We start from the raw sequence: 115,343 nt of genomic DNA, 5'->3' as shown, positions 1-115,343 counted from the left end.
CACTCCTCAAAGCCCCGGTGCAAACGATATTGTATTCCAGAAACTATATAGGCGGTTTGCCGTTACGGGAAGACTTCCCGCATGACTTCCCGCATGAGTTCCAGCACCGGTAGTTCCAGCACCATTTCCCGCCCATCGCGGGGCCCGCCCCTCCGGACAGACCCATCGGGGCTATTTCCCGGATTACCTGCGGAAGCGTCGGATGGCGATCAGGGGTGCCACGATCGCGACGATGACGATCACGGCACCCACGGCGATGGCGATCATGAGGTTGATGCGGTCGATGAGCTGGCGAGGTTCCTGGGTCTCCACCTGGAATTCCATGGGGGCACGGTCACCCGCCTGCACCAGAACGTCGCCCTGCAATCCCGCCCAACGAGCCGCATCCTCACCGAGCCAGTCAAGCAGCCGATCGAGCTGGACGGGGTTCTGGTTGGAGGAGGCCGCGAGGATCATGCGGGCGTTGCCTGCGTCCCACACCGCCTGGAGACTTCCGGCAGAGAGGTCCTCCGACATGGTCAGCTGGCGGGCGGAATCGACATCCTCCGATCCGGGTTCGCCGATGGCTCCACCGCCGCCACCGCTCCGGGTCATCGGGGTCAGGGTGGTGTCCGTCATGGCCAGGTGGCGGGGGATCTCCCCCATCCGGTTGCCGTCGGCATCGATGAACACGGTGGGATTGCTGCTTCCCACCGCCTCATCCCACGACACGATCCGTGGCTGCAGTGGCGCGTTGCTGAGTGACTGCACCCCGGTGAGGATGCTGGCGGCACGGGAGAGATCAGAGGCAGTGCCCCCGGACATGGCCACATCCACGGTGGGGAGGAGACCCTCCGGGAAAACCTGGAAACCGGCCTGGCTGGGGGCGTTGGTCTCGGTGACGGTGATCGAGGATTCCCCATCAATGGTCAATGCGACCGGCTGGGTGGTGCCACAACTGACGTCACCGGTGGTGCGGTACGCCACCGCGATGTCGGTGTAGCGGCCGAGCTGGTTGCCCGGGATGGTGATGTCCCGGTCGATCTCCCCGGAGTCATCCGCGGGGAACCGGTCAACAACATTGCCACCCACCGTCACGGTGATCTCCCCACCGCGCTCCTCCCCCAGTGGTGTGTAGGCGCCGGTGAGTGTCAGGTCGGCGGATTCCACGAAGAGTTGAAACCGGGCGCGCTCGAGGGTCAGGTAGACCGCGGGCTGGCCGACGCCCTCTGCTGTGAGCGCGGAGTATCCCAGCTCATTGAGGGTGGCTGTCTCCCGGAAGGTGTGCGTCTGGGTGGGGAAACCGCTGGCTGTCACCTGGTTGTCAGAGGTGAGGTTGAGAATGGGATCTGCCAGCAGACGGGCCTGGTCACCCACCTGGCCGTCCTCACCGTTGATCCGGAGGAAAGCGGATTCCTCGCCACCGTTGACCAGTTCGATCCCCGGCTCACCCGTGCCACTGAACACGATCTGACGTTCAAGCGAGCCTCCCGGCAGGCCGGGTTCCATGCGGTTACCGGGCAGGTCGAGGATCTGGATATCAACATCGGAGGCCCGGTAGACGGATTCGAGGGAGGTAGCCAGTTCCAGGGCGGCCTGCTGCACCGGCTGGGAGGGATCGCTCGGGACGTAGATGCTCAGGGTGCTGAGGATCGGGGGGAGGAAATCCGCCACGGTCTCCGGGGTGGCTGCCTCCCCTGAATACAGCACCGAACCGTTGAGCAGGCTCAGTTCCGGGATCTCACGGCACCACTGCTCGCCCTCCACATCCATGACGGCCCGGAGGGTGAAGCTCGCACTGTCCCCTGCCACCTCCACCTGATCAAGAGGGATCTCCACCCCCGCGGTGGCGTTCTCCGCCTCCAGCGGGAACGAGGCCACGAGGTTGCCGCCACTGTAGAGCTCCACGAACCCACCGGTGAAATCAATGGGGAGCTGGAAGGTACCGGTCAGCACCTCAGGTGTGGTGCCCGGTGGGACGGGAATGGTGAAGGGTACCTCCGCGGTACGACCGAAGAAGGTGGTGGTTTCCCCTACGCCGAGACTGTCCAGCGGAATGACCATCTCCTGGGCCTGCGCCGGCGCACCGGATGCGCTGCCCAGAACCACGCCACCTGCCAGTAGGAGAGCGGTGGCGGGACGGATGAGTCGGCGCATGGGCGACATGGATTCTCCTCGAAGGCGACGATAGGGAAACTGCGACTGATTATAACTGTGTTATTTGCCACTCGTCGTGGTTATGCCTGCCCGGAAAAGACCGTTCACCTCCGCTTTACGACGAACCCCATGTCGGCACCACCCCGGCGATGCGTCAGATGACAGATAGGCGGGTGGCAGGAAGAAACCCTGGACCATCAGCAAAGCTTAGGCTAACCTTGCCAAAAATGGATCAACGGTGAGGAGATGCCATGACCACTGCCCATTACGCCCATATCCACGCCATGGTGCAGACAGAGACCGACCCCATGCACAGAAACCGGTTGGAACAGTTCATCTATGCACTGGTGTGCGCCTGGCCGAATTACCCCATCCACCACGCCGCCCAGGCGGCGGTTCAACTGGCACGCCCGGTTCAGATCCACCGGGCGCACAGCCTGGAGGCGGTGGAACGCGTCGTCAAGCATATTGACCTGCGCCCGGGCCAGGAATGGGAGATGCTGGGTTACCCACCACGCGCGGGCGCCCTCCCGATCCTGCTCAGCGATCCGCAGGATGAGTCGGCGCCACCAATAGCCCACTACCTGCGCGAGGATGTTGTCGATCCAGACACCGGAATACACCCCTCCCGTGAGGAGGTACCCGGACAGACCGCACATATCGCAGGGTGGAGACAGCGACGCGGCAACCCGGATGCCTCCCGACCCGAGACCTACCGTGGATTCCACCCGGCCCTGACCGAGGACCACACCCGGATGCTGGGCAATCTGTGGAAGATCGGTGCGGTGGCGGTATGGGAGAGAGACAGTTCGGATGCCGCCAGCTGGGCGGAACTCATCCACCCACCGGTGGAGGGTGAGGCCGCGATTCCCGATATGACCGAGCATGATTCCTGGTACCGCTTCCGCATCAGTTCCCATATGGGACGGGATTCCTTTGCGGAGATCGGGCTATGCCTGGGCAATATCTTCTGCCACCACCTGCCCCAGGTGTGGGAGGAGAACTCCGCAGACGGATCCGGCGTGGACCGGAGAGTGGTACTGCTGGAATCCGAGGCCGCCGGTTCCATTGCAGTGAGCAGGGTCGGCGGGCCGGTGCGCCGAGGCACCTCCTTCTTCCGGAACGCCCTGACCGATGATGAACCCCTCCCCCGGGATTTTCACCTACCCACCGTGCTGCATGCTGCGGAACAGATCCAGGACCTGCTGCAGGGGGACACCACGGCAGTGACCGCCGCAGCCTGGTTCGCCGACGACCCACGTTCCTGATCCGCGTTCCCGAACCGACCCACGGGCCACACCGCCCCTCCGATAAGGTGTGGCGCGTGAGCTTCAGAGATATCTTCGCGGACACCCGCCCGTTCCGGATGCCCGCCTTCAAACGGTTATGGCTGGGCAATGTCGCCACGGTGCTGGGTGCGCAGTTGACGGTGGTGGCCGTGCCGGTGCAGATCTACCAGCTGACGGGGGCCTCCGCCTACGTGGGTCTGACCGGTGTCTTCGGCCTGGTGCCACTGGTGATCTTTGGGCTCTATGGAGGGTCGATCGCGGATGCGTTTGATAAACGTATAGTGCTCATTGCCACCACCATTGGCCTGATCGCCACCACCGCCGGATTCTGGGTGCTGACCATGATGGGCAACACCAATATCTGGTTGCTCCTGGGGAATTTCGCGCTGCAACAGGCGTTTTTCGCGGTCAACCAACCAACACGGACGGCGATCCTGCGCAGACTCCTGCCCGTCGATCAGCTGGCAGCGGGCACCTCCCTGAACATGCTGCTCATGCAGACCGGCGCGATCGTCGGCCCCCTGCTGGCGGGTGTGCTGATCCCCCTCATCGGGTTCGGGTGGCTGTATTTCCTGGATGTGGTCTCCATCGTGCCAACCCTGTGGGCGGTGTGGGCCCTGCCCGCGATGAAACCGGTGGGCGAGGTGATGAAGGCTGGTTTCGCCAGTGTGGTGGATGGACTGAAGTACCTGACGGGCCAGCCGGTGCTGATGATGGTGATGCTGTTGGATCTCATCGCCATGGTCTTCGGCATGCCCCGTGCCCTCTACCCGGAGATCGCCGAGGTGGATTTCGGTGGTGGGGCCGAGGGCACGATGATGCTGTCGCTGCTGTATTCCTCCATCGCGATCGGTGCGGTGCTGGGTGGGGTGTTCTCCGGGTGGGTGTCACGGATCAGCCGGCAGGGCGTGGCAGTCTACTGGTGCATCATCGCGTGGGGTGTCGCCGTGGCCCTGGCGGGCGTCGCTATCCTCATGAGCCCCGGCCGGGTCACCTATTGGGCATGGCTGGTGGTGATCATGATGGTCTTCGGGGGCATGGCGGACATGTTCAGCTCGGCGGTGCGCAATGCCATCCTGCAGCAGTCGGCGGCGGAACACGTCCAGGGGCGCATTCAGGGGGTGTGGATCGTTGTGGTGGTGGGCGGGCCACGCCTGGCCGATGTGCTGCACGGCTGGCTGGCCGGCCCCTGGGGTGCCGGGTGGACCACCCTCTGGGGTGGAGTGGCTGTGGTGGCGCTCACTTTTCTGTGTATGATCTGCGTACCGTCTTTCTGGCGGTACCGCAGACCCCACCCGACGGTGGAGGAAACCGACCCCTCACGGTGACCCCACGTTCGTCGCGCCATCCCCGGATGGGGTGGCCCAGGGGTGGTCGGGACGTCGAAAAGCATGCCCCCGAAGCGCGTGGCCTGACCAAAGGCCCAGGCCATCACCCCCAAAGTAGACTATGCAGTCTAGGAAACCAGCGTGTCATTAGACAGTGTTGTCTACGATTGGCTATTGTTTTATTCATGCCAAATCAGGCCCCACCCTCAGCGCCCTTCGCCCGCCCCGCAACCCCGGCCGCGAAGTGCATGCATCATATCCGTCTCGGCCAGCAGCTGATCCGCAATGAGCTCGTCGAGGCCACAGGTCTGTCCCAACCAACCGTCACCCGTGCGGTCACCGCACTGATGCAGGCCAGTCTGGTCCGGGAACGCCCCGACCTCACGCAGTCCACCGGCCCCGGCCGCCCCAACATCCCCCTGGAGTTGGCACCGAGCCCCTGGATCCATGCGGGCGTGGCCATCGGCACCCGGTCCTCCTATGTCGCACTGTTCGACACCAAGGGCCGCACCCTGCGTGACAACATCCTGGAGAAATCCGCGATCGATCTTGATCCCGACACCTTCATCGAGCACCTCATCGCCGGCGTCAACCGCCTCACCACCGGCATCGACCTGCCCCTGGTCGGCATCGGCGTGGCCACCTCCGGCAAGGTCACCAACGCCGGCGTGGTCACCGCCCACAACCTCGGGTGGGATGCCGTGGACATCGCCGGACGCATGAACTACCAGTTCAGCGTGCCCGCCACCGTCGCCTCCGCCATCCCCGCGATCGCTGCCTCCGAACTGCAGGCTGCACCTCTGCCCCGCCCCGACGAAGTCACCCCGGTCACCCTCACCTTCTACGCCGACGATTCCGTGGGCGCCGCCTACAGCAACGACACCGGCGTCCACGTCGTCGGCCCGCTGCAGGCCACCAGCGATTCCGCCCTGGACACCGGCGGCATGACCCCCGAGGACGCACTGAGCACCCAGGGCTTCCTCAACCGGGTCTCCGACCAGGGCACCTACGCGGACACCCTCGCCGAACTGGTCACCCTCGCCGACCGCGACCCGAAGGTCCGGACGCTTCTCGACGAGCGCGCCACCCTCCTCGCCCACGCCGCAGCCGCGGCAGCCCGTGACCTCGAGCCCTCCACCCTCGTCCTGTCCGGATCGGCCTTCTCCGAGGACCAGAAGGGACGTTCCATCTTCGCCGCCGAACTGAAGAAGGAATACGACCGCGACATCGAACTGCGCCTGATCCCCACCCACCGCGAAAACGTCCGCGCCGCCGCCCGGGCCGTCGCCCTGGACCGCCTGCTCAACACCCCGCTGGCACTGACCCCACTTCAGCAGGGGGCCGGCAACTAGGGCACGGAGCGGCCCCCCTCCATAAGCGACGGAACAACTCCGGGGTGATACGACCTTGGATCGTGTCACCCCGGAGTTGTTGGTGTTTTCAGGCTTGCTGCAGCGCAGAACCTACTGAAGCGGCACCCCACTGGCATCGACGCGGAAACGCCCGCTGCGCATCAGGATGAGGACGAAATCAATGAGCGCCCACACACCCACCACAAAGAGGAACACGAAACCGATGAGCACCACGGCCAGCACCCATCCCGCGATGGACAATCCCAGCTGGGCGAGCCCCGCGCGGGTATACCCCAGGTAGAAGTTGTGGATACCCAGATGCCCCAGGAACAGCGCGAGAATAGCCGCGAGAACCATGCTCTTCTGCACGGGCTGTGGCTGGTAGCCGTACTGGGGCATGGGGTAATTCTGCGAGGCTTGGTTGTAGTGGGCCGGAGGCTGATTCCACTGGGGCTGGGTGTATTCCCCCTGCCACGGATTCGGGTTGGCACCCTGGTTATCTGAGTTGTTGTTCGGATTGTTGTCCGGATGATAAAAAGGTGAGCCCATCGGAATCTCCCATGTTGTGAGGGTGGTGGCAGTGGGACCACTACCTTCCTCAAAGTATCACGCCGGCCAGTCCCCCACTATGGTCCGGGAATCAGCTGAAACGTACCTCATCCAGCGACAACGCCTCGCTTATGGAGGCCTGCGATTTGGAGGTCTGCACATAACGCCCCGCGTGGGGGATGAAGGCGGAGGATTGTTCGTCGGAAAGCTCCCGTCGCACCTTCGCGGGCACGCCGGCGGCCAGGGACTTCGCGGGGATCTCCTGCCCCTCCAGCACGATCGCGCCGGCGGCGATGAGGGAACCCTCCCCGATCACGCTGCGGGAGAGCAACCCGGCCTTCATGCCCACCAGGGTGCCGTTGCCCACGGTGGAACCGTGTACCAGCGCCATGTGCCCGACGGTGACATCATCACCGAGGGTGCACGGAGCATCTGCATCGACGTGGAGGACGCAGTTGTCCTGGATGTTGGTGCGCGCACCGATGCGGATGGCGTTGACATCCCCGCGCAGGACCACCCCATAGAAAACGGAGGCATCCGCGCCGATCTCGACGTCACCGATGATGGTGGCGTTCGGGGCGATCCAGGCGGATTCGTGAATGCGGGGGGTTTTGCCGTTGAACGGCAGGATCAGGGGTCCGGTGGTCGCTTCAGTCATGACAGTCGTTCCTTCAGTGCATCGAGGGTGGTGAAGTGGATGGCGTTCATGCCGGCCTCGCGGGCGGCCTCGACGTTGACGCTACGGTCATCGACGAAGGTGATCTCCCCCGCCGGCACGCCGAGCGCCTCGATGGCCACCTCATAGGCCCTGGGGTCGGGTTTGGCGGTGTCGATCTCGCAGGAGAACAGCACCGCATCCAGGGAGTTCAGCCACTGACCGTGCACATCCCGCAACCGCTCGGCTACCCCGCGCGGAATGTTGGCCAGCACGCCCACCCTGTGGCCCTGGTCCTTGAGCCCGTCGATGAACCCGCGGACCTCCTCATCCATCTCGGTGATGCCCACATAATCAGCGACCATCGCCTCACCGAAATCGAAATCCAGCAATCCGACGCGGGCCTGCACCTGGTTCCAATAACTGATCTCCGAGATGCGCCCGGCGTTGAGATCCTGACGCAGTTCCGTGTACACCTCCCGGAACAACTCGGTTTTCTCCGGCTCGCCGATCACGCGGTTGACGCGTTCGAACTGCGCCGGTCCCTCGACTTTCAACGTCACACCGTACAAATCGAAAAGGTATGTCTTGGGTGAAGCAGCCATCGAGGCCTCCTTGCCACACTGTCACACTGTCCATAAGCGGTTTTCCTCAGTCTATTTACTTCTGCCACCGCCGGGGTCGAAATCCTCCTCCGGTGGTTGCGCACCTACAATCGCTGCCATGCCCATCGACTTCCTCCAACCCGCAGATATTGTCGCCCCACAGCTGCTCGGCTGCATCTTCACCCATGACGGGGTGTCGATCCGCCTGACGGAGGTGGAGGCCTATCTCGGCGCGGAGGATGCCGCCGCCCACACACACCGCGGCAAGACCACGCGCAATGCCGCGATGTTCGGCCCCGGCGGCCACATGTACATCTACATCTCCTATGGCATCCACCGCGCGGGCAATATCGCCTGCGCACCGGAGGGGGTGGGCCAGGGTGTCCTGTTGCGTGCGGGTGAGGTGGTGGCCGGGGAGGCAATTGCTTATCGACGCCGCGGTGACGTCCCCTTCGCCCGCCTGGCCCGGGGGCCCGGCAACCTGGGGCAGGCACTCAACTTCGAGCTGAGCGATAACCACGCTCCCATCAACGGTCCGGATTTCCAGCTGGTGGAACCGTCAGAACGCCCGGAGTGGGTCAGTGGACCACGGGTCGGTATCACGAAGAACGCCGATGCCCCGCTGCGGTTCTGGATCCCAGGTGATCCCACGGTGAGCGTGCGACGTGGTCGGCCGAAGACCCGGAAATGATGTTATTAGTCATTTAGGCACCAATAGCATCTGTTCTATAGAGAAGATTATGTGTTTTCTTCCGTTTAGAACCTTAATTTTCACCCGATATCGGCGTTTTCACCTCATTTCACCCATTCCCCGGGAACCAGGCCAGCAAGCTGCGCGATCCGCAGCCCGGTGTGGAGTTCACGGCGGAGGAGGCCGTCGCTGAGGTCGCCGTCGATAAGCACCCGTAGCTTGTCCAGCCGGTAGTACAAAGTTGAACGGTGGATGCTGAGGGTGCGTGCGGTCTGCTGCGCATCGCCGCCGGCGGTGAGATAGGCCTCCAGCGTGTGGAGCAGCACCGGGGACTCCACCGCCGCGAGCAGTTCCCTTATGGAGGGTGGTAGATCCTGCGGTTGGAAATCCTCCAGGGGCAGCCGCGCCAAGGTCCCATCCAACCCCACCGTCTCCCAGGTGGTGACGGTGTCGTGGGCATCCGGTGCCAGCCAGGACGCGCGCCACGCTAGACGGGCACGGTCGAGGGAACGGTACACCTCCCCCAGCGGCACCAGTGGTCCGATCCCCGCCCGGACCGGTATCAGCTGGGGATCGTCCAGGATCCGGCGCAGCCTGGGAACCACCACCGGTCGTGGGAACACGAGCACACCAACCCTGTCATCCAGGACACCCCCGATGACGGTCGCGGTGGAGGTCTCCCGCACAAAATCCAGGGTCTGTGTCACGGCCTGTGGGGTCTTCTCATGATCCAGGGGTGTCGCACCGCGCGGATCCACGCCGAGGGCCACAGCGCAGCAGGTCTCCGCTGAACTGAGGAAACGTTCTGTGATGAGGGCATCGGCCGCCTTCGCCCGTGCCCCGGCATCATTGCTGACCAGCTGAACAGCCAGATGATGGGAACGGGCCTCCCGGTCCATGTCATTGTGCTGGCGGGCGGCCAGCAGCGTCGACAGGTGTGGGGCGGCAGCTGTCACCCCGGCGAGCAGCGACTCCTCCGGCGCAGCATCATCCACGGGCAGGACCAGGTGACCGATGATCTGCCTGCGGGGGTCAAGCAACCGGAGGAAGAGCACGGGGCCGACATCCGGGATCTCCACCACCTGGTGTGGCGTGGTCGCGGTGGCCGGTCGGGGCCAGGAATCACTGTGGGCAAGCATGTGGAAGAGACGCTGGCGGTCGGCTGGAGACTCGTGGATGGAATAGGACACCACCCGCATGGTCTTATCGATCACCACCAGGCGACGGTCGAGGTCCTCGGAGAGGTTCTGGAGGGCGTCGTCAAGCTCAGGCAAACGCTTCATCCGTCCGACAGTACCCAGCGCTTCCGACAGAGTGTCGGAAAACTCGCCGGACAATTGCCACAGAACGCCGATGAAAACACCCCGGCCCGGCGCTTACGATCTTCCATAAGCGACACCCAAGTGAAGGAGAAGCACATGACATCATCACATCAAGGCACCCGGATCGCCATCGTGGGAGCGGGTATCGGTGGACTCACCCTGGCCGCTGAACTGCGCCGCCGCGGACTGGAACCACAGATCTATGAGCAGGCCTCCGAGCTGCGTGAGGTCGGTGCCGCTGTGGCCCTGTCCGCCAACGCCACCCGTTTCCTGCGGGACCGTCTCGGTGTCGGGGAGGAACTGGCGGAGAAGAGTGCCGATGTGGATGGGCTGATCCTGCGCGACGGGCGTGATGGCCGGGTGATCAACCGGATCTCCTCCCGCCGGGAGTACCACGAGCGCGCCGGCGCACCTTATTACGGCGTGCACCGCGCTGACCTGCAGCACATCCTAAAGCATGCGGTGGGCGAGGATGCGATCCACCTGAACAAGCGGTGCATCCGGGTGGAGGAGCGCACCGATGCCGCGGTCCTGCACTTCGCCGACGGTGACACGGTGGAGGCTGATCTGGTCATCGGTGCCGATGGGGTGCGTTCCCGGTTGCGCCGGGAGATCCTGGGCTATGACGACGCCCAGTTCTCCGGCTGCCATGCCTGGCGCGGACTGGTCGCCCCCGAGAAGATGCCGTCCCTACCCGATCCGGAGGCCATCCAATTCTGGATGGGCCCAGGTGGGCACCTGCTGCACTACCCCATCGGTGGCGGGGTGCAGAACTTCTTCCTGGTGCAGCGCCACAACGGCCCGTGGGAGGAACAATCATGGGTGGTGCCGGTGGCGGAGGAGGATGAACACCTCAAGGCCTTCGAGGGGTGGGCCCCGGCCATCACCGAGATGATCAGCGCCAACCCCGTGACCGAACGGTGGGCTCTCTTCCACCGCCCACCACTCCAGCAGTGGAGCAAGGGGCGCATCACGCTCATCGGCGACGCCGCCCACGCCATGGTCCCCCACCACGGCCAGGGCGCCAACCAGTCCATAGAGGACGCCATCGTGCTCGCCGATTGCCTTATGGAGGGGCTGGAGCAGGGCACCGGCTGGGATGCCGCCCGCCAGCGGTACCAGGAGCTGCGGGCGGACCGCGCCCGACGGGTTCAAATCACCTCGCTGGCCGCCGCTGACGTTTATCATCTTCCCGATGGCCCGGCGGCCGATGCACGGAATGCCCGGCTGGGTGCAGACGATGCGTGGGATCGCTACCTGGGGTGGATCCATGAGCATGTGGCGGACCGGTACCCATCCGCCGTTGTCTCCTGAGGGGATTTAGCTACCGGAACCGATCAAGTAACACTCCCGTCACCAGGGTGTCATGAGACACATCTATACTCATCGTCATGTCTGGCATTGATGCAAAGAAGATCCGCACCCGTCACATCCACGAGGCGAAGGCGAATGGGACGAAGATTTCCGTCCTCACCAGTTATGACGCGATGACCGCCGCCATCTTTGATGAGGCGGGGATCGATATGCTGCTGGTCGGCGATTCCGCCGCCAATGTGGTTCTGGGGCGGGAGACCACCCTGTCGATCACCCTGGATGAGATGATCGTGCTGGCCAAGGCGGTCACCATCGCGGCCAGGCGTGCGCTGGTCATCGTGGATCTGCCCTTCGGCACCTATGAGGTCAGCGAGCAGCAGGCGGTCGAATCCGCCGTGCGCGTCATGCGGGAGACCGGCGCGGCAGCCGTCAAGATCGAGGGTGGCGTGGAGATGGCCTCTACCATCCGTCGCATTGTCGACGCCGGCATCCCCGTCTGCGGCCACATCGGTTTCACCCCGCAGTCCGAGCATGCCCTCGGCGGGCCCGTGATCCAGGGTCGCGGCAGCGGTGCGGACAAGCTGCTTGCCGACGCCCATGCCGTCCAGGCCTCCGGCGCCTTCGCCGTGGTCCTGGAGATGGTGCCCGCGGAGATCGCCACGGAGGTAACCAACCAGCTCGACATCGCCACCATCGGCATTGGCGCAGGTAACGGCACCGACGGCCAGGTGCTGGTGTGGCAGGATGCCTTCGGGTTCAACCGTGGCCGCAAGCCGCGTTTCGTGCGTGAGTACGCCACCCTGGGTGATCAGCTGCTCAACGTCGCCCGCACCTACGCCGATGAGGTGGGCTCCGGTGCGTTCCCCGGCGAGACGGAGAGCTACTGACATGCTGGTTGCACGCACGAAGAAAGAGCTTCTCGACGCCCTGACACCCCTTCGCACCCAGGGCCGTTCCATAGGCCTGGTGCCCACCATGGGAGCCCTCCACTCCGGTCACGCCTCGCTGGTGGCGAAGGCCCGGGAGGAGAATGAGGTGGTGGTGACCAGCATCTTTGTTAATCCCCTCCAGTTCGAGGCGCTGGGTGACTGCGATGACTACCGCAACTATCCCCGCCAGCTCGACGCCGATGTGGCACTCCTTGAGGCGGAGGGCGTGGATGTCGTCTTCGCCCCCGATGTCGAGGAGATGTACGGCCCCACCGGCCTGCCGATGCTGTGGGTGCGCACCGGTGAGATGGGCGAGCGGCTCGAGGGCGCCAGCAGGCCGGGGCATTTCGACGGGGTGGCAACGGTCGTCGCAAAGCTCTTCAACCTGGTGCGCCCCGACCGCGCCTACTTCGGGCAGAAGGACGCCCAGCAGGTCGCCGTGATCCGACGTCTGGTCGGGGACCTGGATTTTCCGCTGGAGATCTGCGCCGTGCCGATCATCCGTGCCGCCGACGGCCTGGCGGAATCCAGCCGCAACCAGCGGCTTTCCGACGCCGACCGCGACGCCGCGCTCGTGTTGTCGCGCGTGCTCTTCGACCTGGAGGAACGCGCCTCCACCGGCCAGCCACTCGACATTGAGGGCGCGTGGGCGCAGCTGCGTTCGGCCGAGGGGGTGCGTCTGGACCATCTCGAGCTTGTCGACGCCGCCACCCTCGAACCCCTCACCGTCACCGGGGCCCTCGACCGCCCCGCGCTGGTCGTCGCCGCGATCCACGTCGGCCAGGTCCGGTTGATCGACAACATTGAACTCCTCCCGCGGTGAGAGTGCGCTAGCCTGAGAACCACCATGTCACTTCATCCCCTGCTCCCGGAGATCCTCGGCCACCGCGATTTCACCCAGCTGGCCCGGGTCACCAATGAGGATCTGAGCAGCGGGTCACGGGCGATCGTCGTACCGGACAGGGCCGCGTTGAGGGCGCACCTTCCCAGTGATCAACCCACCAGGGCAGTTCAGAGTGCGAAACGCTCGCGTGCTGGATTGATGGGTGCGGGTCTACTCATCCCGGTCCTGGCATTAACAAGCGCTGCGATTGACTCCACCGCTCTTCTCATCCTGGCCGGGATTTTGATGCTTCTGGTTGTGGTGGGAACCCCGCTCGCACTGGGACGCATCTGGTACCTGGCGCGGAAGGAGCGGGAGGGTAGGGACGTCGACCTGAACCTACCGGTGTTGATCACTGACACCCGTGACCCATCTGAGCTGGCACTTCTCCACCAGTTATGCGCCTTTCACGATTACACCCATCAATCCGGGTACCCCATTCCAGCGGCCAAATGGCACTTACTGGTCAGCGATGCCCAGTTCGCCTTGCACTCCGGAAACCTCGCGGCAGCCAAACGGGTGGCCACCCAGATTGATGATTGGATCATAGGCGCCGAAGCCGCCAATGAGGCTAGGCGGAACTTCCGGTAGCGTCAGGGGTTACACCAGTCCCGCGTCGCTTCCCGGAGGCGGGCGTAGCGCACGGCAATATCATCATTTCTCTGTCTGGATATGGTTGTAGACCCGGCGATATCCCACGTTGGTGGCTTATCCGAACCTGACAGCACCCATGCAGCCTGCCGTGCGGCACCGAGTGCGACGTATTCTGCAGGTTCAGGGATCACTACATCCGTACCGAATACCTCCGGGGCGATCTGGCGCACCGCCTCCGAACGGGCACCGCCACCGATGAGCAGAATGCGCTTCGCAGGGACACCAGTAGCATCAACCAATGCGGTGACGGCATCATCCATGGAACTAAGCAGGCCTTCCACGGTGGCACGTGCGAAGTCTTCCCGTGTGGTGGCACTGGTGAGTCCCGCCAGCACCCCGGTTGCCCCAGGCCGGTTCGGGGTGCGTTCACCATCGAGGTAAGGCTGGAGCACCAACCCCGCGGAGCCCGGGTCGGAGGCGAGCGCCAGTTTATCAAATTCCTCCCACTCGACCCCCAGGATACGGCGACCGAGTTCCAGGACACGGGCACCATTGAGGGTGCAGGACAGCGGTAGATAGGCACCGGTGGCATCGGCAAACCCGGTGACCAGTCCGGATGGATCGTGGACGCTGTTATCCACCGTGGCCGAAGCCACCCCGGACGTACCTATGGAGACACTGACATCCCCTGGTTTCAGGCTCAATCCCAAGGCTGCAGCCGCATTATCACCAGTCCCCGGGGCAACCAGCGCACCACTGCTGGTGCGCCCTGCCACCTCATTCGGACCCAAAAGGTCCGGCAGGGTCACCCCGTGCCCGAATGCGAGTTCCACGAGGTCATGTCTCCAGGCACGGTCGCGAGTGCTGTAATAACCGGTGCCGGAGGCATCACCGTGATCAGTGACCATGCGCTTTCTGCCCAGCAGATGCCAGGTGAGATAATCATGCGGGAGCAGCACCGCAGCGGTACGACGCGCATTATCGGGTTCATGGTCCCTCATCCACCGTAACTTGGTGGCCGTGATGGAAGCCAGATACACACTGCCGGTGGCATCCACAGCAACATCAGCACCACCGATCTCCTCATTGAGATCACGCGCCGCCTGCGCAGAACGGGTGTCGTTCCACAGGAGGGCAGGCCTCACCAGGTCACCATGGGCATCCAGGGCCACCATTCCGTGCTGTTGGCCAGCGATGGACACAGCATCGGCACGCCCCAGGAGCCCCTCGGTGGCAATGTCAAGAGCCTCGATCCAGGCGGCGGGGTCCACCTCCGTGCCGGAAGGGTGACTCGCACGGCCTTCATCGACCACGTGGCCGGTGGCGGCGTCGACAAGCACCGCCTTGCACGATTGGGTGGAACTATCGATACCCAGCACCAGTGCCATCAGTTTTTCCCTTCCTGGAGAGTGGTCTCATTCCCATCCACATCGACGACATGAATCTGGGCGCGGCAGAGCGAAAGAAGTTCACGCTGATCACGGCTACATTTCTGGTCAATGATGATGTGATCGAAATGATCGATCGGGGCCACACGAAAGACACCGGGTGAGCCAAATTTACTCGAATCCAGCACCAACACTTTGATGGCACCGATACCGATCACCGCACGTTTGGTGTCCGCGGCCTCCATATCCGGGTGAAATAATGCAGCAGAATCACCAGTCTCGCGCAGGGCGGTGGTGGACACGAAGGAAATATCTGCAGATAACTGATTGAGCTGCGCGGTGGTGGCGGTGCCGAGGAAGGAATCCGTTTCCGCAAAATAAAGTCCGCCACAGGCGATGAGGCGGATATCAATCATCCCTGCGCGCCGGCGGTGATCGCTCATTGCCTTGAGGGAATGGGTGATCAATGCCGACGGCGCCCGTTCAGGAAGCTGTTCCACTAGGGCTTCGAGGGTAGTGGAATCATCAATCGCCACTACCGCCCCTTCGGGAATGAGACGCGCGGCAGCGGCACAGAGCGCCTCCTTGGTGGTCCGGTGCAGGTGTCTGCGCTGCCCCACTGCCAGCTCACTCATGGACGGCGACACCGAGCGCGCGCCACCCCGGATGCGTTCGAGGAGATTATCCGCAGCCAGTGCCTCCAGATCACGATGGATGGTCATCGCGCTGACATCAAAATGCTCTGCCAGCTGTTCCACGCGCGCGGATCCATGTCGCGTGATGTAGGAGATGATGCGCTCTCGACGCCGCTCCTGGGCGGTGGCGGGGGTTATGTGGGCCATGTGAAAAAGCTACCACGCTCATGTTGTTAGAACCAGCAGTTTTTAACATTTTTGTGTTGGGTATTGCTTTTAGCCAACATAATGACGTTAGATTAGTGATAGATTCACGTGATCTGCACCACCAAAATGTGAATAATCTCTACTCGGCACAGTTTTTCCCCACCGCATCTAACAAACCTAACAAAGGTGACAACATGTCCACTCCACAGGTACCGGCGACACAACCGGGCATTCTGGATCGTCTCGGCGTCCCCCGGGCACTGATCTTCGGCTTCATCGGCCTCACGATCTTCATGATCGGCGACGGCGTAGAGACCAACATCCTCGAACCCTTCCTCAGCTCCGAACATGGCTTCAGTGTCTCGCTGGCCGGCAGCCTGATCACCGTTTACGGTGTGGCCGTTGCTATTGCAGCTTTCTTCGCAGCAGCGCTCTCTGATCTATGGGGGCCACGGAAAGTAATGATCCTCGGTGCTGCAATCTGGATCATCTTCGAGCTCGCCTTCCTCGCAGTGGCACTAACCACTGACCAGACCTGGCTCATCTTCCTCACCTACGGGCTCCGTGGTTTCGGATACCCCTTCTTTGCCTACGGATTCCTGGTCTGGATCACCGCCACCGCATCCCCGAAACAGCTGGGAACCAGCGTGGGCTGGTTCTATGTGGCCTTTTCGGCAGGCCTGCCCACACTGGGCGCACTGGTAGCCACCATCTCCATGCAGTGGGTAGACCTCAGTTTCTATCAAACCCTGTGGGTCTCGCTGGTACTGGTGGTCATCGGTTCCCTCATTGCCCTGCTGGGCGTGAAGGAACGCCGTGGCCGCCATCCACTGGTATCAAACCCTGAGGATGTCACCCAGACTCTCGGACAGGGTTTCACGCTGCTGCGCCATGATCGCCGGGCCCGTTTTGTCACTTGCATCCGCACCATCAACTCCATCCCCACCTATGCCATGGCAGTGTTCTTCCCCTCCTTCTTTACCGAAGATCTCCGGTGGCAGCTGGGGTGGTTCCTCATCCTCACCACCGTCATCTATGCCGTGAACCTGCCGTTTAATCCCTTCTTCGGCAACTTCGGCGACCGCTATGGGTGGGCCCGCACGGTCTTCTGGGCTGGTTCCATAGGCGGCGCAGCCACCCTGGCGTTGGTGTACTTCACTCCGCTCATCGGTGTCCGGGCAGGCCTGAGCGATGGCCTGGTCTTCGGTATCACCATCGTGGCGGGTGCTCTTTTCGGCATCTCACTGGCAGGCTTCGTTCCCCTGTCAGCCATCGCGGTATCCCTTGATCCGAAACACCCCGGTGCTGCCATGGCCACCTACAACCTGGGAGTGGGTGGAGCAGTGGCTGTCGGTCCGCTCCTGGTGGCGGTCTTCCACCCGCTCATCGGCGCCACCGGTCTCATTTTCATCATGATCGGCCTCTACCTGATCTCCGGTTGGATGACACTTCAGCTGCGTGGCACCCAGCCAGGTTTCGACGGTGTCCCAGCTCTGGAGGAAGGCGCAGAGATCACTGACCTCGCCAGAAACAACCCCACGGAGGAAACAGCAACCGTGGATAAGCACATCACCACCAGCAACATCGCACCCTAAACACACCCATCAGCCGCACACCTTCGGTACTTCAAGGAGAAACCCATGCCCCTGCAGCTCACTACCGCTCATCTTCCCGCCATCACAGCCGCCACCGGTGTGGCCATTCCAACCTATGACCGCACCCAGGTCACACCGGGCATCGTCCACTTCGGCGTCGGCGGTTTCCACCGCGCACACCAGGCCATGTATCTGGATTCCCTGATGAATGAGGGCACAGCACTGGACTGGGGCATCATCGGCATGGGTGTCATGCCATCGGATGCCCGGATGCGCGATGCACTAGAAAAACAGGATCACCTGTACACGCTGACCACCAAAGCCCCGGATAACTCCAGGAAACAGCGCATCATCGGCTCCATTGTTGACTATGTGTTTGCACCGGACGATCCAACTGCCGCCGTAGAAACCCTCGCCGATCCGCGAATCCGCATTGTCTCCCTCACCGTCACCGAGGGTGGATATAACATTGATCCCGCCACAGGCAACTTCGACCATTCCAATCCCCGCATCACGCAGGACCGGGACATGATCCGCGCCGGTGATTATTCGGGACTGCAGACCTTCTTCGGACTCATCACTGCAGCATTGATCACCCGACGCGCTGCTGATACTGCACCTTTCACCATCATGAGCTGCGATAATATCCAGGGTAACGGTGAGTTGGCGGCCACGTTCTTCATGGCTTTCGCTGACTCTGTCTCCCCCCAGCTAGGCGCCTGGGTAGCGGATAATGTCCGGTTCCCCAATTCCATGGTGGACCGCATCACCCCGGAGACCACCGATGCGGATCGTGCCGATGTGCTGGCCACCGGTTATGAAGATGCCTGGCCCGTGGTCGCGGAGGACTTCACGCAATGGGTACTGGAAAACACTTTCACAGCCGATCCCGATGGCACCATCGGCCGTCCCGCCTTCGAGCAGGCCGGTGTCCAGGTGGTCGCTGATGTCGAACCCTATGAGCTGCTGAAGCTTCGTCTCCTCAACGCCTCCCACCAGGGCCTGTGCTATTTTGGCTACCTCGCTGGCCACCGGATGGTGGACGAGGTCATGTCAGACCGACGTTTCCGTGAGTTCCTGCTCGCCTATATGGAACGCGAGGCCACCCCGACCCTGCAGGCGTTGCCTGACGTGGACCTGGATTCCTACCGTCACCAGCTCATTGCCAGGTTCGGCAATGCCTCAGTTAAGGACACAGTGGCACGTCTGTGCGCCGAATCCTCCGACCGCATCCCCAAGTGGCTGCTGCCCGTGATTCAAGAGAATCTAGCCAATGGGGGTGAAATCAGACTGTCCGCCGCGATCATCGCCTCCTGGGCCCGCTATGCGGAGGGTATCGACGAGGACGGCCAGCCGATCACTGTGGTGGACCGACTCGTGGATCGTGTGAGGGAGAACGCCTCCCGCAATCACGAGGATGTGCTCGCCTTCCTTCGTGACCGTGGCCTGTTCGGGGATCTCATCGATTCACCCGACTTCACCGCCGCTTACACCGAGGCACTCACCTCATTACATGAACACGGCGCCGAGGCCACCCTGGACATGCTTCTTGCAAAGGTCACCGTCTAAAAACACGCTTGTCGACGAAAAGCCCTGAGGGGGTCGTCGTCAAGCGGGTGAACCGTCGTGGGGCGGCGGTCGTGCGCTGCCCTCTATGGAGCTGGACTGGTTGCCAGGTGGGGTGAGGTTTTCCGGGCTATCATGAGGCCCATGTCTCATCGCCTGGTTATTCTGCGCCATTCCAAATCCTCCTGGGCCGAACCGGAGCCGGATCATGCGCGCCCGCTGAACAAGCGTGGACACCGCGACGGCAAGGCCGCCGGCCAGTGGCTGGCCGAGAACATCGGCCCGGTTGACCACGTGCTGTGTTCCACAGCCACGCGTACCCGCCTGACCTGGGAACGCGCCCAGGCCGGCGGGGCCGTGGCGAAGGATGTGCACTACCACGACGAGATCTACGAAACCGAGGTCTCCTACTTCGAGCACCTGATCCTGCGACTACCGGAATCGGTGGGTACCGCACTGTTTGTGGGGCACTGGCCCGGCGTGGTGGAACTCGCGCACCACCTCGGTGCCGAGGATGAACATCCCGGGTGGGCGCAGATGGACAAGAAATTCCCCACCAGCGCCATCGCCGTCCTGGAGTTCGACACACCGTGGAAGACCCTGGCTGATGACCTGGCTCAGCTCACGGACTTTGTCATTCCCCGGGGTTAGTCACCCCGGCTGGTCAGTCGCGCCACAGGTGGTGGTTTCATCCACCGGACAGCCCGGGAGGGGAACCCCGCTCCCCTGCCGGAGAACCTCATAGGTCTCCTGAACATCCGTGCGGTCCCATTCCTGGTGGTACTGGGCCACGATGATGTTTTTCATGTCCAGATAGTCGACGATGTCATAGGTCTGGGCCGGTCGGAAGTCGGCGGTGCCGGATTCTGATCGCAAACCGAGCACGGCCTGACGCGGGTTGGACATCCGCATCACCGCCTGGGACACCGCCTGCCGCACCGGATCGGAATCATGCGGGGAATGCGTGATGATGACATCGGGTTGATGCCGCCGGATCTGATCCCCGATGAGCTCCAGGATCGTGTCATAATCCTGCTCCGCCTGCTCCACCGGGATGTTACCCAAGGTCATCGAATTACAACCCAGGAAGCGCGCCCAGTCACGGGTGCGTTGCGGAAGCAGATCCACATCCTCCCCGCTGCGCCCATTGGTGACAGTGAGACCATGAATATTATGACCACAGTCCCACAACGAGGCGATGGTGCCACCGGCTCCATAGACCAGGTCACCCGGGTGCGCCGCAACCATCATGTAGACGCGCCGGTTGACGGCTGTCTGCGTGAGCAACCGCAACCGGTCGAGTGCGCCCAGACCAACGGCCAGGAACAACACCGCCATCCCGACTGCCACTGCTTCCATAAGCGAATCACCGGGGAACCAGATGACGGTCACCAGCGCGAACACCGCAACCAGGAGGGATAACCCCTGCATCCACCACAGGAGTGGTGTGCTGGAACGGAACCGTCTCATCACCTTCCGCCGTACAGGAACCATCCAGAGCAGGAGGAACAGGAAGAGCCCGAGGACGCCGCACGCCACCACCACACCAGTCATGAGCACCCCTTCCCTGTACCGTCATTTACCACTTATATGATTTTTCAAGCGTCTCACATAATTCCCCTGAGTGTAAGTCAGACCTATGCTTCATGTCTGCAGGTGGGGAGGTCATTCCTCCCCCACATCAGACCATGCTAACCCCGAAAACCAGCTGGTCACACAAAAAACTTCCGCGGTGGATGCCCTATGGGGATCCACCGCGGAAGATTTCTCTGGCCGGGGGCTCCGGATAATGGGCCCTCGATGAACATCGATCCGCTAGCAAGATTACGACACCGATCAGAGAATTTCTTCACCCCCGGAACCGATTCCCACATCGATGCGGGGTGATACGGGTTATGTTTGCAGCTCTATCGCTAGGATGAAACCCCCCGCAACAAATGTTATCAACTCGTTACACACTCGTGGGGTTAATGTGACCATTGGGGGTGGCTTATGGAGGGCCGATCGCCCCTCCGGATACCCGGTGAGTGGGCGGTCAGTGGGCCGTGACGAAGAAGATCCCCGTAGCACCGAAGGCCAGCATCGTCAGCGTCAGTGCACCCACCCCCACGAGGTTGGGTGGCACCCGTTCACTCACAATGCCCAGGGACTGCCTGGTGTACCGGATCCGCTGGGTGACCAGGATGAACATCGCCAGGGCCACCAGGATCACCACCGGAATGAGAATGGCCGCCCCATAGAAATTCGTCCACCGCAGCAGCACCGCGGTGCACACCGCCAGGGAGATGGTGGTCCGGGTCCAGGACAGGGTCGTGCGCTCGGGCTGGAGGCCAGGATCCTTATGGAGGGGTTCCAGGTACATCAGGGTCCCCTACCCGGTGAAGAAGAGGACGAGGACAGCTGCGGCGGCGATGAGTGCGGACAGGGACAGCAGGGGCACGATGGCCGGTACCGGCAGGGGACGGCCGTTGCGCATCGCCCGCTCCACATTCATCCACCGACCTGCGGCACCGGCGGCGATGAGCATGCCCACCGCGATGATGAACACCGCGATGCCGGTGCGCAGCGACGGGTCCAGGTTCTCTATGGGGAATGCCTCGAAGGCGATGCCACCGGCGAGAAAGGCCAGGGAGGTGCGGGTCCAGGCGAGGAAGGTGCGTTCATTGGCCAGGGTGAACCGGGGATCCGGTTCCTGCCCGTCGGGGAAGACCGCCCGGGCGAAACGGCCACGGTCGTCGTTCTCGCTGTCACTGGTCATGAGCACTGTCCTCCCGGTCAGCCGATATCAGCCATGAGGTCTGGATCATCGGCAACCAGCATTCTACGACCCAACCGCACCTGAGGGAGATCATTCCATATAGTCGGCCACCTTGAGCACCCCACCGGTGGCCTCGAACTCGGCGCGGGCCGCGGCGAGTAGCTGGGGGTCGGCCAGGGCATCGACCGCCACCTGCGCCAGGCCTATGGAGGAGTCCACCGCGGCATCCACGGCCTCCTCGGTGCGGGCGTAGACGGCGAATTCCTTCGTGTGCAGGGCAACATTCTCCGGGGAGATCTTCACCATGGGGTGGATGCCGGGGATGATGTGGGAGACGTTGCCGAAGTCGGTGGAGGCCGCCAGGGTGTCGGGCAGGATCCCGGCGGGTAGGGCGGTGCGGCCCCGCAGCTGTTGGGTGCGGGCCCAGCGGGTGGCCAGGACGTGGTTGTTGCGTACCGGGAGGCTGGCCGGGTGGATGTCCCAGTTCAGTTCCAGGCCGACCCCGGCCATCTTCGCGGCGCCTTCCATGACATCGTTGACGCGGGTGGATAACTCCACCAGCGCCTCAGGCAGCAGGGACCGCACATACACCGCCATCTTCGCCGCATCCGGGATGACGCTGGGGCGGTTGCCGCCCTCGGTGACGATCGCGTGGAGGCGGTCGCTCGGTGGCATCTGTTGACGCAGCATACCAAGTCCCTGGTAGGCCAGGCTCGCCGCATCGAGGGCATTGCGGCCCATAAACGGCTGGGCGGAGGCGTGCGCGGAGACCCCGTGGAAGGTGGCGGTCATGGTGCGTCGTCCCACCCAGACGTGTTCGGCGATGTCGTAGGCGAAGGGGTGGATCATGATGGCGGCGTCGATGCCCTCGAAGGCACCGCCGGCGATCATGTATTCCTTGCCGGAGTGGCCCTCCTCGGCGGGGGTGCCCAGCAGCACGAGACGTCCCTCGAAGCCGAGGCCGTCGGGGGCGGTGCGTTCGGCGTCGGCAAGCACGGCCGTCGCGGTGAGGAACGCGCCGACACCCGCGGCGGCGATGATGTTGTGCCCGCACGCGTGCCCGATCTCGGGCAGCGCATCGTATTCGGCGAGGATGGCGATGGTGGGATGACGCGTCGCGTCATACCCCTGGGTGGTCCAGCTCGCCTCCAGGGCGGTCTCCACGCCGTAGACGCCCGTCTCAGCGGTGAACCCGCGCGCCGTGAGCTTGTCGACGATCACCTGCCTGGCATGGAACTCCTCGAAGGCCTCCTCGGGGTGGTCGTGGAGGTCGAAGGCGATGTCGCGGAGATCATCCCGCAGGGTTTCCCCACGTTCCTGGAGATCACGCCACAACACGGTCTGCCCGGGGTAGTCCGCGAGGACCCCCTCGGCGGCCGCCATGAGCGCCTCCGCCTCGGCCTTACGCCGGGCGATCCCCTCCTCCATGTAATCCAGGTACGTGGTCGGTGGTGGAAGTGGTTGGCTGCTCATAGTGTCCTTCGGTGGGTCGCGCGTGTGTTACAGGAAGATGCCCGATCCGGGCCCCAGGGGCAGGTCTGCGTAGAACCAGATCGCCAGAAGTGATGCCCATGCTAGCCAGAACGGGATGACAAATGGGATCAGACGGGACATGAGGGTACCCAGACCCGCATCGGGTTCGTAGCGGCGCAGCAGACCCAGGATCACAATCATGTACGGATTCAGCGGGGTGATCACCTGGGTGGCGGAGTCACCGACGCGGAAGGCTGCCTGCACGAACGAGGGTTCATACCCCAGCAGCGCGAACATGGGTACGAACACCGCAGCCATGAGCGTCCACATCGCCGAACCGGAAATGATCAGCAGGTTCAGCAGGGACGCCAGGATGATGAACGCCAGGATCGCGGAGAACCCGGTCAGACCGATGGCCTCCAGCCCGGCGGCACCCTGCACCGCGGTGAAGGTGCCGATGCCGGTCCAGTTGAACAGCGCCACGAACTGACCCAGGATGAACGCCAGCACCAGGAAGTCCAGCATGTCCTTGATGGATTCGCCCATCATGCGGACGACATCCTCCATGCTCTTGATCGTGCCCAGCACCACTCCATAGGCGATGCCCATGACCATGAAGAGCAGGAACACGATGAATACCACGGAACTCAACAACGGTGACTGCGGCAGGAAGCCACCACCTTCGTTACGCCACGGGGAGTTCGGGATGAGGACCACGACCACCACCAGGATGGACACCAACAGGGTCGTCCAGAGGGACACCGCCAGGGCACGGTTCTCGTGCGCGGTCAACGTCGGGGAGATCTCGTCCTCGCGGGCCGGATCATCCGCGCCGGAGTCGGTGACCGCGTAGTCGGTGGTGACCTTCTGACGCCACATGCGCGGCTCCAGCACCTTGTCGATGAGGAAACCACACAGCATGCCCAGCACAATCGATGCGGCGATGTTGAAGTAGTAGTTGGACACCGGGTTGACCTCGGTGGTCTCCAGGCCGGGGAGGGTTTCCATCACGGCGTTGGTAATACCCGCGAACAGGGCATCCAGGCTGGTGGGCACCAGGGCGGTGGAATAACCCGCACCCACCGCCGCGAAACCACCCAGCAAACCCGCCACCGGGTGCCTGCCGGCGGCCTTGAACACCATGGCCGCCAGCGGGGGCACCACCACGAAGGCGGCATCCGCCATGACTGAGGCGGTCACCCCGATGACACCCACCGCATAGGGCAGGACCAGTTTCTTCGCCGACCCGAACAACTTGCGGATCAGCGCGGAGAGCATGCCGGAGCGTTCCGCCACACCCACGGCGAGCAGGATCGGCAGCACCGTGACCAGCGGTGGGAAACCGATGTAGTTGGCTCCCAGGTTCACGGTCAGCCAGGTCATGCCCTCGCCGGTGAACAGACCCCTGATGAACAGCTCCTCATCGGAACCCGGCACGATCACCGAGACATCCATCCACGCCATGATCGACGACGCGATCGCGGTGAACAGGAACAGGATCAAAAAGAGCGTGAAGGGCGTGGGCAGTTTGTTGCCGAGTCGCTCCACACCGCTGAGGAATTTATCGCTCCACTTACCCAGTGCGCTGGTGGGGGCGTCCGGGTTGGCCTCCCCGGAACTTTCGGTAGCTGTGGCGGCCGTGGATCCGGCTCTCCCCTCCGGGGCGGGTGGGCCGTGTATATTGTCCTTCTCAGCACTCATAGTCCTGACCTTCTGCACTTGAGGTGGGATACCCCGGATGAGGCAATCCCCGGATGAGTTGAAGACTATGAGCGGTCCGGGAATCTGGCCATATATGCCTTAAAGCGTTACATAAATGTTACCGGCAGACCATTTCCGGAATGCGTTGCCAATCACCGTCTTTCACCGATCGACAGACGAATGCACCCCGTGGCCTGCGTCACTATCATGGCGGGGCATGGAGCATCCCTTCCGTACCCTGACCCTCACCCTCGCCGCCGGTATGACCAGTGCAGCACTTGCCGTGGCGCCGGCAGCACCCGCAGTCGCCCAGGCACATCCCCAGGCACCCGCCACCCAGTCCGCTCCCACCACTGAAGTGGTGAGCACCAACCTCCTTCACGCGTCCTTCACCCAGGACGGTATGCACCGCGAGTACCTGGTCAAACTGCCCGAGAACCGTGATCCGGCGCGGACCTACCCGGTCGTTCTGGCCTTCGGCGGCAAGGGCGATTCCGCCACCAACTTCCGGTCGTATGCCGGGTTGGAGCAGGCCACCGCCGGTGGGGCCATCATCATCTACGCCCAGGGGGTGGACAATTCGTGGGCCGGTGCCCCCTATGCCTCCACGACCATGGCGCAGGACATCGCCTATGTGCGCACCGCGGTGGATGATGTGACCGCCCACCACGGTGGCGATCGGGGTCGCGTCTACGCCGTCGGCATGTCCAACGGGGGCGGCATGGCGACCGCGCTGGGGTGCCACGCCCCTGAGCTTGTCGACGCCACCGCCTCCGTCGCCGGTGCCTACTACGATCCGACAGTCACCGGTTGCAACCCCCGCGGCGGGGTTCCCGCACTGATCATCCACGGCACCAACGACACCCTCATGAACTACTGGGGTGGCACCCGCCACGGTGCCCACTACCAGGGCGCCTACGCGGCATTCGAATCCATCGCCGCACGCAACCACTGCACCGTGTCGGCGGTGAACCAGGTTCACGAGCACCCCAACAGCACCACCTTCCGACCGGCGTTCTGCGCGACACCCACCGAGTTTGTGCGGATTGGCGACGGGGGCCACGAGTGGTCCTATACCCCCTCAGTGGCGGATATCAGCTGGGGTTTCCTGCAGCGGCAGTAGGTTTACGCGAACGCAGCGGAGGCGTTGTCGAGGCGGGTGAGGTGGTGCTCGTCAAGCACGAGCGTCGGGGCGGCCATGAGGTCGGGCAGCTGGTCGACGCGGGTGGCTGAGGCGATCGGCGCGGTGACCCCGCGGGCCAGCAGCCAGGCCAACGCGACGGTGGCAGGTGCCGCGCCGAGCTCCCCGGCGACGGCGCGCAGCTCGTTGACCACCACAAAGGCATCGTCGGTGGCCAGGCCCTCGGCGAACCCCTGACGAGCCCGGCCGGCAAGATCCTCGCGGGAGGAGTACTTGCCGGTCAGCAGGCCGGAGGCCAGCGCGAAATACGGGAACACCGCGGGACCGAACTCATCCACGACCGGACGGATGCCGGTCTCATAATCCCGGCGGGTCAGCAGGTTGTACTGCGGCTGGATGGCGACGGGACGGGCCGGGGAATCGGCGGATTGCTCGAAGAAGTCCCGCAGGCGTTCCGGACTGTAGTTGGACAGCGCGAGGTGGCGGATCTTACCGGCGGCGATGAGGTCCTCGGCGATGGCGATCTGCTCGCTTATGGAGACCGAGTCTTCGTCGTGGTGATGGTAGAAGATATCGATGGTGTCCACACCCAGGCGCGTCAGGGAGGCATCCACGGCAGCAGTGGTGGCGGTACGGGTCCGGCCGGTGTGGGGTTCCAGGGCGCCGGATTTCGTGGCGATGATCAGATCATCCGCTCCCCCACGCGCCCGGAGGTAGGCGCCCAACACCCGCTCCGATTCGCCACCCGCGTTGCCCTCGGCCCACACCGAGTACATGTCGGCGGTGTCGACAAAGTTGCCGCCAGCCTCACGGAAGGCATCCAACACGGCGAAGGACTGCTGCTCATCAGTGGTCCACCCGAAGGTGTTGCCGCCGAGGTTGAGCGGGAAGATATCGAAATCGGTGCCCGGGATTACGGCCATGGGGTTTCTCCTTCTATATGCCAGACGTAACGGAGCCCCACCCTAACAGCATCACTTGAACCATCAAGCAGCTGCCGGGGTGGGGTGGGCGTTCTCGCGGGCCGATATGTTGAGGACTTAAACATATCCCGTAAACATGTTGATTTTCCGGCCAAAAATCGACATATGACCATTACCTCGCGCCATCGTCCCAGCTCACAGCAGACGTTTCAAATCGGCCGCCAGCTTATGGAAGGCCTCGGAACGGTTGCCGAAGCGGTGCAGGGTCATCGACACGGCCTGCTCCTTGAGCCAGTACCGCAGCTCGACGCGCCCGGATGAGGTGACGGGATCGTCGAGAATCGCCACCTCGGGCCGCACCGCCAGGCGCTCGCGCTGGAATGGAGTCACGGTGCCGATCACGCGCACACGCGCGCCGGTGCCGTCGTCGTAGTCGCCGCGCAGGAGGCGGGTGATGAAGACGGCATCGTCGATGGTCTCCACGCTTGTCGACGCATCGGCAAGCACCTCGCGTACCCCACCGCCGACCCCGGGTCCGACCATGACCGTCAGCTCCGCGCCCGCCCGGTGCGCCGCGAGAACCGCGCGCGCCACCTCGCGGGGCTCGGCGTCATCGGCGATGCGCAGCACCACCTTCGCCGGACGGTAGCGGAAGATATTGGCCTCCGCCTCCAACCCGGAAGGGTCACGCGGGGTACCGAACTCAGAGGTCCACGCCCGTGCATCGCTGGCGTTGGCCTGCTCCAGCCAGGTGATGTCATCGGGTGAGAGGGTATCCATCCACTTGTTGATCAGCGGCGACGACTTCACCGGCGCATCCTTGGCCGGCTGATCCGACCACTGCCCCATAAGCATGACGTAGTTGGGGCCACCGGCCTTGGAGCCCAGACCCACCGAGGATTTCTTCCACCCGCCGAAGGACTGGCGTTCCACGATCGCACCGGTGATCCCACGGTTGACGTAGACATTGCCCACCTCCACGGCATCCACCCAGGTGCGCACCTCATCGATGTCCAGGCTCTGGATGCCACCGGTCAGGCCGAATTCCACGGCGTTCTGATACTCGATGGCCTGCTCGAGGTCATCGGCCTTCATCAGACCCAGGACGGGTCCGAACACCTCGGTGAGGTGGAAGAAGGAGCCCGGCTGCACACCCTCCTTGATGCCGGGCCTCCATAGGCGACCGGAGTCATCGAGGGGTTTGGGTTCCAGCAGCCACCGCTCCCCCGGCTCCAGCTGGGTCAGGGCGTGCCGGAGTTTGTCGCTGGGCTGTTCGGTCAGTGGTCCGACGGTGGCGGACATATTGGTCGGCCAGTCCACGACGAGGGAGGAGGCGGCGTCGACAAGCTGGCTGCGGAAGCGCTCCGAGGTGTACATGGTGCCCACCAGGATGCCGAGGGAGGCCGCCGAACACTTCTGGCCGGCATGTCCGAAGGCGCTGTGCACGAGGTCCGCGACCGCCAGGTCACGGTCCGCAGCGGGGGTGATCACCATGGCGTTCTTACCGGAGGTCTCCGCATTGATCTGCAGGTCAGGGCGCCAGGACGCGAACATCGCGGCGGTTTCCGACGACCCGGTGAGGATCACCCGGTCCACCTTCGGGTGGCTCACCAATCTGCGGCCCGCATCGCGGCTCGCGGGGTACACGCAGTGCAACACCCGCCTGGGCACACCCGCCTCCCACAGTGCCTCCACCACGGCCGCGGAACAGTGCTGGCTGGGCTTCGACGGCTTATGGATGACACCCGCACCCGCAGCGAGTGCCGCGAAGGTGGATCCGGCCGGGATGGCGATGGGGAAATTCCACGGCGGGGTGATCACTGCAACCCGGTCAGGGGCGAAGTCGGCGTTGTCCACCTGCTCCAGTTCCAGGGCACGGTGGGCGTAGTAGCGGGCGAAGTCGATGGCCTCGGAGATTTCCGGGTCGGTCTGTTCGACCACCTTGCCCACCTCGGCGGCCGCGATGGACACCAGGTGCCCGCGGCGGGCGGCCAGGATGTCGGCGGTGCGGTACAGGATCCGGGCGCGCTCCATAGGCGGGAGTGCGGCCCACTCGGCGGCCGCCGCGCGGGTGCCCTCGATGAGGGCGTCGATATCCTCTTCCTCCACGGACAGCGGTGCGGTCTGCTGCTCCAGCCAGCCCTCGTCGGCGCTGCGCTCGATGGCGGCGCGTGCCCACTGCTGATTGGCGGTGAGTGCGGGGTTGGTGTCGGGCTCGTTGGCAAAAGGCGGGAGCTGGTCAGGTGCCCGGGTGGTGTCGAGTTCACGGGCCCGGTCGCCGGCTGCCTCCAGGGTTTCGGCCTCCTGTGCGCCACGGTCCTGGGTGTCGTTGGGGCCGGGCACGGGGGCGTCGAGAAGCTCGGCGAGATCCTCTACGGAGGCGCGGAACCGATCCTCCTCGCGGCGGAAGGCGGGGTTGTCGGCCTCGAGGTCGAAGATGACGGACATGAAGTTCTCACTGGCGGCGTTCTCCTCCAGGCGGCGCACCAGGTAGGAGATGGCGGCGTCGAATTCCTGCGGGCGCACCGCGGGGACATAGAGCAGCAACTGGCCGACATCCCGGCTGGCGGCGCGCGCCTGGTCGGAAGCCATGCCCTGGAGCATCTCGAATTCCACCTTGTCGGCCACACCGCGCTCTATGGACAGCAGGTGCGCGAAGGCGATGTCGAAGAGGTTGTGTCCGGCCACCCCGAGGCGCAGGCCGGTCATGTTCTCCTGACGCAGCGCCCACCACAGCACGCGTTTGTAGTTGGCGTCGGTAGCCTGTTTGCTGGGCATGGTGGCCGCCGGCCATCCGGCGATCTCGGCGTGGACATGCTCCATAGGCAGGTTCGCGCCTTTGACCAGGCGGATCTTGATGGGCTCGCCACCGTCGCCCACGCGTTGTGCGCCGAACTCCGCCAGTTCCTGCAGCGACGCGAGCGCATCCGGGAGGTAGGCCTGCAGGACGATACCCGCCTCGAGGGTCTCCACCCCGGGCAGGGACATCAGGCGTTTGAACACCTCGATGGTCAGACGCAGATCACCGTATTCCTCCATGTCCAGGTTGATGAACTTCGTGCCACCGGGTGTGCCGGCGGCCGCGGCGGCCTCCTTATATAAAGGTGTCAGACGCTTGACGACGGCCTCCACCGTCTCATCGAATCCCCACAGCGAGATCTGCGAGGCCACCGACGAGACCTTGATGGAGACATAATCAACGTCCATCCGGCCCAGGAGCCGACGGGCGTCCTCCAGGTGTTTGAGCGCCTCCTTCTCACCGAGCACGGCCTCACCGAGGAGGTTGATGTTGAGGCGGTTGCCATCACCCTGGAGTTCCGCGACGGCACGGCCGAAGGGTTTGTCGCGGGCGTCGACAATCATGTGACCGACCATCTGCCTGATGCGCGCACGGGCAGCCGGAACCACCACATGCGGCAGGGCACGCCCCACCAGGGAACCAGCCTGAATCTGGGCGCGGTCAATGAAGGACATGGTCGCCGGGGCGATACTGCCCAGGTCATTGAGTGCGCGGGCTGCCGCGTGGATGTCCTCGGTGCGCACCACCCGGTCGACGAACCCCACGGTGAACTCCAGGCCATTCGGGTCCTGGAGGATCGCCGCCAGACGTTCCGCGGTGGGATTGGGCACGCTTTCCTGCTGCGCATAGTCCAACCAGTCCCGGACCTTCACCACCGCCTGGTCAGTCAGCGTGGCCAGTTCGATGGGCAGTTTCATGGAATTCTCTGTGGTTGCGGTCATGGTGCTCGCTCCCTGCTCTCCCGGGTTGGTTACATCCCGGGCCGTGTTTCTGGGTCCGGACCCCACGACAGAACGTACTGACACACGCCCATCATGTGATCCGCACCAGTTGTCTCGGTCGTTATGACCCCCAACATACTGACAAGTGCTGATGTGGTCACCCGCCGTCCCCGGGGCGGGGGCACTAGCCTCAACCGGGATAGTCGCCGCCTTAACCCCGAGTTCCTGTTCCCAGAGACCGCGGAAGTTAACCCAGAGATCAGTACTGCTTTCTGGGGACAGGATCTCGGGGTTCATGGGGGAGGCAATGCGGCACACCGCAGAAACGCTATCTGCGCAGGGACGCAACCCCACCTCTCAGCACCCCATGGTGTACCGGCGTGGGGGTGCGTCTGCGAACCATGTGATCATTTAAGTACCCTCGGGTGGTGTGACCCCCGACATAGAGGCTGTGCTCCATTCCGGGCACCCGCCGTTCAATATCCCCTCCCCCGGGCCCTGATCATCGGCGAACCGTGGGGGTGACAGTGAGATCGAACAACTTCATATGGTTTCCCGAACCCGCCCTGGGGAGGGATCGACAAGAAGGAGTACCCATGTTCACACGCAAACTGTTCACCCTCACCGCCGTCGCCGGCCTGTCCCTCAGCCTCGCGGCCTGCGGTGATGATTCCGGCAACTCGGATGCCACCGCCACCGAAACCACCGTGGTCACCTCTGACGACGCCACCACGGAGGAGACCACCACCGCAGAGGAGACCACCGACAGCGGGGTGGCCACCGAAACCCAGACCGCCGTGTCTGATGCGGATGCCACCGCTGACCGCGACATCGTGTTCGATGCCATCGACCTGGTGATGGCAGAACATGCTGACGGCATCATCATCGACATCGACCGCGAGGATGACACCGAGGCCTACGAGATCGACGTGGTGGTCGGTGAGGAGGTCCTCGAACTCGATGTGGATACCGCCGCTGGTGAGGTCCGTGAATCCGACCGCGATAATGACGATGCCGAGGATGTCCGTCGCGCCCAGGAGGCCACCGTCACCATCTCCGATGCCATCACCCAGGCACTGGAGGCCCACCCCGACGGAGTCGTGGATGAAGCCTCCCTCGAGGATGAGGACGGCCGACTGGAGTGGCAGATCGACCTCGACGATGTCGAGCGCAATGATCTGACCGAGTTCACCGTTCTGGCGAATTAAGCGTAACTAAGCGTGACGACGCTCCCTCCCGCTCCCCTATGGGTGGCGGGGGGGGCGTCGACAAGCACCCGGTTAACGGAACGGCACCTCACCTAAGGTGCGGCGCAGCTTGCGGGTGCGCAGGCGCTCCGGGTCCATCGCCAGGTATTCCATCGCGCGCACCGCACACATGACATGTGCCTCCTTGGAGTTGGAGTAGAAGGCCTGCGCCTGGGCGGGCAGCTTCGGCACCGAGTGCAGCGGCAGGTCAGAGACCGACAGCAGCGTTCCATAGGGGATGCGGTAGCGGTACCCGTTGGTGGCCAGGGTGGAGGATTCCATGTCGATGGCCACCGCCGTGGACCCGTTGAACCACTCCCACAGTTTGCGCGGGGTGTGCCACTCCCAGTTTCGGTCATCGGTGGACAGGACGGTGCCGGTGCGCATGAGGTCATTGTCATCGCCGTAGATCTCATCCACGCTGGCCTCGAGGGCCTTCTGGATCTCGGGGATGGCGGGGATCGGGTTGCCCAGCGGGATGCGACGGTCCAGGATGTGGTCCTCGCGCTGGTAGGCGTTGCCGAGGATGAGGTCACCGATACGCATGCGGGCATCCAGTCCGGCGCAGTGACCGATCATCACCCACGCCTCCGGGCGCAGCACCGCCAGGCAGTCGGTGATCGTCTTGGCGTTGGACGGACCCACACCGATATTGATGATGGTCAGGCCATCCCCCTCGTCGGTGGTCAGATCAAACCGCGGCATCTGGAACCGGCTGGCCAGATCAATCGCCGTGACCCCACCCAGACCATGGATCTCCTCCACCGTGTCCCGGGTGATCACCTCACCATTCGGCAGGGTCAACGCCGTGTACTTCGACCCCTCCCTGCTCAGCTCCCCCAACCCGAAACTGACGAACTCGGTGGTGTGCATCGCATAGTTGGTGAACAGGATGTACTTCTGCACATGATCCACCTCGATGCCGGTGTAATGCTCGATGCGGGCACAGGCGATATCGAAACGCTGCGGCCCGAAATGGAACAGCGGGTGCTCCTCCCCGTTGAAGGCCTCCCACTCACCATCAATGATCGCATCATGGACCTCATCCAGGGTCGGACGCGGAATGATCTCCGCAACATCACCCGCCCGACGCGCCTCCGTCGCCGACGGCGCATCACGGATGTACTCCGGCGGAATCCGGATATCGGACGGCCCCACCTCAATCCGGCACGGATAATTCCCCGTCAACCGCTCCAACTGCTCCCGCAGATACCGCTCCATGATGTGCGGTTTGGACAACACCGCCGAAAAGCGCCCCGCCTGATCCACATACCCGAACGGTTCCGTACGATCGATCGGCTTCCACTGCAACACCTCCACCACCAGCTTCGGATACACCACATCCGCATAGGCGGCGTAGTCACCATTCTCCAACGTCCTCTTCGCTAGGTCCGTGGAGTTGGTGTAGATCTCCTTCAACCGGTCGATGGCCTCGTCGATGCTGTCCATAGCCTCCATAGAGGAAACGGGTGTGGTTTCTGGGGTGTCAGGGAAAGTAGTCATGGGGCCCAGATTATCCGCAGGCGCGGGATCCTGCCCTCACCAACCGAACGCCCCACGCTGCAGGTCCTCGCGGAAGAGCTCATAATCGCCGGTGAGCCGGTCGAGGTAGTCCACGGCGAATTCCTCGGTGTCGGCACGGAACACCTCGCCCGAGGCGGCCCGGGTGATGCGCTGGGCGAGCGGTTCGGCCGGCTGCTCACCGGAGCTTGTCGACGCCTTCTGCCGCGCCTCCTGCCAGGCCCCGTCGGCACGCACATGCTGGATGCCCAGCACCCGGCCGCACACCTCTGCGTAGTCGCGCAGGTCATCCTTGTCCATGACACCGGTGCTGATGTTGACCTTCTGCGGCCCGCGTTCGCGCACGAGGAAGCTGATGCCCGCGATGTCGGTGAAGCCGTAGTAGGGGTCGCCGTCTTTCACGAAGGCGTTGAAGGCCATGGCGATGCGTTCGGCCGGGGAGTCGGGGATCCAGTCGCCCTCCGGGTCCGGGACCAGGCCCTCCAGGGAGGAGGCGCGGGACATCTTCATCTCGAGAATGAGGTGGTGGGGTTGGTCGTCGACAAGCTCCTCGACCAAAAACCAGAACCTGGTGAGGCCGCGGGACGCGGTGCCCGATCCCTGGCGGATGGCCAGGTCGTGCACGGTGAGGGTGCGGTCCTGGGAGTCAGCATAGGCCGTGAGCGCGGGTTCCAGTGCGTCGAGGAATTCCGGGTGGCGGTGGGTTCGGTCGTCCTCGCGGAAGGTCATGGACTCGAAATCGATGCGTTTGGCCAGGAACCCGTCCCGGTCGCGCTGGGCCTTGCGGAAGAACGGGCGGATCACCTTGGGTACATCGGCGGCGATGAAACGCTGTTCGGCGCGGGAGGGGTCCTCGAGGCATTCGCCTATGGAGGTGAAATACCCCTCGATGAAGGCGCGGATCACCTTGGCCACCTTCTTTTTCTTCGCGCCCGCCAGTTGCGCGGCCAGGCCGAATCCCACGGCGCCGCGTTCCACATCCCAGGTAAACGGGGCCATCCAGGCCTCGTCGAGGTCATTGACGCTGAAGATCGGCTGGCCGTCGCCGCCGGGGAGGATGCCGAAGTTCTCCGGGTGCACATCACCGACCACGGGCACCACGGGCAGGTGGAGGTCGCTGCCCACCAGGTCGCGGTAGAACAGCAGCGCGGTGCCGCGGAAGAAGAGGAAGGGATCGGAGGCGAGGTCGTCGAGTTTGCTGCGCACCGCATCGGGGACGAGCTGCATGCGCACCACGTGGTCCTCGATGATGGTGTTGCGGATGTGGCGTCGGCGGTCGCGTCCGTGGAGCAGGCGCGGCGGGATGGGGACGGCACCGTTGGCCAGGGACTGCGCCAGCTGGGTGAACCCATCCCGGTGCTGGACGTAGCGGGGGATGTCGGGGTGGTCGGGGGCCGGCAAACCGAACTTGGCCACATGGGCGAGCAGGTTTTTGGTATCCATGGTTTGAGCCTATTCACTTTCCGGATTCCGGTGCGGGGACGGGCACTCTGTGGAAGGTTGGTTCTATGTCTGATCGTCGGGTCAACCGAGTTTTCCTGGGTGTGATCCTGCTGCTTCTCAGCGCAGGATGGGCTGCCAATCATTTCGCGTCCATGATCATGGTGCTGCGGGAGCAGCTCGGTATTTCGAGCATGCTGCTCAATAGTGCCTTCGGCATCTATGCCCTCGGCCTGCTGCCGGGCCTGCTCGGCGGCGGTGTGCTGGCCGACCGCTTCGGGGCGCGGCCGGTGGTGCTCACCGGTGCGGTGGGTGCCGCCGCGGGCAACCTGAGTCTGATGTTCTCGCACGACGGAGCCGGCCTGCTGGTCGGGCGGTTCATCGTCGGCCTGGGCGTGGGCCTGGCGGTCAGTGCGGGCACAGCGTGGGCGGGGCGTCTGCGCGGGGCACACGGCGTGACCTCCGCCGGTATCGCGTTGACCAGCGGTTTTGCGCTCGGTCCGATCGCGTCCGGCCTGCTGGCTTTCACCCTGCCGGGCGACCTGGTGGTGACCGTCCCCTTCGCGGTGACCTGCCTGTTCTCCGTGGCGGCGGTCATCTTCGCCACGATCGTAGGCGACGTGCGCGCCCCCGTGCCGGCGCCCACCCCACGCTTGTCGACGAACCCCCAGGCCCCGCACACCCAGTCCCGGGACACATCGCGCACCGAGTCGCGCAGCATGTCCAAGGCGCTGGCGGTCTCCCTGCCCATGGCCATCTGGGTGTTCAGCACCGTGACCACCTCCCTGGTGATCCTCACCGCGCGGACCTCCTCGAATTTCGACAACGGCGTCCTGCTGCCGGGCATGGCCTCGGTGTTGTCCTTCAGTGTGGGCCTGGGTGTACAGGCCCTCGGGCGGCGGTTCGGCTGGGGCCGGATCTCCGGCATCGTCGGTGCCCTGCTGGCCGCCCTCGGGTTTGCCCTGGTCGCCTATGGCGGGGAGGTGGCCCCGGTGTGGGTCTTCGTGCTGGCGGCCCCGATCCTCGGTGCGGCCTATGGGTTGAGCCTGCGCGAGGGACTGCTCGGCATCGAGGCCTACACCCCACCGGCCCGGCGCGGCACGGCGATCGGCATCTACTATGTGTTCACCTACCTGGGTTTCGGTTTGCCGGTGCTGCTGGATGCGCTCATGCCGGTGTGGGGTGCCGTGCTGCCACTGCTGGTTCTCTCCGCCCTGGCGGTGGGGTCCGCGGTGGTGCGCGCCCTCCAGATCAGGCGGGGTTACCTGCCGGCCCGGTGAACTGGTGGCTGCACACGGGGGCGACTCCACGTAGAATATGGTGACCTACACCACTTTGATAGTGGCCGTCTGCCTGTCGTCCCGCTTATGGAGGCCACCGTGTCCGAATCAATGGTTGAATCCTTCGCCACCACCCTCTCCGGCAAGGAGGCCCGCCCCTCACACGCGGTGGTCAGGGGCCAGGGCCCGCACCACGTGATCATGCTCAACGGGTGGTTCGGTCGGGCCGGGAACTGGGGGCCGTTCGCCGACTGCCTGGACGCCGACCGGTTCACCTGGCACTTCTTCGAATACCGCGGTTATGGAACCCGCCGGGACGAGACCGGGGTGTTCAGCCTCGCGGAGATCGCCGGGGAGGTGGTGGATTATGTGCAGCGACTGGAGGCGCCACAGGTGTCGGTGGTGGGGCATTCCATGGGGGCGGTGATCATGCAGCGGGTCCTGCTCGACATGCCCACCCCACCGGTGGCGCTGGTGGGCATCTCACCGGTGCCGGCCTCGGGAACACCCCTCAACGAGCAACAGCGCACCCTGTTTGAATCCGCGGCGACCAAGGTGGAGTCTCGTGGCCGGATCATCAACCTGACCACCGGCAACTGCCTTCCCGCCACGTGGGTGAACCACCTGGCGCAGGACTCCTGGCAGCACACCCGACCCCATGCCGTGGGCAACTATCTGTCCGTGTGGGCCGACTGCGATTTCGCCTCCGAACTGGGTGTCCGTGACCTGCCGATCCTGCTGCTCACCGGTGACCGCGATCCGGTGGTGACCGTCGCGGCGATCGAATCCGCTTATGGAGGGACCTACCCGGGCATGCAGGTGGGCACCATCGCGGACACCGGCCACTACGCCATGTTTGAACACCCCGTCGATCTGGCGGCCCGGGTCATGGGGTTCCTCGATGCCGCCGCAGGCGGCACCGGGGCACGGTAACCGACGGTGACCCGCCACGCACCGACGGTGACCCCGCGCGGACCGGGTGGGGGACGAGGGTGGGGCGGGCGTCGATAAGCACAGGGCTACTTCAGCTGGAGTCGCCCATGAGCTTGGTCAACAGCATCTTCAGGATGTCCTGCTCGGTGTGGGTGAGGCGGTTGGACCAGTCCGTGAGCAGATCATTCTGCTCCACAAACACCTCCCGGACGACCTCCTGGCCCGTCTCCGTCAGGGCCAGCAGGTGCGTGCGCTTATCCACCTCCGACGGCACCTGCACTACATACCCACTTCTGACCAGTGTCTTCACCACCGCGGAGGCTGTTGCCCGACTCATCCCGCCCAACGCCGACACCCGGTGCTGTTCCCGATCCCCCACCATCCACAGGATGTAGAGCACCTTGAACGCATTCCAGCTGAGCCCCCGCGGGCGGTGAACCCTGCCCTCCGCCATCCGCATACCGATGCCGGCGGTGCGGTTGAGCATGATCACCAGATCCGTCGGTCGCAGATCGGTGCCCTCGAACTCCTCGCCAAGCTCAGCCATGCTGTATTCCCGGAAGGAGGGGAAATCCAGCTCCCCGTCGACGTCTCTCATCTCACGTCCCCTGCCCTGCCGTCTGTGTACATCTTGTGTGCTAACCAGGGTACTAGAGCCCACCGGCGGGCACCTCTCCATAAGCGGATTGACCGCCTGCCCGGGGTGCGTGCGCAGACCGTCGCCCGGAGTGCCTGCCCGGGGTGCCCGCGTGTTCTTCTTGCCCTGCACCATCCGCTTATGGGGGATATTGTGAGCGCATGTCAGAGCAAGATCCGGGCAGGGTACGCCGTGTCGTGAAGCGTGGGTTGGCGAAGATTCGCCGTAATCCGCAGGATGATTTCGCTGAGGAGATCACACGCGAGCTCTATGATCACGCCACCAATATCAGGTTGCCGTTGTCGGCGCGGTCGAAGCCGCGGGGGTTGTTCCAGGATGACTGGCGGGCGCGGCCCACGCAGGCGCGGCCGTGGCCGATTGTGCTGCTCCATGGTTCAGGCGCCAACAAGGGGTCCTGGGAGGAGATGGGCCGGGAGCTGCGCGGGCAGGGATGGGCGGTGTTCGCACCGGATTTCGGGACGCGGGCAACGGAGCCGATTGCGGAATCGGCGGCGCAGATCGGGGCGTATATCGACGCGGTGCTGCTGGTCACCGGTGCCGCCCAGGTGGTGCTGGTGGGGCATTCGCAGGGTGGTGTGGTGGCCCGGTACTGGATGCGGTCCTATGGCGGGTATATGAAGGTGCGCCACATGATCTCCCTGGCGGTGCCGAACCACGGCACGCTTATGGGTGGGATCCTGCATCCGCTGACCAAGATCCACCGCGGGGAGGGGCTGATGGAGCAGCTGATGACGAGCATGTTCGGGCCCACCGGGATGGAGCAGCTGCGGGATACGGAGATCATCAGGTTCTTGGCCTCGGGTGGGGATCTGGATCCGGGGGTGACCTACAGTTGCATCGCGACGCATTTCGATCCGTTCATTCAGCCGCCTGAGGTGGCGTTTTTGGAGGTCAACGGGGATGAGGATCCGAACCGGGTGCGTAATATCTGGGTGGAGGACACCTATCCGCGGGCGATGATCCGCCACCAGGACATGGTGCGTGATCCGCGGGTGCTGGATATTGTGCGCGCCGAGTTGGAGCGTGTGGCCCGTCTGGGGTGAGCTGGTTAGATTGGGGGACATGTCGTCCCAGCCTGTTCAGTCTGCCCCGTCTGTTCCGCAGTCCAAACCCACCAAGCTGCCCGACCTGCGCCGCGAACTCACCGCCGCGCTCAAGGCGGTGTGGCGCAACCTGCCCACCGGCGACCAGGCCCCACCCGCGACGGAACTGTCCGAGGACGTGGTCCAGGAGATCATCACCAACTACGCCGAGGACCCCCGCCGCAGCGCCACGCTTATCGACGACGCCACCGCCTCCCTGCCCCTTCTTGCCCGCGCGCGTCACCGTGGTCTATTTGAGGACGACTGGCGGGCCCGCACCACGCCCGAGCGCCCCTGGCCGGTGATCCTGGTGCACGGCACCGGCACCACCAAGGGCGACTGGCAGGAACTGGGTGCGGACCTGCGCCGTGACGGGTGGGCGGTGTTCGCCCCCGACTTCGGCACCCGTGCCACCGGTCCGGTGCGTGCATCCGCGGAGCAGGTCGGGGCCTATGTGGATGCGGTGCTCGGTGCCACGGGTGCGGAGCAGGCAATCCTGGTCGGTCATTCCCAGGGCGGTGTGGTGGCACGCTACTGGATGCGTGTTTTGGGTGGGTACCCGAAGGTGCGGCACCTGGTGTCGCTGGCGTGTCCGCACCACGGCACCACGGTGGGCGGGGTGGTCAGTCCCTTATTGAAAACCAACCGGGGTGAGGCGGTGGCACAGTCGGTGGTGCAATCCTGGTTCGGTGGCGCAGGCCTGGAGTTGATCACCGGGCACGAGACCATCGAGAAGATCAATGAGGGCGGTGATCTGGATCCGGGGGTGACGTACACGAATATCGCGACGCATTTCGACACCGTCATCCAGCCCCCGGAAACCTGCTTCCTCACCGCCGAGGACCCCGGGGATGCCCACCGTATCCGCAATCTCTGGGTGGAGAACCTGGACAGCGACGCCGTGGTGCTGCACCCCAACATGCCCTTCGACCACCGGGTCCGCGCGCTGGTGCGTGCCGATCTCGCCCGCCTGGTGGAGGAACGGTGACGGGTTAGAGGTCGAGCGCGTCGAGGATCTGATCGAAGGCCGGTCCCACCCGGGTCCGCCACAGGATGTCCACGCGGTGATCCGCCCGCCCCGGCCCACCGTTGATCACGGCCACGGGTTTGCCGGCGCGCTGCGCCTCGATGACAATCCGGTACCCGCTCATCACCGCCAGCGACGACCCCGCCACCACCACCGCATCCGCCCCATCAAGCAATTGCGCCACACGCGTTTTCCTTATGGAGGGGACCGGTTCGCCGAAGTAGACCACATCCGGTTTCAGCAGCACCGACCCGCACCGCGCGCAGCCGGCCATGGTGAAACGCTGCACGTGATGGTCGTCGAGGGTGACATCGCCATCGGGGTTGACGGCGGCCGGGTCGAGGGCGATGGAGTCGAAATAGCCGGGGTTAAGGTGATCGAGGCGGGCGTCGAGAAGCTCACGTGCCTCCCGGTGGCCGCACTGCAGGCACACGATCGTCGCCAGATCCCCGTGCAGCGCCACGAGATTCTCCGACCCGGCCCGCCTATGGAGGCCGTCGACGTTCTGCGTCACCATCCCGGTGAGCAGCCCGGCGCGCTCCAGCTCCACCAGGGCGTAGTGCGTGCGGTTGGGTTGGGCATCGGCCATCACCCGCCAGCCGACGAAGGACCGCGCCCAGTACCGGTGCGAGGCCACCGGATCGAAACGGAACTCCTGGTACGTCATCGGGCGGCCCTGGTTGAGGCTGCCGCGGGGGCTACGGTAATCGGGGATGCCGGAATCCGTCGACACGCCCGCGCCCGTCACCGCGAGCACGGACCCGGCCTCCAGGAGCTTGACGACGCCCTCCAGCGCCGCCCCCTCCTCCATAGGCGCGGTGGTCTCCTCCACAACCCGGCTTATGGAGCGGAGTGCGGAGTGGTGGGCCTGCGCGGCCAGCGGATCGAACATGCCCCTCATGATATTCCGGAAATCGTGATCCGGAATTCTCTTCCGTACCACTTGTTTACTCCTTCATCACCTGTATCCTCTATGGACATGAGCTTCCTCACCACACACACCCGCCGCCTCGCCGTGACCGTCGCCGCCGTCGGAGCCTTCTCCGTCGCCTCCCCCGCCATCGCCGCCGCCGACCCCATCGACGACGTCCTTAACGCCCTGCCCGCCGGCCAGATCTCCTGCGCCCAGGCCGAACGCTACTGGACCACCGAAGCCGACTACCGCAGCAAGGTCAACCAGGCCAACACCCTCGCGATGTTCGACAGCCGCGGCCCGCAGATCCGCGACGCCCTCGCGCGTGTCGACGAAGCCGCCAACCGCTGCGGCCTCAAGGGCGGCGGTGCGAATGCCGGTGGAAATGCTGGTGGCAACACCGGTGGAAATAACGCGCCGGCACCGGCAGCCCCGGCAGCCCCGGCAGCCCCTGCCGCGCCGGGCCCCGCACAGTCAGCACCCGCACCGGCAGCCCAGAACATCTCCCTCGCCGCACCTGGCACCCCCTCCTTCACCATCGACATCCCCGGCTTCGGCTCCCTGACCCTGCCGGACCTCTACCGCATCGTCGCCGAGTTCCTCGCGCAGTTCGGCATCCGCATCTAACCCCCATAGGCGCAACGCAGGTGACTGATGTGACTACCGCGGGGCGGTGATGATCCCCCGCGTCGGCGTCACAGATGGCATACTCTCCCCCATGCTGAAAAAATCCTCGCGCACGGTCATGGCGGTTGCTGTGGGCGTCGCAACGCTCCTTCTGGCGCCCACCCCCGCCCACGCCGCGGTCGCCGGCATGCTCAGCCAGCTACCCTCCGGGGACATCTCGTGTGACACGGCATCGGCGTACTGGACCAACGACGCCGACTACCAGGCCCGGGTCGGTCAGGCGCAGGCGATCGCCGCCCTCGACCCGCGCGGCAATGAGATCCTCGCTGCGCTCGGGCGTGTCGACGCCGCCGCCGAACGCTGCGGCCTCAAGGGCACCGCGGGCACCGGTGGCGGGGTTCCCGACGCTCCTGCCGGTGGGAGCGCTGCCCAGCCAGGTGGCGGTGTAGCCGAGCAGCCAGGTGGCGGGCCGGGTGGTGCGGCAGGTAACGGTGGCGCAGACAACGGTGCCGGGCAGCCCGCCAATGGTGGCGTCAGCCCGGGCGACCCGGGTGGAACTGCGGGATCTGCTGGTGGTGCTGGTGCTGCTGGCGCTGGTGCGGTGACCTCGCCGTCGGCTGGTTCCGGCGGAACCCCCGACGCACCGGTCACCGACGCCGAGGCCGTCCTCGGGCCGATCCGTGGCAACCCCGGCACCCCGATGAAAACCATCGAGGTCCTCGGTCAGGGGCAGGTCGAGGTCGCCGACGCCGACGCGATGATGTCGAATTTCCTGCGCCAGTTCACCATCGTCATCTAGTTCTGCTCAGCGTCTGTCCATAAGCGAGGAATCCACCTGGCCGTGACGGGAGCACTGCGCATCCCAGCCGTCGGGGCGGACCTGCACCTTCATTCTGCGGCCACACAGCTGGCAGAACCGCGGTGCCTCCAGACCGGCGCGTGCCGACGGTGACAGCACCTGCTGCTCCCCGATCGGCAGACCGGTGTTCGGGTGGAATACCGGGGTCTCGCCGGTGAGGATCGCGGCGAGCAGGGCATCGGGATCGGTGTGCTTATGGGTGTGCTTGTGGATACCGGGCATCAGATGACCTTGTTGAGTACCTTGAGCGGCAGCTGCAGACGGTCCATCATCTCCAGGTCGTCCTCCATGGGGCGGCCCAGGGTGGTCAGGTAGTTACCCACGATGATGGCGTTGATACCACCGAGAAGTCCCTGTTCAGAGCCTTCCGCACCCAGGGTGAGTTCGCGTCCACCCGCGAAGCGGATCATGGTGTGGGGCATGGCGAGGCGGAATGCGCCGATGGCGCGCAGGGCGTCCTCACTCTCCATAAGCGGGCGGTCCGCGAACGGGGTACCCGGGCGGGGGTCGAGGAAGTTGATCGGCACCTCGGTGGGGTTGAGTTCGGCGAGCTGGACCGCGAACTCGGCGCGCTGCTCGAGGGTCTCACCCATCCCGAGGATGCCCCCCGAGCAGACCTCCATGCCGGCCTCGGCGACCAGACGCAGCGTCTCACGACGCTCCTCCCAGGTGTGGGTGGTGACCACCTCGGGGAAGAAGGACCGCGCGGTCTCCAGGTTGTGGTTGTACCGGTGGACACCGGCGCGCGCCAGGCGGGTGACCTGCTCCGGGGTCAGGGACCCCACTGAGGCGGCCACCTCGATATCCACCTCGCGCTGGATGGCTGCGACAGCCTCCTCCAGCTGGTTCATGAGTTTGTCATCCGGGCCCTTGACCGCCGCGACGATGCAGAATTCCGTTGCACCGGATTTCGCGGTCTGTTTCGCCGCCTCCACCAGCTGCTCGATGTCCAGCCACACCGACCGCACCGGGGATTCGAACAGACCCGACTGGGAACAGAAATGACAATCCTCCGGGCACCCACCGGTCTTGAGGGAGATGATGCCCTCGACTTCGATCTCCTCACCGCACCATTTCAGCCGCACCTGGTGGGCGAGCTCCATAAGCGCGGGGATGTCCTCATCGGGGAGGTTGAGGATCTCGATGAGCTGTGACTGATCCAACCCGATGCCGTCCTCGAGGACCTGGTGGCGGGCGGTGTCAAGAATTGATGTTGTGTTGGGCATGGTGAATTACCATAACCGCTAATTGAACACCGTTCAATGGCTTATGGAGAAAACACCCCGGCCACCCGAAAACCACAGGTGACCGGGGTGCCTCAAACCCCCACGGGGTTACTTCTTCTTGTTCTTTTTCTTCACCGGACCGAACACCAGGGCACCGGCGATGGCGGCGAGGAAGACATCCTTCGACAGCGCCATGCCATCCTCAGACGGACGGATACCGTCCTCCTGCGTCATCGCGGGGTTACGGAAATAGATCGAGAGCAGACCAGCGGAAAAGGTTCCCAGCGCCAGACCCGCGAGACGATTCGGCACCATCGGGCTCACCAGCGCCACACCGATACCCAGCTCAGAGTAGGACACCACCTTGCCGAAGGTCTCCGGATCCAGCTTGTCCAACGCCGGAACACCCGTGGCCGCAAACCCCTTCATACCCGCAGCCGCCTCAGCCGGCAGACCCAACTTTCCATAACCCGACTGCAGCAGATACGCCCCGGAAACGCCACGCAGAATAGCACTAGAAATGCTCATATTTCCCTCCATAACAAACTTGTTGACTGGACACCGATCCTACCTAAAACCTCAGTTAGACTGCGCCGACCCCCTCCCCGGTTCCCGCCCCTCCACCCCGACCCCCACACACCTGTGGATGGCCGAAGTTATCCACAGCTTCACGACGCCCGCGTTTCCCTCCCTGCCCACCACCTGCTTCCATAAGCGCCATGTCCTCCATAGAAGAACTGACGGCCACGATCACCCGCTCCATAAGCGAACTGGCCGCACTCCTCACGGAAACCGCCGACAGCCCCGGCACCGGCGAACCGCTCACCCGGCAACACCTCGACGCCGCCATCGCGCTTGAGAAGGCCATCAACCGCAAATCGCTTTTCGACGGCGCCTTCGCCCACCTCGTGCACCTCAGCCGCGCGGGCGACCTGGTCGGTGCCACCCGACCCACCACCTTCATTGCCCAGCACCTCGACATCTCCACCGCCGAGGCCCTCAACCGCCTACGTCGCGGCACCCGTGAATTCGGTGAACTCGATGACCCGGACAACCCCCACGCCGAGGCCGACCGCGCCTATGGACGGACCTACCTCTTCGACAACTCCATAAGCGCCGAGAAGCAGACCCTCATCGAACGGGAACTGAAAAAGCTCCATAAGCAGTATTCGCTTATGGAGATGAGGGGGCGGGCGGTGAGGGAGGCGTCGACACGCTCCGTTGAAGACCTGCGCACCTGGTTGCGCACCGAGGTCGCCGCGCACAACGGTGCGGCTATGGACAGGGACCCGCACGCGGCGGCGCGGAAGCGGCATCTGGTGATCGGCAAGCCTGATGTCGACGGCGGTTGTTTCATCCGTGGTTACCTCCCCGCCGCGACCTCCGCGCTGCTCGAGGCCGCGCTCGCGCCCGCCCGCAATGCGGGTTACGCCAGCCCCGTCGAACCGGAGGACGACACCCGCGGCCTGCAACAACGGCGTGTCGACGCGTTCCACCAGATCCTCATGCGCCACGGCGAGGCGCAGACGGAACGTAACGGTGGTGTCGGCACGCTTGCGATCAGCATGTCCATAAAAGACATCGAGGACATGACCCCCGCCAGCCGCTTCCCCACCAACACCCACTGCGAACTCACGCCTATGGACATCCTCACCCTCGGCGCCGCGAAATACGACTTCCTCATCGTCCACGACCCCGACACCGGCCGCCCACTCCACCTCGGCCGCACCCAACGCACCGCCTCCATAGAACAACGCATCGCGCTTATGGCAGCCGAGGGCGTCTGCGTGCACCACCGATGCGAACAATCCGCCATCAACTGCGAAATCCATCACGTCACCCCCTGGGCCCGCGGCGGACGCACCGACGTGGAGAACATGCACCTCTACTGCTGCACCCACCACCGCCCCAACAACGACTCCCCCATAGACAGCCCCAAACGCGGCCGCTCCGAACTCGACCCCGACACCGGCCGCTACGGCTACCGACCACCCAAGAACTTCTACAACACCGACCCGAAAATCGAACTCAACGAAACCACCGCCCAGAACCGCTCCGCCGGCGCCAAAATCCGACGCCAGTGACCCCCGGTGCCCGGGGTCCTCATTCCCCTATGGTGGGTTCCACCCAGCCTCCATAAGGGAAGGATCCACCATGCGCATCTTCGTCGGTTTCGGCGACTACCCCCACACCGTCAACGCACTCCGCGATGCCGGTGCCACCATCGTGTCCTCCATAAGCGAGGCGGAGGGGTTCGTGTTCACCCAGACACCGGGCACCGACTTCCCCGAACTCCCACCCGGGATCCGGTGGGTGCAGCTGCCGAGCGCCGGCATCAACGCCTACTTCGCCGCCGGCCACATCACCCCGGACCGCCGTTGGTCAAACGCCTCCGGTGTTTATGGGCGGCAGGTCGCCGAGGCCGCCGTCGCACTGCTATTGGCCCTCCTCCATAAGCACCCCACCATGGTGCGCGCCGACAGCTGGTCACCCCGCCCGCATGTCGACGCCACCACCCGCTGGCTCGACGGCACCACGGTCGCCATCATCGGGGGCGGCGGCATCGCCCGCGAACTCGCCACGATGCTGCGTCCCTTCGGTGCGACCTCGCTGGCCGTGACGCGTACCGGGGCACCCACCGAGCTTTTCGACGCCACCCTCTCCATAAGCGAATTACACACTGCCCTGCGCACAGCCGACCACGTCGTGATCGCAGTCCCCCTCACCGCCGACACCCACCATCTCTTCGGTGATCCCGAATTCCAGGCGATGAAGAACAACGCGTATCTGATCAATGTGGCCCGTGGTGAGGTCGTTGATACCGACGCTCTCGTCCGCGCCCTCGACACCTCCTCCATAGGCGGCGCGGGCCTAGATGTCACCGATCCTGAACCACTTCCTGACGGCCATCCCCTATGGGGCCGGGAGAATGTCATCATCACCCCGCATACCGCCAACACCCTGGCCTCTATGGACGAGCTGCTGGCCCCGGTGGTTGTGGAAAACTATCGGCGCTTCATCAACGGTGAACGCATGCTCACCGAGGTGGATGTGGAGAAGGGTTACTGAAACTGGAATGCGGTGGCAGCCGCGAGTGCCCCGACCGCGTTGAGTGCCCAGTGCAGTGACACCGGCGCCAGAACGGAATCGGTGCGGTGCCGCAACCAGATGAAACCCGCCCCGGCCAGGGATGTCGCCACCACCGCCAGTGCCACACCCATCCATTTGCCGAACGACCCGGTTCCCAGCAACGCGGATAAACCGGCGTTGCCCGCCGTCAGATTCAGGGACGTGGCCACATGCCATAGGCCGAACAGCACGGAACCACCAATGAACGCTGTCTTCACCCCGAATCGTTCCAGGCTGCCATGCAACACACCCCGGAAGAGGAGTTCCTCCGGCAGAACAGTCGTGAGCGGAATGATGATCAGGGCGGCAAACAGGGCGGTACGCATGGATGCATAGGCATCGTTGAGGAAGAATTCCCTGGTGAAGGGTAAGGCAACGCCAGCTGCCACCACCGCAATCACCAGTGCCGCAGCCGTACCCCCATAGGCCAGACCTCTGCCTATGGAGGACCGGCGAACACCCAGATCACCCCAGGTCAGGCCCATGCCCCGTGCGAGTGCCACCAGGGCGACCGCACCGGCCGGTATGACCACCCAGGGATTCAGATTGCTGAAATGGGCAGCCACATTGACGCCCATAAGCATGGTGATGACCACAGCAGTGTCGCGGACTTTCCGCTTATGGAGGTGCATGGGGGAAGTCTACAACGAGGGGGTATCCAGAACCTGGGTGACGAGTTCGGCGATCTTGGACCGTTCGGAGCGTTGCAGGGTGATGTGGGCGAAGAGTTCGTGGCCTTTGAGGGCTTCGATGACGGAGACGATGCCGTCGTAACGCCCGACGCGCAGGTTGTCGCGCTGCGCGACGTCATGGGTGAGCACGACGCGGGAGTTCTGGCCGATGCGGGACAGCATGGTGAGCAGCACGTTGCGTTCCAGGGACTGGGCTTCGTCGACGATGACGAACGCGTCGTGAAGCGAACGGCCGCGGATGTGGGTCAGCGGGAGAACCTCGAGAAGGCCGCGGGAGAGGGCTTCGTCAACAATGTTCTGGCTGACCATCGAGCCGAGCGTGTCGAACACCGCCTGCGCCCACGGCCCCATCTTCTCGTCCTGATCACCCGGGAGGTAACCCAGCTCCTGGCCGCCGACCGCGTACATCGGGCGGAAGACCACGATTTTCCTATGGAGGCGACGCTCCATAACCGCCTCGAGGCCGGCACACAGGGCGAGCGCACTCTTTCCGGTGCCGGCCGCGCCGCCTATGGAGACGATGCCGACGGAATCATCCAGCAGCAGGTCAATCGCGACGCGCTGTTCCGCGCTGCGGCCGGACACCCCGAAGATCTGCTGGTCGCCGGGCACCAGTTCGATGGTCTTGTCGAAGGTCATCCGCCCCAGCGCCGATCCCCCCATAGGCGCCTTGAGGGTGAGGCCGTGGTTGACGGGCAGGTGCTCCAGTTCGCCTATGGAGAGTTCGTGGGTGTCGTACAGCTCCTGCATCTGCTCCTCGGTGATGTGCGCCGTGGTCATGCCGGTGTACCCCCGGTCGCGCGCGAGGGCGGCGCGGTACTCCTGGGCGGGCACGCCGCTTGCCGACGCCTTGATCCGCATCGGCAGGTCCTTCGATACGAGGATCACCTTCTGCCCCTCGAGCTGCAGATTCTTCGCAACGGCGAGGATGCGGGTGTCATTCCCGGCGATCCGGAAACCGGCAGGCAGGGTCTCGATGCTCTGGTGGTTGAGCTCCACATGGATATGGCCGCCCTCCTCGCCTATGGGCAGGGGTTGGGAGAGGTCGCCGTGAATCTCGCGGAGCTCGTCAAGCATCCGCAGCGCCTGGCGGGCGAAGAACCCCAGTTCCGGGTGCTGACGCTTGGCCTCCAGCTCGGTGATCACCACGATCGGCAGCACCACATTGTGCTCCGCGAACCTGGTCAGTGACAGCGGGTCTGACAGCAGCACCGAGGTGTCCAGCACATACGTGATCGTCTCCATAGAGGAATCAATCCCGGTTTCGGGCGCCGCCTGGATCGGAGGAAAGGCCTGTCTGTCACCCCCTTCCTTTTCCCTGTTGTTCCCACCGCCTATGGGCGGGAACTGCTTGTTTCCAAGGAAATCAGGATGGGTAGTGGTCACAAAGTCCTCCTTCAGTGGCTTATGGGCCACGGTAGTTCCATAAGGGAAAGGGGGCCGTGGGGTCAGGGAACTTTCATCAGGTGGTCATCGCGAGTTCATCATCCGAGGGTGGCGGATGCTCACGGGTTATGGTGACTCAATTTGGGGTGGGAGGTCACCAGGGCGGGTTATGCTGGGTGTGTTCTCAGGGCGGGGTGTAATTCCCCACCGGCGGTGAGAGTGTCCTCCAGATGGGGATGCCCAAGCCCGCGAGCGCCACCGTATTCCGCTTATGGAGGGTGGGTCAGCAGATCCGGTGTGATTCCGGAGCCGACGGTCATAGTCCGGATGGAAGAGAACCGTGGTGTCGGTGACCCCGTGTGCCTTATGGGCGCGGTTGTTGGCGTACCCGGATTGAAGGCCCCGAGGATTGCATGTTTTCTGTCCTGTGAAGGGGAATGATCATGAATCCTGTAACTGAGCTTCTCGACGCCACCCTGTGGATCGGTGGTGTCCCGATCCTGTGGCGTGAGATCGTCGGTAATCTTTTTGGCCTCGCGTGTGCGTGGGGTGGCATGAAACGTCTGGTGTGGGCGTGGCCGGTGGGCATCGTGGGGAATGTGCTGTTGTTCACCGTGTTTATGGGTGGGTTGTTCAATACGCCGCAGAACCTGGATCTCTATGGGCAGGCGGGGCGGCAGGTGATGTTCATCATTGTTAGTTGTTATGGGTGGTACCGGTGGTCGGTGGGACGTCAGCATGGTGGGCACGGTCAGGCTGGCGGGAATGGCGCCGGTGAGGCGGTGCTGCCGCGGTGGGCGTCGAATCGGGAGCGTGCGGGTCTGGTGGTTGCGGCTGTGGTGGGCACGGTGGTGTGTGCGTGGATCTTCCAGTCCCTGGGGTCGTGGGGGCCGTGGGCTGATGCGTGGATCTTCGTCGGTTCGGTGTTGGCCACCTATGGGATGGCGCGGGGTTGGAGGGAGTTCTGGTTGATCTGGATCGGTGTGGATATTGTCGGTGTGCCGCTGTTGTTGGTGGCGGGTTATTACCCGTCTGCGTTCCTCTATCTTGTCTATGGGGTGTTTGTATCCTGGGGGTTTGTGGTGTGGATGCGGGTGCAGAAGCAGACACAGCAGCAGGGACAACCCGGGGAACCAGCGTTGGTCGGATAGCCCCTACCTAGAAAACCAATCAGCTCCATAGGCGAATTTCGCTTATGGAGCTATTTCAGTTCGCCGGTCCAGTTGGCGTAGGTGATGGGCATGGCGCGGACTGTTTGGTCGGTGAGGACGGTGAAGAGTCGTACGGCGAGGATGGCGGAGGCGACGGTGAGGAAGATGGGGAGGTAGCCCTGGGGTTCCATGTCGGTGAATTCGACGGCGGCGATGAGGCCGAAGAGTGGGGCGGCCATGGCGGTGGAGAGGAAGGCTGCGGCGCCGAGGAGGGCGGCGGCGGGGATGGGGAGGTTGATGAGGGGGTGGAGGAGGGTGCCGACGAGGGCTCCGATGATGGTGCCGAGGGCGAAGGAGGGCATGAGGTTTCCGCCGATGGTGCCGACGCGGAAGGCGATGAGGAAGAGGAGGACGCGGAGGGCAAGGAGGGCGAGGAGGCCCAGGAGGGTGGGGATGAGGAGGTCGTCGTTAAGCAGGTGGTCGGAGATGGACCGCGGGTTGGCCAGGGCGGTGGGGTACGCGTAGACGATGGCGGCGATGATGGCGAAGCCGAGGGGCATCTGCCAGAGGATGGCGGGTCCGCGGGGGGCGCGGGCGGCGGCGTGGGTGGCGGCGCGGCTGAAGAAGTGGCCGCCGAGGCCTGCGATGGCGCCGACGATGACGGCGAGGAGCAGCATGTAGGGGTCTTCGTTGAGGGGGACGGTGGTGAAGACGGACGGTATGGGGACGAAGAGGCCGGTGGTGGCGACGGCGGCGGTGGTGGTGACCACGGAGATGACGACGGTGCGGGTGGAGGTTTCGACAAGCAGGACCTCGAGGGCGAACAGCACGCCGGCCAGGGGGAGGTGGAAGCTGGCGCCGAGGGCTGCGCCGGCGGCGGAGGCGACGAGGATGCGGGTGGCGTCCAGGTCGAGGCGCAGCCAGTGGGAGATGCGTTCGCCGACGAGACTGCCGGCCAGTCGTGGGGCGTTCTCGGCACCGACGGGCGCACCGGCGGCGACGGTGATGACCTGTAGGAAGGCGGATGCGGCGGTTTCGGGCAGCGGCATCTTGTCACCGCGCAGGGCACCGACCACGGACACCGGTTGGCGGCCCCAGCGGTGCACGATGAACCACGCCCACGACATGACGAACCCGAGCACCACGAGCGTCACCGCGAGGCGCGCCGGGGTGACATCCGCGGTCGGGTTGGCGTTGTTGAGGTGGTCGGCTCCATAGACAAGGCGTTCCATCCCGATGGCCGCCCAGTTCAGCGCCGCGACGAACAGGCCGGTGAGCACGCCGATGATCGTGGCGACCACCGCGAGCCGGTTGAGCGGGATCTGGGTCATGGGCAGACGGTGGGGCATGGGGGTTCCTCTCTTATGGAAGCTGCACCCAGCTTATCGACGCCCGACCCCCTCCCCCTCGTCCCCCACCTCCGCGCCGGGGGTCGCCGGGAGCTGCCGGGAGCTGCCGGGAGTGATCCCCCTAACTAACCCCCCTAGGTGTAACCCGGGACACGGTGGGGTGGGAAAGTCGTTACCCTGTGGGGAAGCCATAGAGACAACACGTGCGCCTATGGGCGAGGGAGGATTGACAGAGGCAATGAGCACTGAGAATTTTGTGAGCAACCAGATCTTCATCAACGGCTGGGTCGATGGGACCTCGGAGCGGTCGACCACCACCCTGAATCCGTTCAACGGTGAGGAGGTCGCCACGATCAGGAATGCCTCGCAGGAGGATGTGGATAAGGCGTACACCACTGCCGCTGAAGTTCAGAAGGAGTGGGCGGCGGTGCCACCGGTGAAGAAGGCGCGCATCCTCAACAAGGCAGCGCAGTTCATCGAGGACAACCGCGATGCGATTGTGGAGCTGATCCGCCGCGAGTCGGGGTCCACCGCCCTGAAGGCGAATATCGAGGCCGGTCTGGCGATAGCCTCGCTGCGGGAGGCTGCGACCTTCCCGGCGCGCATCACGGGTCAGATCCTGCCGTCGAACACCCCCGGCAAGTCCAACTATGTCTTCCGCGAGGCGCTCGGTGTGGTGGGTGTGATCAGTCCGTGGAACTTCCCGTTCGCGCTGTCGATGCGCTCGGTGGCCCCGGCCCTGGCCTGCGGTAACGGCGTGGTGCTCAAGCCGGCATCCGACACCCCGATCGTGGGTGGCACCCTGCTCGCGCACATCTTCGAGGCCGCGGGCCTGCCGACGGGCCTGTTCAACGTGGTGGTGGGTGCCGGTTCGGAGATCGGTGACTACTTCGTCGAGCACCGCATCCCACGCCTGATCTCGTTCACGGGTTCCACCCCGGTGGGCAAGCAGGTCGGTGCCACCGCCACGGGTGGCAGGTACATCAAGAAGGTCGCACTCGAGCTCGGTGGCAACGCGCCTATGGTGGTGCTCTCCGATGCGGATATCAACAAGGCTGTCGCCGCCGCCTCTATGGGCAGTTTCCTGCACCAGGGTCAGATCTGCATGGCGGTCAACCGCATCATCGTCGAGGCGCCGGTCTATGACCAGTTCCTCGAGGCTTTCGCCGCGCGTGCCGGCAATGTCGCTTATGGAGACCAGTTGGATGACTCGGTCATGGTCGGCCCGATCGTCAATGATTCCCAGGTGGAGTCCGTGTCCGGCAAGATCGATCTGGCGCGTGAGCAGGGTGCGCGCGAGGTGGTGGCCGGTCCGATCGAGGGTCGTGTCATCGCACCGCATGTGTTCGCGGATGTCACCCCGGATATGGAGCTGTTCCGCGAGGAGATCTTCGGACCGGTCGTGGGTGTGGTCAAGGCGGACAATGAGGAGCACGCCCTGGAGCTGGCGAATGACACCGAGTTCGGTCTGTCGTCGGCGGTGTTCACCGAGGATCTGCAGCGCGGCATCAACTTCGCCCGCCGCGTGGAGGCCGGAATGACCCACATCAATGACATCACCGTCAACGATGAGGCCCACGTCATGTTCGGTGGCGAGAAGAACTCCGGACTGGGACGTTTCAACGGCGAGTGGGCCATCGACGAGTTCACCACCGACCACTGGGTGAGTGTGACCACCGGTACCGACGCGTACCCGATCTAACACCTTTCCCTCCATAAGCGATACTGGTGTGGTGGGTGTCGTGTGGAGTGAGGGTGGAATGCAGAAGAAGACTGATGTGAACGGGTCGTCGCGGCGTAGGGATATCCTCCGCCGTCGATACGCACCGGTGACCACCGCACCGGATGCCCGCGCATCCGAGACCGCCCCCCTGACCCGGTGGGTGACCGACGGGGTGGCCGAGAAACCCCCCATCGGTGCCACCGTGGCGGATGGTCTCGTCTTCGCCGACGCCGCCTCCAACCGCATGGTCATGTCGGTCTACCCCGCGCCCGAGCGCACCCAGATCCAGGAGCTGGCCGAGGCGTGGGATCTGCACCCGGTGATCGTGGAGGACATGATCCTGGGGCAGCAGCGTCCCAAGCTGGACCGTTATGGGGATGTGGTGTTCATGGCGGTGCGGTCGGCGCGTTACCTCGATGAGGCGGAGGAGGTCGAGTTCGCGGAGTTCCACATCGTGATGCGCCCCAACGCCATTGTGATCCTGTGTCAGGACAACCAGTGGATCGACGGGTCCCCGGCCACCCATTTCGATGATTCCGGGGATCGTCGTTTCGATCGGCGGGTCGCCACCCTGCTTGCCGACGGCGACCTCCTCAAACTCGGTCCCCGTGCGGTGGCGTACCGCATGATTGACCTCATCGTCGACGGCTACGCACCGGTGCTGCGCGGCATCTCCATCGACCAGGAGCAGATCGAGCGACAGGTGTTCAGCGGTGATGTCGCCGTCGCGCAGCGTATCTACCGGCTGAGTCAGGAGATCATCGACATGCAGCACACCACCTCGTCGGTGGGTGAGGTGGTCCAGCGTCTGCAGAAGGATTTCATCCGGCATGGTGTACCGGAGGAGTTGCGCGCCTACCTGGAGGATGTGGCCGACCACCTCACCCGCGACAACAGTCGGGTGGCGGAGTACCGCGAGTCGCTGTCCCAGATCCTCAGCGTCAATGCCACGCTGGTCGCCGAGCGCCAGAACGAGGACATGAAGAAGATCTCCGGCTGGGCCGCGATCCTGTTCGCCCCGACCCTCATCGGCTCCATATACGGCATGAATTTCGATAACATGCCGGAGCTGCACTGGGCGTTCGGGTACCCGGTGGCGCTCGCTGGGATGGTGGCGCTCGCGGTGTTCCTCTACTGGGTGTTCAAGCATAGCAAGTGGATGTAGCTTGTCCGCGCTTGTCGACGCCCCGGCCCCCGCCTATGGAGAGGTGGGTGCCGGGGCGTGCGGTTTTTTTCGCTTATGGACGGATCAGTTCCCGGGTGGGTGCTGAGGTCGCGGTAGCGACTGGGACGGTGTCGGTGAGGGTGGGTCGCAGCAGAAGCATCGCGATGGCGATGACCAGCAGGACGGAGGCCTCGTGGACGAGCATGCCGATCGACATGGTCACTCCGCCGAACAGGACACCGGCCAGGAGGATGGCGACGGTCAGCAGGGCGATGCCGATGTTGATGCGCATGGTGTTGACGGTGCGCTTGGCCAGTCCCAGGGCGTAGGGCAGGCGGGGCAGCCTGTCTGCCATGAGGGCGATGTCGGCGGTTTCGATGGCGGCCGGGGAGCCGGCGGCTCCCATGGCGACACCGATGTCGGCCTGGGCCAGGGCGGGGGTGTCGTTGACGCCGTCGCCGACCATGGCCACGGTGTGTCCCTGTGCCTGCAGTTCCTTGACGATGACCAGCTTGTCCTCCGGCATGAGCTCGGCGCGGACCTCGTCGACACCCAGCTGGGCGGCGACGTTCTCGGCGACCAGGCGGGCATCACCGGTGGCCATGATGACCTTCACACCCTTGTCGTGCAGGGCCTTGATGGCGGCCGGTGCATCGGCGCGGATGGTGTCCGCGACGGCGACGATGCCGGCTGCGCGACCGTCGATACCGACGTACATGGCGGTTCGACCCAGGTTGTTCAGTTCCAGGATGCGGGTGGCGTCCGGGGTGTGGTCCAGCAGCTCGGCGGACCCGACGGTGACGGTGCGGCCGTCGACAAGCGCCCGGATACCGCGCCCGGTGACGGGTTCAGCCTTCTCCACCATCTCGACCACCAGGCCGCGGTTCTCCGCACCGCGGATGATCGCCTCGGCCAGCGGGTGTTCGGAGGCGGTCTCGGCGCGCGCCGCCAGCAGCAGGATCTCATTGGCGGTGTAGGCGGGGTCCAGCACCTCGACGTCGGTCAGCTCGGGGCGACCATTGGTGAGCGTGCCGGTCTTGTCCACGACCACGGCATCCACACGGGCGGCGTTCTCAAGGTACTCGCCACCCTTGATGAGCACACCATCCTTCGCGGCGCGGCCGATACCCGCGACGATCGAGACCGGGATGGAGATGACCAGCGCACCGGGGCACGCGATGACCAGCAGGGTCAGGGCCAGCTCGGTGTTGCGGGTGATCAGGCCGACGGCCAGGGCCGCGACCATGACACCGGGGGTGTACCACTTGGAGAACCTCTCCAGGAAGGTCTGGGTTTTCGCCTTGTCATCCTGGGCGTCCTCGACGCGGTGGATGATCTTGGCCAGGGTGGAATCAGCACCGATGCCGATGGCCTCCACGCGCAGCAGTCCGGCGCGCAGCCAGGTGCCGGCGAAGACCTCGGACCCCTCGGCCTTCTCCGCGGGCACGGATTCACCGGTGATGGTGGCCTCATCCACGCCACCGTGACCGGAGATCACGCGACCGTCGACGGGGATCTGTTCACCGTTTTTCACCAGGACGGTATCGCCTGGGACCAGCTCCCACAGCTCAACCACCTCAGTGGTGCCGTCCTCATTGAGTTTGGTGGCGGTCTCCGGTGCGGAATCCACCAGGTCCGACAGTGCCTTGCGGGTGCGGTTCATCGTGGCCCGCTCCAGCGCCTTACCCAGCGCGAAGAGGAAGGTCACGGCCGCCGACTCCCAGTAGTTGTTGATGAACAGCGCACCGACCGCCGCGACGATCACCAGCAGGTCAATGGAGATCATCCGGATCCTCAGGGCCTGCACCGCACTGACGGCGATGGGCCATCCCGCGACCGCGGCAGCGGCGATCATAAGCCAGTCCCAGCCGGTGATCCATGACAGGACAATCAATAATCCGGAGACTGCAACAACGCCCCAGGTTTTCCAGGTTTTCATTGTTTTTCCCTTTCTTCTCAACTTCTCAAGTGGTGTTATTTATCAATCTATGGCGCTTATGGAGGGAGTTCCTTGACCTGCATCAATGACCTCCACATCCATTCCCTCCATAAGCGAAAAACAACCCGCCGGCACCGTGGAGGTACAGGCGGGCTGTGGCTTGGGGGCGGTGAGCCGCCGGACGGTTAGATGGCTGAGGGTTTCGCCGTGTAGCCAACATCGGCAACTGCCTTGACCAGGTCGCGGACGGTGGCCTTCTGGGGGTCGTGGCTGACCAGGATGCGGCCGGAGGAGAATTTCACCTCGGCGGATTCAACGCCGTCGAGGGAGTTGAGTTTGTTCTCGATCTTGGCCACACAGCTCGGGCAGGTGAACTCGTCGGAGCGGAGGGTGGTGTTCTTCAGGGCGGTGGGGGCGGTTGGGGTGGTCATGGTAACCAGGTCCTTTCGTGTTGTTTCTTCCTGTTTCTTACAACCCTCACGTTATGGGGGTTGGGCTGGGAGTTCCTTGACGTGGATCAAGGATCGGCGAACCCGTTGTTCCCCATCCGCTTATGGAGGGTGTGCGGGTTAAGATCGTGGGCGGGTTGAAAGGAGTGAGGAATGACGGATCACGCACAGCGCACGGATGAGGACATCGCCAGGCTCGAGCAGATGCTGCGGGAGGACACCGAGTTAGCGCCCGGTGGTGCCCGGAGGATCTCGGAGTTGTTGGGCACCATTGCGTTGAAGGATCTCATCCATGTGTTGGAGAGGATGCCGTCGGTACGCGCTGCGTTGATCCTGCGTCTGTTGCCGCGGCAGCGCTCGATTGTTGCCTTCGAGGCCCTGGATGCCGCACATCAGGCGGATCTGGTGGATGCGCTTGGCGACGATTCCCTCACCTCCTTCTTCGACGCCCTCGACCCCGATGACCGCGTGTCCCTGCTCGATGAGCTGCCCGCCGAGATCGCCGAGCGTCTCATGCGCAGCCTGGATGAATCCGAGCATGGTCTGACCAGTGTGATCCTGGGGTATCCCAAGGGCTCCATAGGCCGACACATGTCGCCGGAGGTGCCGATGGTCCGGGTGGAGCTCACAGCCGCGCAGGCGCTGGAGGCGTTGAAGGAACAGAATGACCGGGTCGAGACGGTCTATACCGTTCCGGTGGTCACCGCTGATCGCAAACTGGTGGGTGTGACTAGTCTGCGGCGGTTGCTGATGGCGGGCGGTGAGGAGGGCGTCGATACGCTTATGGACACGCCCGTCTACGCGCACACCGGCGACCCGGATGAAGAGACCGCCCGCTGGTTCCGGGCATTGGATCTGCTGGCGCTGCCGGTGGTGGATGATTCCACGCGCCTGGTGGGCATGGTGTCCATTGATGATGCGGTGGACATCATCGAGGATGCGGACAATGAGGACAGTGCCCGGTCGGGTGGTTCCGAACCGCTGCAGCGCCCGTACCTGACCACCCCGGTGTGGAAGCTGGTGCGTTCGCGCATCGTGTGGCTGGGGGTGCTGGCGGTGTCCGCGCTGCTCACGGTCAGTGTGCTCGATGCCTTCGAGGATGCCCTCGCCGCCGCGGTGGTGCTCAGTCTGTTCATCCCGCTCATCACCGGCACGGGTGGCAACACCGGCAACCAGGCCGCCACCACGGTCACCCGCTCCCTGGCGCTGGGTGATGTGCGCAAGCGTGATGCGCTGGCGGTGATGTGGCGTGAGACGCGGGTGGGCCTGATCCTGGGCACGCTGCTCGGTGCGTTGTTCGGTGTGTTGCTGGGCATCTTCTATGGGGCCTCCATAGGTATCGTGCTGGGGCTGACGCTGTTTGTGGTGTGCACGCTGGCGGCGACGGTGGGTGGGATCATGCCGATCATCGCGAAGGTGGTGGGCGCGGATCCGGCGGTGTTCTCCAACCCGTTCATTACCACCTTCGTGGATGCGGCCGGTCTGGTGATCTATTTCCTCATCGCGAAGACCGTGCTGGGGATCTGAGCCTCACCAGTGGGCTTGTCGACGCCTCCCCACCCCGACCCATTTTCATCCCGTTAATGTAAACACGGATTTATGTACCATGGGTCACACTGTGCGCCAGGTGGCACCTGTTTCGGTGGGCACCTGCGCGTATGAGGAGAGTTCAGCAGAAACACACCAACGACGCTAACGACCTGCCACAGGAGGCTGAAAATGTCAGCGAACCCAGGAATCCCCTCCTCCGGAACCCCGGAGGTCAACGAGCCGACCACCCCGGTCCCGCCTCTGCCACGCAAACCGGATCAGACCACCGCGGAGCCCTATTCCCCCACCGGCTGCCCGATGCACATCAGCCCCGATGTCAACGCCCAGCAGGGTGAATACCTCACCACCGCCCAGGGTGGACGCCTGCGCGACACCGACCATTCGCTGAAAGCCGGTGAGCGCGGCCCCCTGCTCATGCAGGACCACCACTTCCGCGAGAAGATCACCCACTTCGACCATGAGCGCATCCCGGAGCGTGTGGTCCACGCCCGTGGTGCCGCGGCCCACGGTGTGTTCAAGGCCAATGGTGCGGCCTCCTCCATCTGTCGCGCGGGTGTGTTCGCCGAGGGGAAGGAAACCCCGGTGTTCACCCGGTTCTCCACGGTGCTGGGCAACCGCGGTTCCGCCGACACCGTGCGTGACACCCGTGGTTTCGCCGTGAAGTTCTACACCGATGAGGGCACCTGGGACCTGGTGGGTAACAACATCCCCGTGTTCTTCATCCAAGACGGCATCAAGTTCCCCGATGTCATCCATGCCGCCAAACCGCACCCGGACCGCGACATCCCACAGGCCCAGAGCGCGCATGACACCTTCTGGGATTTTGTCACCCTGCACACCGAGGCCACCCACCACACCCTGTGGAACATGTCGGACCGCGGCATTCCGCGTTCCTACCGCATGATGGAGGGTTTCGGTGTCAACACCTTCCGCATGATCAACGACAAGGGCGAGACCAGCCTGGTGAAATTCCACTGGAAGCCGAAACTCGGTGTGCATTCCCAGGTGTGGGAGGAAGCCCAGATCACCGGTGGTGTGGACCCCGATTTCCACCGCCGTGATCTGGCGGATGCCATCGAAAGTGGTGCCTTCCCCGAGTGGGATCTAGGTCTGCAGGTCTTCCCCGACAACAAGGAGCAGATGTTCGAGGGCATCGACCTGCTCGATCCCACCAAGATCGTGCCGGAGGAACTCGCCCCGGTGCAGATCGTGGGCACCATGACCCTGAACAAGAACGTCTCCAACTTCCACGAGGAGACCGAGCAGGTCGCCTTCCACCCCGGCCACCTGCCCCCGGGCATCGATGTCACCGCCGATCCCCTGCTGCAGGGTCGCCTGTTCTCCTACCTGGACACCCAGATCAGCCGCCTGGGTGGGCCGAACTTCGCGCAGCTGCCGATCAACCGCCCGCATGCACCGGTCAACGACATGTTCCGTGAGGGCATGCACCAGCACGGCCAGCACATCGGCGTGGCCCCCTACCAGCCGAACTCGCTCGACGGCGGCAACCCCTTCCCCACCGAACCGAGCAACGGGGCGCTTATCGACGTCCCCGTCCCCGTCGAAGGCGAGATCACCCGCAGTGCCCCCGCCAGCTTCGATGACCACTACTCCCAGGCCCGCCTGTTCTACGTGAGTCTCTCACCCATCGAGCAGAAGCACGTGGCCGACGCCTACACCTTCGAACTGGGCAAATGCTATGAAAAGGCCATCAAGGAACGCGCCGTGGAGGTCCTGTCCAACGTCGATCATGACCTGGCCAGCACCGTGGCCAAGGGCCTCGGTGTGCCCGCACCGGAGAAGAAGGACCTACCCGAACCCACCCCGAGCCCCGCACTGTCCCAGGTGGGCAAGACGTGGCCCATCGACGGCCGCCAGATCGGCATCCTGGTCACCGATGATCTGACCGAGGATCAGGTCGCCGACGTCGCCTCCCTGTCCAAGGCCATCGAGGACGCCGGCATGGTCCCCCTGGTCACCTCCACCTCCGGTGGCACCATCGGGGAGCCTAAGGAGGCCACCGATGTGACGGTCTCCCGCACCTACGTCACCGTGCGCTCCATCGAGTTCGACGCCGCCGTGGTCGTGGACACACCCGAACAACCCGAGGTGAGCATCCTGCTCTCCGAGATGATCCGCCACGGCAAGGCCGTTGCCCTGGTCGGCGATGCCACCGCGCAGGTACCCGATCGTATGGGTGATGCACCCGGCGTGGTCACCGTCAATGCCGCCGCCGATGCACTTGATGTGTTGACCCCGATGCTCAAGGGCCACCGCACCTGGGCCGCCAACCCGGCCTGATCCCTCCATAAGGGAATCAACCACACCCCGCCTGCCGGATCTCCGGTGGGTGGGGTGTGGTTTTGGCTTGCAGATGCATAGGCGGCCGCGACAGTTGCCCTCCCCCTGATATGTAGCTTTTCAGCGCTGGAGCATTTTCCTCATTAGGATATTTTCTGTTGAGAATTTAGCTGGGAAGAACTACCGCTATCCTTCCATGCAGGTACGGCCCTCTTCCCGACATAGATCGGAGACACCGCAGATGACCCACGGAACACTTGCACCAGAGGGTCCATCCTTCAGTACCAGTTCAACCTTGGATGAAACAGGCCTGGCACTCGCCCTGGCCCCGGCGCTGACCCCGGAGGGGGTGGATTCCTCCCCCAGTTTCTTCCATGGCTTTCTTACTCAGCCGAAGGTCTACGCTCAGTGTCTCCTGGTTCTGGCAGAGGTCACCCGAACCCGTTATTTCGTCCCGCCGCAGATGGCAGCAGCCGCCGCAATGCGCGATCCGGTATTCACCGCCCACGGTGATCGCCTGCGTGCAGAGGTCTTTTCTGCCTGCAACAGTGTCAGCGCACGCTTGGATCTGGGCGCTGACGGCCTTGATGGTGGGGAGATCGGTTATGGCACCACCAATGTCGATCTCGGGGATCATCTCCAACAGATGCTCTCCGGGATCCATCACAATGAACTGCTTCATCTCGATGTCGGTTCCCAGCATGTGAATGTCTCAACCCTGGAGCGCACGGAGTCGGAACGCAAGGTTGTCATGCCTACCCGGTGGGTACGGGCCTTCGGCAATGTCGCGGAGATCCACCGCGGCTTCTCGGGAGTGCTCGACCTGGATGGACGTGGGGCGCGTCGTCTATTGATGGCCCTGCCCCAGGCAAAGGTGGACACGGTGTGGGTCCAGGCCTCCACCAGAGGTGTGAACGTATCTGCCCGTCCGGTTCCTGGTGCTGTGCGCATCCCTGGGCCTGTCCGCCTCCAGCCGCTGCGACGCCTGTTATCTCTGCTCACCGGTGTGCAGATCTACCAGGACGCCGGATCCGGCGCCGGTGTGGTGATGGAATGCCGGTTGCCCGGGGCGGCTATCACTCTCGCACTGTCGGAAGAACCCTCCCGTGGTTTCTCCGGAGAGGGGTCCCTGTTGTCTGCAATGGCCTCTGAAGATGTGATTGATGATGCAGATCTGCTGGCCACGCAGTTGGGTTTCTCTTCCCGTATCTCCCCTGATCTCCTGGCACTGGACACAGGATTGGAGCGGGTCCGGGTTGACCAGGCCCTTGCCTCCCTCGCTGCCAGCGGGAAGGTGGGGTGGGACATCGCCGAGCAGGCTTACTATCACCGGGAGTTACCCCACGATCCGGAGCAGGTGGCACGCGATAACCCACGTCTGGTCGGGGCCCGACGGCTTGTCGACGCCCGCGCCGTCCACTGGAGCGAGGACCGACTCACCGCCGATGTACGCAGCGGTGCCCGCAGTTATCAGGTCATTCCGGACAAGGGCACCTGCTCCTGCACCTGGTATCTGCGCACCCGCGGTTCCCGGGGACCATGCAAACATCTGCTGGCTGCAGCCCTGTCGACTGAGACCAGAGAAGAAGTATGACCGTGAAGTACACTGCTGACACCGTGGTAGTCGCGCAGGAACCGGAGAAGCTGCCCCAAGCAAGTCCCGATTTCGCCGAGGTGATGGAATTTCTCGACCGCATTGGGTGGAACGCTGCCCCGCTCGCGGAATTACGCACCGCATCCCTGGGGCCTGATGAGGAGCAGCAGCGGTTCATCGAGACGGTGGTTGCCGAGGAGCACTTCTTTGACTCCGTGATCCTCGATGTCGTGCGGGAACCGCACGGAATCCGCGGGTCGGAACGCTTCCACCACCCCTGTTGGGAGCAGGTGGACCATCTGCGTGTCGCGCTTTATCTGCTGCGGGGGAATGCACCCGCTGAAGTCACCGGGCGGTGGCTCAACGAATCAGTCCGGGCCATTGAGAAACTCAATCCAACACTGCAAGAGATAGCCTTAGAACTGATTGTCGACCTCCTGCTGGCAACATCCCCCTCATATCAAAAAACAGTGGAGAAGCAGTGGGATCCGCAGCACGCGGAAGAACTGCGGATCAGCCTGATCCACCGCCAGCAACGCCCCATCATTTCCCAGGAGGACCCCCTGCAGGTTCCTGTGGTTTTAGTTAATTCCTCCACCCACTTCCGGTGGGAACGGCACATGAATTTCTTTCTTGGACATCGAAACCACTGGGGTGATCCAAAAATACGACAACCACGTGAAGTGATTTTCGACCGTCGTCTCGACTGGTTCCGCGCCACTTTGTTCAGTTATGAGGACAGACCACCCTTCTACTCCCACATCGAATTGATAACCAAGGATCAACACCTGTCTGCAGAAGACCGCGGAGTCCTCCTGCGTGACGGACTTAATGGTTACCGGGAAGCAAGGAAGCCTGAACCGGTCAAGGCCTGGGCGGAATTTCTCCTGGATTCCCTAGAGATCAGCGATGAGGAGATTGTTGCCCACAGCCATGAACTGGTGCCACTGTTGTTCCGCAAGGATTCCACCTCTCTGCTCCGCTTCGGCACGGTGCTGGCACAGAAAGGATCCGAGGACATTCTGACTGAGGTGATCACTGCCTGCCTCACCCTCGCCGGCCGGGCAACACGTATCAAGGTGCTCAATGCTGCCGCCAGACGCGACGCAGTACCGTCACCGGATATTCTCGAACAGTGTCAGTTCCTGTTGGAGGATGCCTTGGCAATGGATGAGCATCCGCAGTTCTCCAAAGCCGTGGATAAGCTTGCGGCCGTCTGGAACCTCAATATAGAAGAACCTGGGACAGAAGCCACAGGTGATGCCTCTTTATGGCAGAAGGCTCCGGTATTATGGCAGATACCTGACTTGACACCATCTGATACTCTATTGGTCGAACTTGCTGCACATGAGCTCGAAAGGTTTGGCCCGGCGATCGCCGCAGGCAACCGTGTCTGGTCTTGGTTCCGTGACGTGGAATCGGAGCAGTTCACAGACGCTCTCGTCCGGTGTGCATACTCCGATCTTGAGGCGACCAAAATATCACTGGTGGGCGTTCCTCGAGCCAGTAAGTCTCTGGAGGGAATTAGGGAGTGGGTCACCGGAGAACTCGCGTTGTACTTGAAGAGTTCGGACCGCAGCAAGCGCGAAGCGGAGATCTTAGAGCTCCTGGGGTCTGTGCCTATATTATTGTCCACCCCGGACCGTGAAGACCTCACCATTGGTGTCGAGACCATCCTTGACCGGCTGGCTGAGTACGCACAAGCCCAGGCGCCTGTCGGTCCTATCGATCTTTCCCTCGCCCTGTTGCGCATCCGGGGAGATCGCCGTCCTGTGATTTCGGCCTTGCAATCATCCTCCTTGCTCTTATACACCCGGGGAGAGGATGAAAAGGTGACAGTGGGTGCAACCATGTCTTCCTTGATTTTTCAGGAACCCTCCGTCGATGCTGAGTGGGTTCCACTGAAAACGGAGGTGGCCCCTGAACAGGACGTCGGACCACGGAAATTCTCCCATCGGATCGTCAATGCTCTCGCCCGCAGAAACCGCCAGGATTTTCTTCCCTCCACGGCCGAGCAGGCTTTCCGCCGCCTTGATTACACCTACCGCTCCTCCCTGGGGACCGGGCTCCCCTTGCGCCAACTCGCTCGTTCATCTTCCCCCTTCACCCCGGCAGCAGCCATCAATTTCCTCGCGGCTCTGAGCAACCTGCACACCCGGGAATCTGAGGTGGGATGGACCGCCGCCAGTGAAGCATGGAACCGTGGTCTGCTGATCCCCGGTGTCCCAGATATTGCCCATCTGGGATGGAGTGATGCTCCCCCACAGCGGTTAGGATCGTTGGCAAAAACCTTCCGTGATCTGGCGGATATGGGAATGCTGACTCTGGTCTGGCCGATCCTCAATGATCTGGTGGATGCCTCCGCCCAGCAGGACAAACCGCTCATAGGCACTCCTGATCTACTGCAGGTCATCGCTGAACTGCTGCCTCACGTCATGGCAGCGGTAGATGAGGGTCGGGCAGAGCCTTCCCACCTTGACCTCCCCGGTGTCCGAGAGCTGGCGGCGCGGTCCGGAAAGACCCGGGCGATTGTTCTGGCCCGGGAGATTCGGGACAGGTTGCCCCACGATGACCGGGTGGCGGCGGGGCGTCGATAAGCGTTATGCGCGCAACAGCCCCCGTTTGCTCTTATGGAAGAGGTCGGGATCGGTGTCCAGGTCGGTATAGACCTTTGTCGGCTCCCAGGTGACCAGTGCGTGGTCGAGGTCGCGGGCGGCCAGGGCAAGGAAATCCGCCAGGGCTTCAAGCGCCGGAGGTTCGCAGGTGGGGCAGGAATTGACCTCGTAGACCACCAGCTCGCCGGTGGCGGTGTTCTCACCGATGTCGATGCCACCGATGAGGGTGCCGGCCGCCTGGGAGGCCCGGCGCGCGAGGTCGCCGATCTCCGGGGTCAGGGGACATATCGACAGGCCACCGCCAGCACGGATGTTGGTGACCCATGTGCCCGGCGGGGCGTAGCGGTACATGGCGAACACCGGTTGGTGGTTGATGGTGTAGACGCGGATGTCGCGGCCGGGGTTATCGATCCACGGCACGGCGTAGTAGGAGCCACCGTCGCGACGCAGCTCCGTCAGGAGGTCCTGCAGGTCGTTTTCACCCTCGATTTTGCGCAGGCCCCGTCCGCCGAAACCGACAAGCGGTTTGATCACCGCCGGGCCATCGAGATCACGGACCCACTTCTCCAGTGCCTCCGGGTCGTGGCCGGTGAGCACCGGGTATCCCAGTACACCGGCCAGGCTCAGCATGGAGCTGTCGAGGTATTTGTTCTGCGCGCGGAAAAGGGTGACCGCATCGTTGATCACGGGCACCCCGGCGCAGCGGAACACATCCAGATGCGCCATGCCGGGGATGAGCAGCTCGTCGAGCACCCACCCGATCACCAGATCTGGTTCAAGACGCTGGCCTGCCACGAAGAACCCGATGCCGGTGTCGGTCATTTCCACGACCAGGTCATCCGGGTGCACGCGCACCACCGCCACCCCGCGTTCACGCATCGCGGGGAACAACACATCGTGGTCTTCCTCATCAATGTTGTCGCCGAGGAAGACCACCAGGGGGCGGTCGGAGTGGAGGTCGTCGTCAAGCCGGCTCAGCATCGGGTTCAGCCTTCCTTGTCGGGGTGTGGCAGCGAACCTATCCGCGCCGCCACCGTCTCGTCCGGGTTTTTGTTATTCCCGGTTCATCTTCTCCTGGATCTTGCCGGCGGTCTGCTCAACAATGTTGGGGATCTCGGTGGTGCCATAGAAGCGGGCATCGGGGTGGGTTGGTGGTGCCATCGGCACACCCTCCGGTGGGACATCCACGTAGGTGAACTGGCCCAGTCCATCCGGTGCATCCCCGGAGGCCCAGGAACCGTCGGCCATGTTGGCACCATCGGAGAAGTTGATGGCCTGGTAGGAGAACTCCTCGTGTTCCTTCTTCTTGGGGAAGTTGCTCGGGGTCGGTATCTGCTCGAGGTTTTCCTTCTGCAGTTCCTGGGCGGCGGCGAGCCACTGGTTCTGGTGCATGGTGTCACGGGCCAGGAGGAAACCGAGGAGGTCCTTCACACCGCGGTCATCGGTCATGTGGTACAGGCGTGCGACCTGGATACGGCCCTGCATCTCGGCGTTGACGTTTGAGGTCATATCCGCCAGGAGGTTGCCACTGGCGGTGACGTAGGAACCGCTCCAGGGGTTACCCATGCTGTCGACGGGGCGGGCACCCGCACCGGAGACGATGGCCTGCTGCAGGTCGGTGCCACCAATGATGGCGGCCACGGCCGGATCATCCTGGATGGCGTCCTCGGTGATGCCGAGGGGGGCCTTCTCCAGGAGCTGGGCGACCATGGTGGCAAGCATCTCGATGTGGCCGAATTCCTCGGCTGCGGTGGAGAAGAGCAGGTCGCGGTATTTGCCGGGGATGTGGGCGTTCCAGGCCTGGAAGCTATACTGCATGGCCACGGTGATCTCACCGTACTGTCCACCAATGACCTCCTGGAGTTTGCGGGCGAAAACCGCATCCGGTTTCTCCGGGGTGGAGGGGTACTGCAGGGTCTGCTTATGGATGAACATGTTCAAAAACCTTCCGTGTAGATCTGTGTCGGTCGTGATTGGGGTTGCCACCTGCAACTGGACGTTGACAAGCGATGCAACCAACTTCAGGCACCCATATGGGTGCCGTATCAAGAACCCGAATATCCAGGCGGGCACTATTTTGGCCCAGCCACCTGATGCCGACACCTCCGGTAGAACCACAGAGTGTGTCGCGGGCATTGATCAAGCCACTATCTGGTTATGAACTCGTCTGGGTGGCGAGTAGAAATAAGCATACATTTTTATGTATATGACGGTGGTTACAGAATTGATTTCGGTGGCAATCATGGGAGTTGAGATGCTGATATTTCCTCAACCCCAGCCAGGACAGGTGCATGATTTATCCCGACCCCCGACTGGGCAGGTCGTCTGGGTATCCTCCCACAGGCACCCGACAGCCCTTCCCCTGACAACCCCCACGTCGACTCCCTAGAGTGGCGGTCATGAACACAGCCGTGAACCGCCTCACCACCCCGTTTACGGAACGGTGGAGGCGACCGGAATTCCGGATCTCGATGGTGCAGACGGTCAAGATCGTCTTCGCCACCACCCTGGCGTGGTGGGTGTCGGTGAATTTCCTCCAGACCTCCCTGCCCTTCCTGGCGCCGTGGACTGCGCTGCTGACCATCCAGGCCACCGCCTACCGGACCCTGTCGCGGGGTGTGCAGTCGACGATCGCGTCGGTGCTGGGCATCGTGGTGACCTTCCTGGTGGGCCAGTTCCTGGGGGTGACTCTATGGACGTATGCGCTGGCCATCCTCATCGGCGTGCTCATCGCGCGGATCAGGTGGATCCGGGAGGAGGGCATCACGGTGGCCACCACCGCGATCTTCCTGCTCAGTGATGGGTTCACGGAGGATTCACGCAATTTCGATGAACGCATGCTGGAGATCGTCGTCGGTGTGCTCATCGGTGTGCTGGTGAACATGTTGGTGCTGCCACCGCTGCGCGACCGGCAGGCCGCGAATTACCTGGACGGCGTGACCCGGCGCATGGGTGAGGTGCTGGAGAACATGGGCGAGGAGATATCCTCGTCGTGGGACACCGAATGTGTGGAGGTGTGGATCCGGGAGATTGATTCGGTGGATGCGGAATTGGATTCCGCCTGGTCCACGGTGAAGTTCGCCCGGGAGAGCAGACGTGCGAACCCCCGCCACCGGATCCTGTTGCGGCGTCGTCATGTCCCGGTGCCGGTGGAGAGCCCGGATTGGGAGGAGTTGGTGCGGGAGGCCAGGGACCGGTTGGCCCATCTGCGGACCATCGTGCACATCATCCACGGTGACACCTATGAGGAGGGAACCTGGGATACCCGGTTCCGCAAGCAGTGGTCGGAGATCGCCCGTGATACCGGGCGCGCGATCTCCGATCCGGACATCGATATTGATTCCGCACAGTTGCAGGATCGCCTTGATACCCTCGCCCACCAGCTGTCTGATGATGAGGAACTACCCCGCAAGCTGTGGCCGATCTACGGTTCGCTGATCACCACGCTGCGTTATATCGTGTCGCTTGTCGACGAGGTCCGTATCGCCCGCCATGAGGAGATCCTGCAGTAGGCATCGGGCATCATTAATGGATGACCCGCCCCACCGCCGGCATCCACAGATAGGACACCGCCCATGCACCAAGATGACCACACCGATGCCCGTGACCCGGAGGAGTTCGACCCGCAGGTCACGGTTGTCTATGACCTGCCCGATGCCACCGTCGAGGTGTCCATTGACGTTTACCCGCATGATGGTGCTGCCTTCGACCTGCCCCATATGGCCTTTACGGAGAGGCTGCGGGAATCGGTGACCACCTTCTGCCAGCTCCACCACTACTACCAGGAGGATCCGGACCTGCTGCTGCACGCGGGGCGCCCGGTGGGGGCCGTGCAGTACTATGTGGAGCTCGCCTTCGCCCATGCCATGATCGATGCCCTGGGTGAGGACCGTGCCCGGGTGGATCTCACCCGCAGGGTGTTGTTGTTGGAGCAACTGGTGGACAGTCTGGGCACCGCCGTGCGTCGTAACGCCTCGATGTCCCAGGCGGTGTCCACCGCGCAGAGCGCACTGCAGCTGGCGGAGGAGTTCGATATCGACGGTTCGGTGGAAACGCTCCGGGGGTTGGAGCGCCGCATCCCGATCGACCTGGGCCGTTATCTGCCCACCGACCCGGAGGATGATGATGAGGAATGGGTCCGTCGGGTGGAGAAGATGAACCATGACTGCCTGGATTACACCCATTTCGTCTTCGTGGATGACACCCAGAGCGCCGAGGAGTACGCGGATGCAGATGAACTTGACGACAAGTCGAAACTGATTGTCAGCATCTCGGATGAGCCATTGTCACTGGCGGATGTGCGTCTCGGCCGGCGGATCTTCCCCCACACGGTGTGAGAGGCGGCCAGGGAGGCGTCGACAAGCACGCTGTTACCGGCTGTGGTCGGCCGGGTCCGTCTTGTCGGAGGCAAGCGAGCGCAGGCGCGCGAGGTCCTCAGCGGGGAGGTCCGTGGGCAGGGAATCCAGGATCAGCTGGCTCTGACGCTTCAGGGCAGGGAGGTGCTCGGGGTGATCCGCCTCGACGTAGTCGATGAGCATGCGCAACACCCGGAGCAGAGCGGCGATGACCTCGGTCTGGTTGCCGGTGGACAGGCGCATCTGGTCGAAGGCGTGGTCGATGAACTCCTCATGGGAGAGATTCCAGGGCTGCACCACCACACGCCCCCGGGGATCCTCCAGGCCCTCCGGGGCGAGCGGGGTGGTCAGGACGGTGCGCAGCAGAGTGCCCAGGCGCAGGACAACCTCAATCGCGGTGGTCGGATCATTGATGGATGGGCTCAAGGCACGCAGACCGATATCCACCAGCTGACGGATGGCGAAGTCGGCGTCCTGGAGCATGGCGCGGGTGGCGGAGATCTCCACCGCCTGCCCCAGATCCGGTGCCCCCTCCCCTGGTGCCGGCCACACCCGCAACAGCGGTTCACCAGCATGGATATAGGCGCCGATGCGAGTTTCCAGCCGGACACGTGTCCCCGGGGCGATGGACTTGAAGAGGTGCGCCGTATCCACCTGGGTCACCCACCCGCTGGACCGCGCGGGGAGGACCAGCGCGTCGTCGGGCACCACATGGAAATCAGCGATGTCCACCGCCTTCAGGTTCCTGGGAGCACCCTCCAGCCTGTTGACCGTCCGGATGCCCTCCGCGGTGATCACGCGGGCGACATTCCCCACCTGCAGACCATGAGCCAGATGATCCAGGTGGGCGAGAATACCGATCACCGTGACCAGCGTCATCAACACCGCCACCGTCAGAGAGACCTGGGGGGCGGGATCGGTCGCCTCCCCACTGACATTCGGCAGGATGAGCACGCAGTAGAAAAAGGTGGCCACCAACAGGCCAATGACACGTTGGCTCAACTTGTCCCGGATGAAGGACCGCATCACCCGTGGCGAGAACTGCCCACTGGCCAGCTGCAGACTGACCACCGTCAGGGAGAAGACGACACCGACCGTGGTGATCATCGCACCCGCGACCGTGGACAACAGCCAGGTGGCGGCGTTACTGCTCATCGCAAGGGTGAACGGCACGTCGGTATCGGGGCTGAGTGAATCATCGATCTGCGTGGTGATGATCGCCAGCACCACCCCCACCAACATCAACGCCGTGGGCTGTACAAACAGGCTCTCCGTGAACCGGTACCGCACCGTCGCCAATCGCAACCGCCACGACATGTTCTGCTTTCCGGTCATTGCTGCTCCTCCGTTCATGACTCACCCGCGTGGTCCACCTGGGCGGTATATCGATGGTGATTGACGGCCAGATTACCCACGGGAGCCTCACCGGAGGATAAGCACAGGAAGCTGGGGTGAAGTCGAAGACCCGCTACACTATCGGAATCCCTGGGAGATGATTTAAGGTTGAATGTGTAATTTTCAAGTGAACAGATTTTTCCCTGTTCAATCCTCATCAGAAGCGTCGAGGTCCCATGTCTGAATATCTGAAGAACCCATTCGATGATGACCACGAACGCTCCCAGCCAACTCCCCCGGCTCCCACTCCGGTCACCCCGTCATCCATACGCCACAGCGCACCGGTTCAGAGGGATACGCAACCGCTGACCCCTGGCTCGTATAAGGCCCATCTGGACCAGGCCGCAGCCGTGGGATCAGGTAAATCCCGCGGTCTTGCAGCTGTTCTGGCCCTGTTTCTCGGCTGGTTCGGGGTGCACAATTTCTACTTCGGATACAAGGGCAAGGGGTTCATCCAGCTGGTGCTCTTTATCGCTTTCCTTGTGCTACCTGACAGCAACCCGATGAGCCTGGTGGTCCTCTTCCTATTCTTCTGGCTTGTCCTGGACTTCTTCCGTCTGATTTTCGGCATCGGGAAGTACCGGAATTAATAGCGCCCCCGGCGCGACCGTGCGTACCGGGGCCTTCCGCGCTTCAGCGCAATGGGCAGGAGTGAAGACCGCGAAACACCACCGCCCGTTGTGGTCAGGCCAATCGTGCTGGTATTTCCCCCAACACCGCGCGAAGACACCCGCTTACATTTACCCTGGAGATCGATGCCCCTGGAACCGTCAGTCATCGTGCAGTCGGGAAACCGAAGAGATAACGCCCATAGCCTGATGCCCGGTTGGAGGGAAAGCCTGTTCTAAGAACGGGGGTCGTGTCACACCCTCCCCCTATAATCCCAATCAGCAGATATATTCCCCTTCCCCTGGAGTTGACATGTCCAATCCCTTCGGCCCTGATAGTGGATCCGATTCCTCTCGGCGTACCCCACCTGAGCACAACCGATCCCGATCGCCGGAGGGTGCAGGCGACTCCCCGTGGCCGGGGTTCCAACCCGAGCAGCCGACGGGATCACCCTTCGCCCCGGCCCCGACCCCCGCGGCGCCCTTCACACCGTCGTCCCCCGGTGCGCAATTGGGAACCGCACCCAGCCCAACATCCGGCACGTCCAGGCCCGCGGCTGTGCTCACCGCCACCTCGGGCCCCTGGGGTTATCTCATCGCCGCGCTGGTGACCGCGATCCTGGGGATTGTCCTCGGTGTGGTGGCCTGGTTGGGTTTCACCGCCACGGAGATAACCTTCCTGACACTCGCCGGGCTCGGATGGGTGTGTGCGGGGATAGCCACCTTCATTCTGCTGGGCCTGCATGTCATGGCGGATACCAAGAGGCAGACCAGCGGTCTCTATATCTCGAACCCCACCCAGAAACTTCTGCAGTATGCGGCCATGGGGCTGGGTGTTATCGGTGTGATCATCACGGCGGTTGAAATCGCCCTGTGGTTCGGAAAGGCATTCGGAGCGTAAATCATGAGACTTTTCAACCTCAGGCCCCTGCGCCTTGCGTCCACGGTGGCCGTGACGGCCCTGGCCATCGGTATCACCGCCCCGGGTGCACTGGCACAGAACGGCGCGCAGAATCCCGGTTTGTCCCCGGCCGCTGAACGCAGTCTGTCCGACTTCGGCGCCTGCCTCTCCGCCAACCGGCAGGCCGATATCCTCTTTGTTCTCGATGAATCCGGCTCCCTGACCGGCAGCGGCACCGACACCGCCACGGACCCCGATCACCTGCGCGTGGATGCCACCCGCGACCTGGTGAAACAGTTTGAGGTGCTGGCGAATGATCTGAACGCGGACATCGATATCAAGCTCGCCGGCTTCGGGCGTGAGTACCGTTCCGATCCCGCCACCTACGGCGACTGGATTCCGGTCGCCGAGGGCGCGGAGGTACTCGATGATCCCATCACCGGTTTCCGCGACCGCGCCAATGACAGCTTCACCTCCTACGGTGCCGCCTTCGATGGGATGCTGTCGGAGTTCGCCCGCCATTCCGACAGTGGTTCCTGCAAGGCCACACTCTTCTTCACCGATGGTCTGCTCACGGTGGAGGGGTCCGCCGAGGATGACCTCGCAGCCCGCCAGGCGGTGTGCTCCCCGGGCAGTCAGATCGGTGACCTCCGCAGGGCCGGCATCTCACTGTTCTCGGTGGGTCTGATGCCGCAGGGCTCGGACACCCCGGAGGAACTCCTCCGCCGGATCTCCGAGGATGACACCTGTGTCCCGGGCACCACCGCCAATGGCGCCTTCTTCAATGCGGGTACCGATCCGGCTGCGCTGTTCTCCGCCTTCAGGAACATCATCCCCTCCCCCGGTGGGGTGGAATCGGTCCAGGACCTGCAGTCACCCTTCTCCTTCATCCTGGACAACTCCATTGACCCCGTCCGGATCTCCGGCCAGCCGACCTCCAAATTCGCCGAAGGCGCAATCACCCCGACCCTGACCTCCCCGCAGGGCGAGACCATCGACCTCACCGAGGGCACCCACACCCTCGGCGATACGACCGTGTCCGTCACCACCGTCGAGGGCCTGCCGGGCATGTTCGACGGCACCATGGAACTGAGCGACAACGGTGACTGGGCCGGCGAGTGGATCTTCAGTTACCGCACCGCGGACAACATCGAAGGCGCCTATGAGGCCTCCATCCAGATCGCACCGGGGCTCTCCCTCGTCGTCGCGGAGTTGACCGACGGCGGCGATACCGGACTGTCCAGCGCCGATTCCCTCACCGTCTCCCTGCAGGATTCCGAGGGGGACACGCGCGCCGTGGCCGGTGCCGCGGAACTGACCGCCCAGCTCACCGATGCCACCGGAGCGGTCTACGATCTGGGGCCCGCGCAGTCCATCTCCTCCGGTTCAGCGATGATCCCCCTCGATTCACTGGACCGGCCGGTCACCGGTGATCTCACCCTCACGGCCAACATCACCACGCAGGGTGTGGACAACACCCCGGGCACCACGCTGTCGCCGATCACCGCCACCTACCCGGTCACGGTGACCCCGGTGAACATGCCCCGCATCCCCGGTTCCATCAATGCGGATCTGGAGAGCACGGAAACCACCCTGACCGTCCCCGTCACCGGTCCCGGCGCGGTCTGGATCGAGGAGGGTGAACTCGCCGGGGAGCAGTCGGTGCTGCCCACCGGTGTTGATTCCCTCGCCCTCGCCTCCCCCCACAACAGCCCCGACACCGCGCTCCAGCTCGCCGAGGGTGAGAGCGGCTCGCTGGAGCTCACCCTGACCGCCAACGAGCTTGCCGACGGGCCGGTGGTGGTCAATCCCACCCTCCACCTGATCTCAGCTGAGGGCGATACCGATGAGGCGGTGACCATTCCCCTGGATGGGTCCATGCGCGCCCCGGTCAGCGCCTCTGCGTTCAGCCTCGCGCTGATCATCGCCCTGCTGCTGGCCCTGCTCATCCCGCTGGGGCTGCTCTACCTGATGAAGTATGTCTCCGGCACCATCCCGAGAAAGCCCGGTGTGCATGCCATCGCGATCCCGGTGACCATCAGCAACGGCCGTCTGTTGCGCCGGGACACCGGTGGTGATTTCACCGCGGACTTCGACGAGGTGGTCCTGGGCACCCCCCGTGTCACCTCCTCGGGGCGTTCCATCAACCTCGCTGGACATCAGGTCCAGGTGGTCATGGGGGCCAACCCCTTCACTCCCACGCAGGCCGTGGTGCAGTCATCACCCTCCGTCGCCGCCGACGGTTCCGAGAAGAACGGTCAGGCCGTGTTGCCGCTGGCTGTCCACAACCAGTGGTTTGCCGTGGGAGCACCCGGGGGATCGTCACAGCCAGCGGACCAGGGCACCATCGTCCTGGCGGTGGATGAGTTCACCTCCCGTGAACAGTTCAGAAACCTCATCAGGGACATCAACTCCCGCGGTGAGGATCGTCTCCGGAAGGCACTGGCCTTATCCCCGGACACGCCGGCCTCCGGGGGCGGGGTGAATCCTGCGTCGACAAGCGCCCCCACCGGGCATGACGGCGACGGCTGGAGCACGGGGTGGGACGGACCCACCAGCAACGCGTCCGCTCCCCCGTCCGGCTGGTCCGACGCCGGTGGTGATTCCGCCCCGGGATGGGGCACCCCGGAGCCGGGCGCGGGCAACCCCTACCGGAATCCGCCCACCCCCTGATCAGCACCTTTGTCCCCATTAATCTCAAAAGTTAGGTATTCAATCCGATGAAGAAATTCCTGGTTGTTGGTTGTGGCGGGTCCGGCGCGAAGACGCAGGCCTACATCATGGATCAGCTCAAGGCCATCCTGCGCAGCGAGGATCCGGCCATCACCTCCCTGCCCAAGGCCTGGCAGTTCGTGACGATTGATGTACCGATCACTCCCGAGGCCGGCCCACACGGCCTGAGCAATGTCCCGGAAAACGGCGGCCGGTATGTAGGAATCGGTAGCAGCCAGAACTACAACACCTTCGACGCCGGGCTCTCCGCCACACTCGGGCGGAAGAAGGCCCTCGGTGAGATCTCCACCTGGGCTCCCCGTAATCCCGCGGCCATCCCAACACCGATGACCGACGGTGCCGCCCAGTACCGGGGCATCGGCCGCATGCTGACCCTGAATTCCCTGCGCAGCATCCGGGATGAGCTCAACCGCTCCCTGTCGGTGCTGTTCGACGCCGAGACCGACACCGAACTCAACGAGCTCAGCTACAAGATGACCGGCCGTCAGGTGGATCTGGCTGATTCCACCCCGATCATCCTGGTGATCTCCTCCATGGCCGGCGGCGCGGGTGCGTCCATGTTCCTCGATGTCTGCCGCATCCTGTCGACGCTGCCGAACGGCAACCCGAAGAACACCGCCGTGTTCATGTACACCCCGGAGATCTTCAAGACCCGCCCCCCTGCTGATGTGATCAATACCTGGCCGAACTCCCTGGCCGTGTTCGGGGAGGCCCTCGCCGCCCAGACCGGTGCCGCCACCGCCAGTGACCAGGCGATTCTCAGGGCCGCCGGAATCGACCAGGTCGGTGACGATAAGACCTTCGCCCGCCTGTTTCCCATCGGTGCCAGCATGGGCGCAAAAGGCACCGTCTTCGGCGATGGTGACCAGGACACCATTTACCGTGGCTTCGGCCGCGCCCTCGCCGCCCTGATGGCCTCCGATGAAGCATCGTCCTCCTTCGTCTCCTACAGGCTTGGCAATCCCGCCTCCCCGGATGCGGACCGTTCCCTGCTCGGCTGGGCCGACCCGGCCAAGCTCCCCTGGGACTCCATCCCCTGGGCAACCTGGGGATACGCGCAGCTGAGCATGGGCCGCGACCGCTATGCCGAATATGCTGCGCAGCGTCTGTCCCGGGCCGCCTTCGAACGGCTCCTCCGCGGTCACGTCGATCCCTCCAACTCCGCCACCGGTGAGGAGCAGTTGCAGCTGCGGCTCCAGGATCGCCTGCCAGCGGTCCTCACCCGCCTGCAGCTCGACCCGCGTTTTGATATCGGCACCCCGAACAGCAGCGACCTGAAGGGGTGGCTGCATCACGAGTTCAACCGGTCGGCCCAGGCCGCAGCCAACACCGCTACCGACACCCTGCGCTCGAAGCTGCCTGCGGGTGAGGGTATGAAGACCCAGGAATTCGCCCAGCTCATCCGTGGTCACCTGTCCGACCGGGAGCTGGATCAGAACATCCATAAGCAGCTCAGCGATGCCGCCTACGCAACGGTCTATGATTTCGCGGACACCCTGACCGATGCGCTCATCTCCGTGTCCGAGGATGAACTGGCCGCCCATGGTGTGCCCTACCTCGAGGCTGTGCTGGCACGCCTGCGCGACATCTATTCCCAGCGTGTGGTGCAACCCCTCCAGCGTCTCGTCTCCGAGAACAGGGGTCGCACTCCATTGGCGCCCCCACAGGGACTGGAGGACCAGCTCTCCCCGCTCAACGGCCGCGGGTCCGTCACCCAGTCGGGCCAGCTTCTCGACGCCATCACCGACCTCTACCGCAACCAGCTCTACGATTTCTACCTGGTCAAACTGGCCACCCACTTGGAACCGGTGCTGGAGGACTTCACCCGGTCCGTGATCTCCCGGCTCGACGATGAGGTCCGTTCCGCCCACGCCACCCTGGAACTGGCGGACAGCACCACCCGGGTGCGCACCAACCTCGCCGATGTGGCCACCGATGAACCCACCGCCTGGCCGAGCGATGATGATGAACGCATCGACAGCCGTTTCAAGGGCTCCCAGAATGAAATCCTCATCTCCGAGGTGGATTCCTTCCCCAGCGACTACGAAACCCACCTGCTCCAGACCATCCAGGTCGAGGAACCGGATGTCTTCAACTACCGTGAGGCCTCCAAACTCGCGGCGCGGGCAATCATCGTAGGTAAATGGTCCACCCAGCTCTCGGAGAAGGCACCCGAGAACACCCTCGCACCCCAGCGCGGTGCGGGTCGCACCGGTGGCAACCGCGCAGGGTGGGTATCTAAACATCTCCTCACTCCCCCGTCCGGCGGTGAGACCCGGGAGTCCCGACCAGGCCAGTTCCAGGCCCGGATCCGTCCGCAGCAGATTCTCGACCGGGCCCGCACCTGGATCGCCCGTCCAAACGACCACTTCTCCGACTTCATCAACACGGATCTGCGTTCCTACCTCACCGATTCCACCATCAACGATCTGGAGATTTCAGCACGCCAGACCCGCCTGCGTTCCGCATTCCAGGAGGCACTGAGCCAGGCACGTCCCCTCGCCGCGGTGGACAGCAACATGGTGCACAGGATCCACCCCGCGGTGGGTGAGGTCTTCCAATTCACGTTCTCGGACATCCCCTTCAGTGGCACCGCCGCCGGGGACATCCTCTCCTCCATCCTCACCTCGAGGACCAATCTGGATCCCTCCACCCATAAGAACTTCGAGAAGGTGCTGTCCAACGGTGAGAAGGTCCGGCACATCGATGTGTTCGGGTTCTATCCCAACTACTCACCCCTGGTGTTCAGTTCGCTGCTCGCCCCCATCGCCTGGGACTGGGCGCAGCGCAAGGGCCGGGAGGGGTTCTGGTCACTGCGGCGTGCACGCCCGCTGCCGGCGGCGCTGCCGCTGTCCAATGCTGAACGACAGGCGATGGTGGCAGGGTGGATCATCGGCACGGCCACCGGCCAGATCCATGTGGCCAACATGGAACGGGCGGATGCCAGCGCCCACATCTTCGATCCAACCGCCCAGGAGTGGGTTGATTTCCCCTCCCCGATGCTGACCCCACCATCGGCCATGATGGCCCCCATCGACTGGATGCCGGCGGTGATCGAATCGATCCTGCTGGCCTATGCCAACTGTCAGACCCCGGATGCACGGGGACGACAGGCCGGTTCCCTGCGCCCTTACCATCTGCTGAGGGGGCTATACGATTCCAATCCGACAGGACCCACCACCGGTGTGGTCAACCACCCGTCGGTGGCTTTCCTCGCGGAGTTCCTGCGCACCGGCGAGCGTCCGTCCCAGCAGCCCATCGGCACCGACATCGCCTCCCGCTATGACTACATCCGTGGTGCGCTGCTGAAGGCGCACCAGAACGCCTCCACCTTCGTCCAGGGCAACCGGGCGGTACTCCCCGGCTCCCAGGTGGAAGATAAGCCCTGGGCGGCGGTCAGCGATCGGGCCCATGCCTCGAAGATGCCGTACTACCGTGATCTCGCCCCGGATGTCCTGGTGGTCACCCAGGATCTCCTGGACAAGCTGGAGCTCGCCCAGCAGCAGGCGAACACACCTGTCAACGCCCCCACGCCGGGTTTCTCCCCCACCCAACCGACCCCGCAGTCCCCCACCTCACCCACCCTTCCTGATTTCGGCGGAGGTCTCTTCTGATGCTGCCCCATGTTCTGTTCCTCGGTTCCGGTGTCGTTAATGACCAGATCCGTGCCAATCTCCAGGATCTGGCGGCGATGTCCCTCATCCGGTCCTTTGCGTGGGTGGATCCCCGGGCCACGCCCGGGTCGGCCTCGGTGAGAATCTGTCATCCAGATCGTGCAGAGGGGGAACTGACCTCGGTGGCCACCCTCGATGCGGCCCTCCGGGGTATTTCAGATCCGGTGCTCCTGGTGGCGTTGGATGCGATGGGCCATGATCCCCAGTCCGCCTTCGACCTGTCTGCGGTGCAGGCCTGGACCGATGCGGTGGACAGCTACCTGCCGGGAAGCAACCCGCGGGTCCGGGTGCTGCTGCCCCGGTTGCCCCTCCAGGAACTGGTTCCCGCCCCCACGATGGGCTGGTCCACAGTCGCCATCGCACCGGAGGATTCGGATACCCCGGACTCCTCTTTCACACCGATCCGGCGTGCGGATGACCCCGTGGCGGTTGCCCGCCTGGCCGCATCCACGCTGGCCAGCATCACGGGCTTATGGAGCTCGGCGGAGACCTGCCCGCTGACAGATGAGTCCGGGCGGGCGGTCTCCACCGGAGATGCTGAAACATTCCGGCTGGTGCGTGCCTATCACCGCACCATTGACGCCTCCCAGGTGGAGGCCGAGATCCGCGAGCAGGTCTTCAACCTGTCCGAGCAGCTCCCCCTGCCCATTGTGGAGGAGGGCCGACAGGCGGTACGGATCCCGGATCATGCCGCCGTGGCCGGTCAGTGTGCGGACGGACTCGTGCAGAAATACCAGGATTCCCTCATCATGCCGCCGCAGGCAGAGGAAACCGAACAGACGAAGAAAACCAACGCCTGGGCTGCCATGAAGGCTTTCCTGGGGGAGTTCTTCCGCGCCGCGGTGGGCAGCCCCAGTGATTGGAAGGCCTCGCAGACCCACGCCCTCAACACCGCGGTGGCCAAGGCGGTGCAGAACACGCTCTATGGCCAGGGCACCGCAGTGGATGTGGTGTGCGGTACCTACCGCGGGCGCATCCACGACCGTTCCATGACCGGGTTGTCGGCGGCCACGGCCACCCTGAAGGAAAACGCCCGTTCGCATGGTCTCGCGGTGGAGGATCCCCCCTCGCTGCCTGATCTGTGGAACGGTTACCGCCGGGTCGCCCTCATGCTTGTCGACGGAACCAACTACATGGGCGATCAGTTCAACGCCCCCCGGGACAACCAACACAACCCCGCCATCATGGAACAGGGGTGGATGTCCGTGCCCGATCCGGAACAGAGGTTCGAGGGTTATCATCCCCAGCTGGCGGACATCCTGGGCGTGACCCCGGAACAGGCCACCATCAGCCCCTATGATTCCCACGGAGCGGCCCTCTACAGGGAGGGCCTGGACTTCGCGGTCACCCAGACCTCGGACCGCAAGGTGCTGGCCCTCCGGGACAGATTCGCCCAGTGGGAACAGGAGATGTCCCAGTCGTTTGCGTGGAAAACCGGTCAGCGGATCACCCACCTGCTGCAGGGCGCCCAGCAGAATGCGCAGTACTGGCGCACCCGGCACCAGGAGATCAGCGCTGACCTGCAGAAACATCAGGACCGCGACTATGACAAGGAAAACCGTCGACTGACCCGCACACTCCGGTTCTTCACCGTCCTGTGGTTCATTCTCATGCTGGTCATCGGATACCTCACCCTCGCCCACTACCAGCCGAAATGGCGGTTTGCCGAGTGGATGACCGGCATCGACTGGCGGTGGACCGTGGGCTCGATCTTCGTGACCACCGTGATCACCCTCGGCATCCAGATGTTCATCTTCGGCCGCGCCCGGAGGGGAATTCTCGGTGACGTGACACAGATGCGCCTGCTGACGAAGAACGAGGAGATCACCCGCTGGAATTCAGATAACGCCCTGCTGGATATCGACCGACTCACCCGGGCCTACCTCCAGTTCCTCTCCTGGTCCACCATCCTCGGCCGGGCCATCGCCCAACCCCTGGGACGCAACACCTCCACCCAGGAAACCGTCACCATTCCCCAGGATGGACTCCCCCGCAGCACCCAACTCGGCCGCGCCACGCTTTCCGACGACGAACTGCACCAGATCATCAGCGACCTGCGCCACCGGGCCTTCCCCCGCGACTGGGCGGATCAGTCCCTGGACACACTCATGGCCGATGCAGCGGATGTCCTCCATAAGCGGGATGGCACCCGGATCACCTCCGTGAGCGAACTCCACGGCAGTCAGGGCCTGAACTCCCATTCCCCACTGGACAAGGTGTCCAGGCTGATCGCCTCCGGCCAGCTGGATCACCGGGACCATACCGATGAGCGCTGGTCACAGGCCATCAGTGGTCAGGGCATGGCTGCCCACCTGGATACCCGTAATGCCACCGTCGAGATGTATGAATCCGGCACGCTGATCACCGTCAGCCGGACGGAGTTCCTCTCCCGCCTGGTTCAGTCCGCGGCCAGCGAGGGCGCCCAGCGCTTCTCCAGCAAATCCCTGAACAATGAGGCGGTCAACGCCCGGGCCACCGAGATCGACCCGCTGATCGGCGGGTTGTTTGAAACACCCGGGGATACCACCTCCGCGGGCACGCTCACCAGGTCTGTCACCGTGGTTCAGTACGGCCACTTCACCCACCTGAGCGGTGTGGCTGTCGCACCCACACATCGCGAGCAGCCGACGCAGAAGGTCGCGTGGTCTGAACCATCCGCTGACACCACTCCCCCTGTTACTCCGTCAATCCACCCTGGTGATGACACACCATCGGGTTGGAATTCGCTGATTTAGAACGAGAACCACTATGCCCCCCTTAACGCTCAGCCAGATCCCGATGGCGGTGTTGCGAGAGATTGCCGCGCAGTCCCAACCCACTCCGGAGAGCATCGCCCGTGTCCTGCCCGAGGACTTCCACCATCTCACCGACGACATCGTCGGACTGTTGCACGGCAAGGCCCCCTCGTCGGTGCCGTTTCCTCCCCGGGAGGTTCCGGCAGAGCCCGCGCCCGAGCCCGCGCCCGAGCCCGCGCCCGAGCCCACGCCGGAGCCCGTCGCCAAGCCCGCCGCGGCACCCGTCGAGAAGCCTGCCCAGGCCCAGGCGGCACCGTCCCCGGAGGATCTCGCCCGCCTGATTGAGGAACGCGTCCGGGCGGCGTCGGCCCAGCGGTTTGCCCGCCAACCGGTCAATCCCAAGCTGTTCGTCAATATCGATCCCTCCTATTTCGTGGCCTATCAGCATGGGCAGGTCGAGGGGGATGCGGCACCGGGCATCCGGGTTGAGCATCTTCCCGCGGAGACAGCCGAGGAGGGTGTCGATCCCGAGGGCAGGGGCACGGTCCACATCTCCTGGCAGCCCCTGCCCGTGCCGGCGGGTCGGCAGGTGATGTACCGGGTGGTTGCGGCCAACCGGGAGGCCCCCCTGACCACCGATGGTCTGGAGGATCTGGTGATCACCACCGGAACCGCCTACCTGGATGAGACGCTGGGTTCGACGGGTGTGCGTCACTACATGGTGTGGGCCTATACCTATCCGGCGGAGGATGTCCTGGAGGCGCTGAGCTCGCAGCCCACCCTCGTGGGGGAACAGCTGGTTGTCTTCCCGCCCGAGAATTTCCAGCTGGTGGAATCGAAGGGAACGATCACGGGCACCTGGGATCCCCTGTACGGCCATGCGGAGATGCGCGTCTACGCGAAGCTCGAGGATGATCCCACCGATCTGCTGGACCCCGGCAACCAGATCATCCAGGGTGTGACGGAACGCCGGTTCATCTACGAGGGCGCCGAACGGGGACGTCGGTACCTGTTCCAGCTGGTTCCCACGGCCCAGTTCCGGGGCAGTCAGGTGCTCGGCGCGGGCAGCAGGGTGTTGAAGCAATCCACCAGTGCCGATATCCAGCAGGTGGAGCTGCAGGACCCGCAGCTGTTCAACGACGGCAAGAATGACCGGATCCTCCTGGCGTGGACGGCACCGCCGACCGGCAGCGTGAAAATCTACCTCTCGCAGATCCCGCCGCGCCCCGACCTGATTGTCCGCCCGGTTGATCTGAACTGGATTGAGGATGATCCCGCGTTTGCCGGGGAGATCCCCACCGACACCAGCAATGCTGCGTCCGGTGAGATCGCCGATACCACCATGACCTGGCCCGAGGGCTGGCATGAGGTGTTCATCACCGCCGTCAACATCGTCGGGGATCAGGCGTGGGCGGGTGAGAGCAAGGTGCTCCAGCGCGTCTCGCCGATCAGGGATGCCCGTCTGATTGAGCGCATCTCCAGCCAGCTCATCACCTTCACCTGGCCGGCCGGTGCCACCATGGTGGAGGTGGGGATGGCCAACCAGGATCTGCGGCAGGAACTCCTGGAGGAGGACTACCGCCGTCAGGGTGGGATCCGGGTGAACCTGGCGCATACCGGCGAGGACATCACCCTCACCCCCAAAGCCATCTACGGTGGTCGGTTCACCACCGCGGACTCGACCACGCTGCGCTACCGGGGGCTCAAGACGTACTCCTATGACCTCTTCCCCGTCGACGGGGGTTTCCAGCTGATGATCTGGCGTGATGAATCCGAGGATCGCAACCCACCGCGGTTCACCCTGATCCACAATGAGCACGCGATGCCGCTGCACCCGGGTGATGGCCACGCCGTTGAATGCGCCAATGTGCAGGACATCAAGGAGGAGCTCAACCACCAGGGGCCGATCATCTTCCCCTCGCGTGGGCTCACCCAGGGTATCCCCTCCATGGAGGTTCGTGACGGCAGCGTCTGGTGGATCAACCCGAATGAACTCTGGGGAGGATATCTGCGTCTCTTCCTCGTGGATCAGGACGGCGATGATGACGAGTCCGTCCCCGCCAAGGTGGTCATTGAAGGCGACGTGGCAGAACGACTGGCAGTCCATGCCTTGAAGGGGGCATCACTATGACCGGTGCGGCGATGAGTTTCGGATCGTTTTCCAAGGGTGCCGGTGGCTGGCAGATCGGCCAGCAGGTGGGTGCCCTCACCGACGACCAGGCGCGGGCGCTGCAGCCCCTGGCCCCGACGCAGTTGAGCAGCACCACCGCGGTTCCCACCTACCCGTCCAGGGAGGAGCGGACCCGCCTGGTGCGTCGATACGCGTGGATCCCCGCGCCGTGGGATGACCACCAGCGGGTGTTCCTCGCCTCCGTCCCGGCCGGGGCGGATGCCACCGGCCGGCAGGGCAATGTCTTCACCTATATCCACCTGCCTGATGCAGCCGATCCCGCGTCTTTCGACGTTGTCGACGCCCTGTACAGCCCCGATATCCCCACGCCCTTCGGGAGCCGCGAGACGGATACGGCGCAGATCCCGGAGCAGCTGCGCACACCCGGCCCGGTCCGGGATCTGGTGGGGTTCTTCCTCGACGGGTGGGATGACGCCGCGGGCACTCCCCTGCCGGAACCGTTTTCCACCATCCCCAACACCACCACCGGGCAGCGCCGCATCAACGCCCGCTATATCGCGCATCTGATCGCCGAGGGAAAGACCGTGGTGCTGGCCACCCCGATCCATGAAGCTGTGCTCTGGGTGGCGGCGGTCGCGGAGGAACTGACACAGGCGGCCTTCTCCTTCTCCACCTTCGAACGGGTGAACACGGTCGTTGATGCCACCAACCGTGGCGCCCAGCTGGTGTGCATCCCCCCGCAGGATGTCATCCGCGCCCGACTCGACCTGGACCAGGTGGAGGTATTGCTCTCGACGGAGGACTACCCGGCGGTGGAATCGGTCGTCGACAAGCTCCCCGTCGCGACGCCGACGGACCCCGTGCTTGTCGACGCAACCCCCATCAGCAACCCCTTCGAGGAGACCGAGGCACCCCGCACGGAGGTCGAATTCCCTGCGGACACCGCCTGGAAGGACATTCAGAGCTACCTCAAGAGGGAGGATACGCCGACGTATTTCACACCGGGCATCACCGTGAAACCCGGGCCACCGGATCGGATCTTCCTCGCGGAGGCGACTCCCGAGCAGTGGGCGCAGGTGCTCCAGGGGCAGGATGATGCCTTCACGGTGTCGCGGATCCTCGCACTGCTGCTGTTCCCACCCACCACCGCCTATGGACGGCAGTCGCGGGTCAAGGTGCTGGCTGCGGAAGCCCTACACCCCGGCTGCAGTGAGGCTGTCACCCGGTTTGAATGGCTGTTTGATTTCACGGCCGAGCAGTGGGACAGCCTGAAAAGAGAGGCGGTCCACGAGCTGCAGGACTACCCGCACCTTCCTCAACCTGGCAATCCATACTCGCCGGTCCATGATCTGATGGCGGAGATTGTGCAGGAACACGCGGCTTATATAGGTCGGAGGGATGAGCTGGCCTCCATAAGCAGGAAGCGGACCGGTCCGTTCACCTCAAAATCGGCAGGGAGAAACTAGAATATGAACACCATTTCGCTCAATGACAATGACACCCGCTCGATTCCCACCGGTGGTTACCTGCGCATCGATGCCCATTCCGTGGGAAACCGTGCCGAGAAGATCAAGATCGCGGTCAATGGGGTGAACCTCAAGGTCAATGAGGCCGGACCGAGCAGCGCCTTCCTGATGGCGTGTCCCCAGAACGCCACCATCGTCGTCTCGCCCCTGGAGGCCACCGAGTTCGGCCCGGACCAGTCGGTGCGCGTAGTCATCTCACGTGGTGGCAGCAGCGACGGCAGGGATTACCGCATTGAATTCCCCATCGTCCGCGTGGATGGCGTCAGTGAGAAGATCGTCGGCGAGATCAGGAACACCGGCACCACCTTCGATATCACCGCCTATGGGTCGAATGTGTCCACCGATCTGGGTCACGAGGCGATGGTGATCCTGTCGTCGCTACGCACCCGCCTGACCGGCCCCACCGGCATCACCTCGCTGGTGGTGCACAACGACGCCTCCGCCACCAGCGCCCGGGTGTCCGATGCGCGGGTGCTCCAGGGGCTGGGGAACCTCATCATCGGTGTCGGCACCGCCCTGGGACTGGATCAGGTCCGGTGCGGTGATTCTGCTGTGCCCTTCGACCGCATCACCGATCACCTCCATAAGGGAATTGAGGACGCCGCCACCCGGGTGGGTAATGCCGGTGTGCCCACGGTGGGCGATAACACCCTGCTGGTGCATCTGACCCCCGCGCCGGGTGCTGCCATGGTGTCGGAGACACACCCCAGCCTCGTGGTCATCTACGGGCCGGCCGCTGCTGCGGAGCAGGAACTGTTCAGCCTCAACACCACCGGCACCGGGAAAACCGGGAGCATCGTCGTGGATGATCACTTCCTCACCTCCCTGGAGACAGGGAATGTCTCAGGTGTGGCACCACACACAGCCGTTATTTCCCAGATTCTTCTTCCCGAGGATTCCCAGATCGGAGTCACCCCATGACCAACCAGGCACGCTGCCCGCACACCTTCAAACCCCTGGAGCCCGGTGCCACCGTCAGCCCCTACACCGAACTCCCGCTCCCACCGGGCTGGTCCGATGGTGTCACGCACTGCATCGCGATGGCCGGTGCCCGCGCCTCCGGTAAATCCCTGTACACCGCGGTCGTGGTGAAACAACTGGAGCTGCTGGCGCACCGCCACGGCAGGCAGGTCAACCCCCTGGATGAGTCGACCCGTGACCGGTACCGGGAGGTGTATGAAACACCCCTGTACAAGGAGATGCGCCATATGGCGCCCACCCCCCAGATCACCAGCATCGATGCGTACCAGCGCGATCCGCTCATCTTCACCCTCGGTCGCTGGCCCGATGACGAGGGTGAGCAGAGGATGCACTACCTGGTGCTTCGCGACGTCGCTGGCGAGGACCTGGAGAGCATGAACCCTCCGGTCGAGGAGCTGGAGTTCTTCCGCTACGCAGATCTGATCATCTTCCTCTTCGACCCGCTGAAGGTGCCCCAGATCAGCTCGTACCTCCAGGGCCTGATCCCCCACCAGCTCGGACTGGGCGGTAACCCTGAGGATGTGCTGGCCAATCTTGAAGTGATCCTGGGTGATGCACGACCGGATCTGGCGGTGACCATCTCCAAATTCGACACCCTGCAGAAACTCTCCCAGCTTCCCGACGGTGAGTGGAAGGCGATCATGGGTAATGAGGGCTCCACGTTCCGCCGCGACAATGGCTGGAACTATGACCTGCACGACCAGATGATGCTGGACATGGAGATCGACGCCCTGCTCCGGTACGTCAAGGCCGATAAACTGCGCCACCAGTTGGCCACCGCCTACGACGGGCGGGGGGAACGGCACTTCTTCGCCGTATCCGCCCTGGGGGAATCCCCCACCGGTGAGCACCTGAGCCGGCAGGGCATCGCCCCCTTCCGCACCACAGATCCCCTCCGGTGGCACCTGGATCAGTACGGGGTGTTCAGCGACGATGAGGTGAATCTGCTGTGACACCCACCAACCAGGGCGGTACCGGCTGGGGTTCGGACAGCGACACCGGGTGGGGTTCCAGCCCCGCAGGTGGCCCACAGGACTACCCGGGCACATCCGGACCATCGGGCAGTTATGTCTATGGGCAACCGGCACCGGTCCCGGCGCGCCACAAGGTCTCCTTCTCCCGCACCAACCCGTTCCGGGCACCGTGGAACCTCCTGATCGCCGCCGTGCTGTATCTGGCTGCGGTGATCTACACGGGCTATCTCATCGTGGACCAGATCATCAACACCACCGTCCGGCATGACTTCTTCTGGGAGATGATCGCGCTCAAGTCCCTGATTCCCCTGGCCACCCTGGTGTTCATCGTGGTGATGCTCAAGGCTCAACCCTGGGGACGCTACGCCCTCACCGCCGTCAGCGTCATCGGGATTCTGGTCATTGTGGTCGATGGGCTGTGGCCGGCGAGTCTGCTGGTCATCGGCGGGGTGATCGCCCTGTGGCTACCGGCGGGGCACGCCTGGTTCGGTTTCCGGAAGGGTTAACCGCGGCCGGGTTAACAGCCGGGTTAGATGCCAGGCTAGGTGCCGTGTTAGATGTCGCGCAGCACCGCCGCGGCTTCCGCCTCCAGCTTCTCAGCCGGGCCGATCTTGCCGTTCGCGCGGTGCAGGCGGGACAGCTCCGTCAGCGCCAGGGCGTAGGCCCGTTTGTCCAGAGCAGTGTCCAGGGTGTGCACGGGGTTCTCGGCGATGGTGGTGATCAGGAGGTCCTCCGCCCGGTGGTTCTGCCCGGATCCTCCATAGAGGGACACCAGCCCGATGACGGCACCCACCTGCTGGGGGAGGTGGGCGTCGCTGCGTGCGGTGGTGAAGGCCAGGGAGAAGAGCTCCTCGGCCTCTTCGTGTTCACCGTCGTTGAGTTCGAGCAGCGCCGCCGCATTGATCATGTCGAGGTAGCGGGGCGTGGACCCACCGTCCTTGTAGAACATCGAGGCTTTGAGTGCGGCCAGTTTCCGCTCCCGGGGGTTCAACCCGGATTCCTCCGCCGGCAGATCCATCAGGTCACGGTAGAGATCAGCGAGCTGTTCAGCGTGGAATTCTGCTGCCAGGTGTCTCTCCGCCTCGGTGTGCAGGGACGTATCGACATCACGTTCCCCGGGCAGCGCGCGGGAGAGGACGATCGAGGCGGCAAGCAGGTCGTGGGCCTGCGTGGTGGAGGGGGGTTGGTCGTCGACAAGCAGGAGTCGGCGCAGCGCGCCGCGGAGGGCGCCCAGGGTGTGGAGGAGGTCGTGGCGGTGGCAGCCACGCACCACCCGGGCAAGGTCGGGCAGCAGATCCACCCCGGCCACCCCCGTCGCCTTATGGAGGATGGTGAGTGCCTGTCCGCGGCACACCAGGGAGGGCTCACCCATCCCGAGGCCCAGGGCGGCCATGGTGGTGGCAATGTGGGCCACGGCCGGGTCGGCGAGCAGTTCGGGGTTGCCGGTTTCCGTGCGGGCGAGGATCTCTATGGAGAGGCGCTCGAGGGTGCCAGCAAGGTCGGTGAGGTCGGTGAGTGGATCACCACCCGGGTGATGGGTGGCTGCCTGCTGGAGTTCCTGCACGTGGTTGATGGTGTGGAGGAGCGTGGCGATCTCCTCCAGGAGGGCAGGCTCGCCGAGTTTAACGTATGCGGAGACGCTGATCTGCACCTCGATGGGTACCGTCAGGAGTTCCCCGGGCTGGTTCACATGGGTTTCGGCGAGAGGCTTATCGCGCACGGGCTTCCTCGGCCAGCCTCGGGAGATTGGCGTGGTTGAACAGCGCGGCGGCCTGGTTGATCAACGCGCGGTAGTCCTTGAAATTGTTGGTGGCGCGGTACATCAGGGCGAGTTCGGTCATGGCCTGGGCTACCGCGCGGCGGGACCTGTCGTCGTGGAGGCCGTTGAGCGGATGCTCACCGATGAACTTGATGAACAGGTCGGCGGCCTCCTTCTTGAGGTCGAGGGTAAAGAGGAGCACCGCCAGGCCGATGCAGGCATTGACCTCCTCGGGAAGCAGTCCTTCTGTTTTGGCCTTCACGCGGGCGGCATCGAGAACGCTGAAGGCGTCCTTCTGGTCGCCCAGTTGGGTCAGGCTCTCCCCCTCGAGCAGCATGGCCTCCACTTCATCGATGGGGGTGCCGCCGGCGGCGAATCCCTCGCGGGCCAGTCTCGCCTGCTTCAGTTTCGTCTCCGGGGACCGGGTTCTTTCCGTGTCCGCTGCGAGTGCCAGGCCGAGGTGCCACATCGCGGGGATCTTCTTGGGCAGGTCACGCTGCTCCGGTGCGATATTCCCCAGTTGGATGGCGGCGTCGGCGAGTGCCGCGCGGGCTTCAGTGGTGCTGCGTTCCATCATGCCGCGGTAGTAGCGGTGGGCGATGAGAAGATAACTGTGGAGGAAATCATCGGAATAGGTCCGGGTGGTGAAACCCGGGTGGGACTGCAGGGCGGAGATCACCGCGTTGTAGAAGTATTCAATGTCCTGGGAGGGTAGATCTTCCTCGAAGGCGTTAATCAGCACGCCCATCGCGCGGTAGCGCATCCTGCCGGTCATCTCGGTGTTGCCCTGGGCGACCCACTCGGCGATGAGCGGATCCAGCCTCTCCAGGTCAGGATCGGTCTGGGGTTTCTCGTGGTCGGCGATGATCCGCTCCAGGCGGCCGATGGCCTTGGGGATCTGGTCGATGATGAAGCCGTAGAGCTGCCGGCTGTCATTGTCGCTCAGTCGCCGGAGCTCCTCGATCAGCGTGGGTGCCAGCTTGGGGTCATCGGTCTGCAGGGCCTGCCCCAGCAACCGGTTGGCCTGCCCGATGAACACGGACTGGGGTGCGCCGGCCGCCAGCCCGAGCGCGATGAGGTTGATGCCGTGATCCTCGGTGGAGGGGTGGCGCAAGGGATCATGCCCCCAGTGCTCGCTGATGAGAATACCCTGCATGAGGTGGCTGGCCTGCAACACAGTGTCCACATCGTCCTCAATGACCGCGAGGTCGGGCAGGGTCTCCACCAGCTGCAGCACCTCACCGTTGCGCCACAGGAAATGCTGATTGATGTCCTCGACCGAGCCCTGATCCCTGAGGGTGGCCGTCTCCTCGATGAGATCCTCCAGCGCCAGCAGCATCTCGAGCCGATCTTCCATAGTGCCCATGTTGTTCAGCGATGAAGACATCGCGGCCTCCCTCACGACTTCAGTATCGGTGTTTATATTTATCTTAAACTCTGATGACGCTTGTCGACGCCCAACCGCCTCCCCTCCCGCACCGTGTGCGGGGAGGGTACGGTCTGCAGCCGGGTTGTTACTGCCGGTTACTGCCCCAGCTCGCGGCGGCGCTCGGCGGCCCGGCGCAGCCGATCGGCGCGTTCCTCACGTTCCTTGCTGCGGAGTTCCTCGATGAGTTTCTCATCCTCATCACCCACATCCAACACGGACCGGGCACCCCACGAGGCGAAGGCCCCGAGGGGGAACAGCACCCAGGAGAATCCCACGCTGAACACGAAGGTGCCCACGAAGAACATGATGAGCACGATGGCCCAGATGGCGCCGTCGATACGCTGGAGTTTCTTGCCCCGGCTGAGTACCTCGTCGAGTTCCCGTTGGGCGGATACCTCCGAGCCCGACACCGCTGGGGTGAAGGCGTAGGGATCCTGCTGCTCGGGCAGGTCAACAAACAGTGCATCCAGCTCGCCCTGGGTGCGTGCCACCGCGGCGTGGCCGGTGCGTTCGTCGAATTCGGTGATGTCGAGATACCCGTCGGCAAAGTACTGCCCCAGCCGGTCCAGGGCATGGGAGCGTTCGGCATCACCGGCGCGTTTATCAGGTGTCTGTTCCATAAGGGAGCCTCCAGGAAAGGTAATGCCCCCAGGGTAGAACACCGTTGCCGTCCGGGGAATAGATATCGGGCCCCGTCACCCTGGGTGGTGACGGGGCCCGATCTGAGTGAGTGTCAGTGAGTGTTAAGTCTGAAGCCTTATGGGGTGGGGCTCAGGACGGTGTCGACGACGTGGATGACGCCGTTGCTGGCCTCGACATCGGTGTCGGTGACGTTGACGCGGTTGCCGGCGGCATCCACCAGCACGACGTTCTCGCCCTCGATCTCCACGGTGAAGGTGCCACCCTGGAGCGTTTCGACGGTCTGGCCGTCCATCTCCAGGACGTCGGCGGCGAAGACCTCACCATCGACGACGTGGTAGGTGAGGATCTCGGTGAGATCACCCTGTGGGTCTGCGAGCAGCGCATCCAGGGTGCCTTCCGGCAGGGCGTTGAACGCCTCATCAGTGGGGGCGAAAACGGTGAATGGGCCATCGCCACGGAGGGTCTCCTCCAGGCCAGCAGCCTGAACGGCGGCGACCAGGGTGTTGAAGGAACCTGCACCGGCGGCGGTGTCGACGATGTCATCACCTTCCGCAGCAGCAGTGGTGGTGGTCTCTTCGGTGGTGCTCTCCTCGGTGGTGGTGGTTTCCTCCGTGGTGGCGGCTTCCGTGGCGGTCGCGGTGGTGGTACCGGTGTCGGTGGTGGTGTCGTCCTCACCACACGCAGCCAGGGTGAGTGCGAGGCTGACGACTCCGGATACTGCAAGGATGCGCTTCATTGCGAAGGCCTTTCGGTAGGTCTGGATGTGTGACACCAAGTGTGCGTGTGTAGAGATAGTGATTCAATGAGCCAGCAAAAATACAGTGAATAAATATGGATATGTCAGCAACAGATGGGGGTGAACTGGGCGTTTGGGAGAAAACTGTTAGCCTGGATCACGCATATATGAATTTAATTATAGAAAAGAACTTAACCGAGGTTAATTATTTAGCTTAGGTTAGTAATGGGCACATCAGTCCCCCGCCCTTATGGAGGGCTAGTTCCCCCTCGGTACTACTATCCCCAGAAGCAGATCCTCCGTTGATCCCGCCCGGGGAACCATCCGACGGATACTCCCCCGATCCCCAGAGGACACCATGATCGAAGCTCGCCAACTCAAGTATTTCCTCGCCGTTGCCTCCGCCCGGAACTTCAGCCGGGCTGCGGATGACCTCCACATCTCCCAGCCGCCGCTCTCCCGGCAGATCAGGTTGCTGGAGAAACAGATCGGGACGGCCCTGTTCGATCGATCCAGTCAGGGGGTGGAGCTGACCGCCGCCGGGGCCTTCCTCGCCGAGCGGGCGCCGACCCTCCTCAATGAACTGGAGGAGATCGAACGGGATGTCCGGGCGATTGGTGAGGGATCCATGGGTGTGCTCCGGTTGGGGTTCGTCGGCACGGCTACACATCAGCTCATGCCCCAGTTGCTGAAACAGATCACAACCCAGCTCCCCGAGGTGGAGGTGCGTGTCAGCGGGGAGAAACTCACCCCTGACCTTGAGCGCCTGCTATCCACCCGGCAGCTCGATGCCGCGGTGCTCCGGCCGCCGGTGTCCTCACCGGATATTGAACTAGAGAGTTTCGGTGTGGATGATTTCATGCTCGCGGTGCATCCCGGACATCCCCTCTATGACCATGAGGGCACCATCCCCTTCACCGACCTGGTCGAGCACCCCATCATCGCATTCAAGGAGGGTTCGGCCGCGGAACAGATCATCAGACACGCAGCCCACCAGGTGGGGTTTGAGCTGACCGTTGCCCATCATGCACCGGAGACCTCCACGGTGCTGGCACTGGTTTCAGCTGGACTGGGGATCGCTCTGGTGCCACACGGGTCCATCCCCCAGCCGATGGGGACACTGCGGATGCGCGAGATATCGGGGGGACCCACCATCGGCCTTGCACTGGCGTGGCTCAGGGGAAACCGCTCCCCCATCCTCCGGCAGCTCAAACCACTGTTGGACACCGCCACCCTGCATGCGCGCAACATCCAACAGGAAGAACACCACCAATCCGGTCAGGATTGATGGTGTTCTGTGTAGACGGTGAGGAGTTAATTACCGTGCGTCACCCACGCTGACACCGACACGTTCGGTGTCCGCCTCCACCGAGATGGATGCCACCGGGGTGGTGGATGGCAGGTTGCCATCGAAGTAGGCATCCTCGGCTTCCTTGGTGATGCCCTGCTTGGCCTGCCAGCGGGAGACGAAGGCGACCAGGAAGGGGGCGATGAGGGCGGTCACCACGACGGCGGCTGCAATCTGAACGGTGGCCTGGCCCTGGATGGCCTCGAAGGAGGGATCGATCGCTGCGAGTGCGGCCGGGGTGGCAATCGCGTTACCGGCAACAGCGCTTTCCGCCACGCCGGAGACCATGTTGCGTGCCTGCTTCGGGGTCCGGCGGATGCGGTGCCAGAGGTAGACCGCCAGGACGGCCGCACCACCGGAGAAGACCAGGGTCATGAGTCCGAGGAGAACACCAGCCAGACCGGAGGCGAGGAGGACACTGAAGTCAATGCCGGCGCCAATGGCGAAGGCGACGAAGGGGATGATCAGCGCCTGACCCGGTGCCAGGAAGTTACGTGCGATCGGAGACAGGTTGCCGAGGGCGAAACCGATCAGCATCGGCAGGATCGCGGCGAGCAGAGCGGTGAGCGGGAAGTCGGCGAAGCCGGCGGCACCGAGGGCGATCATGGTGAGGAACGGTCCATCGTTGATGGAGAGCACCGAGATGGCACCCTTGTCGGTCTTGGAACCGAACTGCTGCATGAGCGCGCTGTAGAGGGAGCCATTCGAGTTGGACATGGCCGCGATGATGGCCAGGGGCAGCAGGCCGAGGAGAACACCGTTGGGGGCGAAGAACGCCACGGACAAACCGATGACGACGGCGATGCCGTACTTGGCCACCAGGAGGACACCGCCCTTCTCCAGTGCGGGACCCGCGGTCTTCAGGCTGATCTGCGAACCAACGGCCAGGAAGAAGAGGCCGATCAGGACTGCGGTGCCATCCCTGAACAGGGCGGTGGTGAAGCTGCCGATATCCAGAATGCCCGGGGCGAAGGTATTGACCAGGGCGCCGAGGAAGAGGGGCACCACCATCAATGCGCCGGGGATCTTTCCAATGGCGCGGAATGCGGAATCCAGCATTGTCTGTTCCTTTCATCGGCGTGCGGGGGCAGGGGACCAACGTCCCCGCTATGACCCATCCCGCACAACAACTGTTATGTGATCTGCAACATATAGTGATCGTGCGGACCGCCGATGGGAAATACCTTTAAGGCATAGCGTCATTCCTAACGGGTATGCATCCTGGACAGACCGTCTTTATGGTGGGGGTAATTGCGGGGGAATTTCCCTCCATAAGGGGCTTGTTCCCACCCGCCGCGGGGCAGGAGGCAAAGAAAAACCGAACCGGCACCCAGCGGGGAAATCCCCACCGGGTGCGGGCCCGGGAAGCGTCGTGGTGGGGTGGTCGGCCCGTCGACAAGCGCTGGTTTCTAGTTGTCAGTCCAGTAGATGTCCTTATCGGCGCGCAGGGCGCGCTCGCTGGCGTAGGCGTGGATCTCGTCGAGAAGCGTGACCTGGTTCTCGGTCATCTCGATGAGGTCGGTGAACACCTTGGGGTCGAGGCCGAGGGTGGGGGCCTGGACCTCGAGCATCTGCCACATGCCAAGTTTGCCCATGACGGCACCACGCATGAGCTCGGTTTCCAGCAGCATGGTCATGGGTGAACGTTCCACGATCTTGCCGTTGCTCTTGAGGCGACCGACCCGCTCCCCCACCCAGGCGACGGCCTGGCGGTAAGGTTTGCGGTCCAGGCCGAGATCATCGATGAGCTGGATGAGGAAGGCGCGCTCGGCGGAGATCTCATCGACCAACTGGCCCAGCCTGCCGAACATGGGGGTGTCCACAAAGTCGTTGGCCATGCGGGTGATGCGTCCGACCCCGGCGGTGGCGCCCGTCAGATGATCGGAGAGGTAGAGCTCGAGCAGATCGGCGCTCATCTTCTCCGGCGGGACATGGGGGTCCGCGTCGCCGTCGCCGGCGAAGGCTCCCTCGGAGGCTGGCTGATGGAAGGCGTTGACATTGCGGTCATCCTTGGCATCGGCACGCAACACCGGTGAGGCGTGTCCGCGGCCCTCGGCCAGGCCTTCCAGCAGCTCACGCAGCGCTTCGGCGGCGGTGCGTTTCGGGGACCAGTTGAGTTCCGTCTTGGCCTTGGTGGTGTCCATAAGCGGCACCTGCATGGCCATGTCGATCCAGCCGGCATCGGCCGGGATCACACCACTGCGGTGCGCGGTGACCACCGCCGCCCGGACGATCGCCGGTGGCATTTCCATGTACTTGCCGGTGCTGGTGAGGATATCCGCCAGCTCCTGGGGCCCGAGGATGTCATCGGCGGCGACATTGAACGCGCCCCCCTTCTTGGCCAGCACCGCCGCCACATAGGCCTCGGCCACATCATCGGTGTGCAGCGCCTGGATCCGCAGACCATTCGGCAGCGGCAGCGACAACATCGAACCCGGCGCCAGCAGACGCGAGGGCACCGCCTTGCCGATGAAATACCGCTGGATGGAGGAGGCCGCATCGGACTGGAACAACAGGGCCGGGCGCAAACGGGTGACGGTGACCCCGGGGTGCAGCGCCTCGAAATCATCAAGCACCTCCTCCTGGGAGGCCTTGTCCACGCTGTAGTGGGAACTGTCGATGCCCTCGTTCGGGAAATCCTCATCCCGCAGCGGGGGTTCGGTGCCGTCCTTGCGCAGCGCGTCGCGCGCCTCATCCGGGGAGTACACACCCACGGAACTAGCGACGACAAGATGCTCCACACCCGCCTCCGCCACCGCGCGGGTGACCCTGCGCGTACCCTCCACATTGACGCGTTCCAGCAGCTCACGGCGGTCATTGGGCTGAATCATCCAGGCGAGGTGGATCACGGCGTCACACCCACGGAAGGCATCCGTCAGGCTCTTCACGGCATCCGCCTCGGTGGAGGCCGCGGCGATGTCGATGCTCAGCCACTCGCACTGGTCGTAGGGTTCGATTTCCGTATCCGGCAGGCGGCGGGCGATGCTGACGACCTCTGTGATCTCGGGGTGGCGGTGGAGTGCACGCAGCACGGCTGTTCCCGTGTTGCCAGTTGCACCAACAACTGCGATTCGCATTCTGGCTCCTAGTCAACGTCATGGTCGGGCTTTGCTGCCCAGTCAACACAAGCGCTGGGACCGACACAAGGAACGCGGCCAAACCCGCAGGTTGTGAGCGCGATCACCCGGGCTTCGCGGGCTGAGGCGACCAGGTGGGTGTCGCAGGACATGCCGATAACCTCCCCGCGGGCCGTGGGGTCGGCGGGGAGGTTGCGGTGGGCGGGTGCTGGTCGACGTGCTTGTCGACGCGTTGGTCACCGCCCCATAGTCAGCGGCGTGGTTTAGACGTCGATGTTGTTGGCACCGGCGATGGCCGCGAGTGCAGCGCGCAGCCGGGCATCAGCATCCTCGGCGACCTCACGGACCTGGTCACTCCCACCGAGCTGGACCATGGTCTGCGGATCGATCGTCTCGACGGTGGTGCGCTCATCACCCGGGCCGCGCCGAACCACAACATTGCACGGCAGCAGAGCACCCATCTCGGGTTCAGCACCCAGGGCCTTGCTGGCCAGACCGGGATTGCAGGCACCGAGGATGACATAGTCACCCACGGCATCGGCGGCCTCCTGACCCAGTTTCTTGGTGAAGGTGGCGCGGATGTCGACCTCAGTGAGCACGCCGAAGCCATGCTCAGCCAGGGCCTCGCGGGCGCGGGCGACGGCATCATCGTAGGACAGGGACACGGTGACGGTGTGGGTGTAGGACATGCTCTGACTCCTTGGAGGTGGGTGACTCGGCATTTACTTCACTGGTGGTTCACGGGTGTTTTACGGGCTGCGCAGTCTGCACGCCTACAAGCCTGACAGCGGATGATGGATCCGGCAAGGGGACTTTATGCAAAAGGTTTACGCGAGGGAGAGGAAGAGCTTCTCCATCTCCTTCTTGTCCATCGACTCATCCGGGTTGGTCAGGCACTGCTCAAGTCCAGTGGCGATGATCGCGAAGCCAGCGCGGTCCAGCGCCTTGCTCACGGCGGAGAGCTGGGTGACCACATCCTTGCACTCAGCACCCTCCTCCAGCATGCGCACCACGGCGGACAGCTGTCCCTGGGCGCGCTTGAGGCGGTTGATCACCGGTTTGATCTCGGTGGGTTCGAGTTCCATGGGGTCTCCTTAATCAGACTTCAGACGTTCCCTCACCATAGTCTGAACAGCGCATTTTGTATACCCCCATAGGTATCTTGCATGCCTGTGGGGGTATATGGAACACTGGTGGGGCACCTGCACCGCGACCGTCTTGAAAGGACGCCCATGAGCTCCCCTTCCACCACCACCGCCACTATCACCACCGTTGAACCTGAGGTCCTGCACCAGTGGATCACCGACAATGAGGACCTCGTGGTCCTGGATGTCCGCTCAGCCGCAGAGTTTGAATCAGTGCACATCCGCGGTTCCTACAACGTCCCCCTTCAGCTGGTCTCCGAGCACACCGATCAGCTCGCAGAACGACTCGGTGGCCGCGTGGTGCTGGTATGCCAGTCTGGCGTGCGTGCCGAGCAGGCCCGTCAGCGTCTCGGCGCCGCCGGTGTGGAGACCGCCCATGTGCTGACCGGTGGGATCAACTCCTTCGCCGATGCCGGTGGCGATGTCGTGCGCGGCGCCCAGCGCTGGGACATCGAGCGCCAGGTCCGCCTGGTCGCCGGTTCCCTCGTGGTCACCGGACTGCTCGGTGGCAAGTTCGTCTCCCCCAAGATGCGCGCCGTGGCCGGTGCCATCGGAGCCGGCCTGACCTTCTCCGGCGTGACCAACACCTGCGCCATGGGCAAGGCCCTGGCCGCGATGCCGTGGAACAAGACCACCCCGACCCCCACCGCCGCGGAATCCATCAACCGGATTCCCACGCAGTCTGCCTGACCCCATCACCCTACCCATCCCGATAGATGTCAGCTGGGCACCCGGTGGGATGAACTCGACAAGAACCAGCCTGTTATCCCCGTCTGCCACAGTGGCAAGCGCAGTGCGACGGTGGTTGATGCCCTCAACCAGACCGGTTTCACCGCCGACATCATGACCGGCGGCATGATCAAATGGCAGCAGGCAGGTCTGCCGATTCACTGACCAAACTCCCCGGGGCGGTGCTGATGCCCACCACCTCCCCCACCAGTGAGCCGGATGCTTATCGACGACCTGATTATCAGCCTCAGGGTTTCCGTACTGGTGAGAGGCCTTTTCATGCCATCCACGAATTGTCCGTTTAGATTGGCGCTTTGTCCATGAGGACAAGCGGTGGTCCCTAGTTTTCCTTCAGTAATAGCCTGAACGCCTCGGCACCATATATATGAATGGGCCAACGATCGTCAGAACTACCGTAGGCAGCTGATACCCGGCAAAGGGGGTGTTCATCGATCTTCGGGCTTGTTACCCTGGCTGCACTATAAAGATCGGTCGTGCATCTTATTGTCACGCCCAACAGCCATGGAACCAACGGATCAACAAGGAAAGCAGCTGGGAGCGGGAGCGGTGTTTAAGAAATTCAGTGGTGGCATGTCGCTGGGGATTCTGGCCCTGGCAGCCATCGTCATCATGGTGCTGCAGATCGTCACCGCAGACATGGGGACCACCGCTACCTTATTGAGTTATACAGCCACCACCCTGCTCATCATCGGATTGATCCGGATCAGCAAAACTGAAGAAAAATAACACCCCCGGTGCCGGCGCGGCTGTGTTTCTCCCCGCGCAACAATGGGGAACCGCTCTGGCAATAGGCCACAATGGTGCCTTCCTTCCGCAGCTTGTCCGGGTTCTATCGCAGGCGGCGGTCACGTCCTTGGTGCTAAAGCCCCAGGGACGTATCCCTTGGCATATTCACTCCTGGTACGAATCCCAGAAGCCTTGTGACCCGAGAAGAATCCGGCCCAATCCGTGCCTGGTGCCCTCACAGGGAACGCATGCTATCGACCAGGGCACAGAAGAGGTTATGACTCGACAGGATTGGGTACAGGACCGCCATCTGTGCACCCAGGCATGGACAGGTTCTGATCTGTTACCGGTACGTGGGAAATGATGAGATACAGTGTCGGTCTTGTCCGCATCAACCTGAGGTCCACGATTTTACTGGTATCGAAATAAGCTCTCCGCCAGCACTGAATGCACCAACATGGCTGCAAATCCCTCAGCCTGCTTCCTGGTCTATTGATGGGGTGGAAACATCACTCTGACAGACACGTCCTTGAATCCCACCATGTCGTCATTTATCCGACATATACAGTCCCCTCCTGCCTTATGTCAGGGATACTGTTCACTACCATGGGAATTTAGGACATTTGACATTCATATCCTCCCCTCAGTGATAGACCAGTAGTGGAAGAAAGGACGGAAACGGGACATGCGCAAGGATTCCCCGCGGTGGGTGGAGATTTCCCGTTCCGAGTTCGACCACGAACGCGATGGCCTGGACGCCCTGGGTGACCTCATTCCCGATGCCGCCCCCTACCGCCTGTGGACCAACTTCGAGTTCCAGGATTCCCAGGGCACGTGGAACGAGGTCGACGCGCTCGTCCTCGGTCGCGGGCGCCTGCACCTGCTGGAGCTGAAGAGCTGGAGCAGGATCATCCGTGGCGATGAGCACAACTGGAAGGTCACGACCGAGAACGGCGGGGTGTCCCACCGGAAGTCCCCCACCCTGGCCACCCGGCGAAAGGCGCAGCGCCTGGCCAGCAAACTACAGACCGCCTTCCACGAGATCAGGGCCACCGCGGACTTTGAGATCCCGCAGAGATTTCTCACCCCGCCGATCGTTAAAGAAGCGGTGCTGCTGCACAGCAGCCACTTCCTTTCCCAGCTCAGCGCCGACGGGCAGATGAACGTGTTCACTCTCGACCACCTCGCCGAGCAGGCGCAGCTGCCCGGCATCACCTCGCGGATCCTTGAACCGCCCTCCTACACGGAGATCGACGAGGAGTTCGGGCGCGTCATGATGGTGCTGGCCCTGGAGAAGATCTCGGGGAAGATCAACCACCGTCAGCGCGCCGGATCGTGGGAGCTGCGGTCCAAGGTCGACGACTCCGGTGATGTGGTGGTGTGGTCAGCCCGGCACACCGACCACGATGAAGAAGCCCTGATCAAGCTCCGCCCCATCTCCCCCGACGCGACGGAGGCCGATGCGCTGCGTGCGGAGAAGGCGGCCATCCGCGAGTACAAGCTGCTCTCTTCCTTGGCACACCCCGGCATCGATTCCCCCCGCAGCCTCGAACGGGTAGACAAATACGACCTGCCCGCGCTCGTGTACCCGGCCCACCCGGGTTTTGAACCGCTCGACCTGCTCCTGCCCGGCCTCAAGTTGACTGCCTCCCAGCAGGTGGAGATCATCCTGCAGATCGCCGACGCGGTGACCTACGCACACCGCAACAACGTCATCCACCGGCAGCTGACCCCGGAGTCGATCCTGCTCAACGTCGACGCCCTGCGAGGCGCCGACCCAGCCGTCGAGGTCAAGGTCACCGGCTGGGCCCAGGCCGCCCAGGCCGCCCAGGCTGCCCAGGCGGACACCGCGCAGGGCACCCTGCTGGGCACTGCACTGCAGCCAATGAGCACCACCACCGCCTATGACGTCGGCGTGAGCTTCCTTCCCCCCGAGGGTTACCTACCTGGTTCCGATGGCCGTCTGGCGGATCTCTTCTCCGTGGGTGCCCTGGCCTTCTTCGTCCTCTCCGGTGGGGTGCAGCCAGCGAACACCCGCGCCGAGCTGCTCGCCCTGCTCAAGGAGCACGGCGGACTGGATCTGGGAACCACCGGAGCCCAGGTGGAGCCCGCCCTGCGGGAACTGATCACCAGGGTCACCTCCCCCAGCCCGGTGGCGCGTCATAAGGCGGTTCTGCCCGCCAACCCACCACGAGTCACCCCCTCCCCGGTGGAGCTGTTCACCGGCAGGGTGCGCGATCTTTCACAGGGGCGACGGGACGTAACTGAGGATGACCCGCTGGAAACCCCCATCGGCAAGGTCATCGACGGCCGCCTTGAGGTACTCAAGGTTCTCGGCTCCGGTTCCACCGCCCGGGGCATCGCCGTGGTCGACGTCAACGACGAATCCTCCACCCCACGGGTGCTGAAGATGTCCACCGCCGCGGACAACAACACCACCCTGGCCGCGGAGGCGGACACCCTCCGTGCCCTGGACAAGCAGCTCAGCGGCCATGAACACCGCAACTCCTTTGTCACCCTCATCGAGGAGCTGCCCGCGCTGCCACACTCCCGGCACGCCCTGCTGCTGTCCTCTTGCGGCGACGCCACGCTTTCCGACGGTCTGACCCTGGGTATTCCCACCACGGACCAGTTCTGGGGGCTCGGGCTGCAGCTGCTCAACATCCTCGTCGCCCTGGAGGGCACCGGCATCACCCACCGGGACATCAAACCCGCCAACCTGGGCCTGTCTGGCAAGCCGTCGAAGCTCAAACTCATGCTTTTCGACTTCTCACTGAGCCACACCCCGCTGGAGAACACCGACGCCGGCACCCCGCCGTACCGAGACCCCTTCCTCGGCCAATCCGGGCGCACCATCTTCGACTCCCACGCGGAGCGCTACTCGGCTGCCGTGGTGCTACACGAGATGGCACTGCACACAGCCCCCAGCTACGCCGAGGACAACACCCCCGCCGAGGCGACCGACGGCCGCCTGCTGCTCAACCCCGAAGACCTGCCCACCGTATGGAACCCCCGCCAACGGGAACTCCTGTCCGCACTGTTGAGCTCCGCGCTAGACGGCGACGTGCGCCGACGTCCCGGCTCCGCCGCGGAGATGCGCACCGCCTTCCTGGCCGCTAGGAAGGCGGCAGAGGACCAGCCCGACACCACCCCGACCGTCGCACCGCCCCGGGCCACTCCCACCAGCCCCGCACCGGTCGCACCGCCGGTAGCCATTGCCGCTGAGATCAGCTCGCTGGCCATGCTTATCGACGAACTGCTCAACCGCGCCGGCGTGAAAAATAGCTCCAGTCGACGACTGGCAGCCAATATCCTCGGCACCGCTGAGAGCTCTCCCGTGGACCCTTTCGCCTCCAACCCCACCTATGCGAAGATCCTCAAGGTCTCCGCGGGCAGGATTCCGCAGCTCACCGGGGAGATTCCAGCACTATGGAAGAAGTCTCCCTTGCTTGTTGGGGAATTCACCCGCCTGAAAGCTGCACTGGTCGAACACCTGGAAACACTCGGCGGCATCGCCACCCCGGAGCAGCTGGCGGGAATGGTCAGCGACCTCTACCCGGCCGATGCCATGGATCAACCTCGCCGTCAGCAATTGGGGGTGTTGCGGATGGTGGAGCAGGGCATCACCCGCAACCGGGAATTCAGCGATGCTTTATCCGTGGTCCGGCAGGGTCGCGCCCAAAACGTCGTTGCCCTTGCTACCCGCTCTGAACCGGAGAAGCTGCTGTCGGCTCTGACTACGGCCGGGAAATCCCTGTTAGACGCTTCCGGCCGGGGTGTGGTCCCATCGTCTGAGTTCCAGGAGGCGCTGCTCAAGGCCGCCGCCACGACCCTGCGGGTCAATCCCAGCAACCTGCCGGTCTCCGTCCGGGCGCTTCCCGCCCTGGCGGTACACAGCTCTCCCGACATGGCGCTGACCCCCACCGGCGACCTCTACTCCCGCCACATGTCCCACGTGGAGCTGGTGCGTGAGGTGCTTCCGCTGGCGGACACCCGCATCGTCCGGCGGGAGGTGCTCACCCGCGGCATCGCCTCCCGGTTCCCCGCAGCCCACCACCAGAAACTGCCCACCCACCCGGAGCTGGACACCGTCATCGCGGTGGTGGACCCGGACCTGCGCTGGGACGCCCAGTCGGCCGCCTACCGCAGGCAGCAGGAGGAGGACTCCGGGTACACCTCCCTGCACACCCGGATCCCCACCGCGATGTCGGCTGGTCAGCGCCACCGCACCCCGGTTGCCGAGCTCGCCGATCGGCTGCGGGATTCCCTCCCCGACCGCCTCCTACGAGCCGTGACCGTCCACGTCACCGACCTGGAATCCACCGCAAGCGAGATAGCGCAGCTGTTCGAGGTGCCGAAGGTCAGTGTCACCACGGCAGTCTTGAATGAGCTGCAGAATCTGCTGGAGTCGACGGGACAGGGGGACAAGATGACGGCCCTGCTGTCGCTGGACACCCCGGAGACACACGGCGACATCGCCCCGGTGATCCGGCGTGCCGCCGAGCGCGCCTGGCCGAATATCCTGGCCACCGACGCAGAGGCGGTGGTGCTCACCGACCTGTCCATCCTCGCCGACTTCGGGTGCCTGGACGTGCTCACACCGCATGCCGACGTGGCCCAGAACATCAACCGGTCCGCTATCTGGCTGTTCGTCCCCCGCCCGGACAAGACCGTGTCCACCACCTCGGTGGAAGTCTCCGGAGTGGGGCTGCCGTTGTCCAGCCCCGGCCAGATCATTCACCTCTAATATTTTCGCCACACCTACCGCACACAGAACACCAAGGAGCACCTTTCCGATGGCCCGAGGAAAACCCGCCGAGATGACACTGACCACCGCTCTGCAGCCGGTGGTGACGATGGTGTTGGATGACATGCGCTCACGCCTCGACTCGGACAAGGAGACCACCGCGCGCTGGAAGGCCGACTACGACGCCGCCCGCAAGGCCGAACGCGTCGGCGGCAGCTTCGGCGACTGGTGCGAGGACCTGCTCCTGCAGGCGGCCGTCGGCTGGGTGCTCACCACCGTGTTCGTCCGTTTCATCGAGGACAACGAACTCTTCGGCCCTGGGGGCACCTTAATCTCCGGGCAGACCCTGCAGCGCCGCAGCGCGGCCCGCGACCGGGAGCAGCGCTTCTACGCGGAGCACCCGCACCTGAACTACCTGGGTTACCTGGAGGAGGTCTGCGAGCAGCTGCGTGAAGTTCCCGCGACCAGCGGTCTGGTGGATGATCACGCCGCCATCGGCCTCTACTCCCCCTCCGATGACGCGGCCCGCGACCTCATGGACTTCTGGCGCCAGGCAGACGAAGACGGCACGGCCGTCTGGGGTTTCCACGACCCGGAGCTGGACACCCGTTTCCTGGGCGACATGTACGAGAACCTCTCCTCCTACGCCCAGGAGAAGTACGCCCTGCGCCAGACCCCGGTGTTCGTGGAGGAATTCATCCTCGACCGCACCCTGACCCCGGCCCTGGCCGAACGCCCCCTCGAGGGTTTCAAGATCATCGATCCGACCTGCGGTTCGGGTCACTTCCTCATCGGCGCCTTCCACCGCATCTTCGACCGGTGGACCGAACAGGAACCCGGACTCAACGCCCGCGAACGTGCCCGCAAGGCCATGAACGCGATCCACGGCGTGGATATCAACCCCTTCGCCGCGGCCATCACCCGATTCCGCCTCATCGTCGCCTTCATGAAGGCGTCCCAGGATGAGCGTCTCGACGCCGGCCTCACCGAGCCTGGTTTTCAGGTGCTGGCCGGGGACACGTTGCTGTACGGGCTTATGGCATCGGGGCAAGAAGAAATCCCTCTGGAGGCCGGGGTGTACTCACTTCCGACCGAAGACCAGGAAAGTCTGAACAAACTGCTCAAGCCCCGAACTTACGACGCAGTGGTAGGGAATCCGCCGTACATCATCGTCAAAGACAAGGCTCTGAACAAGGAATACCGCAACCGATTCAAGGAGTACTGCAAAGGCAAGTACGCGATGACAGTGCCCTTCATGGTGAAGTTCTTTGACCTGGCGAAGGGAGCTGGAAACCAGGGGGCCTCCGGATGGGTCGGGCAAATCACATCCAACTCCTTCATGCAGCGGGAGTTCGGACAACCCTTGATTGAGCGTTTCTTCGGAAAGATCGATCTCCGGGAAGTGATTGACTCTTCCGGCGCCTACATCCCGGGTCATGGCACCCCGACCGTCATTATTGTCGGCCGTAATGACACCCCCTCCCGACGAAAAGTCAACGGTGTTCTGGGTATCCAGGGAGAACCGGGCGTGCCGGCTGATCCCGCCCGAGGAAAAGTGTGGAGTTCGATCGTTGATCACATCGATGAAACGGGTTACGAGAACTCCTACATTTCTGTTTCGGAGCTCGACCGCAAGTTCATTTCTTCACACCCGTGGAGTTTGAGCGGAGGTGCAGCGCCCAACGTCTTGTCGACCCTCGAATCTCACGCTGCGTCCGAGCTAGATAAGACAGCTACTTCCCTAGGTATCACAGCATTTACTCTGACTGATGACCACTTCTTGAGTTCAAATCGTATTGCGCAACGCCGCTTCAACTCAAATTCAAGACCAATGGTAATTGGTGAGGAACTCCGCGACTGGTCACATTCAGAAACCACTTATTCAGCTTTCCCATACAATGATGACCTCCTTCCTCTAGATATATCTGAAAATCCAATACTGCTCAGAAGTTTCTGGCCTAACCGCGTCATCTTGGCAAACGCAAAGATGTTTGGAGGAGTGACTAAAGTCCAGTCCGGTTTGAAATGGTACGAGTTTGGTCGTCTAACCAGATCCAAGCTAACAATTCCCCTTTCGATCGCCTTCGCCTTCGTCGCCACCCACAACCATTTCGTCCTCGACCGCGGCGGCAAGGTGTTCAACCGTTCTGCCCCGGTGATCAAGCTGCCGGAGGATGCGACCGAGGACGACCACCTCGCGCTGCTCGGGGTGCTGAACTCGTCGACCGCGTGTTTCTGGCTAAAGCAGAACAGCCACAACAAAGGTGAAGGCGGTGGCGCAAGAGTAGATGCCGGATATTCTGCGATGGGTAGTGAATTGTGGAGGAACACGTACGAGTTCACCGGCACCACCCTCAAGCGTTTCCCGCTGCCTGCGGGTGGCGTGACGGAACGAGGGCGTCGATTAGATGACCTGGCGCAAGAGCTGGCGGCATGGGAGCCTGCGGCCGTGTTCGAGCGGTCCACGCCCAGCGTCGAAGTTGCTGACCAGGCTCATGACGAGTACCAGCGAATCCGCAACCTCATGATCGCTGAGCAGGAGGAACTCGACTGGGCCGTCTACCACCTCTATGGACTGACCGATGCCGACTACTCACTGCCCGTCGGTGAGGTCGAGGGCATCGAGCTGGGTACCCGGGCCTTCGAGATCACCCTCGCGCGCCGGGTAGCGGCCGGAGAAACCACCACCGCCTGGTTCGACCGCCACCATTCCACTCCAGTCACCGAACTCCCCGGCACCTGGAGCGACTCCTACCGCAACGCGGTGCAGGAACGGATGGAGCTCGCGGGCGTCGATAAGAAGATCGTCCTGCTGGAACAGCCTGAGTACAAACGGCGCTGGCAGACGGATCTGTGGGCTGACAAGGTCACCGCGGCGCTCTCGGACTGGCTGCTCACCCGGCTGGAGGAACCCGGCCTGTGGCGCGATGCCAACGGCATGCCCCGGCCGCTGAGCATCAACCAGCTCGCCGGTCTCATCGAGACCTCCAAGGAACTGGCCGACGTTAGGCAGGTGCTGTCGCTGTGGAGCAGCAAACGCGATGCCACCACCGCGGTCATGCTCGCAGACCTGCTCAAGGATGAGGCCGTGCCCTACCTCAAGGGACTGCGATACAAGGGCAAAGGCCTGCGCAAGCGTGCGGAATGGGAGGCCACCTGGGAGGCGCAACGCCGGGAGGACGCCGGTGAGCTCAGCGCCGACGAGGTCCCCGTCCCGCCGAACTACACCAGCGCCGACATGCCCACCGGCGTGTGGCGGCACCGCGGCAAACTCGACGTGCCCAAGGAACGCTTCATTTCCTACCCCGGCGCGGGCAGCGCCGATGACCCCTCCACCGTGATCGGTTGGGCCGGCTGGGACCACCTGGAGCAGGGCCTGGCCATCATGTGGCTCTACCAGGAGCGCACCAGTGAGGATGCTCCGCGGGAGCAGTTGGCGAGCATCCTCTCCGGGCTGCAGGAGCAGCTGCCGTGGATCATGCAATGGCACAACGAACTTGATCCACACACCGGCCTCAAGCTCGGTGACTACCTCACCGGCCAGCTCAACAACGCGGCCAACACCATCGGTGTCCCCGTGGAGGACCTGGACACCTACATTCCAACGACAGGCCGCGGACGGAAAGGACGTACCCAGTCATGAGTTTCTCTCTCCCCGGATTCGGGGGCAACGCCCCGAAGGCCCCGACCCTCGGTGAGGTCTTCGACATCCCCGAGCACCAGGGCGACACCTTCGTGCTCAAGCTGGAGAACTCGGTCGCCGAGGACAAGCTGCGTCAGACCGTCTCCTCCTATGTGGTCACCGACGAGATCGCCCACAACCTCGACACCGCCATGGACTTCGTGGAGACCGCTTTCGCCCGCAACGAGTCCCAGGCCGTCTATCTGCACGGTTCCTTCGGCTCCGGTAAGTCGCACTTCATGGCGGTGCTCTATGCCCTGCTCTCCGGCGCACCCATCACCCGAGAGGTGCCCGAGCTGCAGCCGATCGCGGCCGAACATGCCGATCTCGCCGGCAAGAACTTGCTGCAGCTGACCTATCACTTCCTGGATTCGAAGTCGGTAGAGGACACACTGTTCCGGGGTTACCTCCGCCAGATCAAACACCTCCACCCCGACGCCCCCGCCCCGGTCCTGCACACCGCGGGTGAACTGTTCGAGAACGCGGCCAATCACCGCAGCGCGCTGGGCGACGAGGCGTTCTTCACCAGCCTCAACCAGGCCACCGCCATTCCCGGCGGCAGCGGTCGGTCGGCGAAGGCCAAGGCCACCGGGCTCGACTTCGGGGCGCTCACCGGCGAGGACTCGACCCGGTGGGACCCGGCCTCCTACGAGGCGGCGATGTCCGCGCACGCCGACGAACGCTCCCGCACCGCGCTCATCCAGGCGCTGACCCAGACGATGTTTTCCGCCTACGCCACCACCTCCCCCTGGCTGGGCCTGGCCGAGGGACTGAAGGTCATCTCCGAACATGCGAAAACCCTGGGGTATGACGGGGTGATCTTCTACCTCGACGAACTGATCCTGTGGCTGATGTTCATGATCCCCACCCGCGCGGAGTTCAACAAGGAGGCGCAGAAGCTGACGCTGCTGGTGGAGAACGAGTTCGGTGCGGCCCTGCCCATGGTCTTCTTCATCGCCCGTCAGTTCGACCTGTCCACCTGGCAGGACACCAGCATCGAATCCGGGGCGGACCTGGAGGCCCGCCAACAGGCGTTCAACCACCAGGGTGGTCGCTTCCACACGATCGTGCTGGGGGATAAGAACCTGCCGCAGATCGCCAACCGGAGGCTCCTGCAACCCCGCAGCGCCCAGGCGAAGATGCAGCTCGACGAGGCCTTCGACAAACTCAACCTCAACCAGGATATCTCCACGGTGCTGCTCGACGGGGTCAACACCAGCGAGAAACACTCCTCCTCCACCATGGCGCAGTTCCGGCTGACGTACCCCTTCTCCCCTGCCCTGGTAGACACGCTCATCGCGCTGTCCTCGATCATGCAGCGCGAGCGCACCGCCCTGAAGGTGATGGAGCAGCTGCTGATAGACAACCGCGACACCATGACCATCGACCGGATCATCCCGGTCGGAGAATCCTTCGACTACCTGCTCGAGGGCGACAAGCACATCAGCCGACAGGGCGGCGAGGCGTTCCGCCTGGGCCGCAAGTTCTGGTCGGAGCAGCTGCGTCCCCACATCCTGGGCAAGTATTCCATCCCCACCGACACCTCCGACAAGGATCTGCCCGCTGAACTGAGCGGACTGCACGCAGAGCTGCGCATCGGCAAGACCCTCATCCTGGCGGGTATCGCACCCGAGGTCCCAGCGTTGAAATCCATGACCGTCTCCCGCCTGGCGCACCTCAACCACGGCTCCATGGTCACGCTGTTCAAGAACGACAGCCTCAGCCAAACCATGGAGCTGGTGCGCGAATGGGCCCGGGAGTTCACCGAGATCGTCATCCAGCCGGGCACCAATGACCCGGTCATCTCCGTCCGGTTGGATGAGGTGCCGTGGAAGGACCTGGTCGAACAGGCCCAGCGCGAGGACACCGACGAGCGACGAAGGTTGAAGATCCGTTCCTTGCTCACCCGGGCGTTACGCGTGGCTGAGGTGGCCCCTGCAGTTGATGGTTCACTGACCCGGACGGTCACCTGGCGGGGCACCGCCCGCCGGGCGGAGGTCATCTTCGGCAACGTCCGGGATCAGGCTAACCTCAAGGACTCGGACTTCCGCCCCTTCCAATCCCAGGCGCTGCGCCTGGTTGTCGACTACCCCTTCGACGAAGCCGGTCACACCCCCGCCGAGGACCACCAGCGCGTCGACCAGCTGCGAGTCTCGGACGGTGAGGCCCCCTTCACCGTGGTGTGGCTCCCCCAGTTCTTCTCCAACGAGCAGATGGCCAAACTCGGTGAACTGGTCATCATCGAGCACCTGCTGAGCAACAATGGGTGGCGCGACTACACCACGCGGATCGCGGAGGACTCCCGGGAATCCATCAAACAGATCTTGCGTTCGCGTGCGGAAACCCTCAACACCTCCCTGGAACGAGAACTCGCCGAGGCCTACGGCGCTCAATCGGGTGTCACCTTCGCCGAAGGGCAGGAACCACTCAAGAGCCTCGACCCCTCCATCAGCGTGTCCAAGCCCTCCGGAGCGGATTTCACCGATGCCGGCGACCGCCTCATTGAGTCACTGTTCACCGCCCGATACCCGTCCCATCCACGTTTCGATTCCGAACGGTTGCTCACCACCTCCGACTTCAATCGTGTCGCAGATGCCCTACGTCGGGCCGCCGGGGATCGCGCCTTCCGCACCGACCTAACACCGGACGAACGCAAGGCTGCCCGGGCGATCCTGCCGCCGCTGAACCTCGCCCAGGTCTTTGAGACCCACCTGATCTTCAATGAGGACACCCACGGCAAGAAGCTGACCGACATTGACACTCAGCTGCGTCGCACCGGACTCAACCCCACTGAGACGGTGTCGGTGCAGGCGGTCGCCAATGCAGTGGAACAGCTGCACCCCAACGCCGGTCTCAACCAAGACACCATCCATCTCTACGTGGTGGCCTGGGCAGCCGCCCGCAACCGTTCCTGGGCCCATCACGGCAGCACCCTCAGCGTGGAACCTACCCTCAAGGACATCGATCCACGGATGGATCTACAGCCGGTCGCGCTGCCGGACCCCCAGCAATGGTCCAACGCCGTGGAGGCGGCCGGCCTGTTGTTCGGGATCCACCTCAATTCCCACCTGACCGGGGCCAATCTCAAGGAGCTGCAGAACCAGGTCACCGACAAGGCCACCGCCCTGCGCTCCGCGGCCCAGGCACTGGCCACTGAGGTCTCCTCCTTCAACGCCTTCATGGGAATCACCGGGGAAAGTAACCGGTCCCGTCTAGCAGGTGAACTCAGCACCCTCATCGACCAGCTGGCCCGGGATGCCTCCTCCGGCCTCAAGGTGGTCGGCCATCTATCCTCGACGATCGAACACCATCCACAGGGTGGCACCACCGTGTGTGGCTCCACCAGCCTGGAAGCCCTCGAATCACTGAACACCGCTGAGGAGGTGACTGGTCTGTTGCGCCGCTTCCGGGCGGAATCCCACGCGGGGAATTTCGACACATTGCGCGGTCATGCTGCTACACATCCCGACAATGACGGCGGTGCACAGATGGTCGTCGACAAGTTCCGTAAGGCCATCAGCGAACACGAGTTCGTCCACCGGGCAGCCGTGGCCATCCGAACGTTCGGGGAGGATTTCTCGCGGTGGGCCAGCGATATGCTGGGCAAACAAACCACACCCCCCGTTACCCCGCCAGTGGATCCACCGGTGGACCCGCCCAGTGACACAGACCCGGCCCCGACACCGAAGCCCACTCCGTCTCGGACCTTCAAGGTGTCTGACCCACAGGATCTGACAGCGGTGAAGGCCAGCCTCGACGAGCTCGCCGGCACCCGGCGCGCGTTCACCATCACCGTGACCTGGGAGGATGAATAGGCCATGCCAACCCGATCGACGATCTCCTATTCACGGGTGGGCAGAAGCGACATCGCCAGTGCTATCGCCCACGTCCGGGAGAAGAAGTTCACGTCCGGTGTCATCGCCCTCTATGACCCCTCCGGGTGGGAGGGTCCCGCCACCCTTGAAGTGGCAGGTGCCCGGGTCGCGGTTGTGGATACCCCCACTCCACTGGCGATGCGCCACGCCATCAGCTTCCCCGCCGGGGACGTCGATTTCACGGTATTGGTCACCCCTCTGCTCGACGGAGACCTCCCCGGGGATGTGCTCACCCACCTCACCCCCTATCACCGGGTCAACATCCCCATCCCCGCCGATGCCCTGCGGGAGTTGTTCTCCGCCGGCACGCTGCGTCCGGGGATCATCCGCAACCGCCGGGATATCGCTGGCGTGGTGGAATACCTGGCCCGGCGCAACGGGGATCCTGTGGACCTGACTCCTGCTTCTGCGGGTGTACTCACCGCCGATCATCTCCACCACCAGCTGCTCACAGTCGGAGTGGGTATTCCGTCGACGCTGACCATGCCTGCGGTCGTGGAATGGTCGCTGGAACCCAAATCAGCCCAGCGATGGGCGGACTTCATCTCCTCCGTGTCTACCGAGGTCACCCAGAACAGCCTGGAATGGCTACGCACCCGGCTGGGTGAGGGTTCCGGTGCGCTCGTGCGCTATCTCCAGGCCCGTGGGCCGCAGGATCTGGCCACCTGGGGTCTGGTCGCCGAGGTCATCCAACCCGGCCCCGGGGTCGATGATGCCGTCCGGGCCACCGCCGAGGGAGCTTTCCGCATCTCTGCGGGCACCGGTGCGGCGTCCACCGGGGAACTCGAATCCTGGGCGAATGCTGCCGTGGCGGCTTTCACTGGCCCCACTCGCTCCGTTACCGGGATGGATGACCGCTTCCGGGACACCGCCGGTCGGGCTGAGGAATTCATCACCTCCCCCACCCGGCTGGATGCCCGCGAGCTGCTCCACCGTTCCCGGGTATGCCGCGGCGCGCTCGACGCACGGATCCTCCGGCTCACCAATGCCCTCTCCGCCTGGTACGACGACCCCGCGAAGAACGGCGTCGCCGATGCACTCGTGGCAGTTCAGGAACATATTAGTAGTAACTCAGACCACCCGGATGTCACCGTCGCCACCGCGGTGATCCGCATGATCCAGTGGCTGCGCGCCGAGTCCTCTCCGGCTCCCACCAACCTGGCCGGGTGGCTCCGCCACTACCGGCGTGACCTCAGCTGGGTGGACGTGTGCATCAACCGGGCATGGCGTAACCAGTCGACCTCTCAGCTGGCGCAGCTGGCCCACCGGGTGCTCACCGAGGTCCGTCCCCGCCGCGCCGTGTTCGACCGGGACTTCGCTGCGGTGGCGGCCTCCACCGCAGCCGAGCGGCACACCGCCGGTGACACCCTCCTGGTCGAAGATGTCCTCGACCGGGTCGTTGCCCCGCTGATGGATGATCTCACCAACCCCCGCCCCGTGCTCATGATCGTGCTGGACGGCATGAGCGTGCCCGCCGCCAACGTCCTGGTGGACAACATCCTCAGCGATTTCAACGGTCAGTGGCAGGAGGCCGTCCCCGGTTCGGAGGAACTGTCCACCGCGCTCAGCGTCCTGCCCAGCGTGACCACCTTCTCCCGCACCAGCCTCATCTCCGGGTGCCTGGCCACCGGTGGGCAGGCGGAGGAGCGCGCCGGGTTGCGTGCCTGGGCCTCCTCCCACCTGAAGAACAGTTCAACCGGAACGGCCCTGTTACATAAGGCCGACCTGGATGCCGGCATCGTGGATCAGGTGCGTGCGCAAGTCGAGGACACGGAACGCAACAAGTTGGTCGTTGCGGTGCTCAACACCATCGATGACGCCCTGGACAAATCAGATCCAATTGAGCGTGTCTGGGATGTCCGGGACATCACCCACCTGCATCCGCTGCTGCGCGCCGCGGCTGTTGTGGGCCGGACGGTGGTGTTCGTCTCCGATCACGGGCACGTACTGGAACGACACGAGACCGCCCCCGCCCCTAACGGGACAGGTACCGCGCGGTGGCGGGAACCGCTGTCACCCCCCACCCCGGGTGAGGTTCTCGTCGCAGGGGCCCGGGTGCGCAATGATTCCCGCGAAGCGGTGCTCGCTGTAGACGAAGGTCTGCGCTATACCTCACGCAAGGCCGGTTATCACGGTGGCCTGAGCCTCTCCGAGGTCGCCATCCCCGTGACTATCCTCAGCACCTCGGTGGATACGCTGGCAGAACGCGTGCCAGGTTTTCCCCTGACCCGGGCAAGCGCCTCCACCCGTTACCCCGCCTGGTGGGATCTCCGCCCCGGGGATGCACCTGCCCCCGTGGCCGCACCCGCACCTGCCCAGAGAAAGCCTGTCGACGACGCTCCGGCGCTTTTCGACGCCCCCACCATCAACGATGCCCCCACAGTCGGGATCTTCCCGGATCTGGAAACCAACGCCCTATTCAAGGCACAGACCAAGTCCTATCCCGTGGACGGGCGCTCCCCGCGGGAGGTCGCGGATCTCATCCGCCGAATCGCCGCCAACAGCGGTCGCCTCCCCGTGGCTACACTTCGGGAGATCTGGCAGCTCGGTCCCATCCATCTTCGGGGGGTCATCTCCACCCTGCTGCGTATCCTCAATGTAGACGGGGTCCAGGTACTCGTGGAGCAGAAAACGGATCTCGTGCTCAACCGAAACCTGTTGACCGAGCAATTCGACGTGAAGGATTCCTGACGCCATGACCGAGGTTTCCCCAGCCCGCCGTACCGCTATTATCGACGCCCTGCGCCGGGGCACGGTGCCCGCTACGGGACTCGACCAACTGGCGGTAGGTTTGGAGCACCTCGAACCGGTCATCATTGAAGAACTGGATAAGGTCGCCGGCGGGGCGGCTGTATTCAAGGCGATCCGGGGCGAATACGGCTCCGGCAAGACCTTTGCCTCCCGCTGGATTCAACAACACGCGCTGACCCGGAACTTCGCGGTGGCCGAGGTCCAGATCTCCGAACTGGAGACCCCGCTACACAAATTGGAGACCGTCTACCGACGTGCCACCGAAAGCCTGCGGACCACGGCCTTCGGATCCGGCGGTTTTCGCATGGTGCTGGACACGTGGCTCTACCAGGTGGAGAAGGATTCCGGTGGTTCAGATACCGTCTCAGAATCACTCGTCGAACAGCGTCTGGCTGCAGTGGCCGCAAGTGCACCGGTGTTTCCGCTGGCGCTTCGTTCCTACCGGCAGGCCGTCGTCGAGGATGACGTCACCACCGCCGACGGGCTGGCGGCCTGGCTCGGCGGGCAACCTTCCGTGGCGGCCTCCATCAAGCGCCGCGCCGGGGTGAAAAGCGAGTTGGACCATTACACCGCCATGGGGTTCCTGCGGGGCCTGGTGGAGATCCTGCGCGGTTCGGATCATGCCGGTCTGGTCCTGGTCCTCGACGAGGTGGAGACCCTGCAGCGGATGCGTGCCGATTCCCGGGAGAAGGCCCTCAACGCGCTGCGGCAGTGGATCGACGAGATCGATGCTGGCCACTACCCCGGCCTGTACCTGCTGATCACCGGCACCACCGCCTTCTTCGAGGGCAACCAGGGCGTGCGCCGTCTCCCGCCCCTGGATTCCCGCCTGCGGGTCGACTTCTCCGGCGATCCCCGGTGGGACAACCCCCGCCTCCCGCAGATCCGCCTGCAGGGCTTCACCCGGGACCGGCTCATTGAGGTCGGGCTCAAGGTCCGTGACCTGTACATCGCAGGTTCACCGGCCGGTGAGCGGATCCGTTCCGGGGCGGATGACGCATTCGTCACCGACCTCGCCGACGCTGTCGCCGGTGTCCTCGGTGGCCGGGTGGGTGTGGCCCCGCGTCAGTTCCTGCGCACCCTCATCGATGTCCTCGACCGGATCGAGCTGCACCCATCCTTTGATCCCCGCCACGACTACAGCGTGTCCATCCCGGAATCCACCATGTCCGAGACCGAGCGTGCTGCCGCCCAGGGCGTGGTAACCAACCCGGACGACATCGAGCTGTGAGCGCCGCTGGCCTCGATGCCCTGCACCCGGTGCTCATCCACCACATCGCCTCCACATTGCGGTGGCCCGGGTTGCGCCCCCTCCAGGAGGAGGCCGCCGCCCCGCTGGTGGCCGGGGAGGACGCCATCCTGCTGGCACCAACGGCCGGCGGCAAAACCGAGGCTGCCGCCTTCCCCATCCTGTCCCGCATGGCCGCCGAGGAATGGTCGGGGGTATCCGTTCTCTACCTCTGCCCCATCAAGGCACTGCTGAACAATCTCGAACCACGCCTGGCCGAGTACGCCGCGTGGCTGGGGCGCAGAGTGGCGGTCTGGCACGGCGACGTCGGACAGTCCGCCCGCCGCCGCCTCATCGCCGACCCGCCGGATATCCTGCTGACCACCCCGGAATCACTGGAGGCCATGCTGGTCAGTCGCGGAGTTGATACCGCAGCCTTCCTCGGTGGGGTGCAGGCCGTCATCATCGATGAGGTCCACGCCTTTGCCGGCGATGACCGCGGATGGCACCTCTCCGCCGTCCTCTCCCGCCTGGAGACTCTCACCGGCCGTCGGCTGCAGCGCATCGGCATGTCCGCGACCGTGGGTAACCCGCAGGCCCTGCTGGCCTGGCTCCAGGGTGGCCGGGAAGACCGCCCGGGGAGGGTGCTCTCACCAGGTGTCACACCCGGGACCGTGACACCGGCAGACATCACCGTTGACTACGTGACCAGCGTGGCCGCTGCCTCCCTGTTGCTGTCCAAACTCCACCAGGGTGAAAAACGCCTCGTGTTCGTGGATTCCAGGCGCAGAGCAGAGGAACTG

At 63.9% G+C, this 115,343-nt stretch carries 87 protein-coding genes and 1 riboswitch (1 of these 88 cut by a window edge); of the genes, 50 read left to right on the top strand and 37 right to left on the bottom strand.

Features of this window, described 5'->3' with window-relative positions; translation table 11 throughout:
- Nucleotides 1–183: 183 nt before the first annotated feature.
- A complete protein-coding gene (locus tag H9627_RS05940; protein ID WP_191733090.1) occupies nucleotides 184–2,145 on the bottom strand; it encodes a fimbrial protein in 1,962 nt (653 codons plus the stop codon).
- Nucleotides 2,146–2,387: 242 nt separating this feature from the next.
- Between H9627_RS05940 and H9627_RS05935 the strand changes: the two genes are divergently transcribed.
- The 3 genes from H9627_RS05935 (at nucleotide 2,388) to H9627_RS05925 (ending at nucleotide 6,105) form a co-directional block, all read left to right on the top strand.
- Entirely contained in the window at nucleotides 2,388–3,404 is a 1,017-nt protein-coding gene (locus H9627_RS05935) for a hypothetical protein (protein ID WP_191733089.1), read from the top strand.
- Between the two features lie 56 nt (nucleotides 3,405–3,460).
- The gene (locus H9627_RS05930; RefSeq protein ID WP_191733088.1) at nucleotides 3,461–4,753 is read left to right on the top strand and encodes an MFS transporter; all 1,293 of its coding nucleotides are present in this window, start codon (nucleotides 3,461–3,463) and stop codon (nucleotides 4,751–4,753) included.
- Between the two features lie 185 nt (nucleotides 4,754–4,938).
- The gene (locus H9627_RS05925; RefSeq protein ID WP_225213525.1) at nucleotides 4,939–6,105 is read left to right on the top strand and encodes an ROK family protein; all 1,167 of its coding nucleotides are present in this window, start codon (nucleotides 4,939–4,941) and stop codon (nucleotides 6,103–6,105) included.
- A 111-nt stretch (nucleotides 6,106–6,216) separates the two neighbouring features.
- Here the strand turns inward: H9627_RS05925 and H9627_RS05920 are convergent, their stop codons facing one another.
- From H9627_RS05920 to H9627_RS05910, 3 genes are all read right to left on the bottom strand, one after another.
- Nucleotides 6,217–6,654 carry a TM2 domain-containing protein gene (locus tag H9627_RS05920; protein ID WP_225213524.1) on the bottom strand — a complete coding sequence of 146 codons (438 nt, stop codon included), beginning with the start codon at nucleotides 6,652–6,654 and terminating at the stop codon, nucleotides 6,217–6,219.
- Between the two features lie 91 nt (nucleotides 6,655–6,745).
- Nucleotides 6,746–7,312: a gamma carbonic anhydrase family protein gene (locus tag H9627_RS05915; protein WP_191733087.1), complete on the bottom strand. Its 567-nt coding sequence runs from the start codon at nucleotides 7,310–7,312 to the stop codon at nucleotides 6,746–6,748.
- Nucleotides 7,309–7,914, bottom strand: a complete 606-nt coding sequence (locus tag H9627_RS05910; protein ID WP_191733086.1) for an HAD family hydrolase — start codon at nucleotides 7,912–7,914, stop codon at nucleotides 7,309–7,311. The genes H9627_RS05915 and H9627_RS05910 overlap by 4 nt, the downstream gene beginning before the upstream one ends.
- Nucleotides 7,915–8,032: 118 nt before the next feature.
- On the opposite strand from H9627_RS05910, the gene H9627_RS05905 reads away from it, so the two are divergent.
- On the top strand, nucleotides 8,033–8,605 hold the full coding sequence (locus H9627_RS05905) for a DNA-3-methyladenine glycosylase (RefSeq protein ID WP_191733085.1): 573 nt from the start codon (nucleotides 8,033–8,035) through the stop codon (nucleotides 8,603–8,605).
- Between the two features lie 104 nt (nucleotides 8,606–8,709).
- Here H9627_RS05905 and H9627_RS05900 read toward each other — a convergent pair whose 3' ends face one another.
- Entirely contained in the window at nucleotides 8,710–9,888 is a 1,179-nt protein-coding gene (locus H9627_RS05900; protein WP_191733084.1) for a PucR family transcriptional regulator, read from the bottom strand.
- Between the two features lie 135 nt (nucleotides 9,889–10,023).
- Between H9627_RS05900 and H9627_RS05895 the strand changes: the two genes are divergently transcribed.
- The 4 genes from H9627_RS05895 to H9627_RS05880 all read left to right on the top strand — a co-directional run bounded on the left by H9627_RS05895 (nucleotide 10,024) and on the right by H9627_RS05880 (nucleotide 13,644).
- On the top strand, nucleotides 10,024–11,241 hold the full coding sequence (locus tag H9627_RS05895; protein ID WP_191733083.1) for an FAD-dependent monooxygenase: 1,218 nt from the start codon (nucleotides 10,024–10,026) through the stop codon (nucleotides 11,239–11,241).
- 77 nt (nucleotides 11,242–11,318) lie between these two features.
- Nucleotides 11,319–12,128, top strand: coding sequence for a 3-methyl-2-oxobutanoate hydroxymethyltransferase (panB, locus tag H9627_RS05890; protein WP_191733082.1), 810 nt, complete (start codon nucleotides 11,319–11,321; stop codon nucleotides 12,126–12,128).
- 1 nt (nucleotide 12,129) lies between these two features.
- Complete coding sequence (panC, locus tag H9627_RS05885; protein ID WP_191733081.1) at nucleotides 12,130–12,993, top strand: pantoate--beta-alanine ligase; 864 nt, start codon at nucleotides 12,130–12,132, stop codon at nucleotides 12,991–12,993.
- Nucleotides 12,994–13,017: 24 nt separating this feature from the next.
- On the top strand, nucleotides 13,018–13,644 hold the full coding sequence (locus H9627_RS05880) for a hypothetical protein (protein WP_191733080.1): 627 nt from the start codon (nucleotides 13,018–13,020) through the stop codon (nucleotides 13,642–13,644).
- A gap of 2 nt (nucleotides 13,645–13,646) precedes the next feature.
- Here the strand turns inward: H9627_RS05880 and xylB are convergent, their stop codons facing one another.
- Both xylB and H9627_RS05870 read right to left on the bottom strand, forming a co-directional pair.
- Entirely contained in the window at nucleotides 13,647–15,035 is a 1,389-nt protein-coding gene (gene xylB, locus H9627_RS05875; protein WP_191733079.1) for a xylulokinase, read from the bottom strand.
- Nucleotides 15,035–15,877, bottom strand: a complete 843-nt coding sequence (locus tag H9627_RS05870; RefSeq protein ID WP_191733078.1) for a DeoR/GlpR family DNA-binding transcription regulator — start codon at nucleotides 15,875–15,877, stop codon at nucleotides 15,035–15,037. Before H9627_RS05870 ends, xylB begins: the two co-directional genes overlap by 1 nt.
- A 194-nt stretch (nucleotides 15,878–16,071) precedes the next feature.
- On the opposite strand from H9627_RS05870, the gene H9627_RS05865 reads away from it, so the two are divergent.
- The 3 genes from H9627_RS05865 (at nucleotide 16,072) to H9627_RS05855 (ending at nucleotide 19,689) form a co-directional block, all read left to right on the top strand.
- Complete coding sequence (locus tag H9627_RS05865) at nucleotides 16,072–17,472, top strand: RbtT/DalT/CsbX family MFS transporter (RefSeq protein ID WP_191733077.1); 1,401 nt, start codon at nucleotides 16,072–16,074, stop codon at nucleotides 17,470–17,472.
- A gap of 45 nt (nucleotides 17,473–17,517) precedes the next feature.
- Nucleotides 17,518–19,041: a mannitol dehydrogenase family protein gene (locus H9627_RS05860; protein ID WP_191733076.1), complete on the top strand. Its 1,524-nt coding sequence runs from the start codon at nucleotides 17,518–17,520 to the stop codon at nucleotides 19,039–19,041.
- Between the two features lie 141 nt (nucleotides 19,042–19,182).
- A complete protein-coding gene (locus H9627_RS05855; protein WP_225213523.1) occupies nucleotides 19,183–19,689 on the top strand; it encodes a SixA phosphatase family protein in 507 nt (168 codons plus the stop codon).
- Here the strand turns inward: H9627_RS05855 and H9627_RS05850 are convergent, their stop codons facing one another.
- The 5 genes from H9627_RS05850 to H9627_RS05830 all read right to left on the bottom strand — a co-directional run bounded on the left by H9627_RS05850 (nucleotide 19,690) and on the right by H9627_RS05830 (nucleotide 24,970).
- Entirely contained in the window at nucleotides 19,690–20,592 is a 903-nt protein-coding gene (locus H9627_RS05850; protein ID WP_191733074.1) for a PIG-L deacetylase family protein, read from the bottom strand. It abuts the gene before it with no gap.
- A 481-nt stretch (nucleotides 20,593–21,073) separates the two neighbouring features.
- The gene (locus H9627_RS05845; protein ID WP_191733073.1) at nucleotides 21,074–21,400 is read right to left on the bottom strand and encodes a DUF202 domain-containing protein; all 327 of its coding nucleotides are present in this window, start codon (nucleotides 21,398–21,400) and stop codon (nucleotides 21,074–21,076) included.
- A 9-nt stretch (nucleotides 21,401–21,409) separates the two neighbouring features.
- Nucleotides 21,410–21,796 carry a YidH family protein gene (locus H9627_RS05840; protein ID WP_191733072.1) on the bottom strand — a complete coding sequence of 129 codons (387 nt, stop codon included), beginning with the start codon at nucleotides 21,794–21,796 and terminating at the stop codon, nucleotides 21,410–21,412.
- 90 nt (nucleotides 21,797–21,886) lie between these two features.
- Entirely contained in the window at nucleotides 21,887–23,269 is a 1,383-nt protein-coding gene (locus H9627_RS05835; protein ID WP_191733071.1) for a M20 family metallopeptidase, read from the bottom strand.
- A 27-nt stretch (nucleotides 23,270–23,296) separates the two neighbouring features.
- A complete protein-coding gene (locus H9627_RS05830; protein ID WP_225213522.1) occupies nucleotides 23,297–24,970 on the bottom strand; it encodes an AbgT family transporter in 1,674 nt (557 codons plus the stop codon).
- A 217-nt stretch (nucleotides 24,971–25,187) separates the two neighbouring features.
- Between H9627_RS05830 and H9627_RS05825 the strand changes: the two genes are divergently transcribed.
- Nucleotides 25,188–26,093 (top strand): alpha/beta hydrolase family esterase, encoded by a 906-nt coding sequence (locus tag H9627_RS05825; protein ID WP_191733070.1) that lies wholly within the window; start codon nucleotides 25,188–25,190, stop codon nucleotides 26,091–26,093.
- A gap of 2 nt (nucleotides 26,094–26,095) precedes the next feature.
- Here H9627_RS05825 and H9627_RS05820 read toward each other — a convergent pair whose 3' ends face one another.
- Nucleotides 26,096–27,034, bottom strand: coding sequence for an aldo/keto reductase (locus tag H9627_RS05820; RefSeq protein ID WP_191733069.1), 939 nt, complete (start codon nucleotides 27,032–27,034; stop codon nucleotides 26,096–26,098).
- Nucleotides 27,035–27,229: 195 nt separating this feature from the next.
- A complete protein-coding gene (locus tag H9627_RS05815) occupies nucleotides 27,230–30,751 on the bottom strand; it encodes a proline dehydrogenase family protein (protein ID WP_191733210.1) in 3,522 nt (1,173 codons plus the stop codon).
- A gap of 620 nt (nucleotides 30,752–31,371) precedes the next feature.
- Between H9627_RS05815 and H9627_RS05810 the strand changes: the two genes are divergently transcribed.
- Nucleotides 31,372–31,983: a PepSY domain-containing protein gene (locus H9627_RS05810; RefSeq protein WP_191733068.1), complete on the top strand. Its 612-nt coding sequence runs from the start codon at nucleotides 31,372–31,374 to the stop codon at nucleotides 31,981–31,983.
- Between the two features lie 72 nt (nucleotides 31,984–32,055).
- Here the strand turns inward: H9627_RS05810 and amn are convergent, their stop codons facing one another.
- Both amn and H9627_RS05800 read right to left on the bottom strand, forming a co-directional pair.
- Nucleotides 32,056–33,480: an AMP nucleosidase gene (amn, locus tag H9627_RS05805; protein WP_191733209.1), complete on the bottom strand. Its 1,425-nt coding sequence runs from the start codon at nucleotides 33,478–33,480 to the stop codon at nucleotides 32,056–32,058.
- Between the two features lie 81 nt (nucleotides 33,481–33,561).
- Nucleotides 33,562–34,986: a DUF2252 domain-containing protein gene (locus H9627_RS05800; RefSeq protein WP_191733067.1), complete on the bottom strand. Its 1,425-nt coding sequence runs from the start codon at nucleotides 34,984–34,986 to the stop codon at nucleotides 33,562–33,564.
- A 65-nt stretch (nucleotides 34,987–35,051) separates the two neighbouring features.
- Between H9627_RS05800 and H9627_RS05795 the strand changes: the two genes are divergently transcribed.
- Both H9627_RS05795 and H9627_RS05790 read left to right on the top strand, forming a co-directional pair.
- Nucleotides 35,052–36,263 (top strand): MFS transporter, encoded by a 1,212-nt coding sequence (locus H9627_RS05795; protein ID WP_191733066.1) that lies wholly within the window; start codon nucleotides 35,052–35,054, stop codon nucleotides 36,261–36,263.
- Nucleotides 36,264–36,362: 99 nt separating this feature from the next.
- The gene (locus H9627_RS05790; protein WP_318247763.1) at nucleotides 36,363–37,196 is read left to right on the top strand and encodes an alpha/beta fold hydrolase; all 834 of its coding nucleotides are present in this window, start codon (nucleotides 36,363–36,365) and stop codon (nucleotides 37,194–37,196) included.
- A gap of 91 nt (nucleotides 37,197–37,287) precedes the next feature.
- On the opposite strand, the gene H9627_RS05785 is transcribed toward H9627_RS05790, so the two are convergent.
- Nucleotides 37,288–37,794 (bottom strand): MarR family winged helix-turn-helix transcriptional regulator, encoded by a 507-nt coding sequence (locus H9627_RS05785; RefSeq protein WP_225213521.1) that lies wholly within the window; start codon nucleotides 37,792–37,794, stop codon nucleotides 37,288–37,290.
- A 200-nt stretch (nucleotides 37,795–37,994) separates the two neighbouring features.
- Here H9627_RS05785 and H9627_RS05780 point away from each other — a divergent pair, with 200 nt between their 5' ends.
- Both H9627_RS05780 and H9627_RS05775 read left to right on the top strand, forming a co-directional pair.
- On the top strand, nucleotides 37,995–38,897 hold the full coding sequence (locus H9627_RS05780) for an esterase/lipase family protein (protein ID WP_191733064.1): 903 nt from the start codon (nucleotides 37,995–37,997) through the stop codon (nucleotides 38,895–38,897).
- Between the two features lie 19 nt (nucleotides 38,898–38,916).
- On the top strand, nucleotides 38,917–39,924 hold the full coding sequence (locus H9627_RS05775) for an alpha/beta fold hydrolase (protein WP_191733063.1): 1,008 nt from the start codon (nucleotides 38,917–38,919) through the stop codon (nucleotides 39,922–39,924).
- A 4-nt stretch (nucleotides 39,925–39,928) separates the two neighbouring features.
- Here H9627_RS05775 and H9627_RS05770 read toward each other — a convergent pair whose 3' ends face one another.
- A complete protein-coding gene (locus tag H9627_RS05770) occupies nucleotides 39,929–40,864 on the bottom strand; it encodes an SIR2 family NAD-dependent protein deacylase (RefSeq protein ID WP_191733207.1) in 936 nt (311 codons plus the stop codon).
- A gap of 78 nt (nucleotides 40,865–40,942) precedes the next feature.
- On the opposite strand from H9627_RS05770, the gene H9627_RS05765 reads away from it, so the two are divergent.
- Nucleotides 40,943–41,503: a hypothetical protein gene (locus tag H9627_RS05765; protein WP_191733062.1), complete on the top strand. Its 561-nt coding sequence runs from the start codon at nucleotides 40,943–40,945 to the stop codon at nucleotides 41,501–41,503.
- 91 nt (nucleotides 41,504–41,594) lie between these two features.
- Nucleotides 41,595–42,302: a hypothetical protein gene (locus tag H9627_RS05760; protein ID WP_225213520.1), complete on the top strand. Its 708-nt coding sequence runs from the start codon at nucleotides 41,595–41,597 to the stop codon at nucleotides 42,300–42,302.
- 6 nt (nucleotides 42,303–42,308) lie between these two features.
- Here the strand turns inward: H9627_RS05760 and bsaP are convergent, their stop codons facing one another.
- From bsaP to H9627_RS05745, 3 genes are all read right to left on the bottom strand, one after another.
- Complete coding sequence (gene bsaP / locus H9627_RS05755; protein ID WP_191733060.1) at nucleotides 42,309–42,584, bottom strand: biotin synthase auxiliary protein BsaP; 276 nt, start codon at nucleotides 42,582–42,584, stop codon at nucleotides 42,309–42,311.
- Entirely contained in the window at nucleotides 42,584–43,588 is a 1,005-nt protein-coding gene (gene bioB / locus H9627_RS05750) for a biotin synthase BioB (RefSeq protein ID WP_191733059.1), read from the bottom strand. The genes bsaP and bioB overlap by 1 nt, the downstream gene beginning before the upstream one ends.
- Nucleotides 43,589–43,696: 108 nt before the next feature.
- Nucleotides 43,697–44,116, bottom strand: a complete 420-nt coding sequence (locus H9627_RS05745; RefSeq protein ID WP_191733058.1) for a hypothetical protein — start codon at nucleotides 44,114–44,116, stop codon at nucleotides 43,697–43,699.
- Nucleotides 44,117–44,307: 191 nt separating this feature from the next.
- Here H9627_RS05745 and H9627_RS05740 point away from each other — a divergent pair, with 191 nt between their 5' ends.
- On the top strand, nucleotides 44,308–45,672 hold the full coding sequence (locus H9627_RS05740; protein WP_191733057.1) for an HNH endonuclease signature motif containing protein: 1,365 nt from the start codon (nucleotides 44,308–44,310) through the stop codon (nucleotides 45,670–45,672).
- A 70-nt stretch (nucleotides 45,673–45,742) separates the two neighbouring features.
- Nucleotides 45,743–46,657 carry a D-isomer specific 2-hydroxyacid dehydrogenase family protein gene (locus H9627_RS05735; RefSeq protein WP_191733056.1) on the top strand — a complete coding sequence of 305 codons (915 nt, stop codon included), beginning with the start codon at nucleotides 45,743–45,745 and terminating at the stop codon, nucleotides 46,655–46,657.
- On the opposite strand, the gene H9627_RS05730 is transcribed toward H9627_RS05735, so the two are convergent.
- Together H9627_RS05730 and H9627_RS05725 are read right to left on the bottom strand one after the other, a co-directional pair.
- Nucleotides 46,651–47,349 carry a CPBP family intramembrane glutamic endopeptidase gene (locus H9627_RS05730; protein ID WP_191733055.1) on the bottom strand — a complete coding sequence of 233 codons (699 nt, stop codon included), beginning with the start codon at nucleotides 47,347–47,349 and terminating at the stop codon, nucleotides 46,651–46,653. The genes H9627_RS05735 and H9627_RS05730 overlap by 7 nt on opposite strands.
- A gap of 9 nt (nucleotides 47,350–47,358) precedes the next feature.
- The gene (locus H9627_RS05725) at nucleotides 47,359–48,654 is read right to left on the bottom strand and encodes a PhoH family protein (RefSeq protein WP_225213519.1); all 1,296 of its coding nucleotides are present in this window, start codon (nucleotides 48,652–48,654) and stop codon (nucleotides 47,359–47,361) included.
- Between the two features lie 317 nt (nucleotides 48,655–48,971).
- Nucleotides 48,972–49,138, top strand: a riboswitch (FMN riboswitch).
- Nucleotides 49,139–49,238: 100 nt separating this feature from the next.
- Here H9627_RS05725 and pnuC point away from each other — a divergent pair.
- Entirely contained in the window at nucleotides 49,239–49,946 is a 708-nt protein-coding gene (gene pnuC / locus H9627_RS05720) for a nicotinamide riboside transporter PnuC (RefSeq protein WP_191733053.1), read from the top strand.
- Between the two features lie 50 nt (nucleotides 49,947–49,996).
- Here pnuC and H9627_RS05715 read toward each other — a convergent pair whose 3' ends face one another.
- Nucleotides 49,997–51,295 (bottom strand): chloride channel protein, encoded by a 1,299-nt coding sequence (locus H9627_RS05715; protein WP_225213518.1) that lies wholly within the window; start codon nucleotides 51,293–51,295, stop codon nucleotides 49,997–49,999.
- Between the two features lie 238 nt (nucleotides 51,296–51,533).
- Here H9627_RS05715 and H9627_RS05710 point away from each other — a divergent pair, with 238 nt between their 5' ends.
- Nucleotides 51,534–52,997 (top strand): aldehyde dehydrogenase family protein, encoded by a 1,464-nt coding sequence (locus tag H9627_RS05710; protein WP_191733052.1) that lies wholly within the window; start codon nucleotides 51,534–51,536, stop codon nucleotides 52,995–52,997.
- Nucleotides 52,998–53,055: 58 nt separating this feature from the next.
- Nucleotides 53,056–54,183 carry a magnesium and cobalt transport protein CorA gene (locus tag H9627_RS05705; RefSeq protein WP_191733051.1) on the top strand — a complete coding sequence of 376 codons (1,128 nt, stop codon included), beginning with the start codon at nucleotides 53,056–53,058 and terminating at the stop codon, nucleotides 54,181–54,183.
- Between the two features lie 73 nt (nucleotides 54,184–54,256).
- On the opposite strand, the gene H9627_RS05700 is transcribed toward H9627_RS05705, so the two are convergent.
- Both H9627_RS05700 and H9627_RS05695 read right to left on the bottom strand, forming a co-directional pair.
- Nucleotides 54,257–56,122: a heavy metal translocating P-type ATPase gene (locus tag H9627_RS05700; RefSeq protein ID WP_191733050.1), complete on the bottom strand. Its 1,866-nt coding sequence runs from the start codon at nucleotides 56,120–56,122 to the stop codon at nucleotides 54,257–54,259.
- A gap of 185 nt (nucleotides 56,123–56,307) precedes the next feature.
- Complete coding sequence (locus H9627_RS05695) at nucleotides 56,308–56,553, bottom strand: heavy-metal-associated domain-containing protein (protein ID WP_191733049.1); 246 nt, start codon at nucleotides 56,551–56,553, stop codon at nucleotides 56,308–56,310.
- 171 nt (nucleotides 56,554–56,724) lie between these two features.
- Between H9627_RS05695 and mgtE the strand changes: the two genes are divergently transcribed.
- The 4 genes from mgtE (at nucleotide 56,725) to H9627_RS05675 (ending at nucleotide 64,614) form a co-directional block, all read left to right on the top strand.
- Nucleotides 56,725–58,098, top strand: a complete 1,374-nt coding sequence (mgtE, locus tag H9627_RS05690; protein ID WP_191733048.1) for a magnesium transporter — start codon at nucleotides 56,725–56,727, stop codon at nucleotides 58,096–58,098.
- 192 nt (nucleotides 58,099–58,290) lie between these two features.
- The gene (locus H9627_RS05685; protein WP_191733047.1) at nucleotides 58,291–60,423 is read left to right on the top strand and encodes a catalase; all 2,133 of its coding nucleotides are present in this window, start codon (nucleotides 58,291–58,293) and stop codon (nucleotides 60,421–60,423) included.
- A gap of 295 nt (nucleotides 60,424–60,718) precedes the next feature.
- On the top strand, nucleotides 60,719–62,017 hold the full coding sequence (locus tag H9627_RS05680; RefSeq protein ID WP_225213517.1) for an SWIM zinc finger family protein: 1,299 nt from the start codon (nucleotides 60,719–60,721) through the stop codon (nucleotides 62,015–62,017).
- Entirely contained in the window at nucleotides 62,014–64,614 is a 2,601-nt protein-coding gene (locus H9627_RS05675; RefSeq protein WP_191733045.1) for a hypothetical protein, read from the top strand. Before H9627_RS05680 ends, H9627_RS05675 begins: the two co-directional genes overlap by 4 nt.
- Nucleotides 64,615–64,617: 3 nt before the next feature.
- Here the strand turns inward: H9627_RS05675 and H9627_RS05670 are convergent, their stop codons facing one another.
- Together H9627_RS05670 and H9627_RS05665 are read right to left on the bottom strand one after the other, a co-directional pair.
- Nucleotides 64,618–65,613: an ATP-grasp domain-containing protein gene (locus H9627_RS05670; RefSeq protein ID WP_191733044.1), complete on the bottom strand. Its 996-nt coding sequence runs from the start codon at nucleotides 65,611–65,613 to the stop codon at nucleotides 64,618–64,620.
- 72 nt (nucleotides 65,614–65,685) lie between these two features.
- Nucleotides 65,686–66,567, bottom strand: a complete 882-nt coding sequence (locus H9627_RS05665; RefSeq protein WP_191733043.1) for a manganese catalase family protein — start codon at nucleotides 66,565–66,567, stop codon at nucleotides 65,686–65,688.
- Nucleotides 66,568–67,031: 464 nt separating this feature from the next.
- Here H9627_RS05665 and H9627_RS05660 point away from each other — a divergent pair, with 464 nt between their 5' ends.
- Nucleotides 67,032–68,144, top strand: a complete 1,113-nt coding sequence (locus H9627_RS05660) for an FUSC family protein (protein WP_191733042.1) — start codon at nucleotides 67,032–67,034, stop codon at nucleotides 68,142–68,144.
- Nucleotides 68,145–68,207: 63 nt separating this feature from the next.
- On the top strand, nucleotides 68,208–68,969 hold the full coding sequence (locus tag H9627_RS05655; RefSeq protein ID WP_191733041.1) for a hypothetical protein: 762 nt from the start codon (nucleotides 68,208–68,210) through the stop codon (nucleotides 68,967–68,969).
- Nucleotides 68,970–69,002: 33 nt separating this feature from the next.
- Here H9627_RS05655 and H9627_RS05650 read toward each other — a convergent pair whose 3' ends face one another.
- On the bottom strand, nucleotides 69,003–70,322 hold the full coding sequence (locus H9627_RS05650) for a DUF2254 domain-containing protein (protein WP_225213516.1): 1,320 nt from the start codon (nucleotides 70,320–70,322) through the stop codon (nucleotides 69,003–69,005).
- A gap of 236 nt (nucleotides 70,323–70,558) precedes the next feature.
- On the opposite strand from H9627_RS05650, the gene H9627_RS05645 reads away from it, so the two are divergent.
- From H9627_RS05645 to H9627_RS05600, 10 genes are all read left to right on the top strand, one after another.
- The gene (locus H9627_RS05645) at nucleotides 70,559–70,972 is read left to right on the top strand and encodes a TM2 domain-containing protein (protein WP_191733040.1); all 414 of its coding nucleotides are present in this window, start codon (nucleotides 70,559–70,561) and stop codon (nucleotides 70,970–70,972) included.
- Nucleotides 70,973–71,549: 577 nt separating this feature from the next.
- On the top strand, nucleotides 71,550–71,891 hold the full coding sequence (locus tag H9627_RS05640; protein ID WP_191733039.1) for a hypothetical protein: 342 nt from the start codon (nucleotides 71,550–71,552) through the stop codon (nucleotides 71,889–71,891).
- Nucleotides 71,892–71,894: 3 nt separating this feature from the next.
- The gene (locus H9627_RS05635) at nucleotides 71,895–74,564 is read left to right on the top strand and encodes a vWA domain-containing protein (protein WP_191733038.1); all 2,670 of its coding nucleotides are present in this window, start codon (nucleotides 71,895–71,897) and stop codon (nucleotides 74,562–74,564) included.
- Nucleotides 74,565–74,611: 47 nt separating this feature from the next.
- Nucleotides 74,612–78,238 carry a tubulin-like doman-containing protein gene (locus H9627_RS05630; RefSeq protein ID WP_191733037.1) on the top strand — a complete coding sequence of 1,209 codons (3,627 nt, stop codon included), beginning with the start codon at nucleotides 74,612–74,614 and terminating at the stop codon, nucleotides 78,236–78,238.
- Nucleotides 78,238–81,033, top strand: coding sequence for a hypothetical protein (locus H9627_RS05625; RefSeq protein ID WP_191733036.1), 2,796 nt, complete (start codon nucleotides 78,238–78,240; stop codon nucleotides 81,031–81,033). The genes H9627_RS05630 and H9627_RS05625 overlap by 1 nt, the downstream gene beginning before the upstream one ends.
- A 13-nt stretch (nucleotides 81,034–81,046) precedes the next feature.
- The gene (locus H9627_RS05620) at nucleotides 81,047–83,164 is read left to right on the top strand and encodes a hypothetical protein (RefSeq protein WP_191733035.1); all 2,118 of its coding nucleotides are present in this window, start codon (nucleotides 81,047–81,049) and stop codon (nucleotides 83,162–83,164) included.
- Nucleotides 83,161–84,630, top strand: coding sequence for a GAP1-N2 domain-containing protein (locus H9627_RS05615; RefSeq protein ID WP_191733034.1), 1,470 nt, complete (start codon nucleotides 83,161–83,163; stop codon nucleotides 84,628–84,630). Before H9627_RS05620 ends, H9627_RS05615 begins: the two co-directional genes overlap by 4 nt.
- Nucleotides 84,631–84,633: 3 nt before the next feature.
- Nucleotides 84,634–85,611, top strand: coding sequence for a hypothetical protein (locus H9627_RS05610; protein ID WP_191733033.1), 978 nt, complete (start codon nucleotides 84,634–84,636; stop codon nucleotides 85,609–85,611).
- Nucleotides 85,608–86,624: a hypothetical protein gene (locus H9627_RS05605; protein WP_191733032.1), complete on the top strand. Its 1,017-nt coding sequence runs from the start codon at nucleotides 85,608–85,610 to the stop codon at nucleotides 86,622–86,624. Before H9627_RS05610 ends, H9627_RS05605 begins: the two co-directional genes overlap by 4 nt.
- Entirely contained in the window at nucleotides 86,621–87,151 is a 531-nt protein-coding gene (locus tag H9627_RS05600) for a hypothetical protein (protein ID WP_191733031.1), read from the top strand. Before H9627_RS05605 ends, H9627_RS05600 begins: the two co-directional genes overlap by 4 nt.
- 47 nt (nucleotides 87,152–87,198) lie before the next feature.
- Here the strand turns inward: H9627_RS05600 and H9627_RS05595 are convergent, their stop codons facing one another.
- The 4 genes from H9627_RS05595 to H9627_RS05580 all read right to left on the bottom strand — a co-directional run bounded on the left by H9627_RS05595 (nucleotide 87,199) and on the right by H9627_RS05580 (nucleotide 91,211).
- Complete coding sequence (locus tag H9627_RS05595; RefSeq protein ID WP_191733030.1) at nucleotides 87,199–88,365, bottom strand: hypothetical protein; 1,167 nt, start codon at nucleotides 88,363–88,365, stop codon at nucleotides 87,199–87,201.
- A complete protein-coding gene (locus H9627_RS05590; RefSeq protein WP_191733029.1) occupies nucleotides 88,355–89,791 on the bottom strand; it encodes a hypothetical protein in 1,437 nt (478 codons plus the stop codon). Before H9627_RS05590 ends, H9627_RS05595 begins: the two co-directional genes overlap by 11 nt.
- A 137-nt stretch (nucleotides 89,792–89,928) precedes the next feature.
- Entirely contained in the window at nucleotides 89,929–90,453 is a 525-nt protein-coding gene (locus H9627_RS05585) for a DUF1707 SHOCT-like domain-containing protein (protein ID WP_191733028.1), read from the bottom strand.
- A 137-nt stretch (nucleotides 90,454–90,590) separates the two neighbouring features.
- On the bottom strand, nucleotides 90,591–91,211 hold the full coding sequence (locus H9627_RS05580; protein WP_191733027.1) for a fasciclin domain-containing protein: 621 nt from the start codon (nucleotides 91,209–91,211) through the stop codon (nucleotides 90,591–90,593).
- Nucleotides 91,212–91,569: 358 nt separating this feature from the next.
- Between H9627_RS05580 and H9627_RS05575 the strand changes: the two genes are divergently transcribed.
- A complete protein-coding gene (locus H9627_RS05575; protein WP_191733026.1) occupies nucleotides 91,570–92,499 on the top strand; it encodes a LysR family transcriptional regulator in 930 nt (309 codons plus the stop codon).
- Nucleotides 92,500–92,529: 30 nt separating this feature from the next.
- Here H9627_RS05575 and H9627_RS05570 read toward each other — a convergent pair whose 3' ends face one another.
- From H9627_RS05570 to H9627_RS05555, 4 genes are all read right to left on the bottom strand, one after another.
- The gene (locus tag H9627_RS05570; RefSeq protein WP_191733025.1) at nucleotides 92,530–93,618 is read right to left on the bottom strand and encodes a 2-keto-3-deoxygluconate permease; all 1,089 of its coding nucleotides are present in this window, start codon (nucleotides 93,616–93,618) and stop codon (nucleotides 92,530–92,532) included.
- 350 nt (nucleotides 93,619–93,968) lie between these two features.
- Nucleotides 93,969–95,636 carry an NAD-dependent epimerase/dehydratase family protein gene (locus H9627_RS05565; RefSeq protein ID WP_191733024.1) on the bottom strand — a complete coding sequence of 556 codons (1,668 nt, stop codon included), beginning with the start codon at nucleotides 95,634–95,636 and terminating at the stop codon, nucleotides 93,969–93,971.
- Nucleotides 95,637–95,899: 263 nt separating this feature from the next.
- Entirely contained in the window at nucleotides 95,900–96,325 is a 426-nt protein-coding gene (locus H9627_RS05560; RefSeq protein ID WP_191733023.1) for a DUF302 domain-containing protein, read from the bottom strand.
- Between the two features lie 138 nt (nucleotides 96,326–96,463).
- Complete coding sequence (locus H9627_RS05555; RefSeq protein ID WP_191733022.1) at nucleotides 96,464–96,721, bottom strand: metal-sensitive transcriptional regulator; 258 nt, start codon at nucleotides 96,719–96,721, stop codon at nucleotides 96,464–96,466.
- 147 nt (nucleotides 96,722–96,868) lie between these two features.
- Between H9627_RS05555 and H9627_RS05550 the strand changes: the two genes are divergently transcribed.
- The 9 genes from H9627_RS05550 to H9627_RS05510 form a co-directional block, all read left to right on the top strand.
- The gene (locus tag H9627_RS05550) at nucleotides 96,869–97,471 is read left to right on the top strand and encodes a rhodanese-like domain-containing protein (RefSeq protein WP_191733021.1); all 603 of its coding nucleotides are present in this window, start codon (nucleotides 96,869–96,871) and stop codon (nucleotides 97,469–97,471) included.
- Nucleotides 97,472–97,504: 33 nt separating this feature from the next.
- Nucleotides 97,505–97,675 (top strand): rhodanese-like domain-containing protein, encoded by a 171-nt coding sequence (locus H9627_RS14385; RefSeq protein WP_404826196.1) that lies wholly within the window; start codon nucleotides 97,505–97,507, stop codon nucleotides 97,673–97,675.
- Between the two features lie 357 nt (nucleotides 97,676–98,032).
- Nucleotides 98,033–98,257, top strand: coding sequence for a hypothetical protein (locus H9627_RS05540; RefSeq protein ID WP_191733020.1), 225 nt, complete (start codon nucleotides 98,033–98,035; stop codon nucleotides 98,255–98,257).
- Between the two features lie 685 nt (nucleotides 98,258–98,942).
- On the top strand, nucleotides 98,943–103,004 hold the full coding sequence (locus H9627_RS05535) for a protein kinase domain-containing protein (RefSeq protein ID WP_191733019.1): 4,062 nt from the start codon (nucleotides 98,943–98,945) through the stop codon (nucleotides 103,002–103,004).
- Between the two features lie 49 nt (nucleotides 103,005–103,053).
- Nucleotides 103,054–106,647: a BREX-2 system adenine-specific DNA-methyltransferase PglX gene (gene pglX / locus H9627_RS05530; RefSeq protein WP_191733018.1), complete on the top strand. Its 3,594-nt coding sequence runs from the start codon at nucleotides 103,054–103,056 to the stop codon at nucleotides 106,645–106,647.
- Nucleotides 106,644–110,501, top strand: coding sequence for a DUF6079 family protein (locus tag H9627_RS05525; RefSeq protein WP_191733017.1), 3,858 nt, complete (start codon nucleotides 106,644–106,646; stop codon nucleotides 110,499–110,501). Before pglX ends, H9627_RS05525 begins: the two co-directional genes overlap by 4 nt.
- 3 nt (nucleotides 110,502–110,504) lie before the next feature.
- The gene (gene pglZ / locus H9627_RS05520; protein WP_191733016.1) at nucleotides 110,505–113,252 is read left to right on the top strand and encodes a BREX-2 system phosphatase PglZ; all 2,748 of its coding nucleotides are present in this window, start codon (nucleotides 110,505–110,507) and stop codon (nucleotides 113,250–113,252) included.
- Between the two features lie 4 nt (nucleotides 113,253–113,256).
- Nucleotides 113,257–114,543 (top strand): BREX system ATP-binding protein BrxD, encoded by a 1,287-nt coding sequence (brxD, locus tag H9627_RS05515; RefSeq protein WP_191733015.1) that lies wholly within the window; start codon nucleotides 113,257–113,259, stop codon nucleotides 114,541–114,543.
- Nucleotides 114,540–115,343 carry the 5' portion of a DEAD/DEAH box helicase gene (locus H9627_RS05510; RefSeq protein ID WP_191733014.1) on the top strand. It continues 1,326 nt past the right edge of the window, so the window shows 804 of its 2,130 coding nt (coding positions 1–804); it begins with the start codon at nucleotides 114,540–114,542; its stop codon lies beyond the right edge, outside the window. The genes brxD and H9627_RS05510 overlap by 4 nt, the downstream gene beginning before the upstream one ends.

Source organism: Corynebacterium gallinarum (assembly GCF_014837045.1).
Classification (GTDB): Bacteria; Actinomycetota; Actinomycetes; order Mycobacteriales; family Mycobacteriaceae; genus Corynebacterium; species Corynebacterium gallinarum.
This window is presented reverse-complemented; position numbering and strand designations above follow the sequence as displayed.

Bases quoted from the DNA above. Each gene is read 5' to 3' on its own strand.
- H9627_RS05940 (WP_191733090.1), bottom strand. From the start codon at position 2,145: ATGTCGCCCATGCGCCGACTCATCCGTCCCGCCACCGCTCTCCTACTG.
- H9627_RS05935 (WP_191733089.1), top strand. From the start codon at position 2,388: ATGACCACTGCCCATTACGCCCATATCCACGCCATGGTGCAGACAGAG.
- H9627_RS05925 (WP_225213525.1), top strand. From the start codon at position 4,939: ATGCCAAATCAGGCCCCACCCTCAGCGCCCTTCGCCCGCCCCGCAACC.
- H9627_RS05920 (WP_225213524.1), bottom strand. From the start codon at position 6,654: ATGGGCTCACCTTTTTATCATCCGGACAACAATCCGAACAACAACTCA.
- H9627_RS05915 (WP_191733087.1), bottom strand. From the start codon at position 7,312: ATGACTGAAGCGACCACCGGACCCCTGATCCTGCCGTTCAACGGCAAA.
- H9627_RS05910 (WP_191733086.1), bottom strand. From the start codon at position 7,914: ATGGCTGCTTCACCCAAGACATACCTTTTCGATTTGTACGGTGTGACG.
- H9627_RS05905 (WP_191733085.1), top strand. From the start codon at position 8,033: ATGCCCATCGACTTCCTCCAACCCGCAGATATTGTCGCCCCACAGCTG.
- H9627_RS05900 (WP_191733084.1), bottom strand. From the start codon at position 9,888: ATGAAGCGTTTGCCTGAGCTTGACGACGCCCTCCAGAACCTCTCCGAG.
- H9627_RS05895 (WP_191733083.1), top strand. From the start codon at position 10,024: ATGACATCATCACATCAAGGCACCCGGATCGCCATCGTGGGAGCGGGT.
- panB (WP_191733082.1), top strand. From the start codon at position 11,319: ATGTCTGGCATTGATGCAAAGAAGATCCGCACCCGTCACATCCACGAG.
- panC (WP_191733081.1), top strand. From the start codon at position 12,130: ATGCTGGTTGCACGCACGAAGAAAGAGCTTCTCGACGCCCTGACACCC.
- H9627_RS05880 (WP_191733080.1), top strand. From the start codon at position 13,018: ATGTCACTTCATCCCCTGCTCCCGGAGATCCTCGGCCACCGCGATTTC.
- xylB (WP_191733079.1), bottom strand. From the start codon at position 15,035: ATGGCACTGGTGCTGGGTATCGATAGTTCCACCCAATCGTGCAAGGCG.
- H9627_RS05870 (WP_191733078.1), bottom strand. From the start codon at position 15,877: ATGGCCCACATAACCCCCGCCACCGCCCAGGAGCGGCGTCGAGAGCGC.
- H9627_RS05865 (WP_191733077.1), top strand. From the start codon at position 16,072: ATGTCCACTCCACAGGTACCGGCGACACAACCGGGCATTCTGGATCGT.
- H9627_RS05860 (WP_191733076.1), top strand. From the start codon at position 17,518: ATGCCCCTGCAGCTCACTACCGCTCATCTTCCCGCCATCACAGCCGCC.
- H9627_RS05855 (WP_225213523.1), top strand. From the start codon at position 19,183: ATGTCTCATCGCCTGGTTATTCTGCGCCATTCCAAATCCTCCTGGGCC.
- H9627_RS05850 (WP_191733074.1), bottom strand. From the start codon at position 20,592: ATGACTGGTGTGGTGGTGGCGTGCGGCGTCCTCGGGCTCTTCCTGTTC.
- H9627_RS05845 (WP_191733073.1), bottom strand. From the start codon at position 21,400: ATGTACCTGGAACCCCTCCATAAGGATCCTGGCCTCCAGCCCGAGCGC.
- H9627_RS05840 (WP_191733072.1), bottom strand. From the start codon at position 21,796: ATGACCAGTGACAGCGAGAACGACGACCGTGGCCGTTTCGCCCGGGCG.
- H9627_RS05835 (WP_191733071.1), bottom strand. From the start codon at position 23,269: ATGAGCAGCCAACCACTTCCACCACCGACCACGTACCTGGATTACATG.
- H9627_RS05830 (WP_225213522.1), bottom strand. From the start codon at position 24,970: ATGAGTGCTGAGAAGGACAATATACACGGCCCACCCGCCCCGGAGGGG.
- H9627_RS05825 (WP_191733070.1), top strand. From the start codon at position 25,188: ATGGAGCATCCCTTCCGTACCCTGACCCTCACCCTCGCCGCCGGTATG.
- H9627_RS05820 (WP_191733069.1), bottom strand. From the start codon at position 27,034: ATGGCCGTAATCCCGGGCACCGATTTCGATATCTTCCCGCTCAACCTC.
- H9627_RS05815 (WP_191733210.1), bottom strand. From the start codon at position 30,751: ATGAAACTGCCCATCGAACTGGCCACGCTGACTGACCAGGCGGTGGTG.
- H9627_RS05810 (WP_191733068.1), top strand. From the start codon at position 31,372: ATGTTCACACGCAAACTGTTCACCCTCACCGCCGTCGCCGGCCTGTCC.
- amn (WP_191733209.1), bottom strand. From the start codon at position 33,480: ATGGAGGCTATGGACAGCATCGACGAGGCCATCGACCGGTTGAAGGAG.
- H9627_RS05800 (WP_191733067.1), bottom strand. From the start codon at position 34,986: ATGGATACCAAAAACCTGCTCGCCCATGTGGCCAAGTTCGGTTTGCCG.
- H9627_RS05795 (WP_191733066.1), top strand. From the start codon at position 35,052: ATGTCTGATCGTCGGGTCAACCGAGTTTTCCTGGGTGTGATCCTGCTG.
- H9627_RS05785 (WP_225213521.1), bottom strand. From the start codon at position 37,794: ATGAGAGACGTCGACGGGGAGCTGGATTTCCCCTCCTTCCGGGAATAC.
- H9627_RS05780 (WP_191733064.1), top strand. From the start codon at position 37,995: ATGTCAGAGCAAGATCCGGGCAGGGTACGCCGTGTCGTGAAGCGTGGG.
- H9627_RS05775 (WP_191733063.1), top strand. From the start codon at position 38,917: ATGTCGTCCCAGCCTGTTCAGTCTGCCCCGTCTGTTCCGCAGTCCAAA.
- H9627_RS05770 (WP_191733207.1), bottom strand. From the start codon at position 40,864: ATGAGGGGCATGTTCGATCCGCTGGCCGCGCAGGCCCACCACTCCGCA.
- H9627_RS05765 (WP_191733062.1), top strand. From the start codon at position 40,943: ATGAGCTTCCTCACCACACACACCCGCCGCCTCGCCGTGACCGTCGCC.
- H9627_RS05760 (WP_225213520.1), top strand. From the start codon at position 41,595: ATGCTGAAAAAATCCTCGCGCACGGTCATGGCGGTTGCTGTGGGCGTC.
- bsaP (WP_191733060.1), bottom strand. From the start codon at position 42,584: ATGCCCGGTATCCACAAGCACACCCATAAGCACACCGATCCCGATGCC.
- bioB (WP_191733059.1), bottom strand. From the start codon at position 43,588: ATGCCCAACACAACATCAATTCTTGACACCGCCCGCCACCAGGTCCTC.
- H9627_RS05745 (WP_191733058.1), bottom strand. From the start codon at position 44,116: ATGAGCATTTCTAGTGCTATTCTGCGTGGCGTTTCCGGGGCGTATCTG.
- H9627_RS05740 (WP_191733057.1), top strand. From the start codon at position 44,308: ATGTCCTCCATAGAAGAACTGACGGCCACGATCACCCGCTCCATAAGC.
- H9627_RS05735 (WP_191733056.1), top strand. From the start codon at position 45,743: ATGCGCATCTTCGTCGGTTTCGGCGACTACCCCCACACCGTCAACGCA.
- H9627_RS05730 (WP_191733055.1), bottom strand. From the start codon at position 47,349: ATGCACCTCCATAAGCGGAAAGTCCGCGACACTGCTGTGGTCATCACC.
- H9627_RS05725 (WP_225213519.1), bottom strand. From the start codon at position 48,654: ATGGAGACGATCACGTATGTGCTGGACACCTCGGTGCTGCTGTCAGAC.
- pnuC (WP_191733053.1), top strand. From the start codon at position 49,239: ATGAATCCTGTAACTGAGCTTCTCGACGCCACCCTGTGGATCGGTGGT.
- H9627_RS05715 (WP_225213518.1), bottom strand. From the start codon at position 51,295: ATGCCCCACCGTCTGCCCATGACCCAGATCCCGCTCAACCGGCTCGCG.
- H9627_RS05710 (WP_191733052.1), top strand. From the start codon at position 51,534: ATGAGCACTGAGAATTTTGTGAGCAACCAGATCTTCATCAACGGCTGG.
- H9627_RS05705 (WP_191733051.1), top strand. From the start codon at position 53,056: ATGCAGAAGAAGACTGATGTGAACGGGTCGTCGCGGCGTAGGGATATC.
- H9627_RS05700 (WP_191733050.1), bottom strand. From the start codon at position 56,122: ATGAAAACCTGGAAAACCTGGGGCGTTGTTGCAGTCTCCGGATTATTG.
- H9627_RS05695 (WP_191733049.1), bottom strand. From the start codon at position 56,553: ATGACCACCCCAACCGCCCCCACCGCCCTGAAGAACACCACCCTCCGC.
- mgtE (WP_191733048.1), top strand. From the start codon at position 56,725: ATGACGGATCACGCACAGCGCACGGATGAGGACATCGCCAGGCTCGAG.
- H9627_RS05685 (WP_191733047.1), top strand. From the start codon at position 58,291: ATGTCAGCGAACCCAGGAATCCCCTCCTCCGGAACCCCGGAGGTCAAC.
- H9627_RS05675 (WP_191733045.1), top strand. From the start codon at position 62,014: ATGACCGTGAAGTACACTGCTGACACCGTGGTAGTCGCGCAGGAACCG.
- H9627_RS05670 (WP_191733044.1), bottom strand. From the start codon at position 65,613: ATGCTGAGCCGGCTTGACGACGACCTCCACTCCGACCGCCCCCTGGTG.
- H9627_RS05665 (WP_191733043.1), bottom strand. From the start codon at position 66,567: ATGTTCATCCATAAGCAGACCCTGCAGTACCCCTCCACCCCGGAGAAA.
- H9627_RS05660 (WP_191733042.1), top strand. From the start codon at position 67,032: ATGAACACAGCCGTGAACCGCCTCACCACCCCGTTTACGGAACGGTGG.
- H9627_RS05655 (WP_191733041.1), top strand. From the start codon at position 68,208: ATGCACCAAGATGACCACACCGATGCCCGTGACCCGGAGGAGTTCGAC.
- H9627_RS05650 (WP_225213516.1), bottom strand. From the start codon at position 70,322: ATGACCGGAAAGCAGAACATGTCGTGGCGGTTGCGATTGGCGACGGTG.
- H9627_RS05645 (WP_191733040.1), top strand. From the start codon at position 70,559: ATGTCTGAATATCTGAAGAACCCATTCGATGATGACCACGAACGCTCC.
- H9627_RS05635 (WP_191733038.1), top strand. From the start codon at position 71,895: ATGAGACTTTTCAACCTCAGGCCCCTGCGCCTTGCGTCCACGGTGGCC.
- H9627_RS05630 (WP_191733037.1), top strand. From the start codon at position 74,612: ATGAAGAAATTCCTGGTTGTTGGTTGTGGCGGGTCCGGCGCGAAGACG.
- H9627_RS05625 (WP_191733036.1), top strand. From the start codon at position 78,238: ATGCTGCCCCATGTTCTGTTCCTCGGTTCCGGTGTCGTTAATGACCAG.
- H9627_RS05620 (WP_191733035.1), top strand. From the start codon at position 81,047: ATGCCCCCCTTAACGCTCAGCCAGATCCCGATGGCGGTGTTGCGAGAG.
- H9627_RS05615 (WP_191733034.1), top strand. From the start codon at position 83,161: ATGACCGGTGCGGCGATGAGTTTCGGATCGTTTTCCAAGGGTGCCGGT.
- H9627_RS05610 (WP_191733033.1), top strand. From the start codon at position 84,634: ATGAACACCATTTCGCTCAATGACAATGACACCCGCTCGATTCCCACC.
- H9627_RS05605 (WP_191733032.1), top strand. From the start codon at position 85,608: ATGACCAACCAGGCACGCTGCCCGCACACCTTCAAACCCCTGGAGCCC.
- H9627_RS05590 (WP_191733029.1), bottom strand. From the start codon at position 89,791: ATGTCTTCATCGCTGAACAACATGGGCACTATGGAAGATCGGCTCGAG.
- H9627_RS05585 (WP_191733028.1), bottom strand. From the start codon at position 90,453: ATGGAACAGACACCTGATAAACGCGCCGGTGATGCCGAACGCTCCCAT.
- H9627_RS05580 (WP_191733027.1), bottom strand. From the start codon at position 91,211: ATGAAGCGCATCCTTGCAGTATCCGGAGTCGTCAGCCTCGCACTCACC.
- H9627_RS05575 (WP_191733026.1), top strand. From the start codon at position 91,570: ATGATCGAAGCTCGCCAACTCAAGTATTTCCTCGCCGTTGCCTCCGCC.
- H9627_RS05570 (WP_191733025.1), bottom strand. From the start codon at position 93,618: ATGCTGGATTCCGCATTCCGCGCCATTGGAAAGATCCCCGGCGCATTG.
- H9627_RS05565 (WP_191733024.1), bottom strand. From the start codon at position 95,636: ATGCGAATCGCAGTTGTTGGTGCAACTGGCAACACGGGAACAGCCGTG.
- H9627_RS05560 (WP_191733023.1), bottom strand. From the start codon at position 96,325: ATGTCCTACACCCACACCGTCACCGTGTCCCTGTCCTACGATGATGCC.
- H9627_RS05555 (WP_191733022.1), bottom strand. From the start codon at position 96,721: ATGGAACTCGAACCCACCGAGATCAAACCGGTGATCAACCGCCTCAAG.
- H9627_RS05550 (WP_191733021.1), top strand. From the start codon at position 96,869: ATGAGCTCCCCTTCCACCACCACCGCCACTATCACCACCGTTGAACCT.
- H9627_RS05540 (WP_191733020.1), top strand. From the start codon at position 98,033: ATGGAACCAACGGATCAACAAGGAAAGCAGCTGGGAGCGGGAGCGGTG.
- H9627_RS05535 (WP_191733019.1), top strand. From the start codon at position 98,943: ATGCGCAAGGATTCCCCGCGGTGGGTGGAGATTTCCCGTTCCGAGTTC.
- pglX (WP_191733018.1), top strand. From the start codon at position 103,054: ATGGCCCGAGGAAAACCCGCCGAGATGACACTGACCACCGCTCTGCAG.
- H9627_RS05525 (WP_191733017.1), top strand. From the start codon at position 106,644: ATGAGTTTCTCTCTCCCCGGATTCGGGGGCAACGCCCCGAAGGCCCCG.
- pglZ (WP_191733016.1), top strand. From the start codon at position 110,505: ATGCCAACCCGATCGACGATCTCCTATTCACGGGTGGGCAGAAGCGAC.
- brxD (WP_191733015.1), top strand. From the start codon at position 113,257: ATGACCGAGGTTTCCCCAGCCCGCCGTACCGCTATTATCGACGCCCTG.